This window comes from Pseudomonas syringae group sp. J309-1 (genome assembly GCF_032582135.1).
GTDB lineage: Bacteria > Pseudomonadota > Gammaproteobacteria > Pseudomonadales > Pseudomonadaceae > Aquipseudomonas > Aquipseudomonas quasicaspiana.
Window position 1 is genome coordinate 1 of sequence record NZ_JAWHNU010000011.1, and the last position, 115343, is coordinate 115343.

General features: G+C 57.0%; 106 protein-coding genes and 1 pseudogene (1 of these 107 running past the window's edge). 62 read left to right on the forward strand and 45 right to left on the reverse strand.

Going from position 1 to position 115343, the window contains the following annotated elements:
* Nucleotides 1-282 precede the first annotated feature (282 nt).
* Nucleotides 283-1431, forward strand: coding sequence for an MFS transporter (locus RX972_RS08670; protein WP_316874070.1), 1149 nt, complete (start codon nucleotides 283-285; stop codon nucleotides 1429-1431).
* Here the strand turns inward: RX972_RS08670 and RX972_RS08675 are convergent.
* The gene (locus RX972_RS08675; RefSeq protein ID WP_231674849.1) at nucleotides 1428-3014 is read right to left on the reverse strand and encodes a phospholipase D family protein; all 1587 of its coding nucleotides are present in this window, start codon (nucleotides 3012-3014) and stop codon (nucleotides 1428-1430) included. The two genes, RX972_RS08670 and RX972_RS08675, sit on opposite strands and share 4 nt — an antisense overlap.
* 271 nt (nucleotides 3015-3285) lie before the next feature.
* Here RX972_RS08675 and RX972_RS08680 point away from each other — a divergent pair, with 271 nt between their 5' ends.
* On the forward strand, nucleotides 3286-3519 hold the full coding sequence (locus RX972_RS08680; RefSeq protein ID WP_122395704.1) for a DUF1127 domain-containing protein: 234 nt from the start codon (nucleotides 3286-3288) through the stop codon (nucleotides 3517-3519).
* A 95-nt stretch (nucleotides 3520-3614) separates the two neighbouring features.
* On the opposite strand, the gene RX972_RS08685 is transcribed toward RX972_RS08680, so the two are convergent.
* Entirely contained in the window at nucleotides 3615-5033 is a 1419-nt protein-coding gene (locus tag RX972_RS08685; RefSeq protein ID WP_027902761.1) for a PLP-dependent aminotransferase family protein, read from the reverse strand.
* A 174-nt stretch (nucleotides 5034-5207) separates the two neighbouring features.
* Here RX972_RS08685 and RX972_RS08690 point away from each other — a divergent pair, with 174 nt between their 5' ends.
* Nucleotides 5208-5441, forward strand: a complete 234-nt coding sequence (locus RX972_RS08690; protein ID WP_122708542.1) for a DUF1127 domain-containing protein — start codon at nucleotides 5208-5210, stop codon at nucleotides 5439-5441.
* 161 nt (nucleotides 5442-5602) lie between these two features.
* On the opposite strand, the gene RX972_RS08695 is transcribed toward RX972_RS08690, so the two are convergent.
* Nucleotides 5603-6916, reverse strand: a complete 1314-nt coding sequence (locus tag RX972_RS08695) for an FAD-binding oxidoreductase (protein WP_316874077.1) — start codon at nucleotides 6914-6916, stop codon at nucleotides 5603-5605.
* A 144-nt stretch (nucleotides 6917-7060) separates the two neighbouring features.
* Here RX972_RS08695 and RX972_RS08700 point away from each other — a divergent pair, with 144 nt between their 5' ends.
* Nucleotides 7061-7414 carry a YkgJ family cysteine cluster protein gene (locus RX972_RS08700; RefSeq protein ID WP_027901534.1) on the forward strand — a complete coding sequence of 118 codons (354 nt, stop codon included), beginning with the start codon at nucleotides 7061-7063 and terminating at the stop codon, nucleotides 7412-7414.
* A gap of 341 nt (nucleotides 7415-7755) precedes the next feature.
* On the opposite strand, the gene RX972_RS08705 is transcribed toward RX972_RS08700, so the two are convergent.
* Nucleotides 7756-8244 carry an Lrp/AsnC ligand binding domain-containing protein gene (locus RX972_RS08705; RefSeq protein WP_027901535.1) on the reverse strand — a complete coding sequence of 163 codons (489 nt, stop codon included), beginning with the start codon at nucleotides 8242-8244 and terminating at the stop codon, nucleotides 7756-7758.
* A gap of 157 nt (nucleotides 8245-8401) precedes the next feature.
* Between RX972_RS08705 and dadA the strand changes: the two genes are divergently transcribed.
* The 5 genes from dadA to RX972_RS08730 all read left to right on the forward strand — a co-directional run bounded on the left by dadA (nucleotide 8402) and on the right by RX972_RS08730 (nucleotide 12636).
* Nucleotides 8402-9703 carry a D-amino acid dehydrogenase gene (dadA, locus tag RX972_RS08710; protein WP_316874081.1) on the forward strand — a complete coding sequence of 434 codons (1302 nt, stop codon included), beginning with the start codon at nucleotides 8402-8404 and terminating at the stop codon, nucleotides 9701-9703.
* Nucleotides 9675-10028, forward strand: a complete 354-nt coding sequence (locus RX972_RS08715; RefSeq protein WP_316874083.1) for a RidA family protein — start codon at nucleotides 9675-9677, stop codon at nucleotides 10026-10028. Before dadA ends, RX972_RS08715 begins: the two co-directional genes overlap by 29 nt.
* Before the next feature lie 124 nt (nucleotides 10029-10152).
* Entirely contained in the window at nucleotides 10153-11223 is a 1071-nt protein-coding gene (alr, locus tag RX972_RS08720) for an alanine racemase (protein WP_316874085.1), read from the forward strand.
* A 270-nt stretch (nucleotides 11224-11493) separates the two neighbouring features.
* Nucleotides 11494-12042, forward strand: coding sequence for a cupin domain-containing protein (locus RX972_RS08725; protein ID WP_027901539.1), 549 nt, complete (start codon nucleotides 11494-11496; stop codon nucleotides 12040-12042).
* Nucleotides 12043-12213: 171 nt separating this feature from the next.
* On the forward strand, nucleotides 12214-12636 hold the full coding sequence (locus RX972_RS08730) for a c-type cytochrome (protein WP_316874088.1): 423 nt from the start codon (nucleotides 12214-12216) through the stop codon (nucleotides 12634-12636).
* A gap of 103 nt (nucleotides 12637-12739) precedes the next feature.
* On the opposite strand, the gene RX972_RS08735 is transcribed toward RX972_RS08730, so the two are convergent.
* A complete protein-coding gene (locus tag RX972_RS08735) occupies nucleotides 12740-13804 on the reverse strand; it encodes an aminopeptidase (RefSeq protein WP_316874091.1) in 1065 nt (354 codons plus the stop codon).
* Between the two features lie 150 nt (nucleotides 13805-13954).
* Between RX972_RS08735 and RX972_RS08740 the strand changes: the two genes are divergently transcribed.
* A complete protein-coding gene (locus RX972_RS08740; RefSeq protein WP_316874525.1) occupies nucleotides 13955-14311 on the forward strand; it encodes a hypothetical protein in 357 nt (118 codons plus the stop codon).
* Nucleotides 14312-14314: 3 nt separating this feature from the next.
* On the opposite strand, the gene RX972_RS08745 is transcribed toward RX972_RS08740, so the two are convergent.
* Complete coding sequence (locus tag RX972_RS08745) at nucleotides 14315-14548, reverse strand: DUF1161 domain-containing protein (RefSeq protein ID WP_027901543.1); 234 nt, start codon at nucleotides 14546-14548, stop codon at nucleotides 14315-14317.
* Nucleotides 14549-14719: 171 nt separating this feature from the next.
* Here RX972_RS08745 and RX972_RS08750 point away from each other — a divergent pair, with 171 nt between their 5' ends.
* Nucleotides 14720-15379 (forward strand): hypothetical protein, encoded by a 660-nt coding sequence (locus RX972_RS08750; RefSeq protein WP_176560676.1) that lies wholly within the window; start codon nucleotides 14720-14722, stop codon nucleotides 15377-15379.
* Nucleotides 15380-15501: 122 nt separating this feature from the next.
* On the opposite strand, the gene RX972_RS08755 is transcribed toward RX972_RS08750, so the two are convergent.
* Nucleotides 15502-15933, reverse strand: coding sequence for an OsmC family protein (locus RX972_RS08755; RefSeq protein WP_027901545.1), 432 nt, complete (start codon nucleotides 15931-15933; stop codon nucleotides 15502-15504).
* A 244-nt stretch (nucleotides 15934-16177) separates the two neighbouring features.
* Here RX972_RS08755 and RX972_RS08760 point away from each other — a divergent pair, with 244 nt between their 5' ends.
* Nucleotides 16178-17179, forward strand: coding sequence for an LLM class flavin-dependent oxidoreductase (locus RX972_RS08760; protein WP_231674856.1), 1002 nt, complete (start codon nucleotides 16178-16180; stop codon nucleotides 17177-17179).
* A 354-nt stretch (nucleotides 17180-17533) separates the two neighbouring features.
* Here RX972_RS08760 and RX972_RS08765 read toward each other — a convergent pair whose 3' ends face one another.
* Entirely contained in the window at nucleotides 17534-17758 is a 225-nt protein-coding gene (locus RX972_RS08765; protein WP_027901547.1) for a DUF1161 domain-containing protein, read from the reverse strand.
* Nucleotides 17759-17907: 149 nt separating this feature from the next.
* Entirely contained in the window at nucleotides 17908-18123 is a 216-nt protein-coding gene (locus tag RX972_RS08770; RefSeq protein ID WP_316874099.1) for a dodecin, read from the reverse strand.
* A 166-nt stretch (nucleotides 18124-18289) separates the two neighbouring features.
* Here RX972_RS08770 and RX972_RS08775 point away from each other — a divergent pair, with 166 nt between their 5' ends.
* The gene (locus RX972_RS08775; RefSeq protein ID WP_027901549.1) at nucleotides 18290-18616 is read left to right on the forward strand and encodes a YqjD family protein; all 327 of its coding nucleotides are present in this window, start codon (nucleotides 18290-18292) and stop codon (nucleotides 18614-18616) included.
* A gap of 16 nt (nucleotides 18617-18632) precedes the next feature.
* On the opposite strand, the gene RX972_RS08780 is transcribed toward RX972_RS08775, so the two are convergent.
* On the reverse strand, nucleotides 18633-19532 hold the full coding sequence (locus RX972_RS08780; RefSeq protein WP_316874101.1) for a LysR family transcriptional regulator: 900 nt from the start codon (nucleotides 19530-19532) through the stop codon (nucleotides 18633-18635).
* Between the two features lie 124 nt (nucleotides 19533-19656).
* On the opposite strand from RX972_RS08780, the gene trpB reads away from it, so the two are divergent.
* From trpB to RX972_RS08795, 3 genes are all read left to right on the forward strand, one after another.
* Complete coding sequence (gene trpB / locus RX972_RS08785) at nucleotides 19657-20886, forward strand: tryptophan synthase subunit beta (protein WP_027901551.1); 1230 nt, start codon at nucleotides 19657-19659, stop codon at nucleotides 20884-20886.
* Nucleotides 20883-21695 (forward strand): tryptophan synthase subunit alpha, encoded by an 813-nt coding sequence (gene trpA / locus RX972_RS08790; RefSeq protein WP_027901552.1) that lies wholly within the window; start codon nucleotides 20883-20885, stop codon nucleotides 21693-21695. Before trpB ends, trpA begins: the two co-directional genes overlap by 4 nt.
* A gap of 123 nt (nucleotides 21696-21818) precedes the next feature.
* Complete coding sequence (locus RX972_RS08795; protein ID WP_231674858.1) at nucleotides 21819-22328, forward strand: anti-virulence regulator CigR family protein; 510 nt, start codon at nucleotides 21819-21821, stop codon at nucleotides 22326-22328.
* 163 nt (nucleotides 22329-22491) lie between these two features.
* Here the strand turns inward: RX972_RS08795 and RX972_RS08800 are convergent, their stop codons facing one another.
* Both RX972_RS08800 and RX972_RS08805 read right to left on the reverse strand, forming a co-directional pair.
* Nucleotides 22492-22824 (reverse strand): DOPA 4,5-dioxygenase family protein, encoded by a 333-nt coding sequence (locus RX972_RS08800; protein ID WP_316874106.1) that lies wholly within the window; start codon nucleotides 22822-22824, stop codon nucleotides 22492-22494.
* A gap of 152 nt (nucleotides 22825-22976) precedes the next feature.
* Nucleotides 22977-23927 carry a choline sulfate utilization transcriptional regulator gene (locus RX972_RS08805; protein ID WP_099270213.1) on the reverse strand — a complete coding sequence of 317 codons (951 nt, stop codon included), beginning with the start codon at nucleotides 23925-23927 and terminating at the stop codon, nucleotides 22977-22979.
* Nucleotides 23928-24042: 115 nt separating this feature from the next.
* Between RX972_RS08805 and betC the strand changes: the two genes are divergently transcribed.
* The 3 genes from betC to RX972_RS08820 all read left to right on the forward strand — a co-directional run bounded on the left by betC (nucleotide 24043) and on the right by RX972_RS08820 (nucleotide 28242).
* On the forward strand, nucleotides 24043-25548 hold the full coding sequence (betC, locus tag RX972_RS08810) for a choline-sulfatase (protein ID WP_316874109.1): 1506 nt from the start codon (nucleotides 24043-24045) through the stop codon (nucleotides 25546-25548).
* 34 nt (nucleotides 25549-25582) lie between these two features.
* Nucleotides 25583-26509, forward strand: coding sequence for a choline ABC transporter substrate-binding protein (gene choX, locus RX972_RS08815; RefSeq protein WP_231674861.1), 927 nt, complete (start codon nucleotides 25583-25585; stop codon nucleotides 26507-26509).
* Nucleotides 26510-26673: 164 nt separating this feature from the next.
* Complete coding sequence (locus RX972_RS08820) at nucleotides 26674-28242, forward strand: SulP family inorganic anion transporter (protein WP_316874110.1); 1569 nt, start codon at nucleotides 26674-26676, stop codon at nucleotides 28240-28242.
* On the opposite strand, the gene aroE is transcribed toward RX972_RS08820, so the two are convergent.
* Together aroE and hemF are read right to left on the reverse strand one after the other, a co-directional pair.
* Nucleotides 28239-29060 (reverse strand): shikimate dehydrogenase, encoded by an 822-nt coding sequence (gene aroE, locus RX972_RS08825; protein ID WP_316874111.1) that lies wholly within the window; start codon nucleotides 29058-29060, stop codon nucleotides 28239-28241. The genes RX972_RS08820 and aroE overlap by 4 nt on opposite strands.
* Before the next feature lie 163 nt (nucleotides 29061-29223).
* A complete protein-coding gene (gene hemF, locus RX972_RS08830; protein WP_099270209.1) occupies nucleotides 29224-30141 on the reverse strand; it encodes an oxygen-dependent coproporphyrinogen oxidase in 918 nt (305 codons plus the stop codon).
* A 173-nt stretch (nucleotides 30142-30314) separates the two neighbouring features.
* On the opposite strand from hemF, the gene RX972_RS08835 reads away from it, so the two are divergent.
* Nucleotides 30315-31292, forward strand: coding sequence for an NADPH:quinone reductase (locus RX972_RS08835; protein WP_316874113.1), 978 nt, complete (start codon nucleotides 30315-30317; stop codon nucleotides 31290-31292).
* Between the two features lie 192 nt (nucleotides 31293-31484).
* On the opposite strand, the gene RX972_RS08840 is transcribed toward RX972_RS08835, so the two are convergent.
* The 3 genes from RX972_RS08840 to RX972_RS08850 form a co-directional block, all read right to left on the reverse strand.
* Nucleotides 31485-32042: an L-threonylcarbamoyladenylate synthase gene (locus RX972_RS08840; RefSeq protein WP_316874114.1), complete on the reverse strand. Its 558-nt coding sequence runs from the start codon at nucleotides 32040-32042 to the stop codon at nucleotides 31485-31487.
* A gap of 37 nt (nucleotides 32043-32079) precedes the next feature.
* Nucleotides 32080-33192, reverse strand: coding sequence for a DNA-processing protein DprA (gene dprA, locus RX972_RS08845; RefSeq protein ID WP_316874116.1), 1113 nt, complete (start codon nucleotides 33190-33192; stop codon nucleotides 32080-32082).
* A gap of 123 nt (nucleotides 33193-33315) precedes the next feature.
* The gene (locus RX972_RS08850) at nucleotides 33316-34341 is read right to left on the reverse strand and encodes a LysM peptidoglycan-binding domain-containing protein (RefSeq protein ID WP_316874118.1); all 1026 of its coding nucleotides are present in this window, start codon (nucleotides 34339-34341) and stop codon (nucleotides 33316-33318) included.
* A gap of 139 nt (nucleotides 34342-34480) precedes the next feature.
* Between RX972_RS08850 and def the strand changes: the two genes are divergently transcribed.
* The 4 genes from def (at nucleotide 34481) to trkA (ending at nucleotide 38980) form a co-directional block, all read left to right on the forward strand.
* The gene (gene def / locus RX972_RS08855) at nucleotides 34481-34987 is read left to right on the forward strand and encodes a peptide deformylase (protein WP_027901565.1); all 507 of its coding nucleotides are present in this window, start codon (nucleotides 34481-34483) and stop codon (nucleotides 34985-34987) included.
* A gap of 182 nt (nucleotides 34988-35169) precedes the next feature.
* Complete coding sequence (gene fmt, locus RX972_RS08860) at nucleotides 35170-36129, forward strand: methionyl-tRNA formyltransferase (RefSeq protein WP_316874120.1); 960 nt, start codon at nucleotides 35170-35172, stop codon at nucleotides 36127-36129.
* Nucleotides 36126-37442, forward strand: a complete 1317-nt coding sequence (rsmB, locus tag RX972_RS08865; protein WP_316874122.1) for a 16S rRNA (cytosine(967)-C(5))-methyltransferase RsmB — start codon at nucleotides 36126-36128, stop codon at nucleotides 37440-37442. The genes fmt and rsmB overlap by 4 nt, the downstream gene beginning before the upstream one ends.
* A gap of 164 nt (nucleotides 37443-37606) precedes the next feature.
* Nucleotides 37607-38980: a Trk system potassium transporter TrkA gene (gene trkA, locus RX972_RS08870; RefSeq protein WP_027901568.1), complete on the forward strand. Its 1374-nt coding sequence runs from the start codon at nucleotides 37607-37609 to the stop codon at nucleotides 38978-38980.
* Between the two features lie 104 nt (nucleotides 38981-39084).
* Here the strand turns inward: trkA and RX972_RS08875 are convergent, their stop codons facing one another.
* Nucleotides 39085-39972 carry a lysophospholipid acyltransferase gene (locus RX972_RS08875; protein WP_231674871.1) on the reverse strand — a complete coding sequence of 296 codons (888 nt, stop codon included), beginning with the start codon at nucleotides 39970-39972 and terminating at the stop codon, nucleotides 39085-39087.
* A gap of 38 nt (nucleotides 39973-40010) precedes the next feature.
* A complete protein-coding gene (locus RX972_RS08880) occupies nucleotides 40011-40562 on the reverse strand; it encodes a DNA-3-methyladenine glycosylase I (RefSeq protein WP_231674872.1) in 552 nt (183 codons plus the stop codon).
* 80 nt (nucleotides 40563-40642) lie between these two features.
* Here RX972_RS08880 and glyQ point away from each other — a divergent pair, with 80 nt between their 5' ends.
* Genes glyQ through RX972_RS08900 form a run of 4 tightly spaced genes read left to right on the forward strand, consistent with a single transcriptional unit; the run spans nucleotide 40643 to nucleotide 45030 of the window.
* Entirely contained in the window at nucleotides 40643-41596 is a 954-nt protein-coding gene (gene glyQ / locus RX972_RS08885) for a glycine--tRNA ligase subunit alpha (RefSeq protein ID WP_020292021.1), read from the forward strand.
* Nucleotides 41593-43647 (forward strand): glycine--tRNA ligase subunit beta, encoded by a 2055-nt coding sequence (gene glyS / locus RX972_RS08890; protein WP_316874131.1) that lies wholly within the window; start codon nucleotides 41593-41595, stop codon nucleotides 43645-43647. Before glyQ ends, glyS begins: the two co-directional genes overlap by 4 nt.
* 14 nt (nucleotides 43648-43661) lie before the next feature.
* Nucleotides 43662-44213, forward strand: a complete 552-nt coding sequence (gene gmhB, locus RX972_RS08895; RefSeq protein WP_122708558.1) for a D-glycero-beta-D-manno-heptose 1,7-bisphosphate 7-phosphatase — start codon at nucleotides 43662-43664, stop codon at nucleotides 44211-44213.
* A gap of 46 nt (nucleotides 44214-44259) precedes the next feature.
* Nucleotides 44260-45030 carry a lysophospholipid acyltransferase family protein gene (locus tag RX972_RS08900; protein ID WP_122708559.1) on the forward strand — a complete coding sequence of 257 codons (771 nt, stop codon included), beginning with the start codon at nucleotides 44260-44262 and terminating at the stop codon, nucleotides 45028-45030.
* A 350-nt stretch (nucleotides 45031-45380) separates the two neighbouring features.
* On the opposite strand, the gene RX972_RS08905 is transcribed toward RX972_RS08900, so the two are convergent.
* Nucleotides 45381-46304, reverse strand: coding sequence for an alpha/beta hydrolase (locus RX972_RS08905; RefSeq protein ID WP_316874133.1), 924 nt, complete (start codon nucleotides 46302-46304; stop codon nucleotides 45381-45383).
* A gap of 105 nt (nucleotides 46305-46409) precedes the next feature.
* Between RX972_RS08905 and RX972_RS08910 the strand changes: the two genes are divergently transcribed.
* Nucleotides 46410-47378: an AraC family transcriptional regulator gene (locus RX972_RS08910; RefSeq protein ID WP_316874135.1), complete on the forward strand. Its 969-nt coding sequence runs from the start codon at nucleotides 46410-46412 to the stop codon at nucleotides 47376-47378.
* A 69-nt stretch (nucleotides 47379-47447) separates the two neighbouring features.
* Here RX972_RS08910 and gyrB read toward each other — a convergent pair whose 3' ends face one another.
* The 4 genes from gyrB to dnaA are packed head-to-tail and all read right to left on the reverse strand — an operon-like array spanning nucleotide 47448 to nucleotide 53653.
* Nucleotides 47448-49865 (reverse strand): DNA topoisomerase (ATP-hydrolyzing) subunit B, encoded by a 2418-nt coding sequence (gyrB, locus tag RX972_RS08915; RefSeq protein ID WP_255876950.1) that lies wholly within the window; start codon nucleotides 49863-49865, stop codon nucleotides 47448-47450.
* A gap of 4 nt (nucleotides 49866-49869) precedes the next feature.
* Nucleotides 49870-50973, reverse strand: a complete 1104-nt coding sequence (gene recF / locus RX972_RS08920) for a DNA replication/repair protein RecF (RefSeq protein ID WP_027901576.1) — start codon at nucleotides 50971-50973, stop codon at nucleotides 49870-49872.
* Nucleotides 50974-50993: 20 nt separating this feature from the next.
* Entirely contained in the window at nucleotides 50994-52097 is a 1104-nt protein-coding gene (dnaN, locus tag RX972_RS08925; protein WP_027901577.1) for a DNA polymerase III subunit beta, read from the reverse strand.
* A gap of 38 nt (nucleotides 52098-52135) precedes the next feature.
* Nucleotides 52136-53653: a chromosomal replication initiator protein DnaA gene (gene dnaA / locus RX972_RS08930; RefSeq protein ID WP_099270342.1), complete on the reverse strand. Its 1518-nt coding sequence runs from the start codon at nucleotides 53651-53653 to the stop codon at nucleotides 52136-52138.
* Between the two features lie 585 nt (nucleotides 53654-54238).
* On the opposite strand from dnaA, the gene rpmH reads away from it, so the two are divergent.
* The 5 genes from rpmH to mnmE all read left to right on the forward strand — a co-directional run bounded on the left by rpmH (nucleotide 54239) and on the right by mnmE (nucleotide 58163).
* Nucleotides 54239-54373 carry a 50S ribosomal protein L34 gene (gene rpmH / locus RX972_RS08935; RefSeq protein WP_003213577.1) on the forward strand — a complete coding sequence of 45 codons (135 nt, stop codon included), beginning with the start codon at nucleotides 54239-54241 and terminating at the stop codon, nucleotides 54371-54373.
* 16 nt (nucleotides 54374-54389) lie between these two features.
* Nucleotides 54390-54791 carry a ribonuclease P protein component gene (rnpA, locus tag RX972_RS08940; RefSeq protein ID WP_095093130.1) on the forward strand — a complete coding sequence of 134 codons (402 nt, stop codon included), beginning with the start codon at nucleotides 54390-54392 and terminating at the stop codon, nucleotides 54789-54791.
* Entirely contained in the window at nucleotides 54784-55029 is a 246-nt protein-coding gene (yidD, locus tag RX972_RS08945) for a membrane protein insertion efficiency factor YidD (protein ID WP_027901580.1), read from the forward strand. Before rnpA ends, yidD begins: the two co-directional genes overlap by 8 nt.
* 2 nt (nucleotides 55030-55031) lie before the next feature.
* Entirely contained in the window at nucleotides 55032-56714 is a 1683-nt protein-coding gene (gene yidC / locus RX972_RS08950) for a membrane protein insertase YidC (protein ID WP_122398245.1), read from the forward strand.
* A 78-nt stretch (nucleotides 56715-56792) separates the two neighbouring features.
* Complete coding sequence (gene mnmE, locus RX972_RS08955) at nucleotides 56793-58163, forward strand: tRNA uridine-5-carboxymethylaminomethyl(34) synthesis GTPase MnmE (protein ID WP_122398246.1); 1371 nt, start codon at nucleotides 56793-56795, stop codon at nucleotides 58161-58163.
* A gap of 55 nt (nucleotides 58164-58218) precedes the next feature.
* On the opposite strand, the gene RX972_RS08960 is transcribed toward mnmE, so the two are convergent.
* The 3 genes from RX972_RS08960 to RX972_RS08970 all read right to left on the reverse strand — a co-directional run bounded on the left by RX972_RS08960 (nucleotide 58219) and on the right by RX972_RS08970 (nucleotide 62209).
* Nucleotides 58219-60660 (reverse strand): TonB-dependent siderophore receptor, encoded by a 2442-nt coding sequence (locus tag RX972_RS08960; RefSeq protein WP_410478211.1) that lies wholly within the window; start codon nucleotides 60658-60660, stop codon nucleotides 58219-58221.
* Between the two features lie 95 nt (nucleotides 60661-60755).
* On the reverse strand, nucleotides 60756-61703 hold the full coding sequence (locus RX972_RS08965; RefSeq protein ID WP_316874150.1) for a FecR domain-containing protein: 948 nt from the start codon (nucleotides 61701-61703) through the stop codon (nucleotides 60756-60758).
* A complete protein-coding gene (locus tag RX972_RS08970) occupies nucleotides 61700-62209 on the reverse strand; it encodes a sigma-70 family RNA polymerase sigma factor (RefSeq protein ID WP_263269399.1) in 510 nt (169 codons plus the stop codon). The genes RX972_RS08965 and RX972_RS08970 overlap by 4 nt, the downstream gene beginning before the upstream one ends.
* A gap of 577 nt (nucleotides 62210-62786) precedes the next feature.
* Here RX972_RS08970 and mnmG point away from each other — a divergent pair.
* From mnmG to RX972_RS09060, 18 genes are all read left to right on the forward strand, one after another.
* Entirely contained in the window at nucleotides 62787-64679 is a 1893-nt protein-coding gene (mnmG, locus tag RX972_RS08975) for a tRNA uridine-5-carboxymethylaminomethyl(34) synthesis enzyme MnmG (RefSeq protein ID WP_099270341.1), read from the forward strand.
* Between the two features lie 5 nt (nucleotides 64680-64684).
* Entirely contained in the window at nucleotides 64685-65320 is a 636-nt protein-coding gene (gene rsmG, locus RX972_RS08980) for a 16S rRNA (guanine(527)-N(7))-methyltransferase RsmG (RefSeq protein WP_099270193.1), read from the forward strand.
* Nucleotides 65321-65338: 18 nt separating this feature from the next.
* Nucleotides 65339-66130: a ParA family protein gene (locus RX972_RS08985; RefSeq protein ID WP_027901588.1), complete on the forward strand. Its 792-nt coding sequence runs from the start codon at nucleotides 65339-65341 to the stop codon at nucleotides 66128-66130.
* Nucleotides 66131-66139: 9 nt separating this feature from the next.
* Nucleotides 66140-67012, forward strand: coding sequence for a ParB/RepB/Spo0J family partition protein (locus RX972_RS08990; protein ID WP_027901589.1), 873 nt, complete (start codon nucleotides 66140-66142; stop codon nucleotides 67010-67012).
* A 146-nt stretch (nucleotides 67013-67158) separates the two neighbouring features.
* Nucleotides 67159-67566, forward strand: a complete 408-nt coding sequence (locus tag RX972_RS08995; protein WP_027901590.1) for a F0F1 ATP synthase subunit I — start codon at nucleotides 67159-67161, stop codon at nucleotides 67564-67566.
* Between the two features lie 16 nt (nucleotides 67567-67582).
* Nucleotides 67583-68452 (forward strand): F0F1 ATP synthase subunit A, encoded by an 870-nt coding sequence (gene atpB, locus RX972_RS09000; RefSeq protein ID WP_027901591.1) that lies wholly within the window; start codon nucleotides 67583-67585, stop codon nucleotides 68450-68452.
* A gap of 147 nt (nucleotides 68453-68599) precedes the next feature.
* The gene (atpE, locus tag RX972_RS09005; protein WP_002555987.1) at nucleotides 68600-68857 is read left to right on the forward strand and encodes a F0F1 ATP synthase subunit C; all 258 of its coding nucleotides are present in this window, start codon (nucleotides 68600-68602) and stop codon (nucleotides 68855-68857) included.
* A 57-nt stretch (nucleotides 68858-68914) separates the two neighbouring features.
* Nucleotides 68915-69385 carry a F0F1 ATP synthase subunit B gene (locus RX972_RS09010; protein WP_027901592.1) on the forward strand — a complete coding sequence of 157 codons (471 nt, stop codon included), beginning with the start codon at nucleotides 68915-68917 and terminating at the stop codon, nucleotides 69383-69385.
* A gap of 12 nt (nucleotides 69386-69397) precedes the next feature.
* Complete coding sequence (locus RX972_RS09015; RefSeq protein WP_027901593.1) at nucleotides 69398-69934, forward strand: F0F1 ATP synthase subunit delta; 537 nt, start codon at nucleotides 69398-69400, stop codon at nucleotides 69932-69934.
* Between the two features lie 21 nt (nucleotides 69935-69955).
* Entirely contained in the window at nucleotides 69956-71500 is a 1545-nt protein-coding gene (gene atpA, locus RX972_RS09020) for a F0F1 ATP synthase subunit alpha (protein ID WP_027901594.1), read from the forward strand.
* Between the two features lie 50 nt (nucleotides 71501-71550).
* Nucleotides 71551-72411, forward strand: coding sequence for a F0F1 ATP synthase subunit gamma (gene atpG, locus RX972_RS09025; RefSeq protein WP_087269415.1), 861 nt, complete (start codon nucleotides 71551-71553; stop codon nucleotides 72409-72411).
* 27 nt (nucleotides 72412-72438) lie between these two features.
* Complete coding sequence (gene atpD, locus RX972_RS09030) at nucleotides 72439-73818, forward strand: F0F1 ATP synthase subunit beta (RefSeq protein WP_027901596.1); 1380 nt, start codon at nucleotides 72439-72441, stop codon at nucleotides 73816-73818.
* A 44-nt stretch (nucleotides 73819-73862) separates the two neighbouring features.
* The gene (locus RX972_RS09035; RefSeq protein WP_027901597.1) at nucleotides 73863-74288 is read left to right on the forward strand and encodes a F0F1 ATP synthase subunit epsilon; all 426 of its coding nucleotides are present in this window, start codon (nucleotides 73863-73865) and stop codon (nucleotides 74286-74288) included.
* 116 nt (nucleotides 74289-74404) lie between these two features.
* Nucleotides 74405-75772, forward strand: coding sequence for a bifunctional UDP-N-acetylglucosamine diphosphorylase/glucosamine-1-phosphate N-acetyltransferase GlmU (gene glmU / locus RX972_RS09040; protein WP_316874442.1), 1368 nt, complete (start codon nucleotides 74405-74407; stop codon nucleotides 75770-75772).
* A 247-nt stretch (nucleotides 75773-76019) separates the two neighbouring features.
* Entirely contained in the window at nucleotides 76020-76787 is a 768-nt protein-coding gene (locus tag RX972_RS09045; protein ID WP_231674880.1) for a DeoR/GlpR family DNA-binding transcription regulator, read from the forward strand.
* 10 nt (nucleotides 76788-76797) lie between these two features.
* Nucleotides 76798-78633 (forward strand): glutamine--fructose-6-phosphate transaminase (isomerizing), encoded by a 1836-nt coding sequence (gene glmS / locus RX972_RS09050; RefSeq protein ID WP_316874446.1) that lies wholly within the window; start codon nucleotides 76798-76800, stop codon nucleotides 78631-78633.
* 124 nt (nucleotides 78634-78757) lie between these two features.
* Complete coding sequence (locus RX972_RS09055) at nucleotides 78758-79750, forward strand: hypothetical protein (RefSeq protein WP_316874448.1); 993 nt, start codon at nucleotides 78758-78760, stop codon at nucleotides 79748-79750.
* A complete protein-coding gene (locus RX972_RS09060) occupies nucleotides 79747-80775 on the forward strand; it encodes a hypothetical protein (RefSeq protein WP_316874450.1) in 1029 nt (342 codons plus the stop codon). The genes RX972_RS09055 and RX972_RS09060 overlap by 4 nt, the downstream gene beginning before the upstream one ends.
* A 72-nt stretch (nucleotides 80776-80847) precedes the next feature.
* On the opposite strand, the gene RX972_RS09065 is transcribed toward RX972_RS09060, so the two are convergent.
* Entirely contained in the window at nucleotides 80848-81918 is a 1071-nt protein-coding gene (locus tag RX972_RS09065; RefSeq protein ID WP_099270336.1) for a class I SAM-dependent methyltransferase, read from the reverse strand.
* A gap of 290 nt (nucleotides 81919-82208) precedes the next feature.
* Between RX972_RS09065 and RX972_RS09070 the strand changes: the two genes are divergently transcribed.
* Entirely contained in the window at nucleotides 82209-82646 is a 438-nt protein-coding gene (locus RX972_RS09070) for a DUF3592 domain-containing protein (protein ID WP_316874454.1), read from the forward strand.
* Nucleotides 82647-82655: 9 nt separating this feature from the next.
* Nucleotides 82656-83234, forward strand: coding sequence for a hypothetical protein (locus RX972_RS09075; protein ID WP_049826731.1), 579 nt, complete (start codon nucleotides 82656-82658; stop codon nucleotides 83232-83234).
* A gap of 108 nt (nucleotides 83235-83342) precedes the next feature.
* Here the strand turns inward: RX972_RS09075 and RX972_RS29460 are convergent, their stop codons facing one another.
* Complete coding sequence (locus RX972_RS29460; RefSeq protein ID WP_406643711.1) at nucleotides 83343-84206, reverse strand: methyl-accepting chemotaxis protein; 864 nt, start codon at nucleotides 84204-84206, stop codon at nucleotides 83343-83345.
* Nucleotides 84201-84971 (reverse strand): annotated as a pseudogene (locus RX972_RS29465) (MCP four helix bundle domain-containing protein); the annotation flags it as partial. The pseudogene RX972_RS29465 and the gene RX972_RS29460, both read right to left, overlap by 6 nt.
* A 971-nt stretch (nucleotides 84972-85942) precedes the next feature.
* Here RX972_RS29465 and RX972_RS09085 point away from each other — a divergent pair.
* Nucleotides 85943-86962, forward strand: coding sequence for an AraC family transcriptional regulator (locus RX972_RS09085; protein WP_316874459.1), 1020 nt, complete (start codon nucleotides 85943-85945; stop codon nucleotides 86960-86962).
* 41 nt (nucleotides 86963-87003) lie between these two features.
* Here RX972_RS09085 and RX972_RS09090 read toward each other — a convergent pair whose 3' ends face one another.
* On the reverse strand, nucleotides 87004-87669 hold the full coding sequence (locus tag RX972_RS09090; RefSeq protein WP_255886705.1) for a GntR family transcriptional regulator: 666 nt from the start codon (nucleotides 87667-87669) through the stop codon (nucleotides 87004-87006).
* A 254-nt stretch (nucleotides 87670-87923) separates the two neighbouring features.
* Here RX972_RS09090 and RX972_RS09095 point away from each other — a divergent pair, with 254 nt between their 5' ends.
* The 6 genes from RX972_RS09095 (at nucleotide 87924) to RX972_RS09120 (ending at nucleotide 95680) form a co-directional block, all read left to right on the forward strand.
* Complete coding sequence (locus RX972_RS09095) at nucleotides 87924-89156, forward strand: NRAMP family divalent metal transporter (protein ID WP_027898340.1); 1233 nt, start codon at nucleotides 87924-87926, stop codon at nucleotides 89154-89156.
* A gap of 19 nt (nucleotides 89157-89175) precedes the next feature.
* Entirely contained in the window at nucleotides 89176-89934 is a 759-nt protein-coding gene (locus RX972_RS09100; protein ID WP_316874466.1) for a 5-oxoprolinase subunit PxpA, read from the forward strand.
* 8 nt (nucleotides 89935-89942) lie between these two features.
* On the forward strand, nucleotides 89943-90737 hold the full coding sequence (locus tag RX972_RS09105; RefSeq protein WP_316874468.1) for a putative hydro-lyase: 795 nt from the start codon (nucleotides 89943-89945) through the stop codon (nucleotides 90735-90737).
* Nucleotides 90738-90746: 9 nt separating this feature from the next.
* Nucleotides 90747-92351, forward strand: coding sequence for a 5-oxoprolinase/urea amidolyase family protein (locus RX972_RS09110; protein WP_316874469.1), 1605 nt, complete (start codon nucleotides 90747-90749; stop codon nucleotides 92349-92351).
* A complete protein-coding gene (locus RX972_RS09115) occupies nucleotides 92348-94084 on the forward strand; it encodes a biotin carboxylase N-terminal domain-containing protein (RefSeq protein WP_316874470.1) in 1737 nt (578 codons plus the stop codon). The genes RX972_RS09110 and RX972_RS09115 overlap by 4 nt, the downstream gene beginning before the upstream one ends.
* Before the next feature lie 633 nt (nucleotides 94085-94717).
* Nucleotides 94718-95680: a hypothetical protein gene (locus RX972_RS09120; RefSeq protein WP_316874471.1), complete on the forward strand. Its 963-nt coding sequence runs from the start codon at nucleotides 94718-94720 to the stop codon at nucleotides 95678-95680.
* A gap of 63 nt (nucleotides 95681-95743) precedes the next feature.
* On the opposite strand, the gene RX972_RS09125 is transcribed toward RX972_RS09120, so the two are convergent.
* The 14 genes from RX972_RS09125 to RX972_RS09190 all read right to left on the reverse strand — a co-directional run bounded on the left by RX972_RS09125 (nucleotide 95744) and on the right by RX972_RS09190 (nucleotide 113684).
* Nucleotides 95744-96307 carry an ankyrin repeat domain-containing protein gene (locus RX972_RS09125; RefSeq protein WP_122708581.1) on the reverse strand — a complete coding sequence of 188 codons (564 nt, stop codon included), beginning with the start codon at nucleotides 96305-96307 and terminating at the stop codon, nucleotides 95744-95746.
* A gap of 63 nt (nucleotides 96308-96370) precedes the next feature.
* Nucleotides 96371-97897: a catalase KatB gene (katB, locus tag RX972_RS09130; RefSeq protein ID WP_316874474.1), complete on the reverse strand. Its 1527-nt coding sequence runs from the start codon at nucleotides 97895-97897 to the stop codon at nucleotides 96371-96373.
* 141 nt (nucleotides 97898-98038) lie between these two features.
* Nucleotides 98039-98827 (reverse strand): substrate-binding periplasmic protein, encoded by a 789-nt coding sequence (locus RX972_RS09135; RefSeq protein WP_316874475.1) that lies wholly within the window; start codon nucleotides 98825-98827, stop codon nucleotides 98039-98041.
* Between the two features lie 134 nt (nucleotides 98828-98961).
* Nucleotides 98962-100854: an acyltransferase family protein gene (locus RX972_RS09140; RefSeq protein ID WP_316874477.1), complete on the reverse strand. Its 1893-nt coding sequence runs from the start codon at nucleotides 100852-100854 to the stop codon at nucleotides 98962-98964.
* Nucleotides 100855-100891: 37 nt separating this feature from the next.
* Nucleotides 100892-102205, reverse strand: a complete 1314-nt coding sequence (locus RX972_RS09145) for a hypothetical protein (RefSeq protein ID WP_316874479.1) — start codon at nucleotides 102203-102205, stop codon at nucleotides 100892-100894.
* Nucleotides 102206-102207: 2 nt separating this feature from the next.
* A complete protein-coding gene (locus RX972_RS09150) occupies nucleotides 102208-103515 on the reverse strand; it encodes a hypothetical protein (RefSeq protein ID WP_316874480.1) in 1308 nt (435 codons plus the stop codon).
* Nucleotides 103516-104001: 486 nt separating this feature from the next.
* The gene (locus RX972_RS09155) at nucleotides 104002-105624 is read right to left on the reverse strand and encodes a glucan biosynthesis protein D (protein WP_231674897.1); all 1623 of its coding nucleotides are present in this window, start codon (nucleotides 105622-105624) and stop codon (nucleotides 104002-104004) included.
* Nucleotides 105625-106118: 494 nt separating this feature from the next.
* Nucleotides 106119-107519 carry a dihydrolipoyl dehydrogenase gene (lpdA, locus tag RX972_RS09160; protein ID WP_316874484.1) on the reverse strand — a complete coding sequence of 467 codons (1401 nt, stop codon included), beginning with the start codon at nucleotides 107517-107519 and terminating at the stop codon, nucleotides 106119-106121.
* 278 nt (nucleotides 107520-107797) lie between these two features.
* Nucleotides 107798-108727 (reverse strand): phosphatidate cytidylyltransferase, encoded by a 930-nt coding sequence (locus RX972_RS09165; protein WP_027902502.1) that lies wholly within the window; start codon nucleotides 108725-108727, stop codon nucleotides 107798-107800.
* Nucleotides 108727-109347 (reverse strand): lysophospholipid acyltransferase family protein, encoded by a 621-nt coding sequence (locus tag RX972_RS09170; RefSeq protein WP_255886764.1) that lies wholly within the window; start codon nucleotides 109345-109347, stop codon nucleotides 108727-108729. The genes RX972_RS09165 and RX972_RS09170 overlap by 1 nt, the downstream gene beginning before the upstream one ends.
* Nucleotides 109348-109356: 9 nt before the next feature.
* Nucleotides 109357-109812, reverse strand: a complete 456-nt coding sequence (locus RX972_RS09175) for a hypothetical protein (protein WP_316874487.1) — start codon at nucleotides 109810-109812, stop codon at nucleotides 109357-109359.
* 149 nt (nucleotides 109813-109961) lie between these two features.
* On the reverse strand, nucleotides 109962-111314 hold the full coding sequence (locus RX972_RS09180) for a phosphatase PAP2/dual specificity phosphatase family protein (RefSeq protein WP_410478212.1): 1353 nt from the start codon (nucleotides 111312-111314) through the stop codon (nucleotides 109962-109964).
* Entirely contained in the window at nucleotides 111272-113029 is a 1758-nt protein-coding gene (locus RX972_RS09185) for a bifunctional alpha/beta hydrolase/class I SAM-dependent methyltransferase (protein ID WP_316874491.1), read from the reverse strand. The genes RX972_RS09180 and RX972_RS09185 overlap by 43 nt, the downstream gene beginning before the upstream one ends.
* A gap of 10 nt (nucleotides 113030-113039) precedes the next feature.
* Nucleotides 113040-113684 (reverse strand): CDP-alcohol phosphatidyltransferase family protein, encoded by a 645-nt coding sequence (locus RX972_RS09190; RefSeq protein WP_316874492.1) that lies wholly within the window; start codon nucleotides 113682-113684, stop codon nucleotides 113040-113042.
* Nucleotides 113685-114080: 396 nt separating this feature from the next.
* Here RX972_RS09190 and RX972_RS09195 point away from each other — a divergent pair, with 396 nt between their 5' ends.
* Nucleotides 114081-115343, forward strand: partial view of a protease modulator HflK gene (locus RX972_RS09195; RefSeq protein WP_316874493.1) — the 5' portion only. Its footprint extends 690 nt past the window's final position; the window shows 1263 of its 1953 coding nt (coding positions 1-1263); the start codon lies at nucleotides 114081-114083; its stop codon lies off the right edge, out of view.

Genomic DNA, 115343 nt, shown 5'->3' on the forward strand with positions numbered 1-115343 from the left:
CCTCGCTGTCGTTGGCTTCTTAAGAATGCCACCGTGGCGCTACTGACGCCTCGGCTTGGGCGAGTCCATCCAATTACGAGATTGCCTGGATTCTGTGGGAGCAGAGCTTGCTCGCGATAAGAGCGCCGCGGATATCAGGAAAATCGCATCCGCGCCTATCGCGAGCAAGCTCAGCTCCCACAAAAGTTAATCCGCGCCTGACCGAACATTGAAAACAGCCGGGCTTCCCTTGGGATAGCCCGGCTGTTTCGTCTTGGCCTTTTGATCCACAGGAGCGTGGGAATGCGTTGGGGTACTTATTTCGCGGTGCTGGCGTCGGTGCTTTCGGTCGGGCTGGCATTGGGTGTCAGCATGCCGCTGGTGTCCTTGCGACTGGAAAGCTGGGGTTACGGCTCGTTCGCCATTGGCGTAATGGCTGCAATGCCCGCGATTGGCGTTCTGCTCGGCGCAAGCCTGGCCAGCGGCCTCGCTGCACGTTTCGGTACTGCCGCGCTGATGCGCCGCTGCCTGTGGGCTGGCGCGCTATCCGTAGGCCTGTTGGCGCTGCTGCCGTATTACACGGTGTGGCTGGTACTGCGGCTGATGCTCGGCGTGATCCTGACCATCGTCTTCATCCTCGGTGAAAGCTGGATCAACCAACTGGTCGTCGAAAAATGGCGTGGCCGTCTTGTCGCGCTCTATGGCAGCACTTACGCCTTGTGCCAACTGGCCGGGCCGCTGCTGCTTGGCGCATTGGGCACCGAGCACGACACAGGCTTCTGGGTGGGCGTGGCGCTGCTGATCATTTCGCCGTTTTTGCTGCTGGGCAGAAGCGGTGCGCCAAACGCCGATGCATGCCGCGTCACCTTCATCGACCTGTTCGCTTTTTGTCGCTCCATGCCCGCGATCGCCTGGGCGGTGGCACTGTTCGCCGCATTCGAGGCGCTGATCCTGACCTTGCTGCCAATCTATTGCCTGCGTCAGGGCTTCACGCCGGAAATCGCCTTGGCGATGATCAGCACCGTGGTAGTGGGCGACGCGCTTCTGCAGTTGCCGATTGGCGCACTGGCCGACAAGGTTTCGCGGCGCACGTTGTTTTCGAGCTGTGCCGTGGCATTGATGGTTTCAAGCCTGCTGGTGCCGCTGCTGGTGAATACCGTGCTGATCTGGCCGCTGTGGGTGCTGTTCGGGGCCAGCGCAGGCGGCTTGTTCACCCTTTCGCTGATTCTGATTGGAGAGCGCTTTCGCGATGACGCACTGGTTCGCGCCAATGCGCATGTGGCGCAGCTGTGGGGGATCGGTTGTTTGCTGGGACCACTGGCGGCCGGCGCAGGCAGCCAGTGGGTCAGCGGTCAGGCACTGCCGCTGTTGATGGCGGCGGGTGCGTTTGGCCTGGTGATCCTGTCATCCCGACGCGGGGCATTCGGGGTTCAACCGGCGGCAACGGCCTAGAGCATTTTCTCCAGGCCCACGACCCGGCTGAACCACGCGTTCAAGCGCCGCCAGGTATCGCCGGGCTCTTTGTACAAGGTGTGGATTTTGCCGTTGTCTTCGGTGACCCACACCACTTTGCCGTCTTCCAGCTTCGCCTCATAACTCAGGGTCGGCTGCATGCCTTGCAAGGCCAGTTCGCGCAGCGCTTCGGTCAATTCGGGGCTGTCTACCAACACGCCGACTTCGGTGTTCCACAATACCGAGCGCGGGTCGAAGTTGAAGGAGCCCACGAACACTTTTCGACGATCAAACGTCATCGCCTTGCTGTGCAGACTGGAATCCGAACCACCGCCAAACGTTCCGCTTTTACTGAACAGATGAGGGCCGCTGCCCCCGCTGTCACTGCCGGGATCACCCGGCTGGCGGCGCATTTCGAACAGTTTCACGCCATGCTCCAGCAACGCCTTGCGATAAGGCGCATAACCGCCGTGTACCGCAGGCACGTCAGTCGCCTCAAGGGAGTTGGTCAGCAAACTGACCGAAACCCCGGCATCGGCGCGCCCGGTCAGGTAGAGCAAACCTTCTTCACCCGGCACGAAGTAGGCGGAAACCAGTATCAGTTCCTTGTTTGCATTGAGCAGCTCAGGGGCCAACTGGGTGGTCAGCAGCAGATGCGGGTCAGGTTCGCCACGAGCCAGCACTTTGGTCGGCGCATCCCACAAGGCCTTGTTATGCGCCCAGATCAATTCGTTGAACCAGATCTTGAGACGTGGGTTTTTCTGGTACGCCATCAGGCGATCGTACAGCGCCTTGTGTTTGTGCTGCGACTCTACGAGCGATGCCTCCAGCCGTTTGCGCGCCTTGGCCAGATCACGAGTCGTCGGCAGGAAATACATGAACTCGGCGATGGGCTTGCTCAGTGTGCTGTTCCAGTATTGATCAAAACTGTGCCCGAGTTGCTCGGCCACCGGACCGACGCTGAGCATGTCGATGTCGGTGAAATTCAGGTTTTCTTCGGCATCGAAGTATTCATCACCCAGATTGCGCCCACCCACGATGGCCACGCTGCCGTCGGCCAGCCACAGCTTGTTGTGCATGCGCCGATGCTGGCGCGACAGATTTAAAAGCCGCCCCACACTGCGGGTCACGCCGGTCTCGCGCCCTAGACTCTGGGGGTTGAACAGTCGAATCTGAATGTTGGGGTGTGCCGCCAGAGTGGCGATGGAGTGATCAAGCCCGTCGCTGGTGGTGTCGTCCAGCAGGATGCGCACGCGAACACCGCGATCCGCCGCCTTGAGCAACTCATCAATCAAGGCACGGGTGCTCAAACCGTCATGGACGATGTAGTACTGCAAATCCAGACTGGTGCGGGCATTGCGGATCAGTTCGGCACGCGCCATGAAGGCTTCGGTGCTGTTGGACAGCAGGCGAAAGCCCGAACGACCCTCATGAGGCTGAGCCATCGCCTGCACAGAACGGCCAAACGCCGAATCCGTCGGCGGCAACGCCTGACTCGGTTCGTTAGGGACATTGATATGAGCACAACCACTGAAGCACAGCGCCGACAACAGGCAGAAGGGCATCGCCCATGTGTTCTTCAAATTCACTACCCCAAGGGCGTTACGACATGGCGTGTATGACCGCAGCTTTTAGATAAAGTCGCACAGAATGTAAGCACTGGCTCTCTTATCTCTACCTACAGGGAGCCGCTCATAAGCATGGAAACGCTCAAGTACGGGCGTGTGCCATCGCTGGACTGTAAGCTTGTTGAACGACCCAACATCTTGAAAAAACTCAACACCATCTGAGTGTTTAAAATCAAATAACAAACCAACATCATCGCGGTTCAATTACTTCGACAGGACGTCGGAAATGAGCGGCATTAGCGATGTACGTTTAAGACTTAAAGGCCAGGAGTTGAACGCAGAATACAAGCACTCGGTAACGATGCCAAAAAGACCCGGTGAAGGCCTGCTGGCACTGTACCTGAGGCGCTGGACCAATCGTGAACAACTTCTGAAATTAACCATGGCACAACTAAGAGATGCAGGGATCGATCCACGATATGCCCGGGAGGAAGGACTCAAGCCGTTCTGGAGAGAATAAGCACTGGCCGTCATGAATCGGACCCGAGCCTTCCTTTTGAGCAGTTTCAAAGTGGAAGGCTTGTCCACCCTGAATACAGCCGTATATAAACCCATTTAAAGTGTTTCAATTAACTCTTTAATCGTACTCCCGACCGTGCGCACCGCGTTCTCGACCTCTGGAGACGGCTTTGCAGCGAAATTCATTCGCAGGCAATTACGGTATTTGCCAGAGGCAGAAAAAATACTGCCCACGGCAATCTGTACGCCCTTGGTCAACAGCGCACGATTCAGACGCAGCGTATCGAAATCCTCGGCAAGCTCGACCCACAACATGAAACCACCTTGTGGACGACTGACCCGTGTACCTGCCGGAAAGTAACGCATGACCCAGTCGATCATTTGCTCGCGACCACGCTGATACTGACTGCGCATGCGTCGCAGGTGCGGCTCGTAATGTCCGCCCTCAAGAAACTCGGCAATCGCCAGTTGCGGCTGAGGCGCTGTTGAACCGGTGCCGATGTACTTCATGTGCAGCACGCGTTCCAGATAGCGGCCCGGCGCAACCCAGCCAATGCGCAACCCTGGCGCAAGCGTCTTGGAGAACGAGCTGCACAGCAGAACCCGGCCGTCTTCGTCGAAGGATTTGATCGTCCGCGGCCGCGGATAACTGAACGCCAGATCGCCATACACATCGTCTTCAATGATCGCCACATCAAAGCGCTGAGCGAGGGTTAGCAAGGCGCGCTTGCGGTTTTCCGGCATGACGTAGCCCAACGGATTGTTGCAGTTGGGTGTCAGCTGTATGACCTTGATCGGCCATTGCTCCAGCGCCAGCTCAAGTGCTTCAAGGCTGATGCCAGTCACGGGATCGGTAGGGATTTCCAGGGCTTTCATGCCCAGGCCTTTCAGCGTCTGCATGGCGCCGAAAAAGCTCGGCGAGTCTACGGCGACGATATCCCCTGGATCACAGATGGCCCGAACGCTGGCCGAAAGCGCTTCGTGGCAACCGGTGGTGATCAACAAATCGTTGGCGGTCAGGTTGCAGCCCGAATCCAGCAGCAACCGAGCCACTTGCTCGCGAAGTGTCTGGTTACCCTGAATGCTGTCGTAATACAGACCGGGCATTTGCTCGTCACGACTGATCCGCCCAAGGGCGCGCATCAGCGGCCGTAGCGTCGGGCTACTGACGTCGGGCATGCCACGCCCCAGTTGCACGAGGTTCGGCAAAGCCTTGACCCGCATCAGGTCCAGCACCTGATCCCACTGGGAGATGTCCACAGGACGCTGCGCCGGACGACCAATGACCGGCAGCGCCGGAACAGCGCGGCTGACCGGCACAAAATACCCGGACTTGGGTTTGGGCAGGGCAAGGCCGCTGTCTTCCAGCACGCGATAAGCCTGCTGCACCGTACTCAGGCTGACGCCGTGTTCAACACTCAACGCCCGTACCGAAGGCAGCCTGTCGCCAGGCCGATAGAACCCGTTTTCGATACGCGTACCGAGCAATTCGGCGAGGTTGACGTAGAGTGTCATGAGCATACTCTCGGCTTTTTGAGTGAGCTAACCATACAGATGTGAGAAAAATACAGCATTCAGCGTCGTTATGAAAACATCTGTATGCAGATAAATAGATTTGTTTGAATCTGTAATGGTTTGTCGCGCCGATTCATCATGTACCCACACCACAACGTAATGAGGGTTGGGAACATGAACGGGTTGAGTGATGTGCGGTTGGCGCTTTACAGTCAGGAACTGAGCAGCGGAAAAGCAGTTGTCGCCAAGACAGCAAGCGGACCGAAGCTAGGCCGCTGGGCGCTGTATCGCCATCGCTGGATGTCACGCCGGGGGCTGCTGAATCTGACTGAAGAGCAATTGCGCGATATTGGCCTGAGCTCCGCTCAGGCGATGCACGAAGGGTTGAAGCCGTTTTGGCGGGAGTGATTACCAGGCCCTGTGACACCTGTGGGAGCTGGGCTTGCCCGCGATAAGGCTGGACGCGGTTCACTTTAGATAGCGTCCAGCCTTATCGCGGGCAAGCCCAGCTCCCACAGGAGACCGCAGTTTCTTGTTAGACCACAGTCGTTCATCAGCCAGCTTCAGCCTCAACGCAATTCCTTCAACCGATGCCAAAGCATCCCCAGCGCCAGCAATGGCGAGCGCAGATGCTTGCCGCCAGGGAAGGTGATGTGCGGGACTTTGGCGAACAGCTCGAAGCCATTGCTGTGTTGCCCGGCAATAGCTTCACCGAGCAGCTTGCCCGCCAGATGGGTCGCGTTAAGGCCGTGTCCGGAATAGGCCTGGGCGTAGAACACGTTGGGCTGGTCCTTCAAGCGACCGATCTGCGGCAAGCGGTTGGCGCCGATGCCGATCATGCCGCCCCACTGATAATCGATCTTCACAGCCGCCAACTGCGGGAACACCTTGAGCATTTTGGGCTGCATATACGCCGCGATGTCTTGCGGGTCACGCCCCGAATAGTGACAAGCCCCACCAAACAACAGACGCCGATCCGCCGAAAGCCGGAAGTAGTCCACCGTCACACGCTGATCACACACGGCCATATTCTGAGGCAGCAACTGCGTGGCCAGGTCTTCACTCAACGGCTCGGTGGCGATTATGTAGCTACCGGCGGGTAAGACCTTGCCGCTGAGTTGCTGGTTGAGATCATTCAGGTAAGCGTTACAACCCAGCACCAATGTCTTGGCCTGAACCAGGCCCTGAGCAGTATGTACTTTGACCTGCGGGCCATATTCGATGCGGCTCACCGCCGAATGCTCGAACACTTGCACGCCCAGCGACTTCGCGACAGCGGCTTCGCCCAAGGCAAGGTTCAGCGGGTGCAAATGTCCCGATCCCATGTCGATAAGGCCGCCCACATAGCGGTCCGAACCTACCACGCTACGCATCTCGCCGGCCTGCAGCAGTTTTAACGAATGGCGATAACCCAAATCGCGCAGCTCATCTGCATCTTCGGCCAGCCCGACAAGATCCCGAGGCTTGTTGGCCAGGTCGCAATAACCCCAGGTCAAATCGCAATCAATGCCATAACGCTCAACGCGCTGACGCACGATTTCGACCGCCTCAATGCCCATCAGCTTCAACTGCCGCACGCCCTCCGCACCGACCACGCCCGTGAATTGCTCAAGGCCGTGACCCACGCCGCGAATCAACTGCCCGCCATTGCGCCCGCTGGCGCCCCAGCCAATTTTTCGCGCCTCCAGCAGCACTACGCTCAAGCCGCGCTCGGCCAGTTCAATCGCCGTATTCAGGCCGGAAAAGCCGCCGCCCACCACGCAGACGTCAGCCTGAACCTGACCTTGCAGCGGCGGATAATCCGGTTGTGGATGGCTGCTGGCGGCGTAATAAGAAGGGGCGTGCTGATCGGTGGCAGTCGATGGTTGAACGCGGGCGTTCATGGCGGGATCCCGTTGCTGGCGTCTGAAAAACATTCCCGAGGATAAGCCGCAGGTTCGGCGACGGGCAAGGCGCGATCCAGACTGTGCTGTCTTGAACCGCTGGACTGAGGCAAAATCACGCCCATTCACAGCGGGTAAGTTTCAATGAGCTGCAACAGTCAGAAAATTCGTGCGTTACGCCAGCAGATCCCTTCTTTCGAATGCGTCCCAGGCTGCCACGACTGCTGTGGCCCGGTGACCACATCGCCGGAAGAAATGTCCCGCCTGCCACGCAAGACAGCGGCCGAGCAGGATGCGGCCATGGACGAACTGAATTGTGTGCACCTTGGGCCCAATGGCTGCACGGTCTACGACGAACGCCCTCTGATCTGTCGCCTGTTCGGCACGACGCCAACCCTGCCATGCCCCAACGGCCGTCGACCGGTGGAGATGATTCATCCGCGGGTCGAAAAGCAGATTCATGAGTACATGGCGTCGACGCGGCAGGTGTTGGTCTAGAAGCCGGATGAGATCCCAACTGTGGGAGCCGGGCTTGCCCGCGATGCAGGCGCCGCAGTCTTTCAGATGAAAAAGGTTGCTTTCATCGCGAGCAAGCTCGGCTCCTATCAAACAAAATATAACTATCTGATTTGGAATGCTTTTTACTGTAGGAGTGACCGGGGTGGCGATCCACATTGCTCGCGATAGCTCCAGTACAGGCAATATATTCATCGACTGACAGGCCGAATCGCGAGCAAGCTCACTCCTACAGGGTCCGTGTTTGCTGCACGACAGCGTGGTGTCAGGGACACCGGGGCGGCTCCCACAAGAGCTCCGCCATTCTTTGGGATGGCCTGGTCTCAATCCGCAATCGGCAGATTCAGGCTCTCTTTCACCTCTTCCATCACGATATAGCTCTTGGACTCCCGTACATGGGGCAGTTTGAGCAAGATGTCGCCCAGCAGTTTGCGGTACGAGGCCATTTCCGAGATACGCGCCTTGACCAGGTAATCGAAGTCGCCTGAAACCAGATGACACTCCAGCACGTGGGGCAGCTTCAGCACGGCGCGGCGGAATTCTTCGAAGGTGTCGCCAGATTTGTAGTCCAGGCTGATCTCGACGAACACCAATAGGCTAGCCTTGAGACTTTGCGGATTGAGGCGGGCGTTGTAACCCATGATGATGCCTTCGCGCTCCAGCCGACGGACCCGCTCTGTGCAGGGCGTCGTAGACAAACCGACGCGCTCACCCAGCTCGGTGAAGGAGATTCGGCCGTCGGCCTGAAGGATGCGCAGGATGTTGCGGTCGATCTTGTCCAGTTCACGTTTGGACTGGGTTTGGGTACGCATGGGTAAACCCCCTCTACCAAAGGCTTCTTTGCCGGGAAATCCCGCCAAATATAGGCACTTATACAGTGAAAAGCACTGCCCTTAGCTGCATATACTGCGCACATCCTTGCTTAAAACTTGAAAACGTCAGCGGATATCCGCGATGAGGTAAATCGACATGCGCGTTCTGGTCCTTGGTAGTGGTGTGATCGGCACGACCAGTGCCTATTATCTGGCACGGGCAGGCATGCAGGTTACGGTCGTGGATCGCCAGCCAGCGGTGGCCATGGAAACCAGCTTTGCCAACGCAGGCCAGGTTTCGCCCGGCTATGCATCGCCTTGGGCTGCCCCCGGTGTCCCCCTCAAAGCAATCAAATGGCTGCTTCAGCGCCATGCGCCACTGGCAATCAAAGCCACTGCCGATATCGACCAGTACCTGTGGATGGCGCAAATGCTGCGCAACTGCACGGCCAACCGCTACGCCGTGAACAAAGAGCGCATGGTTCGCCTGTCCGAATACAGCCGCGATTGTCTGGATGAACTGCGTGCCGAAACCGGCATCGCTTACGAAGGCCGGACGCTGGGTACAACGCAGCTGTTCCGCACTCAGGAGCAACTGGATAACGCCGCCAAGGACATTGCTGTCCTTGAGCAATCCGGCGTGCCATTCGAGCTGCTGAATGGCGACGATATTGCCCGGGTTGAGCCGGCTTTGGCGAGCGTGACCAATATTCTTGCGGGCGCCCTGCGACTGCCCAACGACCAGACCGGTGACTGCCAGATGTTCACCACGCGCCTGGCCGAAATGGCTGTTCAGTTGGGCGTTGAATTCCGCTACAACCAGTCCATCGAGCGCATTGATTTCGCTGGCGACCGCATCAATGGCGTGTGGATCGACGGCAAGCTGGAAACCGCCGACCGTTATGTTCTGGCACTCGGCAGCTACTCGCCGCAGTTGCTCAAGCCGCTGGGCATCAAGGCCCCGGTATATCCGCTCAAGGGCTATTCGCTGACGGTGCCGATCACTAATCCGGCGATGGCCCCGACGTCGACCATTCTCGACGAGACGTTCAAAGTGGCGATCACCCGTTTCGACAACCGCATCCGGGTCGGCGGCATGGCCGAGATTGCCGGTTTTGATCTGTCGCTGAACCCGCGTCGACGTGAAACGCTGGAGATGATCGTCAACGATCTTTATCCTCGCGGCGGTGACTTGAGCCAGGCCAGTTTCTGGACGGGTCTGCGCCCGACCACGCCTGACGGCACACCAATTGTCGGTGCAACGCCATACCGTAACCTGTTCCTGAATACCGGCCACGGTACATTGGGCTGGACCATGGCCTGCGGTTCGGGTCGTTTGCTGGCGGACCTGATTGCTCGCCAGAAACCTCAGATCAGCGCCGAAGGCCTCGATATTTCTCGCTACGGCAGCTCCAAGGAGATCGCCAAAAATGTCCATCCAGCGCCAGCTCACCAATGAGCGCATGAGCCAGATCGTCGTCCATAACGGCACTGTGTACCTCGCAGGCCAGGTCGGCGACGACATGACTGCCGGGATCGAGCAGCAGACCCGCGAGACCCTTCACAGCATTGAACGCTTGCTGGAGTTGGCCGGTACTGACAAAAGCCGTCTCCTTTCAGTAACGATTTACCTGAAAGACATCGACGCCCACTTTGCCGGAATGAACAGCGTCTGGGACAAATGGCTGCCAAAAGGTGTAGCGCCTGCGCGTGCCACCGTTGAAGCCAAGCTGTGCGAACCGGAAATACTGGTTGAGCTGTCGGTTGTGGCAGCGCTTCCTTAACAACGTATCCCCTGTAGGAGCTGCCGAAGGCTGCGAACACTCTTGAAGTCACCTCAGCGACCAAGACCTTTCGCAGCCTTCGGCAGCTCCTACAGTTCTATTCCTTTGCCATCAGAATCCCACCATGCGTCCAGCTCGCGCGATTATCGATCTTCAAGCCCTGCGTCATAACTACCGCCTGGCCCGTGACACTACAGGCGCGAAAGCCCTCGCGGTGATCAAGGCCGACGCCTATGGCCATGGTGCTGTGCAAGTTGCCCAGGCACTTGAGGCCGAGGCCAATGGTTTCGCCGTGGCCTGTATTGAAGAGGCGCTGGAACTACGCGCCGCCGGTATTCGTGCTCCCGTTTTGCTGCTTGAAGGTTTCTTCGAAGCCGATGAGCTGGACCTGATCGTCGAGCACGACTTCTGGTGCGTGGTGCATTCACTGTGGCAACTGGAGGCCATCGAACAAGCCCGTCTGCACAAACCGCTGACTGTCTGGCTTAAGCTCGATTCAGGCATGCATCGCGTCGGCTTGCATCCGCAGGACTTTCAATCCGCTTATCAACGCCTTCAGGCAAGCGGCAAAGTGGCGAAAATCGTACTCATGAGCCATTTTGCCCGCGCCGATGAACTGGACTGTCCGTCCAGCGCCGAGCAAGTTGCGGTTTTCGAAGCAGCCCGCCAAGGCATGAACGCCGAAATAAGCCTGCGCAATTCCCCAGCAGTAATGGGCTGGCCTGATGTTCCCAGCGATTGGGTGCGCCCCGGCATCATGCTCTACGGCGCCACGCCATTCGATCGGCCGCAAGCGGTGGCTGATCAGTTGCAACCGGTGATGACCCTGGAATCGAAAGTCATCTGCGTACGCGATTTGCCTGCAGGCGAAGCGGTGGGCTACGGCGCAACGTTCATTACCGAGCGGGCCAGCCGCGTTGGCGTGGTCGCCATGGGTTATGCCGACGGTTATCCCCGAGAAGCGCCTACCGGGACGCCAGTGTTGATCGATGGTCAGCCGAGCCAACTGCTGGGCCGCGTATCGATGGACATGCTGTGTGTCGACCTGAGTCACTTACCGAATGCGGGTCTGGGCAGCCGGGTCGAGCTGTGGGGCAAGAACGTCCTGGCCAGCGACCTGGCGTCTCGCGCAGGCACCATTCCGTATCGCATTTTCTGCAATCTGCGCCGGGTGCCAAGGGTTTATCAGGCTTAAGATACTTATCTGAATCGAGGTACTTTTTTCTGTGAGCTCACGGGTACCGCGAGGCAGCGATAGCAGTCTTTCTGATACTCCGCCATCGCGGCCTCGCGGTGCTCATGCGCTCCTACAGGGGGTAATGGTTAGCCGCTCGACAGCGCGGCGCTTGCCAGCCAGTTCCCTGGATATTCCGTAACAGGTCCAAGTGTTGTAAATACTGAACGCTATTGCCATGATGGCGCTCAACTCGACCTTGCCTGATCTATATCTAGGAGGACTGCCGCATTGGACGTCGGTGAACGACTGCAATCCATTCGTAAACTCAAAGGTCTGTCCCAACGCGAGCTTGCCAAACGAGCAGGCGTGACCAACAGCACCATTTCCATGATCGAAAAAAACAGCGTCAGCCCCTCGATCAGTTCACTCCGGAAAGTGCTCGGCGGGATTCCCATGTCCATGGTGGAGTTCTTCTCTGAAGAGCTCGAGCAGCAGAACCCGACTCAGGTGGTTTACAAGGCCAGCGAGCTGATTGATATCTCCGACGGCGCGGTGACCATGAAACTGGTGGGCAAGGCGCATCCGAGCCGCTCAATCGCATTCCTCAACGAGGTGTACCCGCCTGGTGCCGATACCGGTATCGAGATGCTGGTGCACGAAGGTGAGGAGACCGGCATCCTGGTCGAAGGTCGTCTCGAGCTGGTCGTCGGGCTCGACACTTACATTCTCGAAGAGGGCGACAGCTATTACTTCGAGAGCACCAAGCCGCACCGCTTTCGTAACCCGTTTGACGTGCCAGCGCGACTAATCAGCGCAGCCACTCCGGCTAACTTCTAAGCCAAAGATCCGATAATCAAGGGCTGCAGCGCAAGCCCTTCAACGTCGAGTCGCAGCCCAATAACCTTTCTTATTGCAGGGTTGTTTCGGACGTTCAGGGCAGGGGATATACTCTCGCCGCCTGCTAAACCGTGGCAGGTGTGCGTGAATAGTCTCCATGAGGGTGGAAGCGTGAACCTGACCAACAAGATTCTGGCCATTGCCGCAGCACTGACTTTTTGGGCGTTCAGCGCTCAGGCAGCGACCAGTGAAGAGATTGCCAAACGGCTGGAGCCGGTCGGCCAGGTCTGCATTCAGGGCAAGGAATGTGCAGGGACAAGCGTCGTCGCATCGGCGAACAGCGGTGCTGCCAAGAACCCCGACGACATCATCGCCAAGCACTGTACTGCCTGCCACAGCATCGGCTTGCTGAACGCACCGAAAATCGGTGATACCGCCACCTGGAAAGAGCGCGCCGATCAGCAGGGCGGCCTGGATGGCCTGCTGGCCAAGGCGATCACCGGGCTCAACGCCATGCCCGCCAAAGGCACTTGCGGCGACTGCACTGATGAAGAGCTCAAGAGCGCCATTCAGAAGATGTCGGGGTTGAAGTAAACGACCAGACCTATCACTTGTAGGAGCTGCCGAAGGCTGCGAATCGCGGTATTTCAGGTCAAATGGTTTCGCAGCCTTCGGCAGCTCCTACAGGGAATTATGTTCACTCAGATCTATCCATCAACCTCTGCAACTCAGCCCGGCGCTGCGCAATCGGCAGTGCACCCAAACGCTCTACCTGTGCATAAAACGCCTGCCAGTCTCTGTTCACGTTTCTGAACAGCGCTTCAAAGGCAGGCACCCATTGATCGTAGAGCCCAAAGGGCAGCAACCTGGCGTTGTTCATCGGTGCGTTGATCCAGGCGTCATAACGCTTGTCTCCCGACCATTGCTGATCACGCAATAGCCGGTACTCACTGCGCAGCCTTTCGAATTCCGCCGCCTTGCGCTGGCGCATCAGCTCGGCGCTCAGGGGTTGGCGGTAAAGCTGCATGAGTCGCTCGCGGGTAGCCAGTACCAGCCGTGTAAGTTCATCTCGCTGTTTTGATTGCGTTAAATGCTCAGGAGCAAGCCCGCGCACAATGCGCCATTGTCGGGTGCCTTCCTGCTCGACGAAGCTGGCGTAGGACTCATTGAACTCAGTGTCATCCTTCACATAGAAACGCTGGTGCGCCAACTCATGAAAGATCAACGTCGCTAAACGCTCGTCACCCCAGCCCAGCATAGAGCTGAGAATCGGATCATTGAACCAGCCCAGTGTGGAATAGGCTTCCACACCGCTTACATAGACGTCTTTTCCCTCCTGGCGCTGTAACGCTGCAGCGCCTCTGGCACCGCCGATGCTGTAATAGCCGCGATAGGCCACGCACCCGGCGATGGGGAAACAATGGGTGATCGGCTCAAGAGAAAACTCGTCCGTGGCGAACACATTCCAGACCACGTACGGGCGTCCGAGATCGGCATAAAGCCGGTAGCTTTTATTGTCAGGAAGGTGCAACTGGCTGCTGGCAAAGTCGCGTGCTTGCCGGGAAAAAGCCAGACGCTGGCGAAGTTTCGGATCACGGGTCTGATCAGCGATCACATCCTCGACCGGCTCACGAGCACGTAGCAGCTGAAACTGGCCGCTCACCAACTGGTCGTAATAGCTAAGGCTGGAACAACCGCTGAGCAGCAAAATCGCCAACAGCGGCCAACTGCGCCAAAGGCATGAAGCGTTGAGACTCGGCATGGACAGCCTTTAAAGTTGCACACATGGCGCGTTATGCCGGACAGCGAGGGCATTTCGCAACTACTATCGAGATCCTTTGAAGCCGAGCTGAACATGCGCCCTTTATTGATGCTCTTAGCCCTTGCCGCACTGGCTGGATGTGCAGGCCCCATGCCTGCCGTTGATCCGGCTCAAGCCTGGGTCGATATGCGGACCATGACCGGCAAGCTGGTCATGGCTGACAAGGTGGACGGCAAGACGACCTATGACGGCCGTTACTTCCAGCTATCGCCAGGCAGTCACCGGCTTCAGGTCCGCTATGACTATGAAATCCACTACGGTGGCTTCACGGCCATGGGCGACGAGTACACCGAGCTGACGTGCTACGTCGAACTGCACAACGCAAACTTCGCCGCCGGGCAGCGCTATATGATCGAGGTCCGCTCATTGACCAACGATGTGACCGCCGAACTACTGGATGCCCAGCGTAACGTTCTGGCGGAACAGGACCATGTCACCTGCATCTGACGATCAACGATCGTTTTTCTGGTAGATGATTTTGCGTGTGCCGTTATCGCAGGTGCCAACGACCATGTTCTGGTCTTGGGCCTCGTCATTGGTGACGATTTCCAGCGTGTAGGAACTGACGTTATTGGCCTGAATCTTGGCTTCGATCTCGGCTTTCAACTCTTCACAGTCTTTAGGCGCGGCGAGGGCGCTGGTGGCCAGCGAAAGACCCAGTACGGCTAATGCAAAACGTTTCATGCTCGACTCCTCGACACCACTAGAGCAGCACGCGCCGGAATGATTCCCGCGCCTTCGCTGCTTCTCACCATAGACATTACCCGGTCTCAGCAAGTTCGGCACTCGTCAGTCGGGTCGAACTTCTTTGTGAGCGGCTCATCACATCCTGACGATTAACTGACTGAGTGATGTATGAACGCACCTTTCATCCAATGGGTTATCCAGTACAAGGACGCCCTGACGGTCCTGATCAGCATCGGTACGCTGATCGTCTGGGTGCTCTACGCACAACTGCTGTTGAATAATTATCGCCGCCAGCGTCGACCGCGGATCATTATCAATAGGGGCGCAGGTAAAGGCATCGGCTCGCTGTGCCTGATCAGCAACATGAGCGCCGAGCCCATCTTCATCAATCAGATCGTGCTGGTACTCAATACCAATCAGGGCCAGCTATGCTGCGATGTCACGGACATCCGGGAAGAAAGCAAAGGCGAGATCGAACAGGATCTGATTCTGCACAACGCGACTCGCCAAGGGCCATTGGGCACGGGCGACTTCACGCATATCGGCTCTTTCGCTTCGCTCATCCAGCGTCTGGCGCTGCTTCACGCGATTCCCATGCAGGGTCAAAAACCAGCGCAAGAGTGGAAGTTTTCCAGCCTGGAAGTGCGTGTGATCGCATTCTACGGCTCTGACAAGCACGCCATTGGTGCAAGCCGGGGATTTGAGCTTAGTAATGCTGAGGAGGATGGCTGCCAGCTGATTGCGCAGTCACGGGAAAGCCTGCAGTACAACTCGGCGTGGCACCGTCGCAAGGTACGTCGGCAATGGATGCTGGATGTGGAGGGGTAGAGAGAGTCGACCCTACGCCGAACACTGTAGGAGCTGCCGAAGGCTGCGAAAGCGATAGTCCTGAGACACCGCTATCGCAGCCTTCGGCAGCTCCTACAGTTCAATCATATGCCCTGAACCGATCAGCTAAGCAGCGTAGCGTCCAGAGTGATTTTTGCATTCAGGACTTTCGAGACCGGGCAGCCTTCTTTGGCCATAGTGGTCAGCTTGTCGAACTGCTCTTGAGTCGCGCCTGGCACTTTGGCCTTCAGCGTCAAATGAACTGCTGTGATCGCGAAGCCGCCATCAACCTGATCCAGAGTGACGTCTGCCGTCGTATCGATGCTTTCAGCGGTGAGGTTCTCGCCGCCCAGGATCATCGACAGCGCCATGGAGAAACAGCCTGCGTGCGCTGCGCCAATCAACTCTTCTGGGTTGGTGCCTTTGCCGCCTTCAAAACGAGCCTTGAAGCCGTAAGGCGCTTCACGCAGTACGCCGGTTTCAGTGGAGATGCTGCCGATGCCAGTCTTCAGGTCGCCTTCCCAGTGGGCCGATGCTTTTTTGACAATGCTCATGGTGTCTCCTCATGGATAAGTGCGTTTCGCACGGGGTTAAGGGTTCTGAGGATAGCTCGGTCTGGAAAGTTCAACTGTAGGAACGATCCGAAAATAAAGTAGCATTTTTCTACTTTAGGGATTGAATCTGGAGCATATGCCCTTATCCTCTTAAGCAACCGCGGGTTTCGGTCATTAGCGTTTTCTCCATCTGACGGGTCATGCGCCAAGCCTGCAAAACACTTTCGAGGATCGTTGACGACCTATGAAACGTTTAGCTGATGTGAAGATTTCCACGCTTGATCTGGTACCCGTACGCCACGACTCAGGTCCTGCTCAGTCCCTGCGCAACTCGCTTGACCTGGCGCAACACGTCGAAAAACTGGGCTACAACCGCTTCTGGGTGGCCGAACATCACAACATGGATGGCATCGCCAGTTCGGCCACTTCAGTGCTGCTTGGCTATCTGGCGGGCGGCACATCGACCATTCGCGTCGGTTCCGGTGGGATCATGCTGCCCAACCATGCACCACTGGTGATCGCCGAACAGTTCGGCACCCTGGCAAGTCTGTATCCGGGCCGGATCGATCTGGGTCTGGGTCGCGCACCGGGTTCCGATCAAATGACCGCCCGGGCCTTGCGCCGGGAGCGCTCTGGCAGTGCTGATGACTTCCCCGAAGATGTGGCTGAGCTGATGGCCTACCTTGGCCCACGCACACCTGATCAGCGAGTCATCGCCGTTCCGGGCACTGGTACCAATGTGCCGATCTGGTTACTGGGCTCAAGTCTGTTCAGTGCCCAACTGGCCGGGCAACGCGGGTTGCCTTATGCATTCGCGTCGCACTTCGCGCCGCGCTACATGCATGAAGCCATCCGGGTTTATCGCAATCACTTCGAACCTTCAGCGGTGCTGGACAAGCCATACGTGATGCTCGGCGTGCCGCTGGTGGCCGCCGATACGGATGAGCATGCAGAGTATCTGGCGACATCGCTGTATCAGCGGATTCTTTCGCTGATGCGCGGCCAGACATTGATGCAGAAGCCGCCTGTGAAAAGCATGGAAGGGCTGTGGTTGCCTCATGAACGTGAAGCGGTGAGCGATTTCCTCGGCCTGGCCATGGTCGGCAGCAAAGAAAAAATCCGTGCACGGCTGGATGTCTTGCTGGAGCAGACAGACGCAGATGAACTGATCTTCACCTGCGACATGTATGAGCATGACGATCGCTTGCGCTCGTATGAAATTCTGGCTGAGGCAGCAAGAGGCTAATATCAGTTTCAGAACCGCAACTGAACCTGTGCAGACTGTGTGAAAACCCTCAGACAAAAACAAACTGCGCGCGCTCACGTGAAATCTTTAAAAGTTTGTGTAGGTCACAGACCTCCAACTCACGTAGGAGCGCGGTTTTTTGAGCGTTTTTTAGCCAGCTAATTGGCTCGTGAGGTTTTCACACAGCCTGTGTGGGAGCGAATTCATTCGCGAAGGGGCCGGGACATTCACAACATCTGCGTCGTCAGGAATGCCGCCTTCCCGAATGAATTCGGTCCCACAGGTATCTGCGGTCGAGAAAGCCCACAAAAAAACCGACTTCAACGAGTCGGTTTTTTTGTATCTGCAATCTGATCAGCCGCGCTGATACACGATTTCCTTGGCGCCGCCTTCACAGCTGCCGACAACTTTCTTGTCGGTCACGCTGCCTTTGTCGACGACTTCAAGCGTGTAGGACGAAGCGCCTTTAGCCTGCAGCTTTGCGTCAATTTCAGCTTTCAACTCTTCGCACGGCTTGCCAGCCGCCAGGGTGGTCCCGGCAATGCTCAGCAAACCTACCGCCAATAGAAACTTCTTCATTGGTCAAACTCCTTCGTCAGGCCAAATCAGGTCATTTACGGGGCAAACGACCTGAAAGAATTAACCACGCCGACGATTGTTCGCAACAGCGGGCTCTATCTGTGTAGCGGAGGATATGGCAATAAGCCAGTGCGAAAGTTCAGCAATGATCAGCTGTTGGCAATCCGAAAGCCTACTTTCAGGGTGACCTGGAAGTGCGGAACCTTGCCGTCTTCAATATGACCACGGGTCTCAGTCACTTCGAACCATTCCAGATGATTGATGCTCTTGCTGGCCTCGGCCAACGCGTTGTTGATCGCGTCTTCGATGGTGGTGGTAGACGAGCCAACCAGCTCAACCTTCTTGTAAGTGTGATGATCAGTCATGGCAGTTCTCCTAAGGGTCATTACGAGCGCAGCAGTGGGCACGCTCCCTACCTCTGTGGGGAAAAGCGACATAAAAGTTCAGCATTTTACAAAAACCCAAACGCACTTTCTGAAAAGCCCGTAGTCGGAAACAACACACGCCACTCACCATCGCAGGAGAAACATCATGGCTAGCACTTCACTACGTAAAGCCTCGCTTCAAAGCATGGAAGCGGAAATCGAAAGTCTGTTGAAATCACTTGAAGGCTTGAAATCCGATGCGTCGGACGAGTCGCGCAAGACCCTCAAAAATTTGAAAGCCAACGCTGAAAGCGCGCTCAGCCACTCGCGCAGCCTGCTGAGCGATGTGTATGAAGACGTCAAAGTCAAAACCCGCGAAACCAGCGTTGCCACTCGCGACTACGCGCAAGAGCACCCTTGGACTACCGCCGGTGTTGCAGTGGGCGCGGTTGGCCTGCTGGCTGCCTACCTGCTGTTCAAACGCGGCAACTGATTAAAGTCTAATCAGCTCAGGGCCTTCCCGAACGTTTCAGCTCATTTTTTAACCAGTTGGCTAATGATTGAGCGCGCCCGTCAGCGGCACGTTTGGGAACCCAGAGCGCCAGTTGCGCCGGGGTTTCGCTGAAACCCCATGGCGCAACCAGGCGACCAGCCCGCAGGTCATCTGCAACCAGCGGCTCAGGCGCAATCGCAACACCCAGGCCAGCCACGGCCGCCTCCAGCAAATAATACAAATGCTCAAAACCCTGCCCATACTGCAGCGCCTTAGGGTCGATGCCGTTTTGTTGCGCCCAACTGGGCCAGGCTTGCGGCCGTGAAGTGGTTTGCAGAAGGGTTTCGTTGAGCAACTCTTCCACCGACGCCTGCTGCAACTGTGCATAACGGGAAAAGTGCGGGCTTAACACCGGGCCAATTCGCTCACTCGCCAGCTCGAAAACCTGCATGTCCGCCGGCCATGGCGGCTCGGCGAACACCAGCAGCGCGTCCAGCCCTGGGCGACGCGGATCCAGATCACCTTCGCCCGCTGACAAGTGCAGGCGCAGGTCGGGCAAGTCCGCATTCAGCCGTCCCAGACGAGGAATGAACCAGCGCGCCAGCAAGCTTCCGGAACAGCCCAATACAAAAGGAGCATCTGCATGGCCCTGACTGAGCTCGGCACACACCGCGCGCAGGCGGTCGAATGCATCGCCGCTGGCGTCTCGAAGGCGAACGCCTGCATCTGTGAGTTTAAGGCCACGCCCCTCCTTGACGAACAAGGCGACGCCCAGGTGCTCTTCAAGCACCTTCAGTTGCCGACTCACTGCACCGTGAGTCACGTGCAGCTGTTCAGCAGCCTGACTGACGCTGTTCAAGCGTGCAGTGGCTTCGAAGGCTCTTAATGCATTTAGCGGAGGAAGGTCGTGGCTCATGGTATCTGTGAGTTTTCCTGACAGGTCGCGGCGATCTTATCGGTTTTCAGATGAGTTGGCTCTGGTTAAAGTGTGTCCATTGCCGATCCGGCTCACTCATTCGCTTATCGACCCTGGAGGTCACATGACCCAGACCAACTTCAGCAGCGGCCCAGACGCCAACGGCTTGTTCGGCTCATTCGGCGGCCGCTACGTTGCCGAAACCTTGATGCCATTGGTTCTCGACCTGAATCGCGAGTACGAAGCTGCCAAAGCCGACCCGGAATTTGTCGAGCAAATGACCTATTTCCAGCGTGATTACATCGGTCGTCCAAACCCTCTGTACTTCGCTGAGCGTCTGACCGAGTTCTGCGGCGGCGCAAAAATCTACTTCAAGCGCGAAGAACTGAATCACACCGGCGCGCACAAGATCAATAACTGCATCGGCCAGGTCCTGCTGGCCAAGCGCATGGGCAAAAAGCGCCTGATCGCCGAAACCGGCGCCGGCATGCACGGTGTGGCGACGGCCACTGTCGCTGCACGCTTTGGCCTGCCATGTGTGATCTACATGGGCGCTACCGATATCGAGCGTCAGCAAGCCAACGTATTCCGCATGAAGTTGCTGGGTGCTGAAATCGTCCCGGTCACCTCCGGTACCGGCACCCTGAAAGACGCGATGAACGAAGCTCTGCGTGACTGGGTAACCAACGTCGATGACACCTTCTACCTAATCGGCACCGTGGCAGGCCCACACCCGTATCCGGCGATGGTTCGTGACTTCCAGTCAGTCATCGGCAAGGAAACCAAGGTTCAGATGCAAGAGAAAGAAGGTCGTCTGCCCGATAGCCTGATCGCTTGCGTCGGTGGCGGCTCCAACGCCATGGGCCTGTTCCATCCATTCCTGGATGACAACAGCGTGGAAATCATCGGTGTCGAAGCCGGTGGTCATGGCGTCGAGACCGACAAGCATGCCGCCAGCCTCAACGGTGGTGTACCAGGCGTCCTGCACGGCAACCGCACGTACTTGCTGCAGGATAACGATGGTCAGATCACCGACGCGCATTCGATCTCTGCCGGTCTGGACTACCCAGGCATCGGCCCGGAGCACGCTTACCTGCACGAAGTGAAGCGCGTCGAATACGTCAGCATCACCGACGAAGAAGCGCTGGAAGCCTTCCACCATTGCTGCCTGCTGGAAGGCATCATTCCGGCACTGGAAACTGCTCACGCCCTGGCCGAAGCCATGAAGCGCGCCACCAACCTGCGCGATGATCACCTGATGGTCGTATGCCTCTCGGGTCGCGGTGACAAAGACATGCAAACCGTCATGAACCACATGGCCGCCGCCGAACAGAATAAGGAGATGCTGGTATGAGCCGCCTCGAACAACGTTTCGCCCAGCTGAAAACCGAAGGCCGCGCGGCACTGGTGACCTTCGTCACCGCAGGCGATCCGGGTTATGACACCTCGCTGAAAGTGCTCAAGGGCCTGCCTGCAGCCGGTGCCGATGTCATCGAACTGGGCATGCCGTTCACCGACCCAATGGCCGATGGCGTGGCAATTCAACTTGCCACCCTGCGTGCTCTGGATGCCGGGCAGACGCTGCTGAAAACCCTGCAGATGGTCAGCGAGTTCCGCGTCGACGACCAAACCACGCCGATCGTGCTGATGGGTTACTACAACCCTATCCATCGTTATGGTGTGGAAAAATTCGTCGCCGCTGCCAGCGAAGCGGGCGTTGATGGCTTGATCATCGTCGACTTGCCACCCGAGCATGACGCCGAACTGGCGACGCCCGCTCAGGCTTCCGGCATCGACTTCATCCGCCTGACCACGCCGACCACCGACGATGCGCGTCTGCCGCGTGTTCTTGAGCGCAGCTCCGGCTTTGTCTATTACGTGTCGGTTGCGGGTGTGACCGGTGCAGGCTCGGCGACGATGGAGCACGTTGAAGGCGCAATTGAGCGTCTGCATCGCCACACCAGCCTGCCGATCTGTGTCGGTTTTGGCATTCGCACCCCGGAGCAGGCGGCAGCCATCGCTCGCCTCGCAGACGGTGTAGTGGTGGGTTCGGCACTGGTGGACAAGATCGCCAATGCCGCCTCGCCAGAGCAGGGCGTCGATGATGTGTTGAGCCTGTGTGCAGCCTTGGCTGAGGGCGTACGTAAAGCTCGTGTGAGCTGAAGGTAAAGTTCCTGATACAGAGGAATCAAAGCGCAAACACCTGTACTAAGTAGTCAGGCAAAGGGGTTCAGGGTTCATGCCTTGAACCCCTTTTTGCTGCATTGAATTCTTCAGGAGCAACACATGAAACTGCCGAACCGTTTGATTGCCGGGCTGGGTATCTTGATGATCAGCGCCAGTCCGCTGTTGCAAGCAGCGCCACAAGATCAGCGCGGCGGCCCTGACGATAACCGTCAAGGTCAGCAACAAGGTCCAGGTCCGCAGAGCAAAGGTGGTCATGAGCAGGGCAGACAGGGTCAAAACCCGGGCCCAGGCAATGACAACCGTCCGCAACAGCAAGCGCATCAGGACAACCGCGGCGGCAATCGTCCACCGGAAAATTTTGATAGCGTGCGTAATACCATTCAGCAGCACCGCGACGTGATCGGCCGTGGTCAGCCGCTGCCGCCGAACATTCATGTGGTCAAAGGCCACCCATTGCCGCCGGGCTACGGCAAACGCCTGGACTCGCGCTCGCTGCAACACCTGCCTCATTACGATGGCTACGAATGGCGTCGTCTGGGTAGCGACGTGGTACTGATCGCCGTGGGCACCGGGATTGTCTACGCGATTCTGGATGGTGTTTTGAATTAACAAAAACCCTGACTGTAGGAGTGAGCTTGCTCGCGATTGGGTCTCTTGGCCGACGAATTGATCGCCTGAACTGACGCCATCGCGAGCAAGCTCACTCCTACAGATCCAATGTCTACTGCAAGACAGCGCGGTGTCAGAGCCACAGGTTCTGATTTAGTTCGCATTAGCGCCTGAACATCCCTAGATTCAAAGGCCGAACCGCCCCCATCCAGATCGCATGCTCGGTATGATCCGCCAGCTCATCGCCAGTCAGCGGATGGGTAAACACCACCAGACCATTGCGATTCAGCGCCAGCCAAAGCATCACATCGGCAAACTGCTGATGATCAAATGCCAACTGGCAACTCCAGTCGGTATGCGGGCCAACCGGCCGCTCGTGAACCCTGCCCATCGCCAAGCCAAACTTCTCGACCGCCGCCTCACACAAGGCACGTGCCTGCTCGAGAGTGTCAGCATCGAAGTAAACGTGGGCGTGATAACCCTGAATCTCTGACATGGGCGTAAGTGCTCCTTTCGACCAACTATTAAATGCACTCTATGTAGGAGCTGCCGAAGGCTGCGAAAGCGGTACTTCTGACACTCCGCCATCGCAGCCTTCGGCAGCTCCTACATATTCATTGCTTGCTGCGCAATAGCGCTGCCCCCTATTCAAACCGCAATCGACGGCAATGGCCTGCCCGTCAACGAAGTCCCGCTCTGCGCCTGCTCACTCGCCAGCCAATCCACAAACTGCTGAACGATCTGCACCCGCCGTTTACGTTGCGGCAGCACAACGTAATAGCCATAAGCGGAGACTGCTGTTGCATCCACAGGGCGACATAGCAAACCTTGATCGAGCAGGGCGTCCACGAGATGACGCCAGCCGATGGCGACGCCCTGGCCCGCAATGGCTGCCTGAATCAGCAAGGTGTAGTTGTCGAAGCGCAGCTGTCCGGGAGCAGGGGCCTGGTGAATGTTCAAGGCTCGAAACACGCCGCCCCAATCGAACCAGTTGGCGCTGCCTTCGCCTCGCAAATGCAGCAGCGGGAACTCACGCAAGACGTCAGTGGGCAAGGGCGGCTCTCGTCCGGCCAGTAACTGCGGGCTGCACACCGGGAAGACTTCCTCGCTGAACAACCAGCGGCTCTCGCCCTGCTTGAAACGCCCATCTCCGAACAGGACGGCAACGTCGATATCGGCGCGCAGCATGCTGTGACTGCGCTCACTGGTGACGAGACTGACGTCCACGTCCGGATGAGCTTCGTGAAAACGATGCAGGCGAGGCATCAGCCAGTAGGCGGCGAAAGCAAAGTCGGTGGCGACCTGCAGTACTTCGTGTTGATGCTGATGGGTGATCGCGATCAAACCTGCGTCCATCGACTGCAAGCCGGTCTGCACATGGCTGAAAAGAATGTCGCCTGCATCCGTCAGCTCGATGCCACGGTAGATCCGGTCAAACAACCGGGTGGCCAGTTGTTCTTCCAGGCGTTTGATCTGCTGGCTCACGGCTGGCTGAGTGGTGCCCAGCTCAATGGCTGCGGCTGTAAAACTGCGTAGGCGCGCTGCGGACTCAAATGCCCGCAGCAGATCCAGCGAGATATCACCGAGCGATTCAAACATAAGCTGTACTTATCCTAGGCATTGCCATGCATGGGCTTTACCTTAAATCCCATGGGTCCCATCCTCAATCGCAGCACTTTCGCATAAATATTCACTATGGGATGCCGCGAAATACATGAAGCGCAAAAATATTCTTTTCATCATGGCCGATCAAATGGCCGCGCCGATGTTGCCGTTCTACGCCTCATCTCCCATCAAGATGCCCCATTTGAGCCGCCTCGCCGCTGAAGGTGTGGTGTTCGATGCCGCTTACTGCAACAGCCCACTGTGCGCGCCATCGCGTTTCACGCTGGTCAGCGGGCAGTTGCCCAGCAAGATCGGCGCTTACGACAATGCCGCGGAATTCCCGGCAGACATCCCGACTTACGCGCACCATCTGCGCCGCCTGGGCTACAAGACTGCGCTGTCGGGCAAGATGCACTTCTGCGGGCCTGACCAGTTGCATGGCTACGAAGAGCGCCTGACCAGTGATATCTACCCCGCCGACTATGGCTGGTCCGTCAATTGGGACGCGCCGGATGTGCGTCCGACCTGGTATCACAACATGGCGTCGGTGCTGCAGGCTGGCCCATGCGTGCGCACCAACCAGCTGGACTTCGATGAAGAAGTGGTCTTCAAAGCCCAGCAATACCTGTTCGATCACGTGCGCAACGACGGCGATCAACCGTTCTGCCTGACGGTTTCCATGACTCACCCGCACGATCCGTACACCATCCCGAAACCGTTCTGGGATCTGTACAGCGACGACGAAATCCCGATGCCTCGTCATCAGCCGGATCAGGCCGATCAGGATCCGCACTCCCAACGCCTGATGAAAGTCTATGATCTCTGGGACAAGCCGTTACCCGAGGAGAAAATCCGCGATGCACGGCGTGCTTATTTCGGCGCGTGCAGCTACATCGACAGCAACGTCGGCAAGCTGATGCAGACGCTGGAAGACATCGGCCTGGCGGACGACACCATCATTGTGTTCTCCGGCGATCATGGCGACATGCTGGGCGAACGTGGTCTCTGGTACAAAATGCACTGGTTTGAAATGGCAGCTCGCGTACCGCTGCTGGTTTATGCGCCAGGTCATTACAAGGCCGGACGTGTTGGTGCCGCAGTTTCCACAGCTGATTTGCTGCCAACATTTGTCGCCATGGCAGAAGGGGAACTGGTGGATGGCCTGCCACTGGACGGTCAATCACTGATGCCGCATCTTCTGGGCGAGGGGGGTCATGACGAAGTGTTTGGCGAGTACATGGCCGAGGGCACTAACAGCCCGCTGATGATGATCCGGCGCGGCGCGTACAAATTCATTTATTCGGAGCAGGACCCATGCCTGCTGTTCGATGTCCATAACGATCCACAGGAGCTGGAAGAGCTGAGCCAGTCGGACACTCACCAGCAACTGTTTACTGAATTCCTGGCTGAAGCACGAGCCAAGTGGGATATACCGGCGATACACCACCAGGTGCTCGCCAGCCAGCGCAGAAGGCGCTTTGTCGCTGAATCGCTGGCACTCGGCAAGCTGAAGAGTTGGGATCACCAGCCGCTGGTAGACGCCAGTCAGCAGTACATGCGCAACCATATTGATCTGGACGATCTGGAGCGCAAGGCACGTTATCCACAACCTTGACCCTGCCAAAAAATCAAAAAACTAGGGGAAGTTAATGAAGACGTTATCCAAAACACTCGTGATTGGGGTCATGGCATTGAGCAGCCTTGCGGTACAGGCTGCCGAGCAAAGTTGCAGCACCGTCAGAATGGCCGATCCGGGCTGGAGCGACATTGCTGCAACCAACGCCATTGCCGGCTTCCTGCTGGACGGGATGGGCTACAAGGCCAAGGTCGACACCCTGGCGGTGCCGATTGCCTACGGCGGTCTCAAGGATGGCAAGCTGGACGTCTTCCTCGGCAACTGGATGCCAGCGCAGCAGGGTTTCTATGACAAGTTCGTCGCAACCGGGGATGTCACCCAGTTGGCGAAGAACCTGGACGGCACCGAATTCACCCTGGCCGTACCGGATTACGTCTGGGACGCGGGTGTGCATAACTTTGCCGACCTGAACAAATTCGCCGACAAGTTCGAGAAAAAGGTTTACGGAATTGGCTCCGGCGCGCCCGCCAACCTGTCGATTCAGAAAATCATCAAGGAAAACGAATTCGATCTGGGCAGCTGGAAGCTTGTCGAATCCAGCGAGCAAGCGATGTTGGCGGAAGTGAATCGCCGGGTGAAAAAAGACCAGTTCGTGGTGTTCCTCGGCTGGACGCCGCACCCGATGAACGTGCAGATCAAAGGCCTGCATTACCTCAAAGGCGGCGAGAAATACTTCGGCGACACCGGCACCGTGCACACCCTGACCCGTAAAGGTTACGCCGAAGCATGCCCGAATGTAGGCAAGCTGCTGACCAACCTGACGTTCACTCAGGAGATGGAAAACAGCATCATGGCCGACGTGACCAACAACAAAGTCACCAATGCTGCCGCGGCCAAAGCCTGGATCAAATCAAACCCGGCCGTGCTGGATAAATGGCTGGATGGCGTGAAGACCATCGATGACAAAGATGCACTGGCGGCGGTGAAGGCGAAGCTTTAAAAGGACTAATCACACAAAGCTGTAGGAGCTGCCGAAGGCTGCGATACGATATGTCAGGAATATTGCTTCGCAGCCTTCGGCAGCTCCTACAGATGCATGGAACCTTGCACCCCATTGCCTGACCCTTCACCCTTACCCTTCCGCAATCCTTCGAAGAGCGTTTCATGGGTTGGCTCAATCGCCATAAATTCCTGCCGTTTCTTGCCTGGCTCCCCCGACAGACTCGTGCCACCGTGGGTCGTGATGCGGTAGTAGGGTTGAGCGGGGCGATTCTGGCCCTGCCGCAATCCATCGCTTACGCCCTGATCGCCGGCCTGCCTGCCGAGTACGGTTTATACGCGGCGATAGTGCCGGTCATGATCGCCTGTTTGTGGGGATCTTCCTGGCATTTGATCTGCGGGCCGACAGCGGCGATTTCAGTCGTGCTCTACGCCAGTATCAGCCCGCTGGCGGTCCCCGCCAGTCAGGATTACATCACCCTGATTCTGTTGCTGACGTTCATTGCCGGGCTGTTCCAGCTGTTGCTCGGCATGGTGCGTTTCGGCGCGCTGGTGAACTTCGTCTCACATTCGGTAGTGCTCGGCTTCACCCTGGGTGCTGCCGTAGTGATTGCCTTGGGGCAGATGCCCAACCTGATCGGTATTGATTTACCCAGCCAGACTACAGCCCTGAAAAGCCTGGTTGCAGTGCTGGAACATCGAGGTGAGCTGGACACGCCGTCACTCATTCTGGGTTTGCTGACGCTGGTGCTCGGCATAGTGCTGAAGCTGCTGGTACCGCGCTGGCCAACTTTGTTGATCACCCTGATCGCCTCCAGTCTGCTGGTCTGGCTCTGGCCTGCGATGTTTGGCCATGTGCGCGTGGTTTCCGCATTCGTCGGCCATCTACCGCCGTTGAGCCCGCTGCCGCTGGACCCGGAACTGATCCTCAAACTGCTGCCCTCCGCCGTGGCGGTGGGCATGCTCGGGCTGGTTAACAGCCTGTCGATTTCCCGCTCGCTGTCCACCCGCTCCCAGCAACTGATCGACGCCAATCAGGAAGTCCGCGCCCAAGGGCTGTCGAACATGGGTGGCAGCCTGTTCTCAGGGTTTCTGTCAGCGGGTTCGTTTACGCGCTCGGCACTGAGTTTTGAAGCGGGCGCCAACTCACCCTTGGCCGGCATATTTTCCGCGTTGTGGGTGGCGCTGTTTGCCGTCGCCGGAGCATCGTTGATCGCGCACATTCCGATTCCGGCCATGGCGGCTTCAATTCTGCTGATTTGTTGGGGGCTGGTGGACCGGCGGGGTATTCGTGCCTTGTACCGGGTCAGTCGCTCCGAGTTTCTGGTCATGGCCCTGACCTGCGTCGCGACGTTGCTACTCGAACTGCAAACCGCGATTTACGCAGGGGTGCTGGCGTCGTTGTTCTTCTACCTCAAGCGAACCTCACAGCCAGTCGTGCAGCAGTGGCGCGACGGCGACGAAGACATCATGCGCGTGGGCGGCTCGATCTTTTTTGGTGCCAGCCACTATTTGCAGACAAGACTGCAGCGCACTGAAGGCAAACACGTGGTCATTGAGGCGCAGCACATCAACTTCATCGATTACTCCGGCGTCGAGATGCTTCATCAGGAAGCCCGACGCCTGCGTGATCACGGCCGAACCCTGACGTTGCGTCGGGCCAGGCCGCAGGTGATCGAAGAATTGCGCAAGCTGGAAGGGGAGGAGAAATGCCCGATCCGGTTCGAAGATTAAGCGCCGAGTTGCCTGCGCAATTCGGCCAGCACTGGCGCAGAGTCCGGTCGCACGCCGCGCCATAACAGGAAGGCCTCTGCGGCTTGCTCGACCAGCATGCCCAAGCCATCCACCGATTGTGCTGCGCCGTGCTCGGCGGCCCATCGACAAAACGCCGTAGGCTCGCTGCCGTACATCATGTCGTAGCAGAAGGTTTTACCGGGCTCGATCAGGCTCGGCGAAATCGGCGGCAGCTCTCCGGCCAGGCTAGCGGAGGTGGCGTTGATGATCACGTCAACGGACTCTTCCAGCCAATCGAAGCCGCTGGCAAACACCGGCCCCAGATCAGCGAATTGCTGGGCGAGTAGCTCGGCTTTTTCTACGGTTCGATTAGCGATCACCAATACCGACGGACGCTCGGCCAACAACGGTTCCAGCGCACCGCGCACTGCGCCCCCCGCACCGAGCAACAATATGCGTTTGCCGCGAAGGCTTACGCCGCAGTTGACCGTCAGATCCCGCACCAGGCCCGCGCCATCCGTGTTATCGCCCAGCAGGGTCCCGTCAGCCAGCTTGCTCAAGGTGTTGACCGCGCCTGCACGCCGGGCGCGTTCGGTCAGGCTGTCGACCATGCGATAGGCCTGCTCCTTGAACGGCACTGTCACGTTGGCTCCACGGCCTTCGCTGAAGAAAGCCATCGCGAATGCCGGGAAGTCATCCCGCGGCGCGAGAGCCGTGCAGTAATCCAACTGCTGACCGGTCTGCTCGGCGAACAGTCCATGGATAAGCGGTGACTTGCTATGACCGATGGGGTTGCCGAAGACGGCGTAGTGATCCATTGGGTTTCCTGAAAGCCGAGCTTGTGAATACTGAACCCTGTGGGAGCTGGGCTTGCCCGCGATAGGGGCGACGCGATCTGAAGTAAACCCCGTCCAGTCTTATCGCGGGCAAGCCCAGCTCCCACAAGGGAGATGCATTTCAAATTAAGATAGCTACAAAGTCTTACCCCAACGCCAACCAATCCCGATCCTGCAGGAAATACTCGGTCAGGCGCGCTTCTTCGCTGCCTGGCACTGCTTTCCAGTCATAGCCCCAGCGCACTTGCGGCGGCAGCGACATGAGGATCGACTCGGTACGGCCTCCCGATTGCAGACCGAACAGCGTGCCGCGGTCGTAAACGAGGTTGAATTCCACATAACGCCCGCGACGGAATTCCTGAAACTCGCGTTGCTGCGCGGTATAAGCGTCTGCTTTGCGACGACGCACAATGGGCAGATAAGCGTCGATAAAGGCATCGCCAATCGCGCGCATGAAGGCAAAGCTGGTGTCGAAATCCCACTGGTTCAGATCGTCGAAGAACAAGCCGCCAACACCGCGTGGCTCGTTGCGATGCTTGAGGTGGAAGTAACTGTCGCACCACGCCTTGTAGCGTGGATAGACGTCAGCACCAAACGGCGCACACGCTTGCTCGGCAACCCGGTGCCAATGCACGCAGTCTTCTTCAACGCCGTAGTAAGGCGTCAGATCGAAACCACCGCCGAACCACCAGACCGCTTCCTCGCCTTCTTTTTCTGCGATGAAAAAACGCACGTTAGCGTGAGACGTCGGCACATGCGGGTTGTGCGGATGGATCACCAGCGACACGCCCAGCGCCTCGAAACCACGTCCGGCCAGCTCAGGCCGATGGGCACTGGCAGAAGGCGGCAGGCTGGTGCCGAACACATGAGAGAAGTTGACGCCGCCTTTCTCGATCATCGCGCCATTCTCGGCAACCCGCGTACGCCCACCGCCACCTGCGGGGCGAGTCCAGGCGTCTTCGAAGAAACGGGCATCACCGTCTTCCTGTTCCAGAGCGGTACAGATCCGGTCTTGCAGATCGAGCAGATAGGCTTTGACGGCCTCAGTGCGGCTAGAAGACATGGCGACCTCTTAAACTGACTTCAGACGGCTGGCCCCCGGACTTCAAGGGCGGCAGCGAAATTGGCGCGTAGCATAACACCCGCTGGCAATCGACCGCAGTTGACGAAGCGCAAACGAAGGAGTCCGATAGAGCGCTTTCACATTCCTGTTTCGATTGATCATGGAGAGAACAAATGGCAAAGCGTATCCAGTTCAGCACGACCGGTGGCCCGGAAGTTCTTGAGTATGTGGACTTCGAACCGGCCCAGCCTGGCCCGCAACAGGTACGTGTGCGCAACAAGGCCATAGGCCTGAATTTCATCGAAACCTACTTCCGCAGCGGCCTGTACCCGGTGCCGTCCTTTCCGTCGGGGCTGGGTAACGAAGGCGCGGGCATCGTCGATGCCGTGGGCAGCGAAGTCAGCCGCTTCAAAGTCGGCGACCGCGTGGCATACGGCACCGGTCCGCTCGGTAGCTACAGCGAGCTGCATACCTTGCCGGAAGCCAATCTGGTGCATCTGCCGGAAGCGATCAGCTTTGAGCAGGCCGCCGCCATCATGCTCAAAGGCCTGACCGTGCAGTACTTACTGCGTCAGACCTACGTCGTTAAACCGGGTGAAACAATCCTGTTTCACGCCGCAGCCGGTGGCGTAGGCTCCCTGGCCTGCCAATGGGCCAAGGCGCTGGGCGCGAAGCTGATCGGCACTGTCAGTTCCGCCGAGAAAGCCGCTCACGCCAAGGCGCTGGGTGCCTGGGAAGTGATCGATTACAGCAAGGACGATGTGGCGAAACGCGTGCTGGAATTGACCGACGGCCAGAAATGCCCGGTGGTTTATGACGGCGTTGGGCAGGACACCTGGACCACTTCGCTGGATTGCGTTGCCCCGCGCGGCCTGTTGGTCAGTTTCGGAAATGCATCCGGGCCGGTTGCAGGCGTGAACCTGGGGATTCTGGCGAGCAAAGGTTCATTGTACGTAACGCGCCCAACCCTCGGCAGCTACGCCAGCACGCCACAGAACCTGCAAAGCATGGCCGACGAACTGTTCGACATGCTCGCCAGCGGCAAGATCAAGGTGGATAACATCCAGCAATTTGCCCTCAAGGATGCAGGCAAAGCGCAGATCGAACTGTCGGGCCGACGCACCACTGGCTCAACTATTTTGATTCCTTGATTTGAAATGCAAACACCTGAAGGAGATTCTTTGAGGGCCTGCTAGCTCAATTCCCTGTGGGAGCGAATTCATTCGCGAAGGGGCAGTTACATCCGCCACTTATGTGTCGACTGAAACACCGCCTTCCCGAATAAATTCGGTCCCACAGTTCCATCATGAGCCCGAGATCATGTTCGACCCCGAGGGACCGAATTACCCCGCTCGAACAACCTCTGCCGTAGCGATATCGCGAATCACGCTCGGGTTACGGCGGCCACCCAGGCTGCCGCTGAGCACGCCATCGATCTGCCCACGGAAATACTGCTCGACCCTCAGACGTGAGCGGGCAGCAGGGCGGCCCGCCGGGTTGGCCGAGGTAGAAATCAGCGGCCCGACCAATGCACACAGCTCACGCACCGTTGGGTGATCGCTGACGCGCAACGCCACCGTCTCGTGAACACCCGTAATCCATTGAGGCAAGAGGTTCTGGTGAGGCACCAGCCACGTGTTGGGACCGGGCCAGGTGCTGGCCATACGATCAATCCACAGCTCCGGGAAATCTTCGAACAGGAAGTCGAACTGACGAATGTTGTCAGCGATCAGAATCAGCCCTTTCTCCACAGGCCGCGATTTGATCGCCAGCAGACGGTAAACCGCTTCTTCATCCCACGGGTCACACCCCAGCCCCCACACCGCTTCGGTTGGATAGGCAATGACCGCACCGGCACGAATATCTCGGGCGGCTTGTTGCACTCGCCAACTGCTGACCATTTTCACTCTCCACTAAAACATTGTCGGCAGTTTAACCTCAGGCTGCGCGCGCAAACCATCGTCCTGCTTCACAGGTAATGCGTCCGTCCAGCTCCAGTTCGGTCAACGCAGCGAGCACTTTCGGCAACGCCCAGCCAATGGAGTGCGCCAACGCTTCACTGGTGTGTGGCGCTGCATGCAGCAAAGCCAGCAGCGGATGGTCGATAGCGACTTCGGTTGTCTGCACCGTTTCAGTGGGTGCCACCACCTGCCAGCCACGCAAAGCTTCGAGAATGTGATGCACCGTCTCGACCAGTACAGCGCCATCGCGAATCAACTGATGACAGCCACGCGCGCCGGGGTGATGAATCGAACCCGGGATGGCGTACACCTCGCGGCCCTGTTCGGCAGCCAAACGAGCTGTGATCAGCGAACCGCTGGCAACGCTCGCCTCGACCACCAGCACACCCAGGGACAAGCCACTGATGATTCGGTTGCGACGCGGAAAGTTGCTGGCAGTAGGACCTGCATCCAGCGGGAACTCGGAAACCACTGCACTTCCTTCGGCAATCATCCGCGCCGCCAACGCTCGGTGGCGCTGTGGATAAAGTTTTTCGATACCAGTGCCGAGGACGCCGATTGTAGAGCCGCCGACGTCCAGGGCGGCCTGATGCGCAGCGCCATCAATGCCCAACGCCAGTCCGCTGGTGATGACAAATCCGGCACCCGCAAGACTTTTCGAAAAGGCTGCCGCGGTATCCAGGCCCGGACGTGAAGCGCGGCGGCTGCCGACCATGCCCAACTGCGGCCGGTCAAGAATCGAAGCGTTACCTGCGACAAACAGAAGAGGAGGTGGATCGGGGATTTCCGCCAGCAATGCCGGATAGTGCGGATCGTCCCACATCAGCAAATGCTGGTCCGGACGCTCTAACCAGACCAGTGCGGCACTCGCACCATCGCGTACATCCGGATCACGTCGAGCCTCTGCGCACGCCGTCGGCAATCCCAGAGAACGCCATGCGCTAGCCGGTGCACTGAGCGCAGCAGAAGCGCTGCCGAACGCATTGATCAACTTGAAGAATCGCTTTGGCCCCACCTCCGGCAAGCGATGCAGGCGCAAACGCGCTTCCTGTTCGGCAGGCGAATGGGCAGCTTTTTCAAACAGTGGCATAAGATCTTCCTTGATCTGCAGCGCACCAAAATTGGTGGCCAATCCTGTGGATAACTCTGTTAACAACAATTTGATAACTGGTGAAGCAACGACAAGAATCTGTATTAATTCTGCAACATGACGTTAAGGATTTCTGACCTTATCCATCACCGCCAGAGAACGATTGGCATTAAGAACCAGCGCGTAGCTGAGTTTGTCGTAAGTACGGAAAATCATCAGAAGACCCGAACGTTCGTCAGGAATTTTGACTTGTTCACCGGTGATGCGATCACGGACAGTCTCGCCAGTTTTGTAGATCGCCAGCACGTTGCCTTCGATCAGGCCGTCTCGCTTGCCACGATCCACTGTGACCACATCCATGACACCGATCTGATTCACACCCCGTGGAACGTCGATGATCAGGCCGTTGATCGGGTTACCTGGCTCGCTTGGCAGGAAGCTGGAGTTGATTGCCCGCTCTTCGCTGGCGAACAATCGATCGCCCAGGCGCACTTCCTGATTCGAGCGTTGCAGCATCAACGTGGAGATATCACCTTCGGTCGCGACAATTTCGCCTCCGCCAATCTCGTCAGCGTTAATCCCCAGTACTTCCTGAGTGACCGGATCGGTGTAGGTTTTGCCTTGGCGGAAGATGCCGTAAACCGAATGCGCAGGGTCCAAAGCACCTCGGGCATAGATACGGTCGCCGATCCCGCTCAGCACCCGCTCGGCATTGCCAGCCACGATGTACGGCGCTCTGTCGAATTGCTCGGGAGTGTCTACAATGCGGTTGCTGAGCAGAAAAGCATTGATTGCGCCCAAGGGAATACTCGGCACCGCTTCGATCATCGGCGTACTGCGCACCTGTGGCGACAGCTTGACGGTGCCGCGTGATGCGCCGCGATTGAGGGTGACGCGGGGCTGGCCGTCCACATAACTCAGCGTCAAGGTATCGCCGGGATAGATCAGATCAGGGTCATGGACCTGCGGGTTGGCGCGCCAGATTTCCTGCCATTTCCAGGGCTCACTGAGAAACTTGCCTGAAATGTCCCAAAGCGTGTCACCAGCAACGACGGTATAACGCTGGGGATGGCCTTCCCTGAGTTGCACTTGCGCCTGCACAAGACCGGTCGCGGCCAACAGCAGCAGGGCGAGTAGTGATTTCCTCATGCAGTGAATCCCTTTATCATGTTGCTTCGCGTGAACATAGAGTCCTATCCGGCTCGGTGTGAAAATGGTTGCCCCGCTTGAACGTCCAAAGCCTAGCAGCCTATTTTGACTTTACCCTACAAGTGCAGCTCTTACGTATATGGCTATTCTAAACATCCTCGAGTTTCCCGATTCGCGCCTGCGCACCATCGCCAAGCCGGTGGCCGTAGTAGACGCCGACATTCGTCAGTTGGTCGATGACATGTTTGAAACCATGTATGAGGCGCCAGGTATCGGGCTGGCTGCAACCCAGGTCAACGTCCATAAGCGTGTCGTGGTCATGGACCTCAGCGAAGACCGCAGCGAGCCTCGGGTTTTCATCAACCCCGAGATCGAAATGCTGACTGACGAAATGGATCAGTATCAGGAAGGCTGTCTCTCCGTTCCAGGCTTCTACGAAAACGTGGATCGCCCGCAAAAAGTGCGTATCAAGGCACTGGACCGTGACGGCAAGGCTTACGAAGAAATCGCCGAAGGCCTGCTTGCTGTGTGTATCCAGCATGAGTGTGATCACCTGAACGGCAAACTGTTCGTCGATTACCTGTCCAACCTCAAGCGCGACCGGATCAAGAAAAAGCTCGAAAAACTGCACAAGCAGAATGCTTGATTCAGCTAAACCTGTGGGAGCCGGGCTTGGTCTGGGCGGCATTCCGACGATAAGGCTGATGCGGTCTAGCTGATATTTTCGCCGACCTTATCGTCGGAATGCCGCCCAGACCAAGCCCGGCTCCCACAAAGGCACAACCATCCAGCCAGCCTACAACTCCCTCCTTTCCCAACGAGAAGCCCATGACTGAGCCACTGCGCATCGTCTTCGCCGGCACCCCAGAGTTCGCCGCTGAACACCTCAAGGCCTTGCTCGACAGCCCTCACCAGATCATCGCGGTCTACACCCAGCCTGATCGCCCGGCCGGTCGTGGACAAAAGCTGATGCCGAGCCCGGTCAAACAACTGGCTGTGCAACACGATATTCCGGTGCTGCAACCGCCAACCCTGCGCGATGCCGCGGCCCAGGCCGAACTGGCTGCGCTCAAGCCTGATTTGCTGGTAGTGGTCGCTTACGGTCTGATCCTCCCGCAAGTCGTGCTGGATATCCCGCGTCTGGGCTGCATCAACAGCCACGCATCGCTGCTGCCACGCTGGCGTGGTGCGGCGCCGATTCAACGCGCCGTAGAAGCAGGCGATGCCGAAAGCGGCGTCACGGTCATGCGCATGGAACTGGGCCTGGACACAGGCCCGATGCTGCTCAAGGCCGTCACGCCCATCACCGCTGAAGACACCGGCGGCTCTTTGCATGACCGCTTGGCTGAACTGGGCCCGCCTGCTGTATTGCAAGCGATTGCCGGTCTGGCCGATGGCACACTGATCGGTGAGGTGCAGGATGACAGCCTCGCCACTTACGCTCACAAGCTCAACAAGGACGAAGCGCGTATCGACTGGACCCGTCCGGCCGAAGAGCTGGAGCGTCTGGTTCGTGCATTCAATCCATGGCCGATCTGCCACAGCACGCTGAACGGCGAAGCCCTGAAAGTCCTCGCCGCCAGCTTCGCTGAAGGGCAGGGCGAGCCGGGCGTCATTCTCGAAGCAAGCAAGGACGGTCTGATTGTCGCGTGTGGCCAGGGAGCGCTGCGTCTGACTCGCCTGCAATTGCCCGGCGGCAAGCCACTGAACTTCACTGACCTGTTCAACAGCCGTCGCGAGAAGTTCGCCATCGGCACCGTGCTGGGCCAACCGGTAACGGCGCAATGAACCCGCGTCTGACCGCCGCCAAGGCACTGGCCGCTGTGCTCAGCGGCAAAGCTTCGCTCAACAGTTCGCTGCCGACGCAGATGGACAAGGTTGAAGTTCGTGATCGCGGCCTGACTCAGGATCTGGCGTTCGGCACCGCCCGCTGGCAACCGCGTCTTTCTGCGCTGGCGGCAAAACTGTTGCAAAAGCCTTTCAAGGCCGCCGATGCCGACGTCGAGGCGTTGCTGCTGGTGGGTTTGTATCAACTTCTGTATTCGCGTATTCCGGCTCATGCCGCCATCGGCGAAACCGTAGGGTGTGCAGACAAACTGAAAAAGCCCTGGGCCAAGGCGTTGCTCAACGCCGTGCTGCGCCGTGCCCAGCGTGAAAGCGAAGCATTGTTGGCCGAGCTGGAACATGATCCGGTGGTGCGTACATCACACCCACGCTGGCTGCAAAAAGCGTTGAAAGCCGCCTGGCCGGAACAGTGGGAAGCCATCTGCGCCGCCAATAACGCGCATCCGCCGATGATTCTGCGGGTCAATCGTCGGCACAACAGCCGCGATCAATACCTCGAACTACTGGCCAAGGCCGGCATTGAAGCAGGCGGCTGTACGTTCAGTCAGGACGGTATTCTCCTGACTGAACCTTGCGATGTACGCAGCCTGCCGGGCTTCGCCGAAGGCTGGATCAGCGTGCAGGACGAAGCCGCGCAACTGGCTGCCGATCTGCTGGAACTGGCTCCAGGCCAACGGGTGCTGGACGCCTGTTGCGCTCCTGGCGGTAAAACCTGTCACTTGCTGGAAGTCCAGCCTGCGCTTGAAGGCGTAGTGGCGGTGGATCTGGAGGCCAAGCGTCTCGTACGGGTGCGCGAAAACCTGGAGCGCCTTGGTCTGAGTGCCGAGTTGATCGCTGCCGATGCCCGGGAAACCGCACAATGGTGGGACGGCAAGCCGTTCCAGCGCATCCTGCTCGATGCGCCGTGCTCGGCAACCGGCGTGATCCGTCGTCATCCCGACATCAAGCTGACCCGTCAGGCTGATGACATCCCGGCCTTGGCAACCCTGCAGGGCGAGTTGCTTGATGCCCTTTGGCCAACCCTGCAAGTCGGCGGCATTCTGCTTTACGCTACCTGCTCGACACTGCCCATGGAGAACACCGAAGTCATCGAGGCGTTTCTGACCCGTACCTCCGGCGCTCGCGAGCTGGACATCGCCGGTCAGCTCGGCCAGCAACCACCGGGCATGAAACAGCCGCACGGTCGCCAGTTGCTCGCGCAGGAAGGCGGGCATGACGGGTTCTATTACGCCAAACTGATCAAGATCGCTGCTTGACTGCTTCAAAGTCGTAAGACCCGTGGGAGCGAATTCATTCGCGAATGCTATGTTGGAGGCGATAAATATTTGCCGAATGTACTGGCCTCTTCGCGAATAAATTCGCTCCCACAGTATTTCTATCACCCACAGATCCCTGCGATTAACTTTCAAGGAATTACTGATTGAAAATCATCATCCTCGGCGCAGGGCAGGTTGGCGGTACGCTGGCTGAGCACCTCGCCAGCGAAGCCAACGACATCACCGTGGTCGACACCGATGGCGACCGGTTGCGTGATCTGGGCGATCGCCTGGATATCCGCACGGTGCAGGGCCGTGGCTCGTTCCCGACCGTACTCCGTCAGGCCGGTGCAGATGATGCCGACATGCTGGTGGCAGTGACCAACAGCGACGAAACCAACATGGTTGCCTGCCAGGTCGCCTACACGCTGTTCCACACTCCCACCAAGATTGCTCGAGTGCGGGAAGCGGCCTATCTGACCCGTGCAGGTCTGTTCGACAACGATGCCATTCCCGTTGACGTGCTGATCAGTCCCGAGCAGGTCGTCACCAACTACATCAAGCGTCTGATCGAATACCCCGGCTCACTGCAGGTGATCGATTTTGCAGGCGGCAAAGCACAACTGGTTGCAGTAAAAGCCTATTACGGCGGACCGCTGGTCGGTCAGCAACTGCGCCAGTTGCGTGAACACATGCCCAATGTCGACATGCGGGTAGCCGCCATCTTCCGACGTGACCGGCCGATCCTGCCGCAAGGCGACACGGTTATCGAAGCGGACGATGAGGTGTTCTTCATCGCCGCCAAGGCAGACATTCGTGCCGTCATGAGCGAGATGCGCCGTCTGGACGAGAACTACAAACGCATCGTCATCGCGGGCGGAGGGCATATCGGCGAGCGCCTGGCGGAAGCCATCGAGAGCCGCTATCAGGTCAAGATCATCGAGATGAACCCGGCCCGTTGTCGGCATCTGTCGGAATCGCTTAACAGCACCGTCGTGCTGCAAGGCAGCGCTTCAGACCGTGATCTCCTGCTGGAAGAGAACATCGCCAACACCGATCTGTTCCTGGCCCTGACCAACGACGATGAAGCCAACATCATGTCGTCGTTGCTGGCCAAGCGTATGGGCGCGCGCAAGGTGATAACCATCATCAACAACGCGGCGTATGTCGATCTGGTCCAGGGCGGCGAAATAGATATCGCGGTCAGCCCGCAACTGGCAACCATCGGCACCTTACTGGCTCACGTGCGCCGCGGCGACATCGTCAGCGTGCATTCACTGCGCCGCGGTGCAGCCGAGGCCATCGAAGTGGTTGCTCACGGCGACACCAAGTCCAGTAAGGTCATCGGCAAAGCCATCAAGGACATCGCGCTGCCGTCAGGCACCACGATTGGGGCCATCATCCGAGCCGACGAAGTACTCATCGCCCACGACGCGACCGTGATCGAAACCGGCGACCACGTGATCATGTTCCTTGTGGATAAAAAGTACATCCGCGATGTGGAGCGGTTGTTCCAGGTGGGGTTGAGCTTTTTCTAAGCGGGAAGGTGGTTTCCTTGTAGGAGCTGCCGAAGGCTGCGAAGCGTGTTTCATGACACACCGCATTCGCAGCCTTCGGCAGCTCCTACAAAGGCCAATTCAACTCAATACCAGCGAGCCTCTCCAGCAGGGCGCTTCTTGAAGCGCTTCATGGTCCACATGTACTGGCTTGGATACGCCCGCACATACTTCTCCACTACCTGACTCATGGCCGCCGCAGAGGTCGCGGTGTCGGTGCTGTACATGGCCTCAGGCGCAGCCTCCAGAACCACTTTGTAGCCCGAACCGTCCGGCAGGCGCATGGCATGCAGGAACACGCCTACCGCCTTTCCACCGGCCAGCATGTTGGGCACAAACTTGCTGGTCAGGGCCGTCGTGGCAAAAAACGGCACGAAGATCCCTGCTGATTCTGCTGGCTCGGGATCGGCCGGAATACCCACCGAGCCGCCTTTTCGCACTTCCTTGATGACACTGAGAATGCCTTCCTTGGTGGATGCCGCCACGCGGTTACCCAGTTGCACGCGCTGTTTGCGCAGCAGGTCATCGACCGCCTTGAGCTTGGGCGGGCGGTAGAAAATGATCGGTTTGCACTGGCTGCAGTAGAAGTGGTTCAACACTTCCCAGTTGCCCAGGTGACTGGTGATGCCAACGACGCCCTTGCCGGACGCCAGGGCATCCTTGAGTACGTCGAGGCCTTCGACTTCGCGCACCAGATCGATGGATTTCTGAGCTGGCCAGATCCAGGCGCAAGCGCTTTCCGTGAGGGTCTTGCCGATATCCATCAAGCTACGACCGACCAGAAGCTCGCGCTCGGCAGGGTCCATTTCCGGAAAGCATTTAGCCAGGTTGATGCGCGCGACCTCACGCGAACGGTTCGGCAGTTTCCACATCAACCAGCCGATGCCCGCACCCACCCACTGCACAACGCGCCAGGGCAACAAGGCAAACAGTCGCAACGCGCCCACCATAAGGGCACCTTTAAACTTTTCCACAGATCACTCCCCAAAACTCAAGGCGGCCATTGTAACCGTCAGCGGACCAAATCCGCGTATCGATCACAATCCACGGTGTGGTCCATGACCATGCCGCTCGACTGCATGTAGGCATAACAGATGGTCGGCCCGACAAAGGTAAATCCGGCTTTCTTCAACGCCTTGCTCATGGCCTCGGCCTCTGGCGTTATAGCCGGGACTTCGCTGCGGTCCTTGCGGTGGTTGATCTTCCGTTCACCGCCCACAAACGACCAGAGGAATTCCACCGGGTCGTCCAGCTTCAACCAGGCCTGCGCATTGCGCCGGGCGGCATTGAGCTTGAGACGGTTGCGGATGATGCCTGGCTCCTGCATCAGGACTTCGACATCAGCGTCAGTCATGGCCGCGATTCGATGCACATCAAAACCGAACATCACCTCGCGATAGCGGGCGCGCTTTTTCAAAACGGTGATCCATGAAAGACCGGCCTGGAACCCTTCGAGCAAAAGCAACTCGAAGAGCTTCTGCGCGTCGCGCAACGGCACGCCCCACTCGTGATCGTGATAATCGATGTAAATCGGCTCTTCGTTGCACCAATAGCAGCGTGGCATAGGGCTTCCAAGGGTGGAGGTGCTGCTGAATCGGGTATACTCCCGCTCTTTAAATCGCAGCCCCAGTACAGGTGAATTTCGTGAGCCAGCCTACGCCAGCCGTGCGTACCTTCCAAGACTTGATCCTCGCCCTCCAGCAATACTGGGCCGAGCAAGGTTGTGTGGTACTTCAGCCCTACGATATGGAAGTAGGCGCCGGCACTTTCCACACCGCCACGTTTCTGCGCGCCGTAGGCCCGGAAACCTGGAACGCAGCCTACGTACAGCCAAGCCGCCGTCCGACTGACGGCCGGTATGGTGAAAACCCGAACCGCCTGCAGCACTACTATCAGTTTCAGGTAGTCCTCAAGCCAAACCCGGACAACTTCCAGGAGTTGTATCTGGGCTCGTTGAAGCATGTCGGTCTGGACCCTCTGGTCCACGACGTGCGGTTCGTTGAAGACAACTGGGAATCGCCAACGCTCGGCGCCTGGGGTCTGGGCTGGGAGATATGGCTCAACGGCATGGAAGTGTCGCAGTTCACTTACTTCCAGCAAGCGGGCGGCATCGAATGCTATCCGGTGACCGGTGAGATCACCTACGGCCTTGAACGTCTGGCGATGTACCTGCAGAACGTTGACTCGGTCTATGACCTGGTGTGGGCTGACGGTCCATTCGGCCGCGTGACTTACGGCGATGTGTTCCACCAGAACGAAGTGGAGCAATCGACTTACAACTTCGAGCACGCGAACGTCGACAAGCTGTTCGAACTGTTTGATTTCTACGAAAGCGAGGCCAAGCGCCTGATCGAACTGGATCAGCCGTTGCCGCTGCCAAGCTACGAAATGGTTCTGAAGGCTTCCCATACCTTCAACCTGCTGGATGCCCGTCGCGCTATCTCGGTAACTGCTCGTCAGCAGTACATCCTGCGCGTTCGTACCCTGGCTCGTTCGGTTGCCCAGGCTTATCTGATGGCTCGCGCCAAGCTGGGCTTCCCGATGGCTCCACCTGATTTACGTGATGAAGTGCTGGCCAAGCTGGAGGCGCAACAATGAGTGCTCAAGATTTTCTGGTTGAACTGGGCACCGAAGAGCTGCCGCCAAAAGCGCTCAACACGTTGGCTGACGCCTTCCTGGCCGGTATCGAAAAAGGCCTGCAGTCTGCAGGCCTGACGTACAGCGCCAAGCAGGTGTATGGCGCACCTCGTCGTCTGGCTGTATTGATCACCGAGCTGTCCACGCAACAGCCGGATCGCAGCATCAACCTTGACGGTCCGCCACGTCAGGCGGCTTTCGATGCTGAAGGCAACCCGACTCAGGCTGCCCTGGGTTTTGCCAAGAAGTGCGGCGTTGATCTGAGCGAAATTGATCAGAGCGGCCCCAAGCTGCGTTACAGCCAGAGCATCGCAGGCAAACCCACCGCGAGCCTGCTGCCGACTATCGTTGAAGACTCCCTGAACGACCTGCCGATCCCCAAGCGCATGCGCTGGGGTGCTCGCAAGGAAGAGTTCGTGCGTCCAACCCAGTGGCTGGTCATGCTGTTCGGCGATCAGGTCATCGACTGCACAATCCTGGCTCAAACCGCAGGCCGGGAATCACGTGGTCATCGCTTCCATCACCCGGAAAGCGTTCGCATCACCTCGCCAGCCAGCTACCTGAGCGATCTGCGCAATGCGTACGTATTGGCTGACTTCAACGAACGTCGCCAACTGATCACCAAGCGCGTCGACGAGCTCGCGACCCAGCACGAAGGCACTGCCATCGTGCCGCCAAGCCTGCTGGACGAAGTGACTTCGCTGGTCGAGTGGCCGGTTCCGCTGGTGTGTTCGTTCGAAGAGCGCTTCCTGGAAGTGCCGCAAGAAGCCCTGATCACCACCATGCAGGACAACCAGAAGTATTTCTGCCTGCTGGATGCCGACGGCAAGTTGCTGCCGCGCTTCATTACCGTTGCGAACATTGAAAGCAAAGACCCGCAGCAGATCGTGCTGGGTAACGAGAAGGTTGTTCGTCCACGTCTGACTGACGCCGAGTTCTTCTTCAAGCAGGACAAAAAGCAGAAGCTGGAAACCTTCAACCAGCGTCTGCAGAACGTCGTGTTCCAGGCTCAGTTGGGCAGCGTTTTCGACAAAGCTGAACGTGTTTCGAAACTCGCTGCATTCATTGCTCCGCGTATTGGTGGCGACGCTCAACGTGCAGCCCGTGCCGGGCTGTTGTCCAAGTGCGACCTGGCCACCGAAATGGTTGGCGAATTCCCTGAAATGCAGGGTATCGCAGGTTACTACTACGCCAAGGCTGACGGCGAAACCGACGATGTAGCTCTGGCATTGAACGAGCAGTACATGCCGCGCGGTGCTGGCGCTGAACTGCCAACGACCTTGACCGGTTCGGCAGTGGCCATCGCTGACAAGCTGGACACGCTGGTCGGCATCTTCGGTATTGGCATGCTGCCAACCGGCAGTAAAGACCCGTACGCACTGCGTCGTGCCGCACTGGGCATCCTGCGCATTCTGATCGAGAAGCAACTGGACCTGGACCTGATCGAAACCGTGAAGTTTGCAGTAGGTCAGTTCGGTGCCAAGGTCAAAGCTGCCGGTCTGTCCGATCAGGTACTGGAATTCATCTTCGACCGCCTGCGTGCGCGTTACGAAGACGAAGGCGTTGAAGTGGCGGTTTATCTGTCGGTTCGTGCCCTGCAACCAGGCTCGGCGCTGGATTTCGATCAACGTGTTCAAGCCGTTCAGGCGTTTCGCAAACTGCCGGAAGCTGCCGCGTTGGCCGCAGTGAACAAGCGCGTTTCGAATCTGTTGAGCAAGGCTGAGGGCAACATTGCCCAGACCGTCGAGCCAAAATACTTCGATAACGCTAACGAGTTCTCGCTCTATTCGGCGATCAAGCAAGCAGATCAAGATGTGCAGCCAATGGCAGAAGCGCGTCAGTACAGCGAAACCCTCGCGCGTCTGGCAGCCCTGCGTGAACCGGTTGATGCCTTCTTCGAGGCTGTAATGGTCAACGCCGAGGACGCCAATGTACGGGCCAACCGATATGCGCTGCTGGCGCGTCTGCGCGGCTTGTTCCTGGGTGTCGCCGACATCTCGTTGCTGGGCTGAGGAAGGGGCGCATCGTGAAGTTGCTGATCCTTGATCGGGACGGAGTCATCAACCATGACTCCGACGCTTACATAAGGTCGGTGGGGGAGTGGATTCCGATTCCCGGCTCGATCGAGGCCATTGCGCAACTGAGTAAGGCCGGCTGGACGGTTGCAGTCGCAACCAACCAGTCCGGCATCGCCCGGGGTTATTACGACCTCGCGACTCTGGATGCCATGCACGCTCGTCTACGTGCGTTGGTGGCGGAGCAGGGGGGCGAGGTCGGTTTGATCGTCTATTGCCCACATGGGCCCGATGAAGGCTGCGATTGCCGCAAGCCGAAACCGGGCATGCTGCAGACCATCGCCCGGCACTACCAGGTGGAGCTGGCGGGACTATGGTTTGTAGGTGACAGCAGCAGTGACCTCAAGGCCGCACTGGCCGTCGACTCACAACCGGTTTTGGTAAAGACCGGCAAAGGTGAGAAAACACTGGCCGGTTCGCTGCCCGCCAGTACGTTGGTTTTTGACGATCTCGCGGCCGTTGCCGCAGAACTTATCCACAATAGCGCTCCGCAAAACAACTAGCGGTACGCTTGATGAACGGGCACTTGCCCGTACGGTAAATGCAACTATGTCGATCATCCAGGCAATCAGGACCGTTCTCTTCTACCTGTTGCTAGGCACCAGCTCTTTGCTGTGGTGCACGTTAAGCTTCTTTATCGCACCGTTCCTGCCCTTCAAGGCTCGCTATCGTTTCATCAACGTTTACTGGTGCCGCTGCGCAATCTGGTTGACGCGCGTATTCCTCAACATCCGGGTTGAAGTGACCGGCGCAGAAAATGTCCCCAAGACGCCCTGCGTGATCATCTCCAACCACCAGAGCACGTGGGAAACGTTCTTCCTGTCACAGTACTTCTCGCCGCTAAGCCAGGTGCTCAAGCGTGAACTTCTGTATGTCCCGTTCTTTGGCTGGGCAATGGCCATGCTGCGTCCTATCGCAATTGATCGTGAGAACCCAAAAGCAGCACTCAAACAAATCGCCAAGAAGGGCGATGAGTTGCTCAAGGATGGCGTCTGGGTACTGATCTTCCCAGAAGGTACCCGTGTTCCGTTTGGCCAGGTCGGCAAGTTTTCTCGCGGTGGCACTGCGTTGGCGGTCAATGCAAACCTGCCCGTGCTGCCTGTTGCACACAACGCCGGCAAGTACTGGCCGAAGGAAGGCTGGGCGAAAAAGCCAGGCACTATTCAGGTCGTTATCGGCGAACCGATGTATGCAGAGGGCGAAGGTCCACGCGCCATCGCAGCGCTCAACGATCGAGTTCAGACCTGGAACGAAGAGACTCAAAAAGCCTTGGGTTCAATCACCGCACCGGTGTCGAGCAAGGAAGAAGCCGTTATCTGATTTTTGTGGATAACCTGTGCACTGTTTTTGATTTTTTCGCAAAAAACGGCGGCAAACCATTGGATTCACTGCTTATTTCCGATGCTCATTAAAAAGCCAAAAACGTGCATAAGTTTTTATGAGCTTCTAGAACCGACCTCTTGGGGTCGGTTTTTTTATGTCCGGTTTTGGGTACATCTCATAGGGACTTTTCAGGCTGCGCTGAAGGGTAAGCCTGGCTAGGTTGTATCCCTGGTGAAAATCACTGCGCATACTAAATGCACGTTCCACGTGGAACATCTCCTCATGCAAGTCCTCGCTTGAGGATCGCGATAGTCGCGCAGGAATCCATTATTACAGTTTAAATGCCGTCACTTACTCGACTGTTTAGCACCTGTCGGTGACGCCATGAACGTCAATAAATCGTGATTGAAACGCGACGATTCTTCCAGGAACGGAGCATGGCCTGAGTTCTCATATACCTTTGTCTGAACGCGAGGATTCAACTGCTTTGCGCGCGCCATAGAGGGTTGAACATTGACGAGCTGGTCCTTTGCGCCATATAGCATCAAGACGGGCACCTTGGCCTTGGGTAACCCTTCTGCAGCGGCCACGGTCATGGACGGAGTGGCGCGTGTCATTGTCCAGGACGCCATCGCAGCATTCGATAGCAACAATTCGAAAGTGGGGGCATCCGGTTGGGTGTGGAAGCATAGGGCAAGGAATGTTCGTATGGCCTCCAGGTGTGTCTTGAGATCATCAGACGCCAGCCCTGCATACACCTCCGGGTGTGAGGTAATCAACGCAGCGTTAAGCTCTATCACGCCATCGACATACATGATGCCACCGAGATCAGCGTCACCATAAGCCGCCAGGTAATTGGATATAACCACTCCCCCCAACGACCAGCCAACGAGCACCGGGTGCTTGCTACCAGTCGCCTTGAGAACAGCAGCCAGATCATCTGCGGATCGACGCCCAATGAGATACGCGTTGGAATCGTCAGGCTTGTCGGAAAGGCCATGGCCTCGCAGGTCATAGGTCACCATACGGTAGCGTTGCAGCTCCGGACTGCTCGTCTGCTTTTCCCAATTCAGGCGGCTACCGAGTAAACCATGAATAAAGACGATAGCCGGGCCGTCGGGATTACCTGCCTCCTGAACGGCGATCCTGACCCCGTCCGGAGCGGTTACCGTGTAGCTTTTCTCGGCTGCGATAGATAGAGATGAAAGTGCTGCCAATAACACTATCGCCCAAGCGTTTCCTAGTAATCCACTACAAAAACGGTGACTCATGAGATGACTCCAATGCTCAAAATGAGCATTGGAGTCTAGGTAGGCGGCATTGGACGGTCTATGATCTGAGCTCTGTAGATATTGATCAATCGTCCTGGAGTGATAATGGCTTTGCCTATTCAACCTGATCCAAGTGATCTGATCAGCGAATTGTTATCAGGCATGCGTCTTGTGGGCGTCCAGTTTCGCAGAATAGAAGTCCAAGACTTTCCTGGGGTGGGTTTCAGTAACTCAGTGGGTCGCGCGCAGTTTCACTTCGTGGGACGAGGGCCTGTCTGGCTTCGTAGTCCGGGCAACAATCTGTATCGGATGGATACAGGGACCGCAGTCCTGATACCTCATGGCGGACCTCATGCGATTTTGTCTTCAGAGAGAACGCCTGTATCCAACGTAAAGCCGTTCGCCTTTGACTCTTTTAGCGGCGAGGAGGGTAGTGGCCAAGGTCCGGTTATTTTTAGCTGCTGTATGGAGTTGGAACTGGGCGGCATGCAGCCGCTGGTCGCTGCCATGCCAGAGGTACTACTGGCGAGCACACTGTCACAGGCGTCACCCGAAATCTGCCCCATGCTGGACGCGATGGAGCGTGAATCTTTGACGTTAAAAGCCGGCCACTTGGGTATTCTTGCGCGCCTCGCCGAAGTGGTAGCTGCACTTGTTATAAGGGATTGGGTGGCAGATGGATGCGGTGGTGCAGCAGGATGGTTAGGTGCGTTACAGGATCCTCGGCTGAGTAAAGCCCTTGTAATGATGCACAAACACCCCGGTAGAAGCTGGACAGTAGCCTCTCTGGCGAGCGAAGCGGGGCAGTCACGCTCTGTCTTTGCCCAGAGTTTTCTTCATGCTACTGGTGTTTCTCCGCTTCGCTACCTCACGGATTTGAGGATGCGCCTGGCTCTGCTTAGTCTGAGTCGCGAGCGGCAGCCAATAGAAACTATCGCAAGCCAGTTAGGTTACGGTTCACTGGCCGCCTTTAGCCGTGCGTTCAAACGCTCGGTGGGCGTGTCTCCAGGTACGATCCGCGCCTCAACTGTTGCTCTAAACCCGCCTGAACATCCAACCAATAAAACGCCATAAAAAAAGCCAACCCGGAGGTTGGCTTTTTCGTGGAGTAGTGAAAACGGCCGTTTCCGGCCACAACCTGATTTAGAAATCCAGGTTGGAAACCGCCAGAGCATTGCTCTCGATGAAGTCACGGCGAGGTTCTACTGCATCACCCATCAAGGTATTGAAGATCTGGTCTGCACCGATAGCGTCTTCAATAGTGACCTTGAGCATCCGGCGAACCGACGGATCCATCGTGGTCTCCCACAGCTGATCAGGGTTCATCTCACCCAGACCTTTGTATCGCTGGATGGTGTGGCGCTTGGTGCTTTCAGCCATCAACCAGGCCAAGGCTTCCTTGAACTCGCTGACCTGTTTCTTGCGCTCGCCACGTTGAACGTAAGCACCTTCTTCCAGCAGCGTACTGATCTGCAGGCCCAGTGCGGTTACGGTCTTGTAGTCGTTACTGCCAAAGAAGTCACGGTTGAAGGTCACGTAGTTGGACAGACCGTGGGAGATCAGTTCGACCTCTGGCAGCCAGACATTACGTTCGCGATCTTCACGCAGGCTGGCTTTGTAAACCAGACCCGACTTCTCTCCAACACGCAGACGGGCGTCAAACAGTGCCAGCCAGGCTTGCATGCCTTCGTGGTCAGACAGCTGCTCAAGAGTGACAGGAGGCAGGTACACGAAGTGCTCGGTCAGTTCCTGAGGATACAAGCGCGACAGGCGCTTGAGGGTCTTCATGACCATCCGGAAATCGTTGACCAGACGCTCCAGCGATTCGCCGGAAATACCAGGTGCAGACTCATTCAGGTGCAGGCTCGCATCTTCAAGAGCCGACTGGGTCATGTATTCTTCCATGGCCTCGTCGTCTTTGATGTATTGCTCTTGCTTGCCTTTCTTGACCTTGTACAGCGGCGGCTGGGCGATGTAGATATAGCCACGCTCGATCAGTTCTGGGAGCTGACGGAAGAAGAAGGTCAGCAGCAGCGTACGGATGTGCGAACCGTCGACGTCAGCATCGGTCATGATGATGATGTTGTGATAACGCAGCTTGTCGATGTTGTACTCATCGCGGCCGATACCACAGCCCAGGGCGGTGATCAAAGTACCTACTTCTTGCGACGAGATCATCTTGTCGAAACGTGCTTTCTCGACGTTAAGGATCTTACCCTTGAGTGGCAGAATCGCTTGGGTTTTACGGTTACGTCCCTGCTTGGCTGAACCGCCAGCAGAGTCACCTTCCACGAGGTACAGTTCGGAAAGGGCAGGGTCTTTTTCCTGGCAGTCAGCAAGTTTGCCGGGCAGACCCGCAATATCCAGTGCGCCTTTACGACGGGTCATTTCGCGAGCTTTACGAGCCGCTTCACGCGCGCGCGCAGCGTCAATCATCTTGCCAACAACCGCCTTGGCTTCGTTCGGGTTTTCCAGCAGGAAGTCAGAGAAGTATTTACCCATCTCTTGCTCTACTGCAGTTTTAACCTCGGAAGAAACCAGCTTGTCTTTGGTCTGCGAGCTGAACTTCGGATCCGGTACTTTCACCGAAATAATCGCAGTCAGACCTTCGCGCGCATCGTCACCGGTGGTCGCAACCTTGTGCTTCTTGGCCAGACCTTCCTGCTCAATGTAAGCGTTGAGGTTACGCGTCAGCGCGGAGCGGAAGCCCACCAGGTGAGTACCGCCGTCACGCTGTGGGATGTTGTTGGTGAAGCACAACAGGTTCTCGTTGAAGCTGTCGTTCCACTGCAAAGCGATCTCGACGCCAATGCCGTCGTCGCGCTGAATATTGAAGTGGAATACCTGATTGACCGCAGTCTTGTTGGTGTTCAGGTATTCAACGAAAGCACGCAAACCGCCTTCATACTTGAACAGCTCTTCCTTGCCGCTGCGCTCGTCTCGAAGAACGATACCGACACCGGAGTTAAGAAAGGACAGCTCACGAATCCGCTTGGCCAGAATATCCCAGCTGAAGTGGATGTTCTTGAAGGTTTCAGCGGAAGGCTTGAAGTGGATCTCGGTGCCAGTTGTGTCGCTGTCACCCACAATACGCATCGGCTCCTGTGGAACACCGTGAACGTAAGTTTGCTCCCAGATCTTGCCGCTACGACGCACAGTCAACAGCAGCAATTCGGACAAGGCGTTAACTACAGAAACACCCACGCCATGCAGGCCGCCGGATACTTTGTAGGAGTTGTCGTCGAACTTACCACCAGCGTGGAGCACGGTCATGATGACCTCTGCTGCCGACACGCCTTCTTCTTTGTGCACGTCTACCGGAATACCGCGACCGTTGTCGCGGACCGTAATGGACTCGTCCGGGTGGATGGTGATAGTGATGTCATCGCAATGGCCAGCCAGTGCTTCGTCGATCGAGTTATCAACAACCTCAAACACCATGTGGTGAAGACCGCTGCCATCGTCAGTGTCACCGATGTACATTCCGGGACGCTTGCGTACGGCATCTAGTCCTTTCAGTACCTTGATACTGGAGGAGTCGTACGTTTGGTTTTCGCTCATGCAATCACTCCCGATGATCGTGGGTCTGGGTGATACGGCCTTGTTCCACGTGGAACAAAGCGACTGGCGTTTCCGTTTGCCAGCCGTCCCTCAATAATTCGTGGTCTACACAGGTGATAAAAACCTGGCAGCGTAAGTCTTCAAGCAAGCGGCAAAGCGCGCGGCGATGCTGGTCATCCAGTTCAGACGGTAGATCGTCAACAAGGTAAATACATTGGCCACGACGAGCCTGGCTAACGAGATGCCCTTGAGCAATACGCAGTGCGCACACCACCAGTTTCTGCTGACCACGCGACAAGATATCTGCCGCATTATGCGCGCCTAATCTAAGTCGCAAATCAGCTCGCTGTGGTCCTGCTTGCGTATGACCCATCTGTTGATCGCGATGGAGGGAAGAGGCGAGCACAGTGCTCAAGTCTTTTTCCTTGTCCCATCCACGGTAGTAACTCAGGGTCAAACCTTCGAGTTCAACCAGCTCACTTAGAGTCTGTTCGAAGACGGGTTTTAACGCCTTGATGTATGACCGGCGATACTCATCAATTTCATCGCTGGCCAGGCACAGCTCCCGGTCCCATGCCGCTTGCGAAGCGCCGTCAAGTGTACCATGCCGAAGCCACGAGTTACGCTGCTTGAGGGCCTTCTGGAGGCGCTGCCAAGTGGCCATAAAACGAGGTTCCACGTGGAACACTCCCCAATCCAGAAACTGCCGGCGAATCTTCGGCGCTCCTTCGAGAAGACGGAAACTGTCAGGGTTGATAAGTTGCAGAGGCAGGGTTTCTGCAAGTTGCGCAGCGCTACGAGCGTTCTGCCCATCTATCCGTATTTGAAAATCCCCCTGACGATCACGTGAAACACCCAGATTGCTATGCCCACCTTCAACCAGATCGACCTGACCAAAAACCGTACACGCGGGTTGTTCGTACTGGATAACCGGTAACAGTCGAGCGCTGCGAAATGAACGGGCGAGGCCAAGCAAATGGATGGCTTCCAGCACGCTGGTTTTGCCACTGCCATTATCGCCGTGAAGGATGTTGATACGGGGGGAGGGGGAGAAGGTCACCGGGTGCAGATTGCGCACCCCGGTGACCGAGACGCGACTAAGAGACATCTAGCTTCTGCTGAACATGGTTACAGGCGCATCGGCATAACTACGTAAGCGGAGTCGTCATTATCCGATTCCTGTACCAACGCGCTGCTGTTGGAGTCAGACAGAATCAAACGAACCTGCTCGGTAGTCATCACGCCCAGTACGTCGAGCAGATAGCTGACGTTAAAACCGATCTCCAGCGAAGCGCCGTTATAGTCGACGCTGATCTCTTCTTCAGCTTCTTCCTGTTCAGGGTTGTTCGCCTGGATTTTCAGCTGACCGCTGGCCAGTTGCAGACGGATTCCGCGGTATTTCTCGTTGGACAGAATCGCCGTACGGCTGAACGCCTCACGCAATGCCTGACGATCACCCAATACAAGCTTGTCGCCACCCTTGGGCAGCACACGCTCGTAGTCCGGGAATTTACCGTCAACCAGCTTGGAGGTGAACGTGAACTCGCCAGTGGTCGCACGAATGTGATGCTGACCCAGGACGATACTCACTATGCCATCTTGCTCAGTCAGCAGGCGAGCCATTTCCAGAATGCCTTTACGCGGCACGATTACCTGGTGACGATCAGCCTGTTCGATATCAGCGGTCATGGAGCACATGGCCAAACGGTGACCGTCGGTAGCGACGGCGCGAAGCACACCCGCGCTAACTTCCAGCAGCATACCGTTGAGGTAATAACGAACATCCTGCTGAGCCATGGCGAAGCTAGTGCGCTCGATCAAACGACGCAGCTTGCTTTGAACCAGGTTAAAGGTCAGCGAACCAGGACCTTCTTCAACAGTCGGGAAGTCATTGGCTGGCAATGTCGACAACGTGAAGCGGCTACGACCAGCCTTGACGATCAATTTTGCATCATCAACCTTGATATCGATCAGCACGTCGTTTGGCAGGCTTTTGCAAATGTCCATCAGCTTGCGGGCAGGGACAGTGATCTCGCCCGGTTCAGCAGGTTCTTCAAGTTGAACACGACCAACGAGTTCGACTTCAAGATCAGTGCCGGTCAACGAGAGCTGCTGCCCTTCGACGACCAGAAGCACGTTGGAGAGCACCGGCAGGGTCTGGCGGCGTTCAACAACGCCGGCGACCAATTGCAGGGGTTTCAACAGGGCTTCGCGTTGAATGGTGAAATGCATGGTCTAGTCCCTTGCCTTAATAAGCTGCGCTGATGTCATCAAGTGGTCAGTGTACGCAGCAGGTTCTTGTAGTCCTCGCGAATATCCGCGTCGGATTCCTTCAATTCATTAATCTTTCGGCAGGCGTGCAAAACAGTTGTGTGATCACGGCCACCAAACACATCGCCGATTTCCGGCAGACTGTGGTTAGTCAGTTCCTTCGACAATGCCATCGCCACCTGGCGCGGCCGGGCCACAGATCTAGAACGACGCTTGGACAACAGGTCGGATATCTTGATCTTGTAATACTCGGCAACGGTGCGCTGAATGTTATCCACACTCACCAATTTGTCCTGCAATGCCAACAGGTCCTTCAACGACTCGCGGATCAACTCGATAGTGATATCGCGACCCATGAAGTGCGAGTGAGCGATAACACGCTTTAGCGCGCCTTCAAGCTCACGCACGTTGGAGCGAATGCGTTGTGCAATGAAGAACGCTGCATCATGAGGCAGATCTACCTTTGCCTGATCCGCTTTTTTCATCAGGATCGCGACGCGGGTTTCAAGCTCCGGAGGTTCGACAGCAACTGTCAGGCCCCAGCCGAATCGCGACTTCAGGCGCTCCTCAAGCCCCTCAATTTCCTTCGGATAACGGTCGCTGGTCAGAATGACCTGCTGACCGCCTTCGAGCAGAGCATTGAAGGTGTGGAAAAACTCTTCCTGGGACCGTTCCTTGCGGGCAAAGAACTGAATATCGTCGATCAGCAACGCATCGACTGAGCGATAGAAACGTTTGAACTCGTTGATAGCGTTCAACTGCAACGCTTTGACCATGTCGGCCACAAAACGCTCCGAATGCAGGTACACAACCTTCGCGTTCGGGTTCTTCTTGAGAAGATGATTACCCACAGCGTGCATCAAGTGAGTTTTACCCAGACCAACGCCACCATAAAGGAAGAGCGGGTTGTAACCATGCTTGGGGTTGTCAGCTACCTGCCAGGCCGCAGCCCGGGCCAGTTGGTTGGACTTACCCTCAACGAAGTTCTCGAACGTGAAGGTGCGATTCAGATAGCTGGTGTGCTTTAGCGCGCCTTCTACCTGAACCGTGCGCTGTTCAGCACGAGCAGGGGCCTGTTGGGAACTGGCACCCGCCATTGGATCGAAACTGTCACGAGAGGGTTCGTCGTTAATCTGTGATGGCTGCTGTACCGGCGCTGGAGCAGCCACTTGAGCGGGTGCAGGAGCCTGGCTAACAGGCTGGCTCGCGGCCATTGCCTGCGAAGCCGCTGCAGCCAATGGGGCGTTCGGGGCTGCGCGGGGAGCTGAACTGCGCTTGCTGCCTATTAATAGAGAAAGCGCAGGCGCCATCCCCTGACCGTGCTCACCTAACAGTTCAAGCAAACGACCGAGGTACTTTTCGTTTACCCAGTCGAGAACAAAACGGTTCGGTGCATAGACACGCAACTCGTCGCCTTCGGCTTCAACCTGTAGCGGACGGATCCAGGTGTTGAATTGCTGGGCAGGCAGCTCATCGCGCAAAAGCTCTACGCACTGCTGCCAAAGTTCCAATGACACGGACATCCCCTAGGTTAAAAGCCGGTGAGGCAAAAACAGCCGCCATTGTACCGACCGCGTCAGTACTTATCCACATGTAGGTGATCAGTCGAACGGGATAAATCAGATATTCAGCTACCATCAAGCCGACCAATGGCATGTGCATAAGCTCTGTGGATAACCCGGCCTCAGCCCGTTGCATAACCCAGGCCTGAAATCTGTGGATAAGCGGCCTGTGGATAAAACACCATTCCACACACAGGTTTTCCGACAGCGCAGCACAGGCAGAGCACCGTTTCTCGACAGTGTTGTCATTCTCTGTACATCTTGATTTAAAAGGCTCTCAGCAGGTTATCCACAGTGAAGGGCTTGCCTTGCTTTAATAAGCTCTATAAAGAAGCTTTAAATACTTCTCTTCTTTATTTCTATATCTGGGCATGACGCAAAACCTCAGGTCCCTGGGAAAAGTGATCCAGAACCGGTTACATAACTAAATGAAGGAAACGCTGGTTGGAAATTGACCTAGAGGCTTGCTTTCTCTAGAATCCCCGGTCTCTTAAAACGGGGGCCATTCCGGCCCGTTGTGGACGAACCAGGTAACACGCCATGAAACGTACTTTCCAACCAAGCACTATCAAACGCGCTCGCACTCACGGCTTCCGTGCTCGCATGGCCACCAAGAACGGCCGCGCCGTACTGTCGCGTCGTCGCGCCAAAGGTCGCGCGCGTCTGGCAGTTTGATAATCCGGCACTGGAGGTGAGTCAGGACTTCAGTCGGGAAAAGCGTTTGCTTACCCCCCGGCATTTCAAGGCAGTCTTTGACTCCCCTACCGGCAAGGTTCCGGGGAAAAATCTCCTGCTCCTTGCGCGCAATAACGACCTTGATCATCCCCGTCTGGGGCTGGTTATCGGTAAAAAGAGCGTCAAACTCTCCGTTGAGCGCAACCGCTTGAAACGCCTGATGCGCGAATCATTTCGCCACCACCAAGACAACTTGGTCGGGTGGGATATTGTGATTGTCGCGCGTAAAGGCTTGGGTGACGTAGAAAGCCCCGAATTGATTCAGCATTTCGGCAAACTATGGAAACGCCTGGCACGCAGCCGGCCGGTTCCAGAAGCAAAAACCGAAACTGTAGGGGTAGATAGTACCGATGCGTAAACTGGCGCTCGTTCCGATCCAGTTCTATCGCTATGCCATTAGCCCGCTAATGGCCAGCCACTGTCGTTTCTACCCCAGTTGCTCCTGCTACGCGTATGAAGCCATTGAAAATCATGGTCTTCTGCGCGGTGGCTGGCTGACCTTTCGTCGCTTAGGTCGCTGTCATCCGTGGAATCCCGGTGGTTATGACCCGGTTCCGCCTGTCCCTACCTCCCGTTCTTCTTCGATGGCCGAGTAATCATGGATATTAAACGCACGATCCTGATCGTCGCCCTGGCAATCGTGACCTATGTCGGGGTTCTGAAATGGAACCAAGACTACGGCCAGGCCGCCATGCCGACTCAGAATGTTGCTGCCAGCACCCCTGCACCGGGTATTCCGGACACGGCTACTGGTGCAAAACCTTCTGCGAGTGCCGATGTTCCTAGCGCAAATGGCGAAGTGGCTGCACCGCTGGAAACTCCAGCAGCTGTCAGCAAAGACCTCATTCAGGTCAAAACCGACGTGCTCAGCCTGGAAATCGATCCAGTCGGCGGCGATGTCGTTCAGCTGAGACTTCCGCTGTATCCACGTCGTCAGGACCATCCTGATGTGCCATTTCAGTTGTTTGACAATGGTGGCGAACGTACCTTCCTGGCGCAAAGCGGTCTGACTGGCAACAACGGTCCCGATGCACGCCCGGCTGGTCGTCCGGTTTACTCGTCTGCACAGAAGAGCTATCAACTCGCTGATGGTCAGGAAAATCTGGTTGTCGACCTGAAGTTCACCGACAACGGTGTCAACTACATCAAGCGCTTTACCTTCAAGCGCGGTTTGTACGATCTGGTTGTGAGTTATGAAATCGACAACCAGAGCGCTCAGCCTTGGTCGGGCAACCTGTTTGCCCAACTGAAACGTGATGGCAGCGATGATCCTTCCTCCACAACTGCCACCGGTACCGCGACCTATCTGGGTGCCGCACTGTGGACAGCCGGCGAGCCTTACAAAAAAGTGTCGATGAAAGATATCGACAAGGCTCAGCTCAAGGAAACCGTCCAGGGTGGTTGGGTTGCATGGTTGCAGCACTACTTCGTAACCGCTTGGATTCCGAGCAAGGACACTGCCAACGCAGTCCAGACTCGTAAAGACAACCAGGGCAACTACATCATCGGTTTCACTGGCCCGGCTGTAACTGTTGCACCGGGTAGTAAAGGCGAGCTGAGTGCCACGTTGTATGCAGGTCCGAAAAGTCAGGCAGTGCTGAAAGAGTTATCCCCAGGTCTGGAATTGACCGTCGACTACGGCATCCTGTGGTTTATTGCACAGCCTATCTTCTGGTTGCTGCAACACATCCACGCCATTGTGGGTAACTGGGGCTGGTCGATTATCTTCCTGACCATGCTGATCAAGGGTCTTTTCTTCCCATTGTCGGCAGCCAGCTACAAATCCATGGCTCGCATGCGCGCAGTTGCACCAAAACTTGCGATCCTGAAAGAGCAGCATGGCGACGATCGTCAGAAAATGTCGCAGGCAATGATGGAGTTGTACAAGAAAGAGAAGATCAACCCGCTGGGTGGATGTTTGCCAATTCTTGTACAAATGCCGGTGTTCCTGTCGCTGTATTGGGTTCTGCTTGAAAGCGTCGAGATGCGTCAGGCACCGTGGATTCTGTGGATAACTGACTTGTCGATCAAAGACCCGTTCTTTATCCTGCCGATCATCATGGGCGCTACCATGTTCATCCAGCAGCGTCTGAACCCGACTCCGCCGGATCCGATGCAGGCCAAGGTCATGAAAATGATGCCAATCATCTTCACGTTCTTCTTCCTGTGGTTCCCTGCTGGTCTGGTTCTGTACTGGGTTGTGAACAACACCCTGTCGATCGCTCAACAGGCATACATCACTCGCAAGATCGAAGCGGCGACCAAAAAAGCCGAAGCTTGATCTAACCTGTGAATAAGTATTACAAGGCGCCCCCTAGTGGGGCGTTTTGCTATCCGCTATTTGTCCTGGAGCCGGACCATGAATGCCCCACGTGAAACCATTGCAGCCATCGCCACCGCCCAAGGCCGCGGCGGGGTAGGCATCGTGCGTATTTCCGGACCTCTTGCCGCCAAGGCCGCCTCAGCTATCACAGGCAGAACCCTGAAACCGCGATTTGCGCACTACGGTCCGTTTGAAGATGGCGCCGGGCACGTTATTGATGAGGGGATTGCGCTTTATTTTCCAGGTCCTAATTCGTTCACAGGCGAAGACGTTCTCGAGCTTCAGGGGCACGGCGGTCCCATTGTTCTGGATATGCTGCTGCAGCGCTGTCTCGAATTGGGCAGCCGTCTGGCCAGACCCGGCGAATTCAGCGAACGCGCTTTCCTCAATGACAAGCTGGATCTGGCACAGGCCGAAGCCATCGCTGATCTGATTGAGGCCAGTTCCGCACAGGCTGCACGCAATGCATTGCGTTCATTACAGGGCGCGTTTTCGCGCCGTGTGGATAACTTGACTGAGAAGTTGATCAGCTTGCGTATCTATGTCGAAGCTGCGATCGACTTCCCCGAGGAGGAAATTGATTTCCTGGCTGACGGTCACGTGCTATCCATGCTCGACGCGGTACGAGACGAGTTATCCACAGTGATGCGTGAGGCCGGGCAAGGTGCCCTGTTACGGGATGGCATGACCGTAGTGATCGCCGGACGTCCTAACGCGGGTAAGTCCAGCCTGCTGAACGCGCTGGCGGGTAAAGAAGCAGCCATCGTTACAGAAATTGCGGGCACCACCCGGGATATTCTTCGTGAACATATCCACATTGATGGCATGCCCCTGCACGTCGTCGATACGGCCGGGCTGCGCGATACTGAAGATCAGGTTGAGAAGATTGGAGTACAGCGTGCGCTGAAGGCTATCGGCGAAGCTGATCGCGTGCTGCTGGTGGTGGACGCGACTGCACCTGAGGCACTCGATCCCTTTTCGCTATGGCCAGAGTTTTTGGAGCAGAGGCCGGATCCAGCCAAAGTCACCTTGATCCGTAACAAGGCGGATCTGAGTGGAGACACCATCCAGTTGCAGACCAGTGCTGATGGCCACGTCACCATCAGTTTGAGTGCCAAGTCTGCCGGTGAAGGCCTGGATTTGTTGCGCGAGCATCTCAAAGCCTGCATGGGCTATGAGCAAACCTCGGAGAGCAGCTTCAGCGCTCGCCGACGTCACCTGGAAGCGTTGCGCCATGCAGGTGACTCGCTTGAGCACGGCAGGGCCCAGCTGACATTGGCAGGAGCGGGTGAGTTGTTGGCAGAAGATCTACGCCAGGCTCAACAGTCTCTGGCGGAAATTACCGGCGCATTCAGTTCGGATGATCTGCTTGGCAGGATTTTCTCCAGCTTCTGCATCGGAAAATAGATAGGGAGCGTTGGCCACTGGGGATAACTCGACAGTGGCCAACTTATCCACTACCCTACCAGTTGTAGCTGACGGTTCCCAACAGCGTCCGACTGTCTCCCCAGTAACAGCGTCCCGCGTCGTTGCATCCCGACACGTATTCCTTATCGAAGAGGTTCTTGGCGTTTACGTCCACTGACCAATTTTTGTCTATCTGGTAGCCAATATTGGCGTCTACCAATGTCACGTCGCCGGCATCGAGTTTTCCGTACAGCGCCGTCGGGGTGTAGGAGAAGGTGCTGTCGAAATAACGGATGCCTGTACCCACATGCAGCCCGTCCAGATAGCCGTTCAGGAAACGGTATTTAGCCCAGGCTGATGCCTGATTGCGCGGAACGCCTGTGATCTGGTGCCCTTCAATAAGTGAACTTGGCGCATCTTTGGTTACTTTCGCGTCGGTGTAAGAATAGGATGCGGTGATATTCAGGTTTTGGCTGATATCACTGTTGATCTCAAGCTCAACGCCTTTGGAGCGACTTTCCCCAACCTGTCGGTAACTGGCACTGGCCGTATCGAAGTAGGTGTCGTCCTTCTTGCGCAGATCGTAGACGGAAGCCGTAAGGGCGGTGTTCCAACCGCGAGGCTCGTATTTCAAACCCACTTCATACTGACTACTGGTAATAGGGTCCAGCGGAGCACCACCGTTGGATATCTGTTGTACAGGGACAAAAGCAGTCGAGTAGCTGACATACGGCGTCAGGCCGTTGTCGAACTGGTACATGACCCCGCCCTGGTAAGTAAACTTTTTGTCGCTGGCGCTAAGGTCGCCAGCCGGGGCCAGCTTGTTGCGGAAGTCGCTGTCGACCCAATCCTGACGGCCACCCAACAAAAAGATCCATTGATCGTATTTGCTCTGGATCTGCCCGTACACCCCCTGCATCTGTTGTTCAAGAAGCGTGTTCTGTACAGGACTGGATGTCACTGGATCCCCCGTGTAAACAGGATCATAAATATTGATGCGGCCCGCGAAGCCGGCATCCCAGTCCTGACTGAATGATGTGCGGTCAACACTGACACCAAACAGGACGGTGTTCTCCAGACCACCGCTGTTGAATTTACCTTCCAGCTGGTTATCCAGTGAGTAAACCATTGATTTGTTATAGCGATCATAGGCCATGACGTTCAGCTGGGTACCGAACCCGGCGTTGTCGAGACTCCCCGGCCAGGTCTCATGCCGGGTGATGCGCGACTGCATGTATCGCGAGTTCTGCCGGAATTGCCAGTCATCGTTGAAGCTGTGGCTGAACTCATAGCCCGCACTCCACATTTCACGTTCGAAAGTGTTCCAGTCCGGAACGCCGAGCATTGTGTCCTTGTCCAGCTTGCCATTCGGGTTGCGCAACAAAGTGCCCGCAGCTGGCAATCCCAACTCCATATTGGTGTGGTCTTTCTGATAGCTACTCAGCAGAGTCAGGCTGTTGTAATCATCGAAATTCAACGTCAACGAAGGTGCGATGTAGAGTCGATCATCGGGGACGTGATCTGTCTGTGTGTCAGCATTACGCCCGAGCATGACCACTCGCCCCAGAACATTACCGCTTTCATTCAAAGGGCCGGAGATATCCACACCCAATTGCCGACGGTTGTTGGAGCCGTAGCTGAGCTGGACCTCGCCCTGGGAATTGTCGGTCGGCCGTTTGCTGACAAGATTGACCAGACCGCCTGGCGCATTTTCGCCGTAGAGAATCGACGATGGCCCGCGGAATATCTCGACTCGTTCAAGTCCGTAGGGCTCAGTGGTGGTGTCATAACGATTGCCCTGCACACGCAACCCGTCACGCATCAAGCCATAGCCGTAGTCGGTGGCATTGAAACCCCGGATGAAGAACAGGTCACCCGCCAGGTTGTCTCCCGCAGCGAAAGGCGGCGCAAAAATACCCGGCACATAACCTAATGCCTCTGTAAGAGTCTGGGTTTTCTGATCCTTCATGCGTTGCGCAGTGACGACCGAAACCGAGCGCGGCGTTTCTGCAAGCGGTGTGCTGGTTTTAGTCCCCACCCGACTGTTTTCAGCCTTGTAGCCACGATCCGGTAACTCGAAACCACCGGATTGGGTACTGTCTATATTCGTCGGCGATAAAACAATCGATCCATCCTCAGGCACGGATTGCAGGACATAGCTGCCAGGAGATTGCGCGACGACCTGCAGCTTCGCCCCCTGTAGCAATGCTGAGAAACCTTGTTCTATTGAATAGTTGCCGCGCAGACCCGGGCTCGTGCGGCCGACTGTCTGTTGCGGAGAGAATGAAAGGATCACATGGGAAGCCGACGCGAACTGATTCAATGCGCTATCAAGCGGCCCCGCGGCGATGTTGTAGTTCTGAACAGCAGCGGCAGCCATGACGCTGGTGGTTGTCACTGCGCACCCAATGCCACTGGCCGCCAGCAGCAAGCTATAGCCGATGCATTGTCGAGAAAGGTGCTGCCGGGCATGGAGCGGAAGAGGTGGGAAGCGCATTTTTATTAAAGACCCCGAGGTGATGAATTCGCATTTACCTGTAGGGCCGTGCCTGAACTAAAAAAGATAACCCTCGCTGATAAATTTTTTCAGCGTCAGACGATACGCTTCACAGACACCCAATAACGGGTGAAGTAACTCACCCGAATCGGCAGCGTCGCTTGTAGATTGGCCAAGACTGCCTCTGTAGCATCCACACGAAATGCACCAGACACCCGCAAGCTGGCTGCCTGTTCATCGCACTGCATTACCCCAGGGCGATATCGGGCCAATTCCTTGATGACATCCCCCAGCCGCGCATCCAGAACAACTAACTGGCCATCGAGCCACGCCGTCTCGGCCTGTGGATAAATACGGGTTGGGCCAACCCCTTCAGTGTAGAAATCCACCCCTTGACCCACTGTTAACAGGCTCGGCGAGGTTAATGAACGGGCAGGCTGAATGCTGACGCGATCCTCCAGCACCCCGACTCGAGTGCCATATTCCATTTGCCTGACAACGAATCTGGTACCAAGAGCCTGCACTCTTCCGTCTCGAGTTTCGACATAGAACGGCCGGGTATCCCCTAGCTTGCCGGTACTAATCATAATTTCACCGTCACGCAGGTGGATCAGCCGCTGCTGGCTATCAAATGCAACGTCTATCGCAGTATCGGTGTTCAGCTCGACTTGAGTGCCTTCCGCCAGCTCTACATGTCGACGCTGACCCACCGGCGTGCGGTAGTCAGCTCCCATATTTTTCAGCGCAGTGTGCTGTTGAATATTCCAGCCAGCATAGCCGGTACCTGCCAAAGCCAGCATTAACTTGAGCACCTGCCGACGTTGCTGAGGGGCAGATAAAACGCGGCGGGTCAGGTCAGGAGACAAGCCGCCAAGGCCTCGTTGCAGTTGCTCCATGCGTTCCCAGGCAATCCGGTGGGCAGGGTCGCTTTCCAGCCAGCGACGCCAGGCTATCTGGTCTTCCTGAGTCAAAGGTTCACTCTGAAAGTGCACATACCAACTGGCGGCAGCCTCGAATACCGTGCGGTCTGGGACGGGGCTCACGACATCTGCGCCACGAGCATCGTGCATTCAGTAAGGGCGCGGATCATGTGCTTTTTCACCGTCGTCAGGGACACCTTTAACTGAGTCGCGATCTGTTGATAAGTCAGCCCATCAATCTGCGAAAGAACAAAAATGTGCTTGGTGCGGGGCCCAAGATCGCTCAACGCTTTATCCACAGCCATTAACGTCTCAATGATCAACGCTTTGTCTTCTTCGCTGATCACCGTAGTTTCCGGCCTGTCCGCCAGTGTCTGCAGGTAAGCCTGTTCAATCGCCCTGCGCCTGTAACGGTCAATCACCAGTCCGCGAGCCACCGTAGCCAGGTAATCACGTGGCTCACGTATGGGCGCGGTATTGGTAGAACCAAGAATACGAACGAAAGTGTCCTGGGCTACATCGGCGGCATCGCACGCGTTGTTCAGTCTGGCCTTAAGCCAGGCGTTCAACCACGAGTGATGCTGCTCATATATGCACTGCACGGCGACCGTATGGGAGTAGGAGGGCATGGCGACAAGGTATGTGAATGATAATAGCTATTATTAGCTTTTGTCTGGGGAACTCACAATAGCTGTGTTTTAACCATTTCAGTCACGGCCTGGGACCTGGATTTTTCATTCGAGACTGCCTTTTCTCGATTACATCACTCGCCAGCCATTAATAATTGTCATTGCCCGCCATGGATGGGAGAGAATTTCACACATTAAGCTCTGTGGATAACGCCCGTTAAGGTCGGTTGATAACAGGGGTGGAAATCTGAGCATAACCCCCTCTGTGGACAACTAGGGTTTTAATCCACAGGCTAAAGCCGGTTATCCAGAACCCTCCCGAGCACATGAACACAGACTTTTGAATCTCTGTACACACTGAAATAATTGGCCTGTAGCAATCTATCCACAGAAAACAGCCTCTGTATAAATAGCATTTAAAATAAGGTTTTATAAATCTTCTTTCTTTTTAATTTATATATCTGAGACTTTTCCACAGCTGGTTAATTTTTGTGCAACGGGTTCCTTTCAGGGGGGGTAAGTCCCTATACTTGTCAGCTATCCCAATTTCCCATCTAGAACAGGCACGAGGTGCGTGGTGGATTTCCCTTCCCGTTTTGAAGTGATCGTCATCGGTGGCGGTCATGCCGGTACCGAGGCCGCACTGGCGTCGGCACGTATGGGTGTAAAAACCCTTTTGCTGACCCACAACGTGGAAACACTGGGTCAGATGAGCTGCAACCCGGCTATTGGCGGGATCGGTAAAAGCCATCTGGTCAAGGAAATCGACGCCTTGGGCGGCGCGATGGCGATGGCCACGGACAAAGGTGGTATCCAGTTCCGCGTGCTGAACAGCCGCAAAGGCCCTGCAGTCCGGGCAACTCGTGCACAGGCAGACCGTGTTCTGTACAAAGCGGCGATTCGCGAAACCATCGAAAATCAGCCGAACCTGTGGGTATTTCAACAAGCCTGTGATGACTTGATCGTTGAGCAGGACGAGGTACGCGGTGTTGTGACCCAAATGGGTCTGCGTTTCATGGCCGATTCGGTTGTGCTGACGACCGGTACCTTCCTGGGTGGACTTATCCACATCGGAATGCAGAATTATTCGGGCGGTCGCGCTGGCGATCCACCTTCAATCGCGCTGGCACATCGTTTACGTGAGTTACCGCTGCGAGTGGGTCGCCTGAAAACCGGTACTCCTCCGCGTATCGATGGCCGTTCGGTCGATTTTTCGGTCATGACAGAACAGCCGGGTGATACACCGATTCCGGTCATGTCGTTCATGGGCTCCAAGGAGCAGCATCCATCGCAAGTCAGTTGCTGGATTACCCACACCAACGCCCGGACTCACGAAATCATTGCGGCCAACCTTGATCGTTCGCCCATGTATTCCGGCGTTATCGAAGGTGTGGGTCCACGCTATTGCCCATCGATCGAAGACAAGATTCATCGATTTGCCGACAAGGAAAGCCATCAGGTTTTCATCGAACCTGAAGGCCTGACCACGCATGAGCTGTATCCGAATGGCATTTCGACTTCGTTGCCGTTTGACGTGCAATTACAGATCGTTCGTTCGATTCGAGGCATGGAAAATGCCCACATCGTGCGCCCTGGCTATGCCATCGAATATGATTACTTCGATCCACGCGATCTGAAGTACAGCCTCGAAACCAAAGTCATCGCGGGTCTGTTCTTCGCAGGACAAATCAACGGTACGACCGGTTACGAAGAAGCCGGTGCTCAAGGTTTGCTGGCCGGGACCAATGCCGCTCTCCGTGCCCAGGGCAAGGAAAGCTGGTGCCCGCGTCGCGATGAAGCGTACATCGGCGTGCTTGTGGATGACTTGATTACTCTGGGTACCCAAGAGCCGTACCGGATGTTCACGTCTCGTGCCGAATACCGCTTGATTCTGCGTGAAGACAACGCGGACTTGCGCCTGACCGAAAAAGGCCGCGAGCTCGGTCTTGTCGATGATCAACGCTGGGCTGCGTTCTGTGCCAAACGCGAAAACATCGAACTGGAAGAGCAGCGCCTGAAAAGCACCTGGGTACGTCCGGGTACTGAGCAGGGCGATGCCATCGCCAGTCATTTCGGCACGCCGTTGACTCACGAATACAACCTGCTCAACCTGTTGACCCGACCGGAAATCGACTACGCCAGTCTGGTTTCCCTCACTGGCCATGGCAGCCCTGATCCGCAAGTCGCTGAACAGGTTGAAATCAAGGCTAAGTACGCGGGTTACATCGACCGTCAGGTCGACGAAATCGCCCGTTTGCGGGCCAGCGAAGACACCAAACTGCCGCAAGACATCGATTACATGACCATTTCAGGTCTGTCGAAAGAGATCCAGAGCAAGCTGGGGATAACTCGTCCGGAAACGCTGGGGCAGGCTTCGCGAATCCCGGGCGTTACGCCGGCAGCGATTTCGCTATTGATGATTCACCTGAAAAAACGCGGCGCTGGCCGTCAGTTGGAGCAAAGCGCTTGAGTTCTATGGTCACCCCGCAACACGCCGAAGAGTTATCCCGAGGCGCTCAGGAACTGGGTGTAGAACTCAGTGAAAGCCAGCACTCACAGCTGCTGGCCTACCTGGCCCTGTTGATCAAATGGAACAAGGCTTACAACCTGACCGCAGTGCGCGACCCGGACGAAATGGTGTCCCGTCATCTGCTCGATAGCCTGAGCGTGGTGCCATTCATCGATGGCGAACGCTGGCTGGACGTTGGCAGTGGTGGCGGCATGCCGGGTATTCCATTGGCGATCCTGTTTCCGGAGATGAAAATCACCGTGCTGGACAGCAACGGCAAGAAAACCCGGTTTCTGACCCAGGTCAAACTGGAGCTCAAGCTGGATAATCTCCAGGTTATCCACAGCCGCGCCGAATCCTTTCAACCTGAACAACCGTTTACCGGGATCGTTTCCCGTGCGTTCAGCAGTCTGGAAGACTTTACCGGGTGGACCCGCCACATGGGCGACACCAATACGCGATGGCTGGCGATGAAAGGCCTGCATCCGACCGATGAACTGGTAGCATTGCCCGCAGATTTCCGCGTGGATAGCGCACAAGCCTTGACCGTACCGGGTTGCCAAGGCCAACGCCATCTGCTGATACTGCGCCGCACGGCATGACTGGGAACACAAGCAAGCATGGCTAAGGTATTCGCGATTGCGAACCAAAAAGGTGGTGTGGGTAAAACCACCACCTGTATCAATCTCGCAGCATCGCTGGTCGCTACCAAGCGCCGCGTATTGCTGATCGATCTCGACCCTCAGGGCAACGCCACGATGGGCAGTGGTGTGGATAAACATGCCCTGGAAAACTCGGTTTATGACGTTCTGATTGGCGAATGCGATCTGGCTCAGGCCATGCAGTTCTCTGAACATGGCGGCTACCAGCTACTGCCCGCAAACCGGGACCTGACGGCTGCCGAAGTTAATCTGCTCGAAATGAAGATGAAGGAGAGCCGCCTGCGCAATGCGCTGGCGCCGATCCGCGAGAACTACGATTACATCCTGATCGACTGCCCGCCGTCTTTGTCGATGTTGACGTTGAACGCGCTGGTCGCTTCAGATGGGGTCATCATCCCCATGCAGTGTGAATACTTTGCTTTGGAAGGTCTCAGCGACCTTGTGGATAACATCAAGCGCATTGGTGAGCTGCTCAATCCTGCCCTGAAAATCGAGGGATTGCTGCGCACCATGTACGACCCGCGTCTGAGCTTGATCAACGACGTTTCTGCGCAGCTCAAAGAGCATTTCGGCGAACAGCTGTACGACACCGTAATCCCGCGCAACATTCGTCTTGCTGAGGCACCGAGTTTCGGTATGCCTGTTCTGGCTTACGACAAGAGTTCTCGCGGTGCATTGGCTTACCTTGCCCTTGCAGGGGAAATGGTTCGTCGTCAACGGCGCGGTTCGCGCACAGCTCAGCCAACTTAAGGAAACCCCATGGCCGTCAAGAAAAGAGGTCTCGGACGTGGGCTGGACGCACTTCTGAGCAGTCCAACCGTCAGTTCCCTCGAAGAACAAGCCGTCAAGGCCGACCAGCGTGAGCTGCAGCACATCCCGCTGGATCTGATTCAGCGCGGCAAGTACCAGCCACGTCGCGACATGGATCCTCAGGCGCTCGAAGAGCTCGCCCAATCGATCAAGGCCCAGGGCGTGATGCAGCCGATTGTGGTGCGTCCGATTGGCGATAACCGTTTCGAAATCATCGCTGGCGAACGTCGCTGGCGTGCAAGCCAGCAAGCAGCGATGGAAACCATCCCGGCGATGGTGCGCGATGTGCCGGATGAAACCGCTATCGCCATGGCGTTGATCGAGAACATTCAGCGCGAAGACCTTAATCCCATCGAAGAAGCAGTGGCTTTGCAGCGTCTGCAGCATGAGTTTCAGCTCACCCAGCAGCAAGTGGCCGACGCGGTCGGCAAGTCGCGGGTCAGTGTTGCCAACCTGCTGCGCCTGATTGCGCTGCCGGATGTGATCAAAACGATGCTTTCCCACGGCGACCTTGAAATGGGTCACGCTCGAGCGTTGCTCGGTTTGCCCGAAGATCAGCAGGTCGAAGGGGCGCGACATGTTGTCGCACGTGGTCTGACGGTTCGCCAGACAGAAGCGCTCGTACGTCAGTGGTTGAGTGGAAAACCGGCAGCTGCCGAGCCGGTCAAGACCGATCCGGATATCAGCCGCCTCGAACAGCGTCTGGCCGAGCGGCTGGGCTCTGCGGTGCAAATTCGGCACGGGCAGAAGGGCAAAGGGCAGTTGGTGATCCGTTATAACTCGCTGGATGAGCTTCAGGGTGTGCTCGCCCACATCCGCTGAAACAATTGCACTGTAGCGTGTAGTCGGAAATCACTACCTGAAGGTTGAATAGGGGCTGAACCGCCCCTATACTCTGCGCGCATTTTGTCGGCACAAATTATGCCAAGTTATTGATTTTGGCGGCCGACGCACGAGGAGCAGGAGTGATGGAGACACGCATGCCAAACCGCTTGCCGTTCCATCGACTGGCGGTTTTCCCGGTATTGCTGGCTCAATTTATTGTCCTGCTGCTGGCAGCATTGGTGCTGTGGCAGTGGCACGGAGTCGTAGCCGGATATTCAGGGCTGTGCGGAGGCCTGATAGCCTGGCTGCCCAATTTGTATTTTGCTCACAAGGCTTTCCGGTTTTCCGGGGCTAGAGCAGCGCAAGCCATAGTCCGGTCATTTTATGCCGGCGAGGCAGGCAAGCTGATTTTTACGGCAGTGCTTTTTGCACTGACCTTTGCAGGTGTGAAGCCATTGGCGCCGATTGCGGTATTCGGCGTGTTCATGTTGATCCAGGTGGTCAATTGGTTCGCTCCCCTGTTGATGAGAACAAGACTTTCGAGACCTTAGGGCGTTTGAGGCAAACATGGCAGAGCAAACAGCTTCGGGCTATATCCAGCACCACTTGCAGAACCTGACCTTCGGTCAGCTACCAGATGGCGGCTGGGGTTTTGCCCACACCGCTGCAGAAGCGAAGGAAATGGGCTTTTGGGCTTTCCACGTCGATACTCTCGGCTGGTCTGTTGCCCTGGGCCTGATTTTCGTTCTGATTTTCCGCATGGCGGCCAAGAAGGCAACTTCCGGTCAACCAGGCGCGCTGCAGAACTTCGTTGAAGTGCTGGTCGACTTCGTAGACGGTAGCGTGAAGGACAGCTTCCACGGTCGTAGCCCGGTGATTGCACCGTTGGCGCTGACCATTTTCGTCTGGGTGTTCCTGATGAACGCCGTCGACCTGGTTCCAGTTGACTGGATTCCTCAGTTGGCGATCCTGATTTCTGGCGATTCGCACATTCCTTTCCGCGCTGTTTCGACGACTGATCCTAACGCCACGCTTGGCATGGCTCTGTCGGTCTTCGCGCTGATCATTTTCTACAGCATCAAGGTCAAGGGCATCGGCGGCTTTATCGGCGAACTGACCCTGCACCCGTTCGGCAGCAAGAACATTTTTGTTCAGGCGCTGTTGATTCCGGTGAACTTCCTGCTTGAATTCGTGACTCTGATTGCCAAACCGATTTCGTTGGCACTGCGTCTGTTCGGCAACATGTACGCTGGCGAGCTGGTGTTTATCCTGATCGCCGTCATGTTCGGCAGCGGCCTGCTCTGGCTTAGCGGCCTGGGCGTGGTACTGCAATGGGCGTGGGCTGTATTCCACATCCTGATCATCACCTTGCAGGCGTTCATCTTCATGATGCTGACCATCGTGTATCTGTCGATGGCTCACGAAGATAACCATTAAGACTCGCCTGGCGCGTCTGGATGTACCTCTCGCTTCGGCGAGAGGAGGCCGCAAGCGGGGAACCGCAAGGGCTGATGTAAAACGATTTGTTTTACCGCTTTAATCTAAGAAAACCTAACCAATACGACGTAAAAGTCGGGAGGAAAGATGGAAACTGTAGTTGGTCTAACCGCTATCGCTGTTGCACTGTTGATCGGCCTGGGCGCACTGGGTACTGCAATCGGCTTCGGCCTGTTGGGCGGCAAATTCCTGGAAGGCGCAGCTCGCCAGCCAGAAATGGTTCCAATGCTGCAGGTTAAAATGTTCATCGTTGCCGGTCTGCTCGACGCCGTAACCATGATCGGTGTTGGTATCGCTCTGTTCTTCACCTTTGCGAACCCCTTCGTTGGTCAACTCGCTGGCTAATCTCTCGATTTTTCGAGGTGATTGGTGTGATGGACAACGAACGAGCGAGGTGTTGGCGTGAACATTAATGCAACCCTGATTGGTCAGTCCGTTGCGTTCTTCATTTTTGTGCTGTTCTGCATGAAGTACGTTTGGCCTCCGGTCATTGCGGCTTTGCACGAACGTCAGAAGAAGATCGCTGATGGACTGGACGCTGCCAGCCGAGCAGCTCGCGACCTGGAGTTGGCCCAAGAGAAAGTGGGTCATCAACTGCGTGAAGCTAAAACTCAGGCAGCCGAGATCATTGAGCAAGCCAAGAAACGCGGTACTCAGATTGTCGACGAAGCCCGTGAACAGGCCCGTGTCGAAGCTGACCGTGTGAAGGCACAGGCTCAGGCCGAGATCGAACAGGAACTGAACGGTGTCAAAGACGCGCTGCGTGCCCAATTGGGTAGCTTGGCAGTCGGCGGTGCTGAGAAGATCCTGGGTGCCACAATCGATCAAAACGCGCACGCGGAGCTGGTTAACAAACTGGCTGCTGAAATTTAAGCGAGGGCGATCATGGCAGAACTGACCACGTTGGCCCGACCTTACGCTAAGGCAGCCTTCGAGCACGCCCAGGCCCACCAGCAACTGGCCAATTGGTCAGCCATGCTCGGCCTGGCTGCAGCGGTGTCGCAAGATGACACCATGCAGCGCGTACTCAAGGCCCCGCGACTGACGAGCGCAGACAAGGCCACCACTTTTATTGAAGTGTGTGGCGACAAGTTCGATGCCAAGGCACAGAATTTCATCCACGTCGTTGCTGAAAACGACCGTCTCCCGCTTCTGCCGGAGATCGCCGAACTGTTCGACCTGTACAAGGCTGAGCAGGAAAAATCGGTCGATGTGGATGTCACCAGTGCTTTTGCATTGAACCAAGAACAGCAAGACAAACTCGCCAAGGTTCTCAGTGCACGGCTCGGCCGGGAAGTGCGCCTGCATGCTGCGGAGGATGCCACCCTTATCGGTGGTGTCGTAATCCGAGCCGGCGACCTGGTTATCGATGGCTCAGTTCGCGGCAAACTCGCGCAACTAGCCGAAGCATTGAAATCTTGAGTTTGAAGGGGCAGCAGAGCAATGCAGCAACTCAATCCTTCCGAAATAAGTGAAATCATCAAGGGTCGCATCGACAAGCTCGATGTAACCTCCCAAGCCCGTAACGAAGGCACTGTCGTCAGCGTATCTGACGGCATCGTGCGGATTCACGGTCTGGCCGACGTAATGTACGGCGAGATGATCGAGTTTCCGGGCGGCGTCTACGGTATGGCGCTGAACCTTGAGCAAGACTCTGTAGGTGCTGTGGTACTGGGCGCTTACACGACTCTGGCTGAAGGCATGAGCGCCAAGTGCACTGGCCGCATCCTCGAAGTTCCGGTTGGTAAGGAACTGCTGGGTCGCGTAGTCGACGCACTGGGTAACCCAGTTGACGGCAAAGGTCCGCTGAACAACACCGAGACCGATGCGGTCGAGAAAGTTGCTCCAGGCGTGATCTGGCGTAAGTCGGTAGACCAGCCTGTACAGACTGGCTACAAGGCTGTCGATGCCATGATTCCTGTCGGCCGTGGCCAGCGTGAGCTGATCATCGGTGACCGTCAGATCGGTAAAACCGCTCTGGCCATCGACGCAATCATCAACCAGAAAGACAGCGGCATCTTCTGCGTATACGTAGCAATCGGTCAGAAACAATCGACCATCGCCAACGTTGTTCGCAAGCTCGAAGAAAACGGCGCACTGGCTAACACCATCGTCGTGGCTGCAAGTGCTTCTGAATCCGCTGCGCTGCAATTCCTTGCACCGTACTCGGGTTGCACCATGGGTGAATTCTTCCGCGACCGCGGTGAAGACGCGCTGATCGTTTATGACGATCTGTCCAAGCAAGCAGTGGCTTACCGCCAGATTTCCCTGCTGCTGCGCCGTCCACCAGGCCGTGAAGCTTACCCAGGCGACGTGTTCTATCTCCACTCCCGTCTGCTGGAGCGCGCATCGCGTGTTTCCGAAGAGTACGTAGAGAAGTTCACCAAAGGCGCAGTGACCGGCAAAACCGGTTCCCTGACCGCATTGCCGATCATCGAAACCCAGGCTGGCGACGTTTCCGCGTTCGTTCCGACCAACGTGATTTCCATCACCGACGGTCAGATCTTCCTGGAATCGGCCATGTTCAACTCTGGCATCCGTCCAGCTGTGAACGCCGGTGTTTCGGTATCCCGTGTGGGTGGTGCCGCTCAGACCAAGATCATCAAGAAGCTCTCCGGTGGTATCCGTACCGCTCTGGCTCAGTACCGTGAACTGGCAGCATTTGCCCAGTTTGCTTCTGACCTGGACGAAGCGACCCGTAAGCAACTTGAGCATGGTCAGCGCGTTACCGAGCTGATGAAGCAGAAGCAATACGCACCAATGTCGATCGCTGACATGGCGCTGTCGCTGTATGCCGCTGAGCGTGGGTTCCTGACCGACATCGAAATCGCCAAGATTGGCAGCTTTGAACAAGCGCTGATTGCTTACTTCAACCGCGATCACGCCGATTTGATGGCGAAGATCAACGTGAAGGGTGACTTCAATGACGAAATCGACGCTGGCATGAAAGCCGGTATCGAGAAGTTCAAGGCCACCCAAACCTGGTAAGCCGCAGCGGGGGCCGAAAGGCTCCCGCTTGCTAACCTGATAGGTGTTACATGGCAGGCGCAAAAGAGATTCGCAGCAAGATTGCGAGCATCAAAAGCACGCAAAAGATCACCAGCGCCATGGAAAAAGTGGCGGTCAGCAAAATGCGCAAGGCTCAAATGCGCATGGCTGCTAGCCGTCCTTACGCGGAGCGCATCCGCCAGGTTATTGGTCATCTGGCCAACGCTAACCCGGAATACCGCCACCCGTTCATGGTCGAGCGCGCTGTAAAGCGTGTTGGTTATGTCGTAGTGAGCAGTGACCGTGGTCTGTGCGGTGGCTTGAATACCAACCTGTTCAAGGCTCTGGTCAAGGACATGGCGGTAAACCGTGAAAACGGCGTAGAGATCGATTTGTGCGTGGTTGGCAGCAAAGGTGCGGCATTCTTCCGCAACTTCGGCGGTAACGTCGTCGCTGCGATCAGCCACTTGGGCGAAGAGCCGTCGATCAATGATTTGATCGGCAGCGTCAAGGTGATGCTGGATGCCTACCTGGATGGCCGTATTGATCGCCTGTCCGTGGTATCCAACAAGTTCATCAACACCATGACCCAGCAGCCAACGGTGGAGCAATTGATTCCGCTGGTGGCGACCCCGGATCAGAAACTCAAGCACCACTGGGACTATCTCTACGAACCCGATGCCAAAGAGCTGCTTGACGGCTTGATGGTTCGCTACGTTGAGTCGCAGGTGTACCAGGCGGTGGTCGAGAACAACGCAGCTGAACAAGCAGCGCGGATGATCGCGATGAAGAACGCCACAGACAACGCCGGTGATTTGATCAGTGATTTGCAGCTGATCTACAACAAGGCGCGTCAGGCAGCGATCACCCAAGAGATCTCGGAAATCGTCGGCGGCGCTGCCGCGGTTTAACGGTTCAAATATTAGAGGAACCAGCTAATGAGTAGCGGACGTATCGTTCAAATCATCGGCGCCGTGATCGACGTGGAATTCCCACGCGATAGCGTACCGAGTATCTACAACGCGCTGGAAGTCAAAAGCGCGGCAGGGACCACCCTGGAAGTTCAGCAGCAGCTGGGCGACGGCGTGGTTCGTACCATTGCGATGGGCTCCACCGAGGGCTTGAAGCGTGGTCTGGAAGTTTCAGACTCTGGCAAAGCCATCTCCGTACCGGTCGGTAAAGCGACTCTGGGCCGGATCATGGACGTGCTGGGCAACCCGATCGACGAAGCTGGCCCGATCGACACCGAAGAACGCTGGGGCATTCACCGTCCTGCGCCTTCCTTCGCTGAACAGGCTGGTGGCAACGATCTGCTGGAAACAGGCATCAAGGTTATCGACCTGGTTTGCCCGTTCGCCAAGGGTGGTAAAGTCGGTCTGTTCGGTGGTGCCGGTGTAGGCAAAACCGTAAACATGATGGAACTGATCCGTAACATCGCCATCGAGCACAGCGGTTATTCCGTGTTCGCCGGTGTGGGTGAGCGTACTCGTGAGGGTAACGACTTTTACCACGAGATGAAGGATTCCAACGTTCTGGACAAAGTGGCACTGGTTTACGGTCAGATGAACGAGCCGCCGGGTAACCGTCTGCGCGTAGCACTGACCGGCCTGACCATGGCCGAGAAATTCCGTGACGAAGGTAACGACGTTCTGCTGTTCGTCGACAACATCTACCGTTACACACTGGCCGGTACTGAAGTATCCGCACTGCTGGGCCGTATGCCTTCCGCAGTAGGTTACCAGCCGACCCTGGCTGAAGAGATGGGCACTCTGCAAGAGCGCATCACTTCCACCAAAAACGGTTCGATCACTTCCATCCAGGCCGTATACGTACCAGCGGATGACTTGACTGACCCGTCGCCAGCGACCACGTTTGCCCACTTGGACGCAACCGTCGTACTGTCCCGTGACATCGCTTCCCTGGGTATCTACCCAGCAGTAGATCCACTGGATTCGACTTCGCGCCAGCTGGACCCGAACGTTATCGGCCAGGAACACTACGACACCGCTCGCGGCGTTCAGTACGTGTTGCAGCGCTACAAAGAACTGAAGGACATCATTGCGATCCTTGGTATGGACGAGCTGTCGGAGACCGACAAACAGTTGGTTAACCGTGCTCGTAAGATCCAGCGCTTCCTGTCGCAACCGTTCTTCGTGGCTGAAGTCTTCACTGGTGCATCGGGTAAATACGTTTCCCTGAAAGACACCATTGCTGGCTTCAAAGGCATCCTCAACGGTGACTACGACCACCTGCCAGAACAAGCGTTCTACATGGTCGGCGGCATCGAAGAAGCGATCGAGAAAGCCAAGAAACTGTAATCCCAGCGCCCGGCAACGGGTGCTAATCAGGTCGAGGCAAGCAAATGGCTATAACAGTCCATTGCGATATCGTCAGCGCGGAAGGGGAAATTTTCTCCGGTCTGGTCGAGATGGTGATTGCGCACGGCAACCTGGGTGATATTGGTATCGCTCCAGGCCACGCGCCGCTGATCACTGATCTGAAACCAGGTCCGATCCGCTTGATCAAGCAGGGTGGAGCAGCCGAGGTGTTTTACATCTCGGGCGGTTTCCTCGAGGTTCAACCGAACATGGTCAAGGTGCTTGCCGACACTGTGCAACGTGCTGATGACCTGGACGAAGCCTCTGCTCAGGCAGCCGTAAAGGCAGCCGAGAAGGCCCTGAACGAAAAAGGCGCAGATTTCGATTACGGATCTGCAACTGCTCGTCTGGCCGAGGCCGCAGCCCAGCTGCGTACCGTTCAGCAAATTCGCAAGAAGTTCGGCGGCTAACCCCGTCTTCTTCTGCGCGATTGAGAAAAAGGGTAGCCTCGGCTACCCTTTTTCTTTTTTCAGGATCAGCCGACGCTTGTGGATAAGTGACGCGGCGCGCCTCAGTTGGAAATCTCATGTCTCTCGATATCGTTATTCTCGCGGCAGGCCAAGGCACTCGCATGCGCTCGGCACTGCCCAAGGTTTTGCATCCGGTTGCCGGTGATTCAATGCTCGGCCATGTTATCCACAGCGCCCGGCAATTATCGCCGCAGCGTATCCATGTGGTGATTGGGCATGGTGCGGATATCGTCCGTGAGCGCTTGGCCGCCGATGATTTGAATTTCGTCATGCAGGACAAGCAACTGGGGACCGGACACGCCGTTGCTCAGGCATTGCCGGAACTCACCGCCGAGACCGTGCTGATCCTCTATGGCGATGTACCGCTCATTGAAGTTGAAACCCTTGAGCGTTTGCTGAAACAGGTCACTGCCGAACAACTGGGCCTGCTGACCGTAAACCTCGACGATCCAACCGGTTACGGCCGTATCGTGCGTGACGAGCAGAATCTTGTACGTGCCATCGTCGAGCACAAGGATGCGACGGAAGCCCAGAAGGCTATCACCGAAGGCAACACCGGCATTCTTGCGGTCCCGGGCAAGCGCCTGGCGGATTGGCTGGGACGGCTATCTAACAACAACGCTCAAGGCGAGTATTACCTGACTGACGTGATTGCCATGGCCGTCAACGATGGTCTGGTGGTCGCCACTGAGCAGCCCCACGACGCCATGGAAGTTCAGGGCGCCAACGACCGCAAACAACTCGCCGAGCTGGAGCGTCACTATCAACTGCGCGAAGCTCGCCGCCTGATGGCGCTGGGCGTAACGTTGCGCGATCCAGCTCGTTTCGATGTACGCGGTGACGTGACAGTAGGGCGCGATGTGCTGATCGACGTTAACGTCATCCTCGAAGGTCGGGTCGTCATTGAAGACGACGTGATCATCGGCCCAAACTGCGTGATCAAAGACAGCACCTTGCGCAAAGGTGTGGTGATTAAAGCCAACAGCCATATTGACGGCGCGATCATGGGCGAGGGCAGTGATGCTGGTCCATTCGCGCGTCTGCGTCCAGGCAGTGTGCTGGGGGCCAAAGTGCATGTGGGTAACTTCGTCGAGCTGAAAAATGCTCAGTTGGGCGAAGGCGTCAAAGCCGGTCACCTGACTTACCTGGGTGATACGGTGATTGGCGCACGTACCAACATTGGTGCAGGGACCATTACGGTTAACTACGACGGGGTCAATAAACACAAAACCTTGATTGGTGAGGATGTGTTCATCGGGTCCAACAACTCATTGATCGCGCCTGTGGCTATAGGTGACGGTTCCAATACTGCAGCTGGTTCGACCATCAATTTGAATGTGGATAAGTCGCAGCTGGCTGTTGCCCGCGCCCGCCAGCGTAATATTGATGGCTGGAAACGCCCGGTTAAAATCAAGAAAGACTGAAGTTATCCACAGGACGGCTACTGATTCTCTGTCGCGGTATAGCTGAAATTAAGCTGTCGCGAAGCAAACGGAGACCTGTAGGAGCGCGCTTGCCCGCGATTCAATCTGTCAGTCGATGAATATATCGTCTGTGCTGACGCCATCGCGGGCAAGCGCGCTCCTACAGGGATCACATCAAGCTTGACGTCTTCCTTCGAATAGGTTTTGATTGCCTTCGTTATCTTACGAATCGAAACTTAAGTCAGCCATGTCGAAACGCAATACACCTCAAAGACGCCACAATATCCTTGCATTGCTCAGCGAGCAGGGAGAAGTGAGCGTGGACGAGCTGGCTAAGCGCTTCGAAACTTCTGAAGTTACGGTTCGCAAGGATCTGGCTGCACTCGAAAGTAATGGACTGCTCCTGCGTCGCTATGGCGGTGCGGTCACGTTGCCCCAAGAACTGATCAGCGAAAGCTCCCAGCCTGTCTCCAGGTACAAGCAAGCCATCGCCCGTGCCGCCGTGCAGCGCATTCGCGAGCATGCGCGAATCATCGTCGACAGTGGCAGCACCACTGCCGCATTGATTCCCGAACTGGGCCAGCAGCCAGGCCTTGTAGTGATGACCAACTCTCTTCATGTAGCCAGCGCATTGAGCGAACTGGAGCATGAGCCTGTTCTGTTGATGACCGGTGGTACCTGGGACCCGCATTCAGAGTCCTTTCAAGGCCAGGTCGCGGAGCAGGTGCTGCGTTCTTACGACTTTGATCAGTTGTTCATCGGTGCCGACGGCATCGATCTGTCTCGTGGTACCACCACTTTCAACGAGTTACTGGGGCTGAGCCGCGTCATGGCTGAAGTCGCCCGCGAAGTAGTGGTGATGGTCGAGGCGGACAAAGTGGGCCGCAAGATACCCAATCTGGAGCTGCCCTGGAGCAGTATCCACACCCTTATTACTGATGATCGCCTGCCATCCGAGGCGCGCGAACAGATAAAAGCCCGCGGCATAACCTTGATTTGCGCCGCTGTCAGCTAGGAGAAAACTTATGTGTGGAATTGTCGGCGCAGTCGCTGAACGCAACATCACCGCCATCCTGGTCGAAGGCCTCAAGCGTCTGGAATACCGCGGTTACGATAGCGCTGGCGTTGCGGTGTTCAGCAATGCCGGTGTGCTCGATCGCCGCCGTCGTTCCGGCAAGGTCAGCGAACTGGAGCAGGCGCTGGCAGGCGAACCACTGCTGGGCCGTCTGGGTATCGCGCACACCCGTTGGGCAACCCACGGCGTACCCTGCGAGCGTAACGCGCACCCGCATTTTTCCGGCGATGAACTGGCAGTTGTCCACAACGGCATCATCGAGAACCACGAACCGTTGCGCGAGCGCCTCAAAGGCTTGGGCTATGTGTTCGTGTCCGACACCGATACTGAAGTCATCGTCCACTTGCTGCACCACAAGCTCAAGGACACCCCTGACCTGACCGTGGCGCTGAAAGCTGCAGTCAAAGAGCTGCACGGCGCATACGGTCTGGCAGTCATCAGTGCCAAACAGCCTGACCGGCTGGTTGCCGCCCGCAGCGGCAGTCCGCTGGTGGTGGGTCTGGGCCTTGGGGAAAACTTCCTCGCGTCTGACCAAATGGCGCTGCGTCAGGTCACCGACCGCTTCATGTACCTGGAAGAGGGCGATATCGCCGAGATCCGTCGTGAAAGCGTGCAGATCTGGTCGTTGGATGGCTTGCCGGTTGAACGTGAAGTTGTTCAATACCGTGAAGGCGCAGAAGCCGCTGACAAGGGCGAGTTCCGCCACTTCATGCTCAAGGAAATCCACGAGCAACCAAAAGTTGTGCAGCGCACGCTTGAAGGCCGTCTCGGCCAGCAGCAGGTTCTGGTGCAGGCATTCGGTCCGCAAGCAGCCGAGCTGTTTGCCAAAGTACGCAATGTGCAGATCGTAGCCTGTGGTACCAGCTACCACGCGGGCATGGTCGCGCGTTACTGGCTGGAAGGGCTGGCAGGTATTCCATGTCAGGTGGAAGTTGCCAGTGAATTCCGTTATCGCAAGGTCGTGGTACAGCCGGACACGTTGTTCGTCTCGATTTCCCAGTCCGGCGAAACCGCTGACACCCTGGCCGCATTGCGTAACGCCAAAGAGCTGGGCTTTCTTGCCAGCCTGGCCATCTGTAACGTCAGCATCAGCTCGCTGGTTCGTGAGTCCGACCTGACATTGCTGACCCAGGCCGGCCCTGAAATCGGTGTGGCGTCCACCAAAGCCTTCACCACCCAACTGGTTGCGCTGCTGTTACTGACCCTGTCGCTGGGTCAGGTTCAAGGCACGCTGGCTGAGGGCGTTGAAGCCGAGCTGGTCGAAGAGCTGCGTCGTCTGCCGACTCGTCTGGGTGAAGCCCTGGCCATGGATAGCACGGTCGAGAAAGTCGCCGAGCTGTTCGCCGAGAAGAACCACACCCTGTTCCTGGGGCGAGGCGCTCAATTCCCGGTAGCGATGGAAGGTGCACTCAAGCTCAAAGAGATCTCCTACATCCACGCCGAAGCCTATCCGGCGGGTGAGCTCAAGCATGGTCCTTTGGCGCTGGTCGACAGCGATATGCCGGTAGTAACCGTTGCACCCAACAACGAATTGTTGGAAAAGCTGAAGTCCAACCTGCAAGAAGTCCGCGCCCGCGGCGGTGAACTGATCGTCTTCGCCGACGAGCAAGCCGGTATGAGCAACGGCGAAGGCACCCACGTCATCGCCATGCCGCACATCATTGATGCGCTGGCACCGATCCTCTACACCATCCCGTTGCAGCTGCTTTCGTACTACGTGGCGGTGTTGAAGGGCACGGATGTGGATCAGCCGCGTAATCTGGCGAAGTCGGTGACGGTGGAATAAGTTATCCACAGCAAATGAGCGTGTGTATCGAAGTCCTTGGCCCGGCCCTGGATGATCAGGTTAAACACCAGCCTGTGCCCCAACACCCCATATCATAAAAACAATGGAGCGGTACCTGAACCCCATGAGAAAAACCACTCAGCAGTTAATGGTTCAGAACATTGCCGACTGGCAGCATCGAGGTTTGATCGACCAGCAAACCCAAGAGCGGCTGAGCGCGCCTTATCGGCGTCCCAACCAACTGTTATCCACAGTGCTGCAATGGCTGGGCATCGGTGCGGTGTTGTTGATTGGTATGGCGATTCTGGGGGGCGTGAGTTATCTCAGCGAGTCGGTCGCCCTCGGTGTTGTGCTGTTTTCTATCGCCGGTGTGACATTGTGGTGGGTCGGGGTACGCCTGGCGCGTGATCCAGCCGGGCGTATGCCGGTGGCTGGTGTTGCCATTTTGACCATCGGCCTGATGCTGATCGGTGGCAGCCTGTTACTCAGTGGAGTTGGCTCCGACGGGGGCGGGTATGATCGCATCCCTCTGGCACTGCTGGTCACCGCCTTGCTGAGTGTGGCCACGGCCTATCGTTACCACCTGCGCTGGCCATTGTTTCTGGGGCTGCTGTGCGCCTTTCACGGCTTTGGCTCCTGGGAAAGTTATGCGGGTGGCGGGTCATATGTGTTCGACATTCAGGACCCGCGAGCCATGGCAGTGGTTGCCGGATTGGCAGCGCTTCTGGGGCTTTGGCACCAGCAGGCGGAAGAAAAGCCGCTCCGCCACTTCAGCGGTTTCGGCCGTTTGTACGTGATTTTCGGACTGCTCTACTTCAACTGCTCGCTGTGGTTTCTCAGCCTGGACAATTACAGCTCGTCCCAATCAGGGCTCTCGATACTGCTATTCACCGTTGGGGCCATCAGCCAGTTGGTGATCGGTGCTCGTTTCAAACACCCTAGCTTCACCGGGTTTGGTGTGGTGTTTCTGGGTATCAACCTCTACACGCGCTTTTACGAACACGCCTGGGACCGCCTGAGTGTCGCGGCTTTTTTCGCGGCGGCCGGTGTTGTGGGTATTTTGCTGGGCTGGTTGTTTGAGCGCGCGGCGCTTCGTGCAAAGGAGGATCGGTCATGAGCCAGGATCGTCGCAATCGACAGGTCCGTGATGCCCTTGATCAATGGCTGCGCGAGGGGCAGATCGATCCCGTTGCCCACAGCCGTATCGGTGAACTGTATCCCTTGACCCGATGGGACTGGCGCTCACTCGGGCGTTGGTTTCTGACGTTCGGTGCCATCAGCCTGGCGGCCGGTCTGGTGTTATTTCTGCGTGAGCACCTGACGTTCACCCTGCCCAAATCGGCGATCAGCTTGTCATTGCTGACCTTGGGCCTGTTCGTCGTCGGGCGCTGGTTGCCCGGGAAAGGCTTGAGGATGCTGGGCAGCACCGCCGAACTGCTCGGCGGCTTTGCCCTGATCGGCGTGAGTTTTGTGGTGGGGATGATCTATTCGGACGGCTCCGGTAACTGGCCGGCGCTGCTCCTGATCGACCTCCTGATCCTGCTGGTGCTCAGCTATGCCTTGGGCAATGTGTTACTGCTGACATTGTGCAGTGTGTTGTTCTTCGTCTGGTTCGGTGGTCGCAGCGGATATGAGTCCGGCTGGGGCGCTTACTGGTTTGGCATGAACTATCCGCTGCGGTTTCTCGGTGCGGCGGCGGTGCTCGTGGCTGCAGGGGTTTTGCACCTGCGCTGTGAGGCCGGATTGCTTGCCCGCTACAACGGGTTTGCCAAGGTATGGATTTCCTGTGGCCTGTTTGTCGGCGAAATGTCCTTGTGGCTGTTGTCCCTGTTTGGCAGCTACGACTTGATCGACGGTCCGTGGCATCTTGCCGAGGAGGGTGAGTTGTTGATGTTCAACGTGCTTTGGGCACTGGTTAGCCTCGGCGTGTTGACGGTGGGACTGCGCCAGCGATTCGGCATGTTGGTGGGGTATGGCTCAACGTTTTTGATCATCCAGTTGTACACCCTGTTCTTTACTCAACTGGCCGAAAGCCTGGGTTGGCTGCTCAGCTTGCTGATCGCCGGCGGTAGTTTGCTGGTGCTGGTGATCTGGCTGGAGTCGCAGCGCCAGAAGCGTCGGGGGGTGATTTCAGAAGCTTGAGCCTGACCCAGACACCAAGGTTGGACGTATTACGGAGTGAACGCAGTGAGCATGTTCAGCGCCGATAGAAAATCAAACGAATGTCGCGGCGTCCACCGCGTGATAGACGTAGCGCTCATCAGTCATGCGTTTGATTTCTTCAAGATAATTGGAGTTCATCACGAATAGATGGGCCCCGTCAGGCAGTGCCAGCATGGCCTGCTCCGGCGATGAGACCCTGAGCCCGCTGAGGGGCAAGTAGCGGCCCTGCTTGGCGGGATTTATATCGATGACCTGATCCACTTCGACTCCGGCGCGCTGCAGGAACAGCGAATAGATCACGCCTTTGGAGGCTGCACCCCAGATGCCGACCGGCTTATCGGGGGATGCCTGGATAATACTCAGTGCTCGTTTGATGCTGAGCATGAAATCTGCTGGCATCTGTACCTCTGGCGCTGCTGGCAACGGTTTGCTGCGCAAGCTCCCTAAGTCAGCAACCACGTACAGGTATTGCCCGCCGAACAGATGCCCGGCTTCATGCACTGTGCTGAACAGGCGGTGGAAATCTTCGAGCCGGAAGTAGTTCACGTGCTCATAAAACACGTCGAACCAGGCCTTGTGCTCAAGAATCCAATCCATACAAGGCACTTCGATGTAGATCAAACCGCCGTCGTTGGCCTCGGCGATGGACTGCAGAAAAGTCATGGGGTCGGGAATATGTTCAAGCACGTGACGCAGGATGACGGCATCGGCAGCCAATCCAGCCTCACGAGTGAAAGGTGCCTTGACCACATACGGGCTTTGGCCCTCGTAAGCGGGGTCAATGCCAACAATGTCGAAACCGTGGTCACGCAGTTGCTCAAGGAAATATCCCTTGCCGCAGCCGACTTCGATCAGACTCATGTTACCCATATGCTTGCTGATGATCTGCTCGGCCGCGTCCAGGTGTGCCTTGAAGTATCCCGAGTGGGCTTGCTCGTTTTGATAGCCGCTGTCATAGCAGAGCTTTTGCGGGTCAAAGGCGTGGTTATAGATCAGGCCCGTGTCCATATCCTGGACCAGGATAAGATCTGCACTGACCGACGACCGCGCAGCATCAGCATCGGCAAAGGTACGGTTCTGCAACACTGGCAGCGCGCTGCTCCGATACAACTCCTTGTGCATGTTCAATTCCCAACAAAGGTTGGAGACGTCGCGCGCGATTCCATCGCTGTTGCACTGGCGGACTTCTCGGGTCGGCATATATGCACCGTTAGCTGCATCTTATGCCACAACACAAAATGACTGACAGTCTCAAGCGGACTTTCTTTTTGTCTGCAACACGACAACCATTCTTCTTCAGTGGCGCCCGTTGAGCCGGGCAGCGCCAGGCGCAATTCTTCCCTGTCCGATTGACAGACTCCCGACGGATCATTGTAATGACCGGCGTTTACGGACGGTGCAAGGGACCTGCCATGACCAAGACGTCATCTTCCGGCCGGGGCGATCTGCTCCGCGCGCTGATTTTTATTCCGCTGGGCCTGTGTCTCCTGTGCCTGACTGTGTGGCTGGTCGAAGATCGGCTGGGCTTTCTGGCTCAGGCGCAACGTGCGCAAGGGCATGTCAGCGCCCTGAACTCGGGCGGCAGTCACCCACAAATTGATTTCACCGATGCTACGGACAAGACGGTCAGCTACCCCGAAAGCGGGTTTATATTCGGCTACGCGGTGGGCGACTCAGTGACGGTGTTCTACAACGCGGAAGCGCCCTCCAGTACCGCGATCATTGAAGACCAGGGCGCGCTTTGGGGCGCGAGCCTGTTCTCGGGTCTGTTGGCAATCGTATTCATCGCAGGGGGCGGCTACCACGCAGCCGCATGGCTTCGTCGGCGCCGCATGACGCGGCCCATATAGGATATTCAAATGCAAATCCCGTTACCTGTGACTGTAAGTGACTGGCGCTACAAGACTGCCAGCGGCGGTGGATTGACCGTAGTGTTCGCGGCCGCCGCTGGCGGCGCACTGACCCTGACCGACCCCAAGGGGGTCGACCAGCAGTTTCGCTATGGCTCGGTTGGGGTCGGCCTGGGCGTCGGCGCGCGCCTGCCGCGGTTCGGCAAGGTCAACTTGCACGTGCGGGGCAAGAGCGTCGGTGCAGCGGGAGCAAGCGAAGATTTTCCGGCGTTCGGTCAGGTGCTGGTTGCAGACTCGATCGCTGCCCGCGGTCTGCTCCGTGAGGACTTCCTGGGGCCTTGCGTGTTCATTGAAGCGGGCGTGGGTCTGGTCGGTGGGGCCAGCGGCTCTGCCATGCTGTTCGGTCTGGACCCCGGGTTGCTGGCCATGGTCGCCGCCAGGATGACGCCGATGGGCAGCATTCTCCTGCCTCACGACAGCACGGTGCGCCTGCTGCGTTCGGCCAAAGGCGTGATTACCGCCGCAGGCCTTAACGTGGGGCTGCAGGCTGGAGGTGGCGCGACGATTTCTTTGGGCGGACTATTCTGATCATCAGCCCTCGGGCGCGCCATTTTCAGTTTGAACGGGGTGTCGGGATTCGGGGCAGCGGCTCAGAAAGTTTTAGCCTCTTATCAACTTTCAGAGCCGCTTGAGTCATCAAAACCTGAATTGCGCCACCAGCGCATTGAAGGACGTTGCCAGGCGCGACAGTTCCTGACTGGACGCGCTGGTCTGATTGGCGCCGGCCGAAGACTGGGTTGAAAGATCCTGGATATTAAGCAGGTTGCGATCGACCTCACGCGCTACTTGAGCCTGCTCCTCTGACGCAGAAGCAATGACCATATTTCGCTCGTTGATCTGCGCGACGCCGTTGGTGATTTTCTCAAGGGCCGTACCGGCGCTCTCAGCCAGCTTCTGGGTTCCATTCGCCATGGCCAGACTTTTACTCATGGCTTCTACCGCGCCATCGGCCCCTGATTGAACGGTTCCAATCATGCCTTCAATCTCAACAGTCGATGCCTGGGTGCGATGCGCCAGCGCCCTGACTTCGTCGGCTACCACCGCGAACCCGCGGCCTTGTTCGCCCGCTCGTGCGGCTTCGATTGCAGCGTTGAGGGCCAGCAGATTGGTCTGGTCTGCAATGCTTCGAATGACCTCAAGCACCTTGCTGATATCCCTGACGTTGGTCGCCAGCTCGGATACAGAGTCAGTGGATTTGGTGATTTCCCTGACCATCGTGCCAATACCCTTGACGGTATCGTTTACTTGCTCGCGACCATCAACCGCGTCTTGTGCTGCGGTTTTTGAGACCTCTGAGGTGGACACTGCGTTGCGTGCAACTTCTTCCACCGCTGCGGTCATCTGATTCACGGCGGTCGCTGCTTGCTGAATTTCACTGTCCTGGCGTATCAGGCTGCGGGTGCTTTCTTCTGTTACCGCACTCAACTCTTCGGCGGCTGACGCGAGTTGATCGGAAGCGCTGGCGATCTCACGAATAGTGGTTCTCAAGCTGCCCTGCATCAGGCTGATTGCCTTGAGGAGTTGCCCGGCTTCATCGGTACGGTCCGTGGAAATCGTCTCAGTCAAATCCCCCTTGGCGATGCGCTGTGCACTGTTTACCGCTTGCGCCAGTGGGCGAGTGATCATGCGGATAATCATGACGCCCAGGATAATTGCCACCAGGAAGGCAATGATAATTCCGCTGGACAGCAACAGCGTCGCAGTGGATTTGAGTTCCTTCGCTGCCTCAGAGCCTTCTTTGACTTGTCGTTTATTCGAGTCAATCATGACCTGAAGAAATTTTCGGGCACTGTTAAAGTCGCCTTCAGATAACTGGTTGAGCTGAGTGCGTGCCTCTACCAACTTACCTTGTTGCTGCAGATCAAATATCTTCTGAGTATTGGAGATATAGGACGGCATCACGTTGTCGTACTGATCCCCTGCAGCTTTCTCATCATCCTGCAACGGGGTATCTCGATACACCGCATAAACCTTTTGCGCTCGTTCCAGTTCCGCCGAAATACTGGAACGCATTTTCTCTGCTGTCGTGCTGTCTTTGGCATCCAGCAGTCGATAGAGGCCACGATTGTGAGTGGTCAGCGCGGACATCGTTTCGTTAGTATTGGCGACGGAGAGCAAGTTATTTGAAAATGTAGATTCCAGCGCGTCGGACAACTTGTTGACCGCACTCATGCCGAGCCCTCCCACCGCCAGGGTGATAACAGCACATGCACCAAAGGCAATCGCCAATTTTCCGGAAAAGTTGGCGTGTTTTAAAAAATTCATAAATGTCCTATAAGAGGGGAGGCCGGTACGCCAGCGTTTTGTCGAGGTTAAAAAACAATGAGTGTCGAGAAAACTTATGCGTTGCCCAATGGAAGTGCAAAAACGGGCCTATATTCGGTTGCGGTGAATAAGTGCCCTAATATGGTGCCAGCCTTGATCGCTGGATCAGTGCCGCATTACAAGATGAATAGGCTTCTCAAACGAAAGGCTCGAGCAGGTGCCGTCATTTTACCAAGTGTAGATGTCGGCGCGGTTTGGCATTCGTTACGGTGTGAGCATTCAAGGCACGTAGCTGGACATTTAATCCTTCTGTGGCGGACAGAAGTGCTGTGAGAGCATCCAGTACGTCAAGCTGTTGTACGATATCCAAGCCTTCAGCTCGCTCACTGATTTCGTCCAGCAGATATAGAATGTTGCTCGTCAGATCCTCACCCAACATAAGCCCGCCCCCGTTTCTCAAGAAATGCCTGTCCTGCCGAGCTATTCGTAATGTTTTATACAGTTCCGCCGCTCAAAAAATGCGCCAGGACAGTTAAAAAATATCGCGTCAGGTTTTTTGAGAAGCACTGAGATGTTTACCTTTTTAAAAGGTAAACTTACAGCGCTTGAACGGTGAGGATAAGAATTTCCCCTCTGAGGATAAGAAAACAAAGGCGTGATGCTTTATAAGATCAGGTGCCTGATATCATGCGATCCCTAATAGTACCGTCGGTGTGCACAAGGTCGAAACGGTGGAGGAGTATCATATTGATATCGTCATGAAATGATATTGCCAATGTCGTGACGGAGTTTTATTCGGGAGAATCTCATGGTCTGGCATTCTCAGTATGAAAGGCTCTAGAATCGCCGGTGGCCGGGCATGCGATGCAGAGGTCGCCACCCGCGCGGCGATAAAGGCGTTACTGGCCAGCCACAGGTAATAATGGATTATGGAAAATACGCAGGAAAAACCCATTCGACGATGAGCAGTTATGCAGTTTATTTCCTCTTCTTTGGCTCAAGCATTTGCTGAAGCCGTCTTTGCCTCAATCAACGACAGTGAAAGTGCACGGGAGCGTCCAGATCTTCAACTGTCAGGTATTGATCTCGAAGGACGCCAGGTTCCAGTAAAAGAGTTAAGCAAGTTATTTATGCTGGCGCAAAAGATGGGTGCCAGTGATGACATCGGACTTCTCGCTTACGACAACGCGCATCCAGGCAATCTGGATTTTCTGGGATACGCGATTATGTCGAGTTCGACAATAAGCGATGCCTTGAAATATATCGTGGATTTCCACTCTGTCGTGAGTTCGGGTTTTTGCATGTACCTGGACAGGCAGGGCAGTACCCTCAAGCTCATAGGCTTTGCGGAAAACTCCAGAGAGCCGGAGTTGCCGAGACCATTCATTGATGCGGCGGCGTCCATAACCCTTGGACTGCTTCACTGGTTGGCACCCCGTAAAAAAATCATGCCTTTATGTGCCGAGTTTACTTACGACGAGCCCAGCGATACTACGCAACTCAAAAAGCTGTTCGGGCCAAATTTGAAATTCAGGTCCGAGGTGAACGCGCTCACCTTCAAACGTGAGGATGGCGACTTGCCGATAGCCACCGGCAATGTGCTGCTTCAGGCTATCCATAATGATTATCTGGCGATGCAGCAGAACACGATCAACATCGACAATGTGAGCGCGCGCACCAAGAGCACAGTGCTTCAACACCTGAGCCAGAATCGCCCCGTGACCATCGAAGATATTGCGCACACCATGCAGTTGACGCCTTATCAACTCACCAAGGCGCTGGAACCGGAAGGGCAGAATGTCAAGAAGCTGATAGATCAGGTCAAGATGCAGCAGAGCCATCAACTGCTGACTACCAGTATTTTGTCGCTTAAACAAATCAGCTACAGGGTCGCGTTTAAAAATCAGAGTGCGTTTAATAAAGCCTGTGAACGATGGTTCGCAATGTCTCCTGGCCGGTATCGCGCCAGCAAGAGTCAGGACGAGGAGTGACCCTGGTTTACTCAGCCTTTGATTTAAAGCTGTAACTCTATCTACCGACTCATCGTCCGCTCATAAGCCGCCAGCACCACTCGTTCCGACTGCTCCAGATAAGCCCCGAGCATGGTAGAAGCCTCGTCTGCACGGCCTTCTTCAAGGCATCGCAGAATCGAGGCATTCATGTCGAGAAACGGCAAGTGCAACAGCTGCGGGTTATTGAGCAGTCCGAAAGCCAGTCTCAATTCAGCCGAGATCTGTCCGTAGAACACCACCAGACGAGGGCTGTCTGCCAGTTCGACAATGGCCCGGTGGAACATCATGTTGGCGGTGCCGACTGCTTTCCAGTCTTTGGCTTCCCGGGCCTGTATACCGGCCTCGACCGCTTCGCGCATGTGCAGCGTTCCGGGATGCAGTGGATAACCTTGCGCGATGGCTTTGCACTCGATGAAGCGCCGCACGCGGTAGATATCGATGATGGATGCCATGTCGGGTTCCGCAACCGTTACTCCACGGTTGGGTTCGTGCTTGAGCAGCCCTTCACGGGTCAGCACTCTGAAGGCTTCTCTCAGGGTATTGCGTGAGATATTCAGGCTTTCTGCCAGCGCAGCCTCGGAGAGACGTTGACCGGGGATTAATTCACCCTCGACCAGCATTCTTCGGACTTCCTGAGTAATGGACTCTCCCAGGGTGCGGTTGGGAAGAGCAGGCGCATCTTTCATAAGGGTTCCATGATGATAAAAGCCGCGCCGATATTCCATGAGACCTGACGGCGTGGCAAGGAAGAAGCTCGTTACGCGCTTCATTAAGTAGCATTCATGAGTGATCGCGTAACGAAGTGGTGCATATCGTCCACTCATGAATGATGGATTGTTCAACAATGTTTCGTTGTTAAACCTACACTTAAGCGGCATTTGTTGAGTGTTGGCACACACATTGCTCTGTTGGGAACATCTCTCACTGTAGGAATGATGCCGTGACACAGACCACTCAAGAGTTTACGAAAGCGCGGCGCGCCTCTCTGGTTGCCGCCATCTTCATGATGGCCACGTCTGCGATCGGGCCAGGCTTCCTGACCCAGACGGCCACGTTTACCGCTACCCTGGGTGCCGCGTTTGCGTTCGGTATTCTCGCCTCGATCCTGATCGACTTCGTTGTGCAATTGAACGTCTGGCGCATCGTCTCGCTGACCCGAATGCGCGCAGCGGATCTGGCCAACGCGGCGATTCCTGGCAGTGGCTATCTGCTGACGTTGCTGGTTCTGTGCGGTGGCCTGGTGTTCATGCTGGGTAACATTGCAGGCGCGGGCCTGGGTTTGAATGCCTTGACCGGTCTCGATCCCAAATGGGGAGGGGCGTTGAGTGCGTTGCTTGCCATCGGGATTTTCTCGTCGCATCGCGCAGGTATCGCCATGGACCGGATCATGATGGGCTTGGGCATCCTGAAAATCTGCCTGATCCTGTTCGCATGCTTCGCGACCCATCCGCCGTTGGGCGAGGCCCTGCGTCAATCGGTGTGGCCTGACTTCATCGACTTCGCCTCCATCACGACCATCGTCGGCGGCACGGTAGGCGGTTACATCACCTATGCAGGCGCTCACCGTCTGCTCGATCGCGGCACTGTTGGCGTTGAAAACCTTCAGGCGGTATCCCGCGCAGCACTGACCGGCATCCTGGTCACGGGGATCGCTCGTTACGTACTGTTTCTGGCTATCCTTGGGGTTGTGGCAAGTGGCGTCGTTATCGACGTGTCTGGCAAGGGCGCAAACCCTGCTGGCCAAGCGTTCCAAGCGGCGGCAGGCGATATCGGCATGATGATGTTCGGTCTGGTGTTGTGGGCCGCCGGTATCAGCAGTGTGATCGGCGCTTCTTATACGTCTATGTCGTTTATCACTGTGTTCTCCAAGAAGATCACCGAGCGCATGCGCAACCTGGCCACCGTGGTTTTCATCGTCATCTGCATGGCTGTGTATATGGTGCTGGGTAAGCCACCGGCTGCACTGCTGGTGTTCGCGGGCGGTTTCAACGGTCTGATCCTGCCGCTGGGCCTGAGCATCTTCATGTACGTGGGCTGGGCGCGCTCGGACCTGATGGGCGGCTACCACTACCCTCGCTGGTTGCTGGTGCTTGGCATCCTGACCTGCCTGCTGTCCTGGTTCATGGCCTACAAATCCGCGGGCGCCATCTTTGCCTTCATCGGCGCGGCCTGATTTAACGGAGATTACTGACATGCGTACGATTGACCTTAACAGCGACCTGGGAGAGAGCTTCGGCGCCTGGAGCATGGGCGACGATGCGGCGATTCTTGAAGTGGTCAGCAGTGCCAACGTGGCCTGTGGATTTCACGCGGGTGATCCGGCTGGAATACTGCGCACCCTAGAGGCGGCTGCCGCTCGTGGGGTTGCGGTCGGGGCTCATGTGGCCTACCCGGACCTTGTCGGGTTCGGGCGGCGCAACATGGACGTACCTGCCGAGCAACTGACTGCCGATGTGATTTATCAGATCGGCGCGCTTCAAGGCCTGGCCCGAAGCGCCGGTACTCAAGTGAGCTATGTGAAACCCCATGGCGCGCTCTACAACACCATTGCAGGCGATGCGAAGCAGGCGGCGGCCGTCATTCAGGCGATCCTGCGCATTGATCCGACGCTGAAACTGGTTTGTCTGGCCAATTCCAGCCTGCTGGGCTGGGCCCGTGATGCCGGTCTCTCCTGTGTCTCTGAAGCGTTCGCGGATCGTGCCTATACGAGCGCAGGTACGCTGGTATCCCGCTCGAAAGCCGGTGCGGTATTGCATGATCCCGAGTTGATCGCCCAGCGCATGCTGCGCCTGGTGCATGACGGCGTCATCGAAACTGAGAACGGCGATCTGATTCGCCTTGAGGCTGATTCGATCTGTGTGCATGGCGACAGTCCTGACGCTGTAGGCATCGCGCGCGCCCTGAGAAAGCATCTGCTTGAGGCAGATATCACCATTCGTGCATTCACCTGAGGCTGATCATGAACTCGATAAAAGAAGCCCGTGAAGCCGCCATTGCTGCCCGCGCTCTTTACCGCGAAGGCACTGTGTCACCCACAGCCGGGCACGCGCCCGGGATGACGCAAGCCAACATGATTTCGTTGCCCCGGGAATGGGCATATGACTTCCTGCTGTTCGCCCAGCGCAACCCGCAGGCCTGCCCGATCCTCGACGTGACCGAGCCGGGTAGCCACAGCACCTTTCTGGCCGATCAGGCCGACTTGCGCACCGACTTGCCGTTGTATCGGGTCTGGCGCGATGGGGAGCTGGCTGAAGAGGTGACTGATGTCCGTGATATCTGGGCGCAACACACCGATCTGGTGACCTTCCTCATCGGCTGCAGCTTCACGTTCGAAACCGATCTGTTGAATGCGGGCATCGACATCAGGCACATCAGCGAGCACTGCAACGTGCCGATGTATCGCACCAATCGTATCTGCCGACCCGCTGGCCGTCTGCAAGGCGAGATGGTGGTTTCGATGCGGCCCATCGCCGCCGACCGCGTTGCCGATGCCGTGAAAATCACTGCGCGCTATCCCGGCGTGCACGGTGCGCCCGTGCATGTCGGCGAGCCTGCGTTGCTGGGTATCAAGGACATTTCCTGTCCGGATTTCGGAGACGCAGTGACCATCAAGCCCGGCGAGATTCCAGTGTTCTGGGCCTGCGGTGTGACGCCTCAGGCCGTGGTCATGGCCTCTCGGGTGCCTTTTGCCGTGTCCCATGCGCCGGGCCATATGTTCATCACTGATGTCCCTGACGGCCATTACCACGTATAGGAGTTGATCATGCGTTTCTACCCGGCCAGCCTGGACGCGCTTCTGGTTGAATTGGAGAATCTGGACGAGACCCTCGCCCTGTTCGACTCCTTGCAGCAGGAGCCCATTTTTGGTGTACAGGAGCTCGTTCCGGCAGCCCGGACAGTGCTTGTGCATTTTCGTCCGAGCGCGATCAGCAGTCAGGCGTTGGCGGCGCAAATTGCTGTGCGCGACGTCCACGGCAAAGTTCGCGAGGCTGGCAAGCTGATCGACATCGCAGTGCATTACAACGGCGAGGATCTGGATGATGTCGCCCGCGAGCTCGGTATCAGTACCGAAGAAGTGATTCAGCGACATACCGGCAGCGATTACAAAGTGGCCTTCTGTGGTTTCGCCCCAGGTTTTGCTTACCTGAGCGGCGGCGCCGAGTTCGTGGTGCCGCGCCGCAGCACGCCGCGAACCCGCATTCCGGCCGGTGCGGTCGCGCTTGCAGGTGGCTTCAGCGGTATTTATCCACAGGCCAGCCCTGGTGGCTGGCAGATCATTGGTGTTACCGAAGCCAAAATGTGGGACCTGGAGCGCGATGAACCGGCGCTGCTTCAGCCGGGCTATCGCGTTCGCTTTCACGACGCCGGTCCGTTGGTGAACAAGACGGTTTCTGTGGCGGCACCGAACCGTGTGCAGGCGTCGCCGTTGACCGGGGATTATCTGGAAGTGGTTTCGCCGGGGCTGCAGACCTTGCTTCAGGATCTCGGACGTCCCGGGCGTGCGGGGCAGGGCGTATCGGCTTCGGGGGCGATGGATCGCGGCGCATTGCGTGCGGCCAACCGGGCAGTGGGTAACGATCCTGCCAATGCTTGTCTTGAAGTGCTGATGGGCGGCCTGACGTTTACCTGCCATGGCCAGGCCGTGGCGGCGGTTACGGGTGCAACGGCAGCGCTGGAAGTGCGTACTGCCGAAGGTCATCTGCTGCGCCCGGCGCTCTACGCGCCGTTTATGTTGCAGGACGGTGATCAGGTCAGCATCGGTTCGCTAACTGCCGGGCTGCGCAACTACGTGGCGGTTCGCGGTGGCTTTGCCCGTGAGCCCGTGTTGGGCAGTCTGTCCACCGACACCCTTGCTCATGTGGGGCCCGCTCCGTTGGTCTCGGGTGAGTGCCTGGCAATTCAGCAACGATCAGGTGGGGAGGCTGTGTCGGTGAGCGAGCAACAGGCATTCGATATGCCGAGCGCTGATCAGATCATTACCCTGGATGTGGTCATGGGCCCGCGCAGTGACTGGTTCACTGCCGACGCTCAAGCCTTGCTTGGCCAACAGACCTGGCGCGTGACGCCGCAATCGAACCGTATTGGTATTCGATTGGCGGGCGACACCGCACTGGAACGGACCATCACCGGCGAGCTGCCCAGCGAGGGCACCACCGTCGGCGCGATTCAGGTCCCGCCAAGTGGTCAGCCGGTGCTGTTTCTGGCGGACCACCCGCTGACGGGCGGCTACCCGGTCATCGCCGTTGTCGCGCCTTATCACCTGGACCTTGCTGGTCAGATTCCGGTCAACTCCCGCATTCGCTTCAACCCGCTGGGTGCTTTCGAGCCCGTGTGCCCGGCTCTTTCAGACGAGACTGATAACTCATGAAAAAGGTTCTGATTGCCAACCGTGGCGAAATTGCTGTCCGCATCGTACGCGCCTGCCGTGACTACGGGGTCGCCTCAGTGGCGGTGTATGCCGATGCCGATATCGACGCATTGCACGTGCGCCAGGCTGATGAGGCCTATGCGTTGCACGGTGAGCGAGGTGCCGATACCTACCTGAACATCGAGAAGCTGCTGGCCGTCGCTGCACGGGCCGGCGCTGACGCGGTTCACCCGGGGTATGGCTTTCTTTCGGAGCGGGCGGATTTTGCCCGCGCCGTGATTGATGCCGGTCTGACCTGGATCGGTCCTGATCCGAGCACCATCGACGCATTGGGTGACAAGGTGCAAGCGCGGCGTATTGCCCTGAAAGTCGGTGCACCTTTGGTGGCGGGGACTGAAGGTCCGGTGAAGGATGCCAGCGAAGTGGTCGCGTTTGCCGAGCAGTACGGACTGCCGATTGCGATCAAAGCGGCGTTCGGCGGCGGCGGGCGCGGTCTGAAAGTGGCGTGGAAGCTGGAAGAAGTCAGCGAGCTGTATGAGTCGGCGGTGCGTGAGGCGGTTACTGCATTCGGGCGTGGTGAATGCTTCCTGGAGCGCTTTCTGGACCGACCTCGGCACATCGAGGCGCAGATCATCGCCGATCGCCACGGTCGAGTCGTCGTCGTCGGCACGCGTGATTGCTCGCTGCAACGGCGCAATCAGAAGCTCATCGAAGAGGCGCCAGCACCTTATCTCGATGACGCCCTTCGCCAGCGTATCCATGACTCGGCGCGCAACATCTGCGCTGAGGCCGGTTATGTCGGCGCCGGTACTGTGGAGTTCCTGCTCAGCGCAGATGGCACCTTGTCGTTCCTTGAGGTGAATACCCGTCTGCAGGTCGAGCATCCGGTCACCGAAGAAACCAGCGGTATCGACCTGGTGATCGAGCAACTGCGGGTGGCTGATGGCTTGCCGCTGTCCTTTGAAGGCACGCCAACACCTCGCGGTCACAGCTTCGAATTTCGTATCAACGCTGAAGATGCCGGTAATGGTTTCCTGCCGACACCGGGCACCATCGAGCTGTTCCAGGCGCCTTCGGGTCCGGGTGTTCGCCTGGAGACCGGTGTCGAGCAAGGCTCGCGGGTGTCGCCTAACTTCGACTCAATGATTGCCAAGCTGATCGTCACCGGCGCGACTCGCGAACAGGCTATCCGTCGTGCGCGCCGTGCCCTTGCCGAGTTTCGTGTGGAAGGCGTAGCCACCGTGTTGCCTTTCCATCAAGCCGTGATGGCGCATGACGATTTTACGGCGCCCGATACGTTCGCCGTTCACACGCGCTGGATCGAGACTGACTTTGCTGAACACGTCACGATTGCGCCGCGCAGTGCTGCGTCGGCCGATCCAGGGGTGCTGCGCACGTTTGTCGAAATCGACGGCAAGCGCCATGAACTGGGCCTGCCCGCCGCGCTTTTGCGTGGGGTCAGCATGAACTCCGCAGAGCCTGCTCCTGAAGCGGTGGCTGTGGAAAAAGCCGACCCAGAGGCAGTCGTGACGTCGGTTGCGGGCAACCTGCACAGCTGGGTCGTCGAAGATGGCGAGTCGGTAGAGGCGGGGCAGGTCGTTGCGGTGATAGAAGCGATGAAAATGGAAACGTCGATTCTCGCGCCATGCGCCGGTCGGTTGCAGATCGGTGAGCAGCCGGGTGGTTATTTTGAGGCGAAGTTCAAGATCGGACGTATCAATACGGCGGTTTGACGTGGGGCGGGCTTTAGCCGGGAGGACGGTATTTCGGCGGAGAAGATGTGTTGGAGGTCCGGACATTCTCACGGCTTAATCCGCTTTCATCTTTTTCTGTAGGAGTCTCCCCGGTGCCCCTGACACCACGCTGTCTCGCAGCAAACAGAGGACATGTGGGACCGGATTTATCCGGGAAGGCGGCATTCCTGACGATAAAAATGCGGCGAATGTAATGGCCTCTTCCCGAATGAATTCGGTCCCACCGGTTCTTTGTGAATTCAGATAGTTACGTGTTGTTTGATGAGAGCCCCCCGGTGTCACTGACACTGCGCTGTCGCGCAGCAAACATTGGATCTGTAGGAGCGCACGAGCACCGCGAGGCCGCGATGGCGGTGTATCAGACAGGACGCAATCGCTGCCTCGCGATGCTCGTGAGCTCCTACAGAAAATCATTCCAGGTCAAGTGATTACATCTTGTTTGATAGGAGCTTACGAGCACCTACAGGTCCTGTGTTTGCTTCGCGACAGCGCTGTGTCAGGGCACAGAGCAATCTCCTGCCAGCCAGGGCTTATTGGCGTGATCCCGATGGTTTATATTGACCACTCTCCGATTCTGGAGCAGCAGACTTATCGGTTTTCGGGACACAAGAAATGCGGACGTTTTTTCTGGGCTGGACAGCGCAATACGAGCGGCGATTCATTAACTACCTGGCCGCTCGTTACGAAGTGCGCAGACTGGAAGTGCCCAAGCTGATCAAGCGTACACATCGTCTGGTCACGCGCAATCGCCGGTCTGGTGGTGTGCAAGACAGAATGGTGCCGTGGCTGGGTCGTTTGTACTGCGCGATCAAAGGGTTTCGGAACACCGATATTCTGGTCTGCAACGAGGGCCAGATTCAGCGCAACGTATTGCCCTCTATCGTGCATGCGTTTCCGGGGCACAAGGTGCTGATGGTTCGGGATCTGGTCGATGAGGCTTTTGTTCACGCGATGAGTCCGTTCTTTGATCGAATCTATAGCTTCGATCAGGCCCAGTGTGATCGTCTGGGCATGCAGCATCTGAATCAGTTCTTCCCGTTGGGCTTCGATGAAATAGCCGCGCCAGTCGCAGTCTCCGGCGACGCGGCTACCGGCCAGCGGTGTTTCTTTCTGGGCCGTGACAAGGGCCGTTCCGCCTTGCTTGATCAGCTCGCCAGTGTGTTGGAGCAACACGGATGCGAGGTGGATTTCCACATTGTGCGGGACAGCACCTCTACGCCAACGACGCGTTTTCACACTGACGCACTGCTGGATTACGAAGCCAATCTTGAGCTATCGCTCGCTGCTGACGTGTTGGTCGAGATCAATCAGCCCGGTCAGTCCGGATTCACGCTGCGAACCCTGGAAGCGGCTTATTTCGGCAAAAAGCTGATCACCAATAATGCCTCGGTGAAAGAAACAGCCCTGTTTCACCCTGCCAATATCTTTGTCTTCGATGCACAGTCGTCCTGGGATACGACAGCGTTGGGCGAGTTTTTGAAAACACCCTACGAACCCCTTTCGAAGGAAACGCTTTACGCGTACTCACCCGATTACATGATCGAGCGTTTGATGAAGGAGACCGGTCGCCCTTAGGTCTTCAGGTATTAAGTCACCAACGCGATCGGCAACCCAAAGCGCTGCCATCAGGCCAAGCGCTTACTGTGATGGCTGCAACGGCTGAAACTCGCCTCGTTCAAGGTTCTGCACCTGATTCCCCATGGAATCTGTGGCGTTAAGGTCTGCGCCTTTGGCGGCGAGGGAGTCGAGGATGTCTTTGCGGTGGAACAGGGCGGCGTACATCGCTGCGGTCTGGCCAGCGTTGTTGCGTTGGTCTGGCGCGCAATTGGCGGCAACCAGTTGGTGCGCGATGCTCAGTTCACCCTTGAAGATGGCACCCATCAGCGCGGTGTTGCCTCTGAGGTCCTTGGCGCAAGGGTCTGCACCTGCATTCAGAAGTTGCGTCACCGTTTCCTGGTGGCCGTGATAGGCCGCGAGGATCAGTGCGGTGTAACCCTTTTCGTCCTGAACGTTCAGGTCAAATTTAGCGTTGATGAATTCGTTGAGCATGTCCTGTCGGCCGTCACGTGCGGCCTGGAAAAACAGCGCACGTAATTGTGCCTGAGTGTCGGTGGTAGTTGCTTCGTTTGTTGCTTCGGTCGTGGCGGCACTGGCAGTGCCGGCGGTGAGGCACAGCAGCAACGCGAACAGGGTTCTGCGCATGGTGGAATCCTCTGGAAGGCCCGGCTCGCTCCAGCCAGATCGCTGAAGCGAGCGAGGTGTTGATCAGTCCTTCAGTGCGGCAGCGAGTTGCTTGACCTTGTCGAGGTCGCCTTTGGCAACTTTGGTCACGCCAGTGCCGTATTCCGGATCAGCCTTGTAGAGGAACGAAAGCATGATGTCTTTGCTTTCGGTATCGGTGGTGGCCAGCGACTCACCAAAGCTTTGGATCAAGTCCTGCTGGTCTTTTTTGCTGTACGAACGATACAAGTCGCCCGCTTGCTTGAAGTTCTGCTCGCGCTGAATCTTCGCTTGTTGCGTGGTGCCTGACAGCGGCAGCTGGCTGTAGCGAGCGGCCTCAACAGCAGGGCGCGGGTTGAGGCGGCTTGGCTCGTAGTTGACGCCGGTTGTGGTGTTGCCGCTGTTCAGCGAACCGTCCTGATTGCCGTTGTTGACCTTAACCTTTGGCGCGTTGATCGGCAGGCTGAAGACGTTCGTGCCGACGCGGTAGAGCTGAGTATCTGCATAGGAGAACACGCGGCCCTGCAGCAGGCGGTCTTCCGAAGGCTCAATGCCTGGCACGACGTTGGCTGGAGCCATCGCGACCTGTTCGGTTTCCTGGAAGAAGTTATCCACATTCTTGTTCAGAACCATCTGGCCAATTTTGCGTTCTGGAACGTCCGGCCAGATTTTGGTGGCATCCAGTGGGTCAAAATCAAACTTGGCCAGGTCTTCAGGTTTGATCACCTGAACGTAGAGGTCCCATTTCGGGAAATCCCCTTTCTTGATCGCATCCACCAGATCATTGGTGAGGTGGCTGTAATCTTTGGACTGGACTTCGGCAACCTGTTTTGGATCAAGGTTTTTCAGGCCTTGCAGGCTTTTCCAGTGAAACTTCACGTAGTTCACTTCGCCTTTGGCATTCACCAGTTTGTAAGCGTGAACGCCGTTGCCATCCATGGTGCGATAGCTGGCGGGAGTGCCTTCGTTGGAGTACAGCAAGGTCAGAGTGCGAGTAGCTTCCGGCACGTGGGAGAAGAAATCGAAACGGCGCGAGTCGTCATCCAGGTTGGTGCGCGGGTCAGGTTTGAACGCATGCACCATGTCCGGGAACTTGATGGCATCACGAATGAAGAACGTCGGGAAGTTGTTGCCGACCAGGTCCCAGTTGCCGTCTGCGGTGTAGAACTTGGTTGCAAAACCGCGCGGGTCACGCAGGGTTTCCGGCGAGTGATTGCCGTGTACCACCGAGGAGAACCGCACGAAAACCGGCGTGTGTTCACCTTTGCTGAAGACTTTGGCTTTGCTCAGGTCAGAAGCACCTTCTGACGCAACGAACTCCCCGTGGACACCAGTGCCGCGCGCGTGCACGACGCGCTCAGGGATGCGTTCGCGATCAAAGCGCTGGAGTTTTTGCAGCAGTTGTACGTCCTGCAACAGGACCGGGCCAGTCGCGCCGGCGGTTTGGGAGTTCTGATTGTCGCCAACGGGGGCGCCATTATCACGGGTCAGGTTGTCAGCGTAGGCTGCGGAGCTTGCCATCAGGCTTGCTCCGATCAGACTCACTGCGACGTGGAAGCGAGGTATGGGCATCACAGGTCTCTCTCTGTTTTTGGTTGTTCTGAGAGCCTTAGCGTAAAGACGAGTCTTGCCGTTCATGAATTGTTTAAAGCTATGTCCTTGATAAATTTGGACATTTGAACTTAATTCGGATTTGGTGATCGTTTCGGAATTTCAACAGGTTACGGCTTCGGAATGGCAGCCGTCTGTTGCATGAGAGGAGAGGTATGACGTGCGAATCCGAGCCACTTCGCCGCTCTTGATCATTGCTTGAATTGCTTTATTTATACCCGGAAGCAGGGTCACAAGTTCCGGCTGTAGCTTGATGCTGATCGCAGAATCGCTGAGGCTCGCGCCGCGCTCGAAAAGATTCGGGTCCATGCCTTGTTCTGCGACGAGGTAATCGAACAGGTCATCGACCATTGCGATGGCGTCAACGCGTCTTGCCAGTAGCAGTTTAAGCAGCGCAGGGTCTTCCGAGGTTTCCAGTTCCACCAGGTTTTTGTCCGCAAAGGACGGGTCCATGGTCAGGTAGGTGTAGCCCCGGACGGTGCCGATAGTCAGGCCGCGCAACTTATCCACAGGGACTTTGGCGGCGGGGCTCCCTTTGAGCACGTAGAGATGTTCCTTGACGCGCAGGTAGGGTTCGGAAAACACAAAATGTTGAAGTTCTTCGGGGCTGTTCCACTGCACCGAGTCGGCGTAGTTCATATCAAGTTCGTCCCTGCCGAGCATGGCTTGCAGCCGATTGACCGGGTAAGAAACGAACTGCGCCTCGATATTGGCTTGCTGCAGAACGCGGCGGACGATGTCGGTGGATATGCCGCGCAGATTGCCTTGCTTGTCTTCATAGCTGAATGGCCGCCATTGGGTGCCTCCAGCCTGGTAAACCTCTGCGTGCGCTGCATTGGTCAGGACTAACGCCGTCAGTAATATTCCATGACACAGGTTGCGTAAAAACATGCTCGACTCTGCCTCCGTGCAAAATGGCCTGAGCCCAAGTTAGCAGCCAAACGTGGCGGTCACGTGAAGATTTTCGCAACACGCAAAAAAGCCCGCGCTGATAAGGGGCAGGCGGGCTGGTTTTGCACAGGCGGCTATTGAGAAATCTGCTTGTTCAGCTCCGGCAGAACAAAGTTTTTCACGATGTATAGCGAGCCTTCTTCACTGAGGTGCCCGGAGTCGATTTGCAGCAGCGAGTCATCCTGCAGCCGCGCCAGACAGGCGTTGGCGATACAGAGTTTGTCGATCAGCGATACAAAGTCGATCGCCTCAGGATCAATCTGGCTGTGGGTTGCCCGGTCAGCGGCCATGACGCTCTGATCCAGCGCCGGGTCGCTAATGTGCGATTCGTTCTGCTTCCAGTGCCGGTTGGCGATCACGCTTGGCAGGGAAGGGCTCCATTGCGGTAACGGGCCCAGCAGGACGATGTGTTTGACCCCGTAACGCTTGAGGCGAGTGGCGATGTCGTTCCAGCGGGTTTTGTCGTGCTGATCCTTCTGGGCGATCACCACGACATCCGGGCGCAGCTCGCGAATACTTTGCAGCGCGGTCCGGTTGGAATAGTTGCAGGTCAGGCGTGGCGCGGTGGCGCGTCCATTGTCCTGAGTCAGGCTGGGTTTGCAGCCGGCCGAAGCGACCTGATAGAACGGTGTGTCGTGTGCCAGTAAGGTTCTTAAACCCAGGGACAACGCCTGGGCATGAGAGTCGCCCCACAGAAAGACGCCACCGCGCCCGCGCTTCTCCGTGCAAGACGGATCAATGGCGGACAGGCCGCGTTCGGTGAATGCAGAAAAGGCGTCGCATTTGAGCCAGTAGGTTTCATACAGATTTTTCTGCCGATTGGCGTAATCCTGAACAAAGCGCGCCTTGTCGGAAATGCTCACCGAGCGCAGCGCCGAAACCGCACCTTCCGTAGCATTTACCGCCCCTGCGGCGACAAATACCGAGCCGATCAACGCGCTGACAGTGGCGAACCTCCAGCGCCGTTTTCCGAAAACTGCTGAGGGGGATTTTTCAATCAGATGATAAGACGCCATGCCCAGGCCAAAGGCGCAGAGTATGCCCAGCACCAGGCTGGACGTTTCGCCCAGATAACCCGAGTAACTCATGAACACCACCACCGGCCAGTGCCAGAGGTACAGCGAATAAGATAGTTTGCCGGTCCATTGTGAGAATCGGTTGGCGGTCAGGAACGAGTCTTGTCGCGCTGCAATGATCACGGCCAGGGTACCCAGCACCGGTAGCAACGCCAGATAACCTGGCCATACGTCCTTCTCGGAGAGGGCAAGGAAACTCGCCAGCATCAGCCCCAGCCCTACGCGCTCCAGAGCGCGTTGATGCGACGTCTGGAGCTTGATGGGGAACGCACACGCGGCCGCGCCGACCAGCAGCTCCCAGGCGCGTGTCGGCAGCAGATAGAACGACGGCTCCGGCCATTTGAATGACGCGAAGACACAAAAGCCAAACCCGCCCAGACAGGCGATCAGGATCAGCCAGCGCAGACGGTGCAAGGCAATCACTCGGCTCAACGCCAGCAATACCAGCGGGTAGATCATGTAGAACTGCCACTCCACCGACAGCGACCATGTGTGCAGTAACCATTTCTCGTGGGCGCCCGGAGTGAAGTATCCGGCTTCGAACCAGTAAATGAAGTTCGATACGAAACCCAGGCTGGCAGCGATGTGTTTTCCCAGTTCGCTGTAGTCCTGCGGCAGCAGGTAGAACCAGCCCGCCAACAGGAGCACGAAGCACAGCGCCGCAAGCGCCGGGACTATCCGTCGGGCTCGGGATGCATAGAACGTCAGCAGGCCGAAGTTTCCCGCATGCAGGCTGCGCAGGATGATGCCCGTGATCAGGTAGCCGGAGATCACGAAGAAGATATCCACACCCGCAAACCCGCCGGGTAACCAGTCGGGATTGAAGTGGTAAAGCAGCACGGCGATCACCGCGATGGCGCGCAGTCCATTGATGTCTTTTCTGAAGTCCATTGCGTTACGTCATCCGGTCTGGGGGCAGGACGTGAGATCAGGGGCGTTGGGGCGCTACTGTCTCGGAGTTCAGGCTGATGATTTTCGGAAAGCGGGTGAGGGTGACGGGAACAGCACAACTGCCGTCCTGACAGTGCCAGAAGGCCTCGCCGGATACTTGCCCTTTGGCCGAGTCCGCCGTGTCGACGAACATGACCGGGCCTCTCAGTGGGCGCTGGGTGGTGATCTGCTCCAGGCGTGGCCCGCCGACATTCCAGGCGGCAATGACATGTTCATCACCCCTGTCGAAGTGCAGTTGGTAGGCGTCGGCAGATTGAGTGCTGGCCTGCGCGTCCCAGGTGAAATGCCTGATCACGTCGGCGATGGCTTTGACCATCCCATAAGCTGGCTTGGGCGACAGGTCCTGATTGAGCAGGCCGAAGTTATGCTCTTGGTCGGTTCTGTCTGGCCCGTCGTTGATCAGGTCATACCACCAAAGGCCTTTGATGTTCGGGACGGTGCGGGTGAAAAACAGAATCTGCGCCAAATATGCCGCCTGGGTTTGTTGGGTATTCCCGCATGGACCCTTATGGCTGGGCCAGGCCATTTCCGTGATGTAGATCGGCACGATGCGCCCGGCCCTGGTGCGAACGTGTTGTTCATAATCGCGCAGCCATTGCACCCAGCTTTCCGGGTTGTTGCGCCCGTCGGCGGCGCAGTGGGCATAAGGATGAATCGATAACCCGTCAACGAGGTCGAGCATGCCTGCGTCGATCAGCCGATCAGCGAAGCCACCGTCCATGCCTTCCGGTGTCACCGAGCCCGCCAGGATTTTGGCCGGAGTGCCGTTTACCTGAGTGGTGTTCTTGCGGATCACCGGTACGGCTTCACGGACCAGCGTGGCGTAATCCGCACTGAGTTGCGGGTCTTTGGGGGCTTCAAGGTCCCACTCGTTCCAGATCTCGTAGAAATCGACTTTGTTGCCCAATTGACCGGTGACGTAATTCACGTAGGTCAAGTACCCCGCCTTGACCGTCGGCGTGCGCGGTTTGGCGTTGTCATGAAAGGCCGTGCTGTAGTCCAGAATCGTCAGCCTGTTCAGATTCAATCGGGTCGCCGTGCTCAGGTAGTCCCGCCACGGCGCGATGATGCGCCACTGATTGGGCTTAGGCTCTGCGGTCGACCAGAAAACGTCGTCTTTGACGGCGCTGAATCCAGCCTTGGCAGCCAGTTCCAATGCGGGCTTCGACGAGGCGTCGAAGTTCATCAGGTGGGTGCTGATGCCCAGAATAAAAGCCTCTTGGGCCTGCAGCGCAGTGCAGGTCAGCCAGGTCATACAGGCCAGTGCGGCGGCAAATCCTTTGCCCGCCATGGTCAGTGCACCGTCGGTGAGGGCGACAGGTAAAACTCCTGCAGTCTGGGGGTTCGTCGACTATCGAGCAGTTTGTCAGACAGTGCATGACCTATCGCCAGGCCCAGGAACAGATTGGCAACGGTCACTTCAAACATGTCGGTGGTCCAGCCGATCATGCAGCAGCAGAAGGTGATCGCCAGCAATGCTCTACCGACATGGCTGTCGTCATCGGTCAGCTTGAAAAACAAGGGAATCTGCATCAGGTACAGCAGCACGCCGCCCAGCCCGAGCATCGCCCACAGGTACATGGCGCTGCTGTCCGAACCGGCCAGCATCTCGCCACCGGGAACGGGGAACATTGAAGCGGCGCCACCGAACATGCCGAAGCCTGCACCGGTGAGGCTCCAGCCTTCTTTGCTGACGGCGTAAGCGACATTGGGCCAAGTGTTGATCAAGCGGTCATACAAGGTGCCCAGTGCCGAGTTGCTACTGCTGATGGTGTGCAGATCAAAGTCATAGAGCATGCCCAGCACCGGCAGCAGCATCCCCGCAAATACCGTCATGACGCAGGCAATTCGCGTCGTCCAGCGCATGCGGCTGATCAGCAATAACACCAGGGTCAACGCGAAGGCTGCGGCGGGCGCTTTGCTGGTGGTCAAGACGATGGCGTACAGCGCCACCGGGCTCAACAGCAGCCACAGAAGCCGTGAGCGCAGCAGCATGAGCAGGTATAGCGTGTAGATGGCGATCAGGATCGACAGGATGTTGGATACCCGTGCGAACCCGGCGATGCGGTCTTCGGTATCCGTAGTCCATGAGGTGTTAGCGCTCAGTTCGGCGTCGCCGATGCTGTAGCTGTAGCCCTTCCACGGCACCGAGGTGAATTTGTCCAGCGCTATGCCCACCAGCGATGCCCCCAGACACAGGCCAATCACCCATAAAAACAATCTGCGTCGATGGACCAGATGTTCGCTGCAGACCATCCCGAACAGCAGCGGACTGATGCCAAACAAAGCGAAAGCCACATTGTTCAAGCTGGCCCCGTGCAGCATTGCCAGTACGCTGGAAACCACCAACAGCAGCAAGCTCAGCCAGACCACCCTTCCGGCTTTGTAATCACCCAGCTCCAGGGCAAACATCACCAGGCAGGCAATTTTCGGCACATATAAAAGGGGTCCGATGCCGGCCTTGTCGAAGTAAAAGCGCAGCGCACCGGAAAAGGTCTCGATCAGAATCAGGCTGATGGCAATCCATACCACTGCCGTCGATTTGTTGAAGGCCAGAATCGACGAGCGAGCGTCGCAGCCTTTCGCAGAGTTCAACATCATGTTTTCTGCCTCGGGAATGCTGATTGAGAATTGGGTTGCCACGTAAGAAGCTTGCGAACACCGGCCCGTGGGAGCGAATTCATTCGCGAAAGGGTAGTGCCAGGCACAGCTGCTTTTCAGGTCGGGCCCCTTCGCGAATGAATTCGCTCCCACGGGAAATCGCATTTCAATTCAGTGGGGATGCAGTAGTTAAAGGGAGAGCACTTGGGGAAAAGCATCATCCACGCTACCGCTTATCAACCATGGGGAATGGTCAACGCGACAGGAAAACAGGGAGGGGGAAATCAGAAAGGACAGGGGCTATATCAGCCTGAGTTCGCAGAACTGTCAATCAATTCGTCAATATTTGAGCGCGATCCGACAGGCAGGTGTTTTAACCATCGGTAACGTAATGAATTTAATGGACATTAAATATTGGCGTATTCGCCGATCGTGATGCGGAGGTGCATGCAGCATTGCTGCAATGCACCTCTTCATCAGTTCAGGCTACGCCGGGTACTTACGCTTGTCAGGCGCGGGCGGGAAATACTGGTACAGCCAGGTTTCGCTGAGCGTTCGGTCCTGAGTCTTGATGTACATACGCATCTGCACAGGTTCGACCGAGTCGCTGTCTGGCAGCCAGTCGAAAATGATCCGATAGCCTTTGATGTCCGGCAGCACGAGGATGTTGAATTCCTGCAGCTTGCCGTGCGAGACGGTCACGATAGGCTCGATAGCGGTGCCTTCCGGCAGGTTTTCCAGGCCGCCGCCGTTGAAGTCCACTGCAAAACGTCGCGCCCAGAACTTCGGGTAATGCTCGCCGGGTGCCCAGCCCTCGGTGAAACCGCCCATGCCGGAACGCGTGGCATGCACTTGCGCCAGTGGCGTGCGCACAGGTGGCAGCGGTGCCCAATACAGCTTGTAGCCGTAATTGACCGATTGCCCGGCTTTGATTTTGTCCTTCGGCGTCCAGAACACTACGATGTTGTCCATGGTCTCGCCGGTGGTGACGATTTCCACCAGATTGACCGCGCCTTCGCCCCACTGCGTCGTGGGTTCTACCCACAGGCTTGGACGGCGGTGATACCAGTCAACGGTGTCCTGATAGCTGGCAAATTCGTGGTCGGTCTGCACCAGGCCAAACCCTTTCGGGTCTTTGTCAGCAAAGGCATTGAATTGCAGGCTGGGCGGATTGTTCAGCGGGCGGCAGATCCACTCGCCATTACCACGCCACATGGCCAGGCGATCCGAGTCATGGATTTGCGGGTGAATCGTGTCGCACATCCGGCGCTCGTGAGTACCGCAACTGAACATGCTGGTCATCGGCGAGATGCCCATCTGGTCAATGTCAGTGCGCGCGTTGATGTTCGCATCGATCTCCATGACCACCTGGCCGGACTGGCAATCGATATCAAAACGGTAGGCACCCGTGCAGCTCGGTGAGTCCAGCAGCGCGTAGACCACAAAACGCGTGGCGTTCTTGTCCGGAGTTTCGAACCAGAACTTGGTGAAGTCTGGGAATTCTTCCTGGCGCTTGGCGTAGGTATCAATGGCCAGGCCGCGTGCTGACAGGCCGTATTGCCTGTTGCTGTCCACTGCGCGGAAATAGCTGGCACCGAGGAACGACACAACGTCGTTGATGGCGATTTCGGGTGCCTTGAACAGCTTGAAGCCAGCAAAACCCAGGTCACCTTTGACCAGCGATTTGTCGATGCCGCTGGACTCGTAGTTGAACAGTTCGTGGCGGAAATGCACTTCCCGGGACTCTTTGGTCTTCGGGTTGACGCTGTACATGCGCACCGGCGTTTTAAAGCCCATGCCGACGTGGAAGAAATGCACGTCCAGTTGGCCATGAAGCTCGTTCCACAAGGAGTGGCCAGCGTCGTATTTGATCGCGTTGAACTGTTGCGGTGTCATGTTTGCCAGTACAGGAGGCAGTACTTGCTTGTTGCTGACGTAACCCCGACCAGCCAATTGCTTGGCATGGGCTTTCAGTGCATCGAAGTCGAAGTGTTCGATTTCGCCGTCGGCCGTGGCGGCCATCGCGCGTGCAGCAAAAAGCCCTGAGGCCGGAACGCTGCTATAGGCTGCCAGCGCCATGGATGCTTTCAGGAGAGTCCTGCGATTCATAAGGTGAAGCCCCTAACGAGTACTGTGCATCCTGCACAAGAAAATTTGCGCGCTACGACTCCTTGCTGAACGCCAAAGTACCGACAACAGATAACAAACACAGCATCTGGTTCGAAAAAAACATAAATAATTACGATTTAGATGTGCCGGAATTGTTTCTGGATGGCGCATTCCTCCTGTGGGAGCCGGGCTTGCCCGCGATAAAGACACCGCAGATATCTGACCCATCGCATCAAGCCCATCGCGGGCAAGCCCAGCTCCCACAGGTTTTGCGTAAATCCGTCGGACCGGCTTCAGCCGGGAAAGCGTCGAAACATTCGCTAAACGTCCTTTGCCAGAAATCCCGCTTCCCCGGTTGAAGCCGGTCCCAGGTCATCAGTTCCTCCTGTGGGAGCCGGGCTTGCCCGCGATAAGGACACCGCGGATATCTGACCCATCGCATCAAGCCCATCGCGGGCAAGCCCAGCTCCCACAGGGGCATGCGTATCACCAGACTACGACTGCGTAGGCAACCCGATTACGCTCATCGCCGCCTGGCGCAGGGCTTCGGAGCGGGTAGGGTGGGCGTGGCTGATCAGCCCGATGTCTTCGGACGATGCAGCGAACTCCATGGCGACACAGAACTCGGCGATCATTTCGCTAACGCTTGGCCCCACAAGATGCACGCCGAGAATTTCGTCGGTGCGTTCATCGGCCAGGACTTTCGCGAAGCCATCCGTTTCGTGGTTGACCTTGGAGCGGCTGTTGGCGCTGAACGGGAACTTGCCGATCTTGTAAGCGCGGCCATCCGCCTTGAGCTGTTCTTCGGTCTTGCCGACGCTGGCCAGCTCCGGGCGGGTATAGATCACGTTGGGGATCAGGTTGTAATTCACTTCACCGGCCTTGCCGACGATACGCTCCAGACACACCGTTGCTTCGTCTTCGGCCTTGTGCGCGAGCATCGGGCCTGAGGTGACGTCGCCGATTACCCAGACATGCTCGGCAGCGGTTCGATGGCCTTTGTTTTCAAGCATGCCGCGCTTGTCGACCTCAAGGCCGACCGTCTCCAGTCCCAGGCCTTTGGTGAAAGGCCGTCGACCAATAGAGACCAGCACGTAATCGGCTTCGATCAGCTCGGCGTCGCCACCGGCAGCGGGCTCAACGCTGAGATTCACGCCATGATCCGTCGTGGTTGCGGTCGTGACCTTTGAGCTGAGCTTGAAGGTAATGCCCTGCCGCGACAGTGAACGTTGCAGTGTCTTGCCCGCTTCCAGATCCGTGCCGTGGGCAACGTGATCAAGATATTCCACCACCGTGACTTTCGCGCCGAGACGTCGCCACACTGATCCCAGCTCCAGGCCGATGACCCCCGCGCCTATCACGACCAGATGCCTGGGCACTTCAGCCAGAGACAGCGCGCCGGTGGAGTCCAGAATGCGCTTGTTGTCGATCTCTACACCGGGCAGCGGTGTTGGCTCGGACCCGGTGGCGATGATGATGTCCCTGGCTTGCAGCTCGGTTTCCACGCCCTGTGTATCGGTCACGATCACTTTGCCCGGACCTGCAATGCGCCCCCAGCCTCTGATCCATTCTGCCTTGTACTTGCGAAACAGAAACTCGATGCCCTTGGTCAGGGCCGCCACGCTGTCGCCTTTCTGTTTCATCATCTGCGCAAGATTGAGCGTAGGTGTGACCTCGATACCGAGCTTGGCGAACTCCTCGCCCGCGGCCGACTCGTACAGCTCCGACGCATGCAGCAGTGCCTTGGAAGGAATGCAGCCAACGTTCAGGCATGTGCCACCCAACGTCTCACGGCCCTCGACGCAAGCCACGCTCAGCCCCAACTGACCGGCCCGAATGGCTGCGTTATAGCCGCCCGGACCGCCCCCGATAATCACAACGTCATAACTGCTCATAGCCTTTGCTCCTGAGTCGAGATGCGGGAAGTAAAGCCCAGAAGATAGCGGGCCATTAAATTATGGTTGTAATGTTTAGGGGGGTAAGCGTCAAGCGGCAGCTTTTTTGTAGGCGCAGCTCCCGGCCGTCGCGCAGCAATAAACGGATCTGTAGGAGCGCACGAGCACCGCGAGGCCGCGATAGCGGTGTATCAGACAGGCCGCCATCGCTGCCTGGCGGTGCTCGTGAGCTCCTACAGAAAAGCATTAAAAATCAGTTGGTTGCCAGACATGCCACGTCAGGTCCACCAGTACCGCACGAGGTGGAAGAAGATCGGCGCTGCAAAACACACGGAGTCGAGGCGATCGAGCATGCCGCCGTGACCTTCGATCATGTGACCCCAGTCCTTGACGCCACGGTCGCGCTTGATCGCGGACATGACGATGCCACCGGCAAAACCCAACAAGTTGATCAGCAGCGCGATCAGAATCGACTGCCACGGGTTGAATGGAGTAATCCAGAACAATGCTCCGCCAATCAGCGAGGCAAGTGCTATGCCTCCGACAAAACCTTCAACGGTCTTGGAGGGCGACAGATTGGGCGCAATCTTGCGCTTACCGAAGAGCTTGCCGCAGACGTACTGCAACACATCCGACAGTTGCACCACGATCACCAGCCAGGCGATCAGCAACAGATTACGGCCTTCGTACCCGGCGATATCCAGCGTTAGCAGGGCAGGAACGTAGGACACGCAGAACACTGCGATCATCAGCCCCCACTGGACCTTCGATGCACGCTCGAGGAAATGTTTGCTGTCACCCCCCAGCGAGGCAAGGATCGGCAACAGCAAGAACACGTAAACCGGAATAAAGATCGAGAACAGCCCGTACCAATCCATCCAGATCAGGATGTATTGCAATGGCAAGGCTACGTAGAAAGCTGCCACTAAGGCCGGGTAGTCGCTTTTGCGGGTCGGCGTCAGGGTCAGGAACTCCCTCAGGGCATAGAACGACACCGCGTAGAACAGCAGGATGACAGCGGTGTATCCCAGCGAAAAGGCGATGCCGATGACGATCACCATCACCCACCACGCGTTGATCCGCGCGTTCAGGTTGTCGATGACCGAATTAGGGCCGCCAGCCTTGCGTTTGAGGATGTAGCCGATCAACGAGGCCAGCAGCAGAATCGCGCCAATCCCCATGAACAACATTTGGGTCTGCTTATCCATCAAAGCTGCTCCGGAGCCAAGGCCAGCAGCGCTTCACGGCTGCGCGACAGAAACTGTTCTTTGCTTTCTTCACTGCCCAACTGCAATGGCGCGCCGAAACTGGTGGTACACAACAACGGCAGTGGCAGTATTCGCCCTTTTGGCATTACACGATTGAGGTTGGCGATCCACACTGGCACCAGTTCAGCCTGTGGGTAACTTTTAGCCAAGTGGTACAAGCCACTTTTGAACGGCAGCAAACCCTCTTCAGGGTTGCGGGTGCCCTCCGGAAAGATGATCAGCGAATCACCGTTTTCCAGCGCTTCCAGCATGGGCTGTAACGGGTTGCTGTCCGGTGTCTTGCGCTGCCGGTCCACCAGCACGCCATTGAACACACCGTTGATGATGTAGCGGCGCAGCGGACTGCTCTGCCAGTAATCCGCGCCCGCAACGGGGCGAGTCAACTTGCGCAGCGCTGGAGGCAGCGAAGCCCAGAGCAAGACGAAATCGCCGTGGCTGCTGTGGTTGGCGAAATAGATGCGTTGCGTCGGCTCTGGAGAGCTGCCGAGCCACAGGCTGCGGGCACCGGTGATGCTGCGCGCGCCTGCTGTAATCAGCGTCGCGACCAAGGGTTCAAACATGGCGTTTCCTCAAGAGGTGAAGGACAACCAAGGGAAAATCACGACGGCACTCAGCAATACCAATAACTGAATGGCCAAAAACAAAAGCTGCTGGCGCAGAAGCCGCAACGCACCCTGACTGCGGACTGACCACGCTCGGCCAGCTTTATCCACAGGCTGCAGGCCTAGCTTGATCAAGGCATCATCCAGTGCTGCAGTGCGATCTGTTGGCCACTGAGGATCGCTGGCTATGACGTGGAACAGATCAGCGTCAAATGCCACGCGCATGGCGTAGTACTTTTCCAGCAGACCCAGAATCACTCCCGATACAGCGAGTATCAACAGGAACGGTTGAACCCCGGTTATCAACAGCTGAATCAGACCGAAGGCCAGACTGAGCAGCGTCAGCCCTGTGGACAAATTATCAAGTGCCGTACCCCGACGCAGCAGGCTGGCAACCACGTGGAGCTGCATTTCATGGGACATCTCTGTTTGCCTTCAGGTGAGTCTGCGCCGGTTTGACGTCATCGCGAGCTAGCTCGCTCTTCTCAAAAAAACTACAACTATCTGATTTTTATAACGTTTCTGTAGGATCTTACGAGCACCTACAGGTCTCAGTTCGCAACAGCGCAGTGTCAGGGAAGCGTGGTGCTGCGCAAAACCGCTTTATGCCCGGCATCCAGAACAATTCTCGGCGCTGCAGCGCGGAGCATGGCCACTGCGTTATCCACAGACTCGGCGCGTCCAGTGTGTAGAAGCCATGCCGCGACGGCTGTGGCGCTACGAGAGTAGCCCAGCGCACAACAGACCAGTACGGGGCCACACTGACGCAAGCGTTCAATTGCTCTAGCCGCTGTCAGACATTGCTCAAGAGTGGGGACGGTCAGGTCCAGCACCGGCACCGCCTGATAACCAAGAGAACCGGTATTCAGCGGCAATTCGGCACACATATCCACAACCGCTGTGAACGGCAAAAGCTGGGATTGAGCAGGTAATCGACCCAGCCAGACGTTATCCACAATCAAACTGGGATCTGGACGTGATCTTGTCCACAACCTCGAATTTATCCACGCCCCTGCAAGGTAAGGCGCGAATAACCAGCACGCTGCCGGGGATAAGCTCCCGCTCTCGCGCTTCTGAAAGCCATTGGCACCCAGCAGCAGGTAATTGATCGCCACCAACAGTAACGAAACCGCTGGCCAGATCAGCCACAGCCAGCCACTAGCAAGCACCAAGGCCAACGCTGCGCAGGACAGGGCACCCACGGCGTAATACGCGCTGAGCCTTAACCGTTGCGGATCATGACTCAGCCTCGCGGACAACGCTGGGCTGCGGCCATGATCAGGCCATAGCCAGACACAGAACCATCCGGCCAATGCGCCTGTGGGCAAGTCGATGAAGTGATGTTGCCAAGTGGTCAGCACTGACAAGCCGATTAGCGCAAACCAACCGTGCAGGAGCCATCGCCATCCTGCATGAAAGTTACGCAGATAGCGGTCGTAGCAGACCCATAACACCACCAGCAGCGCGATGTGCAGCGAAGGAGCTTGATTGAACGGCTTGTCAAAACCTGCCAAAACGGCGAACAGCCAGCCAAACAACCCGTCCAGCTCCGGACGTTCGAAAGTGAAGCGCAGAGGCCACAGCAGGAAGCAACTGACCGCAATCAGCTGCGCGCTGAACAGGCGCAGCGCATGGGTATCCAGCTCGCGTCGTGTCAGACAGGCCAGCAATGAAAACCCGTAAAGCAGGTCTATGGACCAGTAGGGGATGATGGTCCACGCCCAAAACGGCATATCCCTTTCCCAGCCAAACACCAACGTGCCAACATTAGCACGCTGGGCGGTGTACCAGGTGGCAAAGCCGTAGCTGGCGAAGAAAAATGGGGCAAGAAATATCAGCCACACTACGGCCCGCTTCCATAGGCCTGGCTCGCGCAGGGTCTTCACTGGATGCGCTGCGCCAGAGACACAGTGAAAATCCCCCATTCATCCACACGCTGGGTGATCTTGCGAAAGCCTGCCGCTTCAACCAGTTGATCCATCTCCGACTGGCTGCGACGACGCATCACCCAGGCTTGTCCCTCCCGATGGCTGGTCAGGGCGCGCGCGATCAACTCCAGTTGCGGGTGCCATGGCTGGCCGGTGTACACCAGATAACCGCCAGGCTCTACGGCCGCTGCCAGACCAGCCAATGAGTCGCCGACCATCTGATTGCTGGCAAACAACTCGTACAGACCGGATACCACGGCCAGTGTCGGTTTTGGGTCCAGTGCGGCCAGGTCATTGCGGTCGAACGCATCCGCCTTGATGAAGCGGGCGATATGGCCAAGGCCCTTTTGCTCGATCAACGCGCTGCCGTCACGCACGTTGATATCACTGTAATCGCGAAGCAGGATTGATTCCGGCAGCGGATCAACCCCTTGCAGCGATTCCAGGATGTAACGCCCGTGTCCGGCGGCGATGTCCACAATACGCACCGGCCTGCCTTGGTTGCGCAGTTGCGACATGGCCAGCCGCAGCACTTCCTCGACGTTAAGCTTGCGTTGGCGAATACCGCGCCAGCCGATGGAGTTCAGGTAGTTCTGGTCAATCATCTTGCCCAGTGCAGAGGTGCCACTCGGCTGATTGCGATAGACATAATCCAGCGTACTGCCGGAGTCGAAGCCGGTATCGAATCCCAGTTTTACCCCTGTGGATAACTTCGCCCCCAGCCCCATGCTGGCGCGTGTCATTCGCCAATAAAGGTCACGCAACGAGTTGTGGGGCAAAGGTGCGGCCAGCGCTTCGGATTCAGCGCAGGTGGCGCCTATCCGGTCTGCGTCCAGCAGTGAGGGTCGTGAGATCGGCTCTTCGAAGTTTTGCAGGATGAAACGTCGCGCCCGGCTAATAGCCAGGTGACGATCGCGTTCCCCCAATGTGTCGTGGAAGAAGCCCGGCAGGATGTGTTTCTCTTTGCGCAGGCTGCCCAGTCGTTCGAAGAAGCGCTCCTGCGGGCCGCGATGAACCACGAAGTCTGCGCCGGAGATCAGCAGTTGCGTCGGTATCGATATCGCCTCGGCGTCGGCAACGACTCGATCAGCCGCTTCGTAAAGTCCCAGCAGAACGTTGACCGATATCGCCTTGGTGATCAGCGGATCACTGTCATAGGACGCGATACGCTGAGGGTCATGGCTCAGGAAGCGTGCCTTGACGTAGCTGTTGACGAAGAAGTTGCCCTTGAATTTGCGCAGCAATGCCAGGCCCGGACGGGCGAAGGGCACGTACAACTTGACCTTGAAGGCCGGGGACGCAAGCACCAGTGCACGAATTTTCGGTGCATAGTCATGAGCCCAGGTGGCTGCGATCACGGCCCCTACGCTCTGGGCGACAACTGCCATGTTTTCTTCAGCAATGACGAAGGTGCTGCTCAAGTGATCAACGAAGGTTTGCACGTCGCGCACACTGGTGGCGAAGCTTGGGCTGTCACCCCGTGTGCCCGGCGATTGCCCGTGACCACGTGAGTCCCAGGCGAAGAAATCGAAACCTGGCAGATCCAGTTCATCTACCAGATGAGCGATGCGTCCGGAATGCTCGTGACCGCGATGAAACAGCAGCACTGCCTGACGCGGAACCGATGGGTCCTGCGAGGTGGCTGGCCAATGGCGATAGAAAAGTTCGACGCCATCATGAGTGCTGAAGCGCTGATCCTGAGCTACACGCATGTCGAGATCCTTATGCTTGTGAGTTGTTGACGGCATCTTCCGGACTGGAGGCAGCGACTTCTGCCAGCCCGCGACGAACACGATTGACCATTGTGTAAACCAGCAGTGCGCTGACGACCGCCAGGATGATGTTTATCCACAGGGCCGAGAGCCAGCCCACGGCAACGCCTGCACCGATCACACCGAACACGAATGCACGATCACTCTTGCCCATTGGGCCGTCATAGCGACGGGACGCGCCTATCATGGGCCCGAGCACGCCTGCATATTCGCTGAAGATCGCTCCCAACGTGACCATCAGCACCAGCCCGAGGTTGACGTCCGGGATCAAGGCGAATGGCAGGAATAACGCACTGTCAGCGATGACATCAGTCAGTTCATTGAGGTAAGCGCCGAGTCGCGATTGCTGGCCGAACTCCCGGGCAAGCATGCCGTCGATGGCGTTTAACGCCATGCGTGCAATCATCCACAAGGGAATGAGCGCGAACACCCACAGGTGTTCGGAGAATACGGCTACCAGCACGCCGATCAACAAAGAAACGATGCAAGCGCTCAAGGTGACTTGATTGGCGGTAACGCCCCGGTCATAGAGACGCTGAACTGATGGGCGCAGCAGATTTTGAAAACGGGGTTTGAGCTGATAGATCGAAATCAACGTGAAGCTATCCTTGTCGGCAGGTCAATCGTGCGCCTGTGGATAACCCGACGGCGCGCCCGGCTCTAGTGAACCACAACGCGATGATCGTGGCCTGCTGATCTTTGCGCGAAAAGTCTCATCTGAGGGACTTTTCCACAGCGACCGACCAGTTTGGCGATCTTCTGTAAGCGCTACATCGTGAGACCGGCTTTAGCCAGAAAGAGAACAGTACGGTCGCCAACGTCAGACGTTCGCATACCGCAATCTGGCTGAAGCCGATCCCACATTGAAGATCAGCGTCCTATCTAACAAAAATTTCATTGTTGCTGTTATATCGTAACGCCATATCCTGTGGGTCAGCCCGCCGCAAATGCCGGGCTATGGCAGCAACATTCAGTAAGTTCTGGGGCGTCGATGCGGGTTGATCTGGATGTTGAGCACGGCGGCTTGAATGGCCTGCCCAGGTTTCAAAGGGCTGCGGTGCATGCGGCGCGGTTAAAACGCCTGACCTGGATAACGGGTGGGGCTGGCATTTTCGGTTTGATGCTGGCGCTGTTCGCCGACTTGTTTGCGGCGAATACTTTGTGGCCAGCAGTGCTGGTCAACGCCGCCGCCGCGTTGTTGCTATTGGCGGCCGCTCTGCAGTCAGCCCAAGGCGTCGCGCAATGGCGCGCTTTGGCGTTCAAGGGCGGCGAGCCTCACGTCGCCCCGCAGACTCTGGAGCCAGAGGACAGCGGCTGGTACGACCGGCTTCTTGGGCGCATCAGTCGGTTAGGTCACTCGACGTTGACGCAGATTGGCGCACCGACGCTTTGGCTGGCCGGTTGGTTGTTGCTGGCGCTGATTTGTCTCGACGCCGTGTGGGACCTGTCGCTACCGGGCAGCGACTTTTCCCGGATGGGCAGCGTCGCTGGCAGCGCGGCGGTGTTATTGGCGTTCGGCCTGCTGGTCCTTGAGCGCCAGTTCGGTGGTGAGCAGGCCGAGTGGCCGGAAGCGGCACAACTGGCACAGATGACTCGCGTGGCGATTGCGGTGTTGCTGATTGGTGCGGTGTGTCTGTTTTTCTCAAGTGTCGAACGTCCATGGACGGCCCGGCTGGCGGTGCTGAGCGGATTATTGCCGGGCCTCGTGGCCGTCGAGTTGCTGATTCGTGCGGCGCTGTCGCTCTTCAATCCACGTAATCCCCGTGTCGAGCCGCGGCTGACGGCCAGCAGTTTCGTGGCAGGCTTGCTGCGCTGGCCGCCGCAACCTCTGCAGGCCTTGCAGCACGAATTACATAACCGCTTTGGTATCGACCTGCGACAGATCTGGGCCTTCACCTACATGCGCCGGGCGTTTCTGCCCGTGCTGGCGGTGGTCATGGCTCTGGGTTGGGCACTCAGCGGTGTGCATGAAATCCCCATGCAAGGGCGGGGCATCTACGAGCGGTTCGGCAAGCCGGTAGAGGTGCTCGGGCCTGGACTGCACGGTGGTCTGCCCCGGCCGTTTGGCCGGGTATTGGCGGTGGAAAACGGCGTGGTTCACGAACTGGCGACCAGCGTTGCGCAGGCAAGCGGCATCACCTCTGTTCCAGTGCCTGATTCAGCAGAAGGACCTGCGCCGGCCAGCACTAACCGTTTGTGGGACGCCAGCCATATCAATGAAAAGTCTCAGGTGATCGCCAGCAGCGCGGGCGAC

Bases quoted from the DNA above. Each gene is read 5' to 3' on its own strand.
- RX972_RS08800 (WP_316874106.1), bottom strand. From the start codon at position 22,824: ATGTCAGAGATTCAGGGTTATCACGCCCACGTTTACTTCGATGCTGAC.
- RX972_RS08690 (WP_122708542.1), top strand. From the start codon at position 5,208: ATGAACGGGTTGAGTGATGTGCGGTTGGCGCTTTACAGTCAGGAACTG.
- RX972_RS08795 (WP_231674858.1), top strand. From the start codon at position 21,819: ATGAAACTGCCGAACCGTTTGATTGCCGGGCTGGGTATCTTGATGATC.
- RX972_RS09140 (WP_316874477.1), bottom strand. From the start codon at position 100,854: ATGGACTTCAGAAAAGACATCAATGGACTGCGCGCCATCGCGGTGATC.
- rsmB (WP_316874122.1), top strand. From the start codon at position 36,126: ATGAACCCGCGTCTGACCGCCGCCAAGGCACTGGCCGCTGTGCTCAGC.
- RX972_RS08995 (WP_027901590.1), top strand. From the start codon at position 67,159: ATGGAGACACGCATGCCAAACCGCTTGCCGTTCCATCGACTGGCGGTT.
- atpG (WP_087269415.1), top strand. From the start codon at position 71,551: ATGGCAGGCGCAAAAGAGATTCGCAGCAAGATTGCGAGCATCAAAAGC.
- atpB (WP_027901591.1), top strand. From the start codon at position 67,583: ATGGCAGAGCAAACAGCTTCGGGCTATATCCAGCACCACTTGCAGAAC.
- katB (WP_316874474.1), bottom strand. From the start codon at position 97,897: ATGCCCATACCTCGCTTCCACGTCGCAGTGAGTCTGATCGGAGCAAGC.
- RX972_RS09100 (WP_316874466.1), top strand. From the start codon at position 89,176: ATGCGTACGATTGACCTTAACAGCGACCTGGGAGAGAGCTTCGGCGCC.
- RX972_RS09165 (WP_027902502.1), bottom strand. From the start codon at position 108,727: ATGGATAAGCAGACCCAAATGTTGTTCATGGGGATTGGCGCGATTCTG.
- atpA (WP_027901594.1), top strand. From the start codon at position 69,956: ATGCAGCAACTCAATCCTTCCGAAATAAGTGAAATCATCAAGGGTCGC.
- RX972_RS08960 (WP_410478211.1), bottom strand. From the start codon at position 60,660: ATGCGCTTCCCACCTCTTCCGCTCCATGCCCGGCAGCACCTTTCTCGA.
- RX972_RS09120 (WP_316874471.1), top strand. From the start codon at position 94,718: ATGCGGACGTTTTTTCTGGGCTGGACAGCGCAATACGAGCGGCGATTC.
- RX972_RS08990 (WP_027901589.1), top strand. From the start codon at position 66,140: ATGGCCGTCAAGAAAAGAGGTCTCGGACGTGGGCTGGACGCACTTCTG.
- RX972_RS09110 (WP_316874469.1), top strand. From the start codon at position 90,747: ATGCGTTTCTACCCGGCCAGCCTGGACGCGCTTCTGGTTGAATTGGAG.
- rpmH (WP_003213577.1), top strand. From the start codon at position 54,239: ATGAAACGTACTTTCCAACCAAGCACTATCAAACGCGCTCGCACTCAC.
- RX972_RS08745 (WP_027901543.1), bottom strand. From the start codon at position 14,548: ATGAAACGTTTTGCATTAGCCGTACTGGGTCTTTCGCTGGCCACCAGC.
- RX972_RS08780 (WP_316874101.1), bottom strand. From the start codon at position 19,532: ATGAGCCACGACCTTCCTCCGCTAAATGCATTAAGAGCCTTCGAAGCC.
- choX (WP_231674861.1), top strand. From the start codon at position 25,583: ATGAAGACGTTATCCAAAACACTCGTGATTGGGGTCATGGCATTGAGC.
- RX972_RS09065 (WP_099270336.1), bottom strand. From the start codon at position 81,918: ATGCACAAGGAGTTGTATCGGAGCAGCGCGCTGCCAGTGTTGCAGAAC.
- glmS (WP_316874446.1), top strand. From the start codon at position 76,798: ATGTGTGGAATTGTCGGCGCAGTCGCTGAACGCAACATCACCGCCATC.
- RX972_RS08715 (WP_316874083.1), top strand. From the start codon at position 9,675: ATGTCCATCCAGCGCCAGCTCACCAATGAGCGCATGAGCCAGATCGTC.
- RX972_RS09105 (WP_316874468.1), top strand. From the start codon at position 89,943: ATGAACTCGATAAAAGAAGCCCGTGAAGCCGCCATTGCTGCCCGCGCT.
- glmU (WP_316874442.1), top strand. From the start codon at position 74,405: ATGTCTCTCGATATCGTTATTCTCGCGGCAGGCCAAGGCACTCGCATG.
- trpB (WP_027901551.1), top strand. From the start codon at position 19,657: ATGACCCAGACCAACTTCAGCAGCGGCCCAGACGCCAACGGCTTGTTC.
- atpD (WP_027901596.1), top strand. From the start codon at position 72,439: ATGAGTAGCGGACGTATCGTTCAAATCATCGGCGCCGTGATCGACGTG.
- atpE (WP_002555987.1), top strand. From the start codon at position 68,600: ATGGAAACTGTAGTTGGTCTAACCGCTATCGCTGTTGCACTGTTGATC.
- RX972_RS09155 (WP_231674897.1), bottom strand. From the start codon at position 105,624: ATGAATCGCAGGACTCTCCTGAAAGCATCCATGGCGCTGGCAGCCTAT.
- RX972_RS08705 (WP_027901535.1), bottom strand. From the start codon at position 8,244: ATGCGTACCCAAACCCAGTCCAAACGTGAACTGGACAAGATCGACCGC.
- RX972_RS08755 (WP_027901545.1), bottom strand. From the start codon at position 15,933: ATGAGCATTGTCAAAAAAGCATCGGCCCACTGGGAAGGCGACCTGAAG.
- recF (WP_027901576.1), bottom strand. From the start codon at position 50,973: ATGTCTCTTAGTCGCGTCTCGGTCACCGGGGTGCGCAATCTGCACCCG.
- betC (WP_316874109.1), top strand. From the start codon at position 24,043: ATGAAGCGCAAAAATATTCTTTTCATCATGGCCGATCAAATGGCCGCG.
- dadA (WP_316874081.1), top strand. From the start codon at position 8,402: ATGCGCGTTCTGGTCCTTGGTAGTGGTGTGATCGGCACGACCAGTGCC.
- RX972_RS09075 (WP_049826731.1), top strand. From the start codon at position 82,656: ATGCAAATCCCGTTACCTGTGACTGTAAGTGACTGGCGCTACAAGACT.
- RX972_RS09015 (WP_027901593.1), top strand. From the start codon at position 69,398: ATGGCAGAACTGACCACGTTGGCCCGACCTTACGCTAAGGCAGCCTTC.
- RX972_RS09150 (WP_316874480.1), bottom strand. From the start codon at position 103,515: ATGATGTTGAACTCTGCGAAAGGCTGCGACGCTCGCTCGTCGATTCTG.
- lpdA (WP_316874484.1), bottom strand. From the start codon at position 107,519: ATGAGCAGTTATGACGTTGTGATTATCGGGGGCGGTCCGGGCGGCTAT.
- mnmE (WP_122398246.1), top strand. From the start codon at position 56,793: ATGAATGCCCCACGTGAAACCATTGCAGCCATCGCCACCGCCCAAGGC.
- RX972_RS29460 (WP_406643711.1), bottom strand. From the start codon at position 84,206: ATGCAGGGCAGCTTGAGAACCACTATTCGTGAGATCGCCAGCGCTTCC.
- glyS (WP_316874131.1), top strand. From the start codon at position 41,593: ATGAGTGCTCAAGATTTTCTGGTTGAACTGGGCACCGAAGAGCTGCCG.
- RX972_RS08880 (WP_231674872.1), bottom strand. From the start codon at position 40,562: ATGCCACGCTGCTATTGGTGCAACGAAGAGCCGATTTACATCGATTAT.
- RX972_RS08700 (WP_027901534.1), top strand. From the start codon at position 7,061: ATGAGCTGCAACAGTCAGAAAATTCGTGCGTTACGCCAGCAGATCCCT.
- gyrB (WP_255876950.1), bottom strand. From the start codon at position 49,865: ATGAGCGAAAACCAAACGTACGACTCCTCCAGTATCAAGGTACTGAAA.
- dprA (WP_316874116.1), bottom strand. From the start codon at position 33,192: ATGCCACTGTTTGAAAAAGCTGCCCATTCGCCTGCCGAACAGGAAGCG.
- rsmG (WP_099270193.1), top strand. From the start codon at position 64,685: ATGGTCACCCCGCAACACGCCGAAGAGTTATCCCGAGGCGCTCAGGAA.
- RX972_RS08750 (WP_176560676.1), top strand. From the start codon at position 14,720: ATGAACGCACCTTTCATCCAATGGGTTATCCAGTACAAGGACGCCCTG.
- fmt (WP_316874120.1), top strand. From the start codon at position 35,170: ATGACTGAGCCACTGCGCATCGTCTTCGCCGGCACCCCAGAGTTCGCC.
- RX972_RS08900 (WP_122708559.1), top strand. From the start codon at position 44,260: ATGTCGATCATCCAGGCAATCAGGACCGTTCTCTTCTACCTGTTGCTA.
- hemF (WP_099270209.1), bottom strand. From the start codon at position 30,141: ATGTCTTCTAGCCGCACTGAGGCCGTCAAAGCCTATCTGCTCGATCTG.
- RX972_RS08680 (WP_122395704.1), top strand. From the start codon at position 3,286: ATGAGCGGCATTAGCGATGTACGTTTAAGACTTAAAGGCCAGGAGTTG.
- RX972_RS08910 (WP_316874135.1), top strand. From the start codon at position 46,410: ATGGCTTTGCCTATTCAACCTGATCCAAGTGATCTGATCAGCGAATTG.
- RX972_RS09125 (WP_122708581.1), bottom strand. From the start codon at position 96,307: ATGCGCAGAACCCTGTTCGCGTTGCTGCTGTGCCTCACCGCCGGCACT.
- alr (WP_316874085.1), top strand. From the start codon at position 10,153: ATGCGTCCAGCTCGCGCGATTATCGATCTTCAAGCCCTGCGTCATAAC.
- RX972_RS08695 (WP_316874077.1), bottom strand. From the start codon at position 6,916: ATGAACGCCCGCGTTCAACCATCGACTGCCACCGATCAGCACGCCCCT.
- RX972_RS08770 (WP_316874099.1), bottom strand. From the start codon at position 18,123: ATGACTGATCATCACACTTACAAGAAGGTTGAGCTGGTTGGCTCGTCT.
- RX972_RS08760 (WP_231674856.1), top strand. From the start codon at position 16,178: ATGAAACGTTTAGCTGATGTGAAGATTTCCACGCTTGATCTGGTACCC.
- RX972_RS09170 (WP_255886764.1), bottom strand. From the start codon at position 109,347: ATGTTTGAACCCTTGGTCGCGACGCTGATTACAGCAGGCGCGCGCAGC.
- RX972_RS08850 (WP_316874118.1), bottom strand. From the start codon at position 34,341: ATGAGGAAATCACTACTCGCCCTGCTGCTGTTGGCCGCGACCGGTCTT.
- RX972_RS09135 (WP_316874475.1), bottom strand. From the start codon at position 98,827: ATGTTTTTACGCAACCTGTGTCATGGAATATTACTGACGGCGTTAGTC.
- RX972_RS09045 (WP_231674880.1), top strand. From the start codon at position 76,020: ATGTCGAAACGCAATACACCTCAAAGACGCCACAATATCCTTGCATTG.
- RX972_RS09145 (WP_316874479.1), bottom strand. From the start codon at position 102,205: ATGGCGGGCAAAGGATTTGCCGCCGCACTGGCCTGTATGACCTGGCTG.
- RX972_RS09115 (WP_316874470.1), top strand. From the start codon at position 92,348: ATGAAAAAGGTTCTGATTGCCAACCGTGGCGAAATTGCTGTCCGCATC.
- RX972_RS09085 (WP_316874459.1), top strand. From the start codon at position 85,943: ATGCAGTTTATTTCCTCTTCTTTGGCTCAAGCATTTGCTGAAGCCGTC.
- aroE (WP_316874111.1), bottom strand. From the start codon at position 29,060: ATGGATCACTACGCCGTCTTCGGCAACCCCATCGGTCATAGCAAGTCA.
- yidC (WP_122398245.1), top strand. From the start codon at position 55,032: ATGGATATTAAACGCACGATCCTGATCGTCGCCCTGGCAATCGTGACC.
- trpA (WP_027901552.1), top strand. From the start codon at position 20,883: ATGAGCCGCCTCGAACAACGTTTCGCCCAGCTGAAAACCGAAGGCCGC.
- RX972_RS08985 (WP_027901588.1), top strand. From the start codon at position 65,339: ATGGCTAAGGTATTCGCGATTGCGAACCAAAAAGGTGGTGTGGGTAAA.
- RX972_RS08840 (WP_316874114.1), bottom strand. From the start codon at position 32,042: ATGGTCAGCAGTTGGCGAGTGCAACAAGCCGCCCGAGATATTCGTGCC.
- def (WP_027901565.1), top strand. From the start codon at position 34,481: ATGGCTATTCTAAACATCCTCGAGTTTCCCGATTCGCGCCTGCGCACC.
- RX972_RS09055 (WP_316874448.1), top strand. From the start codon at position 78,758: ATGAGAAAAACCACTCAGCAGTTAATGGTTCAGAACATTGCCGACTGG.
- RX972_RS08820 (WP_316874110.1), top strand. From the start codon at position 26,674: ATGGGTTGGCTCAATCGCCATAAATTCCTGCCGTTTCTTGCCTGGCTC.
- RX972_RS08670 (WP_316874070.1), top strand. From the start codon at position 283: ATGCGTTGGGGTACTTATTTCGCGGTGCTGGCGTCGGTGCTTTCGGTC.
- RX972_RS09180 (WP_410478212.1), bottom strand. From the start codon at position 111,314: ATGGGGGATTTTCACTGTGTCTCTGGCGCAGCGCATCCAGTGAAGACC.
- RX972_RS08805 (WP_099270213.1), bottom strand. From the start codon at position 23,927: ATGTTTGAATCGCTCGGTGATATCTCGCTGGATCTGCTGCGGGCATTT.
- RX972_RS08775 (WP_027901549.1), top strand. From the start codon at position 18,290: ATGGCTAGCACTTCACTACGTAAAGCCTCGCTTCAAAGCATGGAAGCG.
- dnaN (WP_027901577.1), bottom strand. From the start codon at position 52,097: ATGCATTTCACCATTCAACGCGAAGCCCTGTTGAAACCCCTGCAATTG.
- RX972_RS08905 (WP_316874133.1), bottom strand. From the start codon at position 46,304: ATGAGTCACCGTTTTTGTAGTGGATTACTAGGAAACGCTTGGGCGATA.
- RX972_RS09070 (WP_316874454.1), top strand. From the start codon at position 82,209: ATGACCAAGACGTCATCTTCCGGCCGGGGCGATCTGCTCCGCGCGCTG.
- RX972_RS09175 (WP_316874487.1), bottom strand. From the start codon at position 109,812: ATGTCCCATGAAATGCAGCTCCACGTGGTTGCCAGCCTGCTGCGTCGG.
- RX972_RS08835 (WP_316874113.1), top strand. From the start codon at position 30,315: ATGGCAAAGCGTATCCAGTTCAGCACGACCGGTGGCCCGGAAGTTCTT.
- yidD (WP_027901580.1), top strand. From the start codon at position 54,784: ATGCGTAAACTGGCGCTCGTTCCGATCCAGTTCTATCGCTATGCCATT.
- RX972_RS08970 (WP_263269399.1), bottom strand. From the start codon at position 62,209: ATGCCCTCCTACTCCCATACGGTCGCCGTGCAGTGCATATATGAGCAG.
- RX972_RS08765 (WP_027901547.1), bottom strand. From the start codon at position 17,758: ATGAAGAAGTTTCTATTGGCGGTAGGTTTGCTGAGCATTGCCGGGACC.
- RX972_RS08735 (WP_316874091.1), bottom strand. From the start codon at position 13,804: ATGCCGAGTCTCAACGCTTCATGCCTTTGGCGCAGTTGGCCGCTGTTG.
- RX972_RS09060 (WP_316874450.1), top strand. From the start codon at position 79,747: ATGAGCCAGGATCGTCGCAATCGACAGGTCCGTGATGCCCTTGATCAA.
- RX972_RS09185 (WP_316874491.1), bottom strand. From the start codon at position 113,029: ATGCGTGTAGCTCAGGATCAGCGCTTCAGCACTCATGATGGCGTCGAA.
- RX972_RS09035 (WP_027901597.1), top strand. From the start codon at position 73,863: ATGGCTATAACAGTCCATTGCGATATCGTCAGCGCGGAAGGGGAAATT.
- RX972_RS08685 (WP_027902761.1), bottom strand. From the start codon at position 5,033: ATGACACTCTACGTCAACCTCGCCGAATTGCTCGGTACGCGTATCGAA.
- RX972_RS09090 (WP_255886705.1), bottom strand. From the start codon at position 87,669: ATGAAAGATGCGCCTGCTCTTCCCAACCGCACCCTGGGAGAGTCCATT.
- RX972_RS08740 (WP_316874525.1), top strand. From the start codon at position 13,955: ATGCCTGCCGTTGATCCGGCTCAAGCCTGGGTCGATATGCGGACCATG.